Raw genomic sequence first — 82,884 nt, 5'->3', positions numbered from 1 at the left:
GCCACCCGCTACGACAAACTCGCCGTCCGCTACGAAGCCACCATCACCATCGCCGCCATCAACAGCTGGCTCCGCACCCACTTATGAAACACGCCCTAATAGGGGCCCCTTCCTATACACCAGGCGATAAGAAGGGGCCCTTCCTTACATCTCAGGCCGGGCTGGCGCTGCGTACCTGCTCGGCGATGCGTTCGGCCACCGAGCGGGCGGTGGCCTCGGTGGCGGCCTCGACCATCACCCGGACCAGCGGTTCGGTGCCCGACGGGCGCAGCAGCACCCGGCCGGTCTCGCCCAGCTCGGCCTCGGCCAGCTCGACCTCGGCGCGGACAGCCGGCGCGGCGGCACCGACGGTGCGGTCACCGACCGGCACGTTGATCAGCACCTGCGGCAGCTTGGTCACCACACCGGCGAGGTCCGCCAGCGTACGGCCGGTAGCGGCCATCCGGGCCATCAGGTGCAGCCCGGTCAGTACCCCGTCGCCGGTGGTGGCGTACGCCGGCATCACGATGTGCCCGCTCTGCTCGCCGCCCAGGGCCAGCCCGGAGGCCCGCAGTTCCTCCAGCACGTACCGGTCACCGACCTTGGTCTCGACCAGCCGGATGCCGGCGGCGGACATGGCCAGGCGCAGACCGAGATTGCTCATCACGGTGGCGACCAGGGTGTCCCCGGTCAGCGTGCCGGCCTCCCGCATGGCCAGTGCCAGGATCGCCATCACCTGGTCGCCGTCGACCTCGTCGCCGTCGGCGGTCACGGCCACGCACCGGTCGGCGTCGCCATCGTGCGCGATGCCCAGGTGCGCCCCGTGCTCCACCACCGCCTGGCGGAGCGCCTCGATGTGGTTGGATCCGCAGTCGTCGTTGATGTTGAGCCCGTCCGGCTCGGCGTTGATCGCGATGACCTCGGCACCGGCCTCCCGGTACACCGCCGGGGCCACCTCCGCGGCGGCGCCGTTGGCGCAGTCGACCACGACCTTGATCCCGTCAAGCCGGTGCGACGCCGTCCCGGCGACGTGCTGCACGTAGTGGTTCGCGCCGTCGAGCAGGTCGTGCACCCGGCCCACCCCCGCACCGACCGGGCGCTTCCAGGCGGTGGTGGCGTTGGCCTCGATCGCCGCCTCGATCCGCATCTCGATCTCGTCGGGCAGCTTGTGCCCACCCGCCGCGAACAGCTTGATCCCGTTGTCCGGCATCGGGTTGTGTGAGGCCGACAGCATCACCCCGAGGTCCGCCTTGGCCTCCGCGGTGAGGAAGGCCACCGCCGGCGTGGGCAGCACACCGACCCGGACCACCGTCGCGCCCGCGCTGGTCAGCCCGGCCACCACCGCCGCCTCCAGCATTTCGCCACTGGCCCGGGGATCCCGGCCCACCACGGCCAGTGGGGCGCGGCCACGGTCGGACTCGGCGAGGGTGTGGGCGGCCGCAACAGCCACCGAGAGCGCCAACTCCGGGGTCAGATCGGCATTCGCCCGCCCGCGTACGCCGTCCGTGCCGAACAACCGGCCCATGCCCACCAACCTCCGATGAAACTACCGATACAGGAGAGAATGCCTCGTCGCGAAGCAACGGAAACGGCCGGCCCACCTCCCCTGTCGAGGGGAGGCGGACCGGCCGTCCGTCAGAAGTACAAGGTGCGGCTGGAGGTCAGCGCTTCGAGTACTGGGGAGCCTTGCGGGCCTTCTTGAGGCCGTACTTCTTGCTCTCCTTGACCCGGGCGTCACGGGTCAGGAAGCCGGCCTTCTTCAGGGCCGGGCGGTCGTCGGGCTCGCTCACGATCAGCGCCCGGGCGATGGCCAGCCGCAGCGCACCGGCCTGGCCGGTGGTGCCGCCGCCACGCAGGTTGGCGATGACGTCGAACGACTCGGCCTTCTCGGCGGTGACCAGCGGATCCTTGATCAGCTGCTGATGCACCTTGCTCGGGAAGTAGGCCTCCAGGTCACGGCCGTTGCAGGTGATCTTGCCGGAACCCGGCACGATGCGGACCCGGACGATGGCCTCCTTGCGCCGACCCACGGTCTGGATCGGGCGGTCACCACGAGGCGCGCGGGCGACGGGCGCCGGCGCCTCGGTGGCCTCGGGGGCGACCTCGGTGGCGGTGATGTCGGTCATGCTGCTTCCTTCGCCCGCGCTCACTGCGCGATCTGCTTGATCTCGAACGGCACCGGCTGCTGCGCGCCGTGCGGGTGCTCGGCACCGGCGTAGACCTTCAGCTTCTTGATGAGCTGACGGCCGAGCTTGTTGTGCGGGAGCATCCCCTTCACCGCCAGCTCGACGGCCCGCTCGGGGCGCTTGGTCAGCAACTCCTCGTAGCCGACCTGCTTCAGGCCACCGGGGTAGCCGGAGTGCCGGTAGGCGATCTTCTGCTGGCGCTTGTTGCCGGTCAGCGCGACCTTGCCCGCGTTCACGATGACGACGAAGTCGCCCGTGTCGACGTGCGGCGCGAAAGTCGGCTTGTGCTTGCCCCGCAGCAGCGTGGCGGCGTGGGTGGCCAGGCGGCCCAGCACGACATCAGAGGCGTCGATGACGTGCCACTGACGCTCGATCTCACCCGGCTTCGGGCTGTACGTACGCACAGGTCTACCTTGTCTCGTCGTCGGTCTGGGGTCGCGCGCCGAGGTGACCAGGACATCCCAGCCGGACCAGCGCGCACGAACGACCAAGCGTACCTCAGGCGGCACGCCCACAGATGTCGTACAACAGCAGGCAACGATACCCGCAGCCCCGCCGGCCGGTCAAAACGGGGTCCGGCCGGCGTGCCAGCGGGGTCGACATGACGGCTGTCACACCCCCGCACGGGCCATTCTGCTGCCGGGCCGCAGGTACGCCGCCCAGGTGACCACCAGCAGCACCAGGAAGAACCCCACGTAGAAGCGCAACGCCGGCTGGATGCCCCCGTAGGTCGACCGGGCCCAGGCGTAACAGATCGGCACCAGGAAACCACCGAATGCGCCGACCGCGGAGATGATGCCCAGGGCGCCGGCCGCCTGCCGGCGCATCGCCAGCATCACCTCCGGCGTGCCGCCAAGCTCCTCGCCCTTGACCTGGAAGATCCTGCTGATCATCCGGTAGGTCGATCCGTTACCGACGCCGGTGGCCACGAAGAGCAGCAGGAAGGCCGCGAAGAACAGGCCCATGTTGCGCTGCTCCACCGACCAGAGTGCGGCCAGGGCACCGACGGCCATCAGCACGAAGCTGGCCACCGTGACCCGGGCGCCACCGACGAGGTCGGACAGGCGACCGCCGAACGGCCGGCACAGCGAGCCCACCCCCGCGCCGAGGAACGCCCAGGCCAACGCGACGTCGGGTCGGCCGAACACCGAGTTGAGCAGAGTGGGAAAGGCCGCCGAGTAGCCGATGAACGAGCCGAAGGTGCCGATGTACAGCAGCGACATGATCCAGGTGTCGCGGTGCCGCAGCGACGACCAGACCGGCCCGACGTCCGCCTTGGCCTCGACCAGGTTGTCCATGAACAGGTACGCGCAGACGGCGGCGATGACCGCCAGGGGGATGTACATCAGGCCGGCCCGGGCCAGCGCGAGCCCGCCACCGAGCACGATCACCTGGGGCACCACGAACTGCACCACGGCCACCCCGATGTTCCCGCCGGCCGCGTTGAGCCCCAACGCCCACCCCTTCTCCCGCTCTGGGTAGAAGAACGAGATGTTGGCCATGCTGGAGGCGAAGTTACCGCCACCGAACCCCGCCGTCGCCGCGATCAGCAGCAGGGGCAGAAACCCGATCTCCGGATGTTCGACCGCCCAGGCCAGTCCGGCGCAGGGCACGATCAGCAGCAGCGCGGAGATGACGGTCCAGTTTCGGCCGCCGAAGACCGGCACCGCGAAGGTGTACGGCAGGCGCAGCAGCGCGCCGACCCCGCTGGGCACGGCGGTCAGCCAGAGCGCCTGGCTGGTGGTGAGCTGCCAGCCGGAGTCGGCGAGTCGCACGACGACGATGCTCCAGAGCAGCCACACGGAGAAGCCGATGTGCTCGGCGAAGATCGACCAGATGAGGTTGCGCCGCGCGACGCCGCTTCCGACCCGCCGCCAGAAGCCCGGATCCTCAGGCGCCCAGTGCCCGATCCACCGACCCGGTCGGCGGTCCAGGTCTTCGTCTTCGATTACCGTCGGCTGCACGCTCGTGGTGGTCATGGCGCAGAAGCTAGGGAGCTGCGGTTACCGCGGCGTTCGCCGTTCGGGTCGGCCGGGCAACGGGGATCGCACCACCGACCGGCGGCGGTGGTGAGGAGCGCGGTGCCGCCGCGGTGTTGCTGTCAGAGTTGCTGGAGGATGCGCAGCGCCCGGTCGACGCGCCGCATGGTGTCCGCGTCGGCGACGTCCACGCACTCGGCGAACCACTTCTTCATCGGCGAGGAGATGCGGTCGGGCATCACCACCTGCTCACCCATCGGCACGGCCAGTGGCGAGTCGCGCAGCAGCGCCGCCTCCACGACTTCGGCCACGATCACGATGGGCACCGCGGTGGAGTTGTACACATCCGAACTGATCACCAGGCCGAGGCGTTCCCGAGCCCCTTCGATCCGCCAGACCTCGCCCCTACGCAGCACGCGGCGGACCGCCGAAGAGCAGGTCGTCGACCATGCCAACCTCCTGGGCATCGGCCAGCGAGGCGGCCTCCAGGTCCAGCCCGGCACGCCCGACCGCGGCGGCGTGCGCGGCGAAGACCTCGCGCAGCGCCTTCTCCCGGGCCGCCTGGTCCATCCAGGCGGAGAGCGAGAGCCCTTCCCGTTTGGCGAACCGCCGGGCATCCGCGATCGTCTCGTCAGCGAACGACAGAGTCACCTTGGCTGTCATACCGGCAGACTACCCGCCGGTATGACTTTCAGTCATCCCCTCGAAGTTGCGCAGGCGCGGCCGAGCACTCCCCCTGTCAGCGCTGTCGAGCTGATAGCGCAAACGAATCGCCAGCTCCGAGGGCCGGCAGCGACGGCGGACGGCCAGGACGGCGGACGGTAGGACGGCGGGTGGCAGGACGCCGGACGGCGGAGCGGCGGACGGTAGGACGGCGGGTAGCGGGTAGCGGGCGCGTCTGCTTGAGAGCACAGCCGGTTCAGCTCGACAGGACGCACAACAGACTGGCCGGCAGGCAGCGGCAGGATGGACGGTCCGGACGCGAGCCGAACCGGGGGTCGCTCGGGCGGCTCAAGCCCGGGGATCAAGCTGCGGTCAGGCAGCCGTCGGCGGTCTCGCGGCGCCGGGTTCACCCGGCGCGCGGCCACCGATCACGGCGAAGCGCCACGCCTTGAAGAAGCAGTCGACGTCGGTCAGCCCCGCCTCGGTCAGCCAGCGACACTGCTGATCCACCGGGGCGGGGCGGTCGTAGGCCATCCGCCGCTCGGCGGCGGCGATCTCGGCGGCGTCGGAGCCGAGCGCCGCGACCTGCGCCAGCCAGACCTCGTGGTAGCGGCGGTCCAGCTCCGGGGTCGGGCCGGCCACCTGTTCGGCGTTGACGAAGACGCCGTCGGGCACCAGCGCCCCGGCCGCCCGTCGATAGAGGTCACGCTTTCCCGAGTCGTCGAGGTGATGAATGGCCAGCGCGCTGACCACCGCGTCGTACCGGCCGGCAGGCAACGGGTCGCCCAGATCCGCCACCACCACCCGGTGCGCCACGCCCCGTCCGGTCAACTGCTCCTCGGCGACGGCCAGCATCGCCGGCGCGGCGTCCACGAGGGTCAACCTCAGACCGGGTACGGCGGCGCAGAGCAGCGACGACAGCAGTCCGGTGCCGGCGCCGAGGTCGAGCACCTCGGGCGTACGCCCGGCCGCCAGAGCGGCCCGTAGCGGTGGCGCGGCCACCTCCACGGCGGCGGTGTAGAACGCGTCGAAGCAGGGGACCAGCCGACGGCGGGCGGCGTCGTAGCCACCCGCCACGGCGTCGAAAGCCTGGGCGACGTCCATACCTGCCTCCCATATTGCAGGAAAACTGTTCCATATTGTAGGCCCTGCTGGCCTGCCGTCAGCCGCCGTGCGGTGTGAGGGGCTCTTGACAGGGCCGAAACAAACGGGACGCGGACCGGAAACTGCCCAACGGCACGCTTTGCCGACATGACAGACGGTGCACGGCCGACGACGCGCCCGGGGCGGGAGCCCCGGGAGGTGGCGACCCACTGCCCGTACTGCGCGCTCCAGTGCGGCATGATCCTGCGCGAGGAGGCCGATGCGGTCAGCGTGCTCCCCCGGGACTTTCCCACCAACCGGGGCGGCCTGTGCCAGAAGGGCTGGACCTCGACGGAACTGCTCGACCACCCGGAGCGGCTGACCGCTCCCCTGCTGCGGGATCCGGCCAGCGGCGAGTTGCGCCCGGCCAGTTGGGACGCGGCGCTGGACCGGATCACCAGCGGCATCCGTACCGTGCAGGAACGGCACGGCCGCGACGCGGTCGCCGTCTTCGGCGGGGGCGGGCTGACCAACGAGAAGGCGTACGCGTTGGGCCGGTTCGCCAGGGTGGCACTGGGCACCCGCCACATCGACTACAACGGACGGTTCTGCATGTCCTCGGCGGCAGCCGCCGGCATGCGGGCCTTCGGTCTGGACCGGGGCCTGCCGTTCCCGCTGTCCGACCTGGGTCGGGCGGACACCCTCCTGCTGGTCGGCGCGAACCCGGCGGAGACCATGCCGCCGCTCATGCGCTGGCTCACCGAGCAGCGGGAGCGGGGCGGCAAGCTGATCGTGGTCGACCCACGGGTCACCGCCACCGCGCGGCAGGCCGATCTGCACCTGCAACCGCTGCCCGGCACCGACCTGGCGGTCGCCAACGCGCTGCTGCACGTCGCCCTGACCGAGGGGTACGTCGACGGAGACTACGTCGCCGCCCGTACCACCGGGTTCACCGCCGTGCGCCGCGCCGTTGCGGGTTGGTGGCCGGCGCGCGCCGAGGCGCTCTCCGGTGTGCCCGTGGCCGACCTGGAGGAGACGGCGCGGGCCCTCGGCACCGCCGAACGGGCGATCATCCTCACCGCACGCGGCGCCGAACAGCACGCCAAGGGCGTCGACACGGTCTCCGGCTTCGTCAACCTGGCGCTCGCGCTCGGTCTGCCCGGGCGTCCCGGCTCCGGATACGGCTGCCTCACCGGACAGGGCAACGGGCAGGGCGGCCGGGAGCACGGGCAGAAGGCCGACCAGTTGCCCGGGTACCGGCGCATCGACGATCTCGAAGCCCGTGCCCACGTCGCGCGGGTCTGGGGGGTACCCGCCGACGAGCTGCCCGGGCCGGGCGTGCCGGCGTACCAGCTGCTCGACTCGCTCGGCACCGACCAGGGGCCACGGGCGCTGCTGGTCTTCGGCTCGAATCCGGTGGTCTCCGCGCCCCGCGCCGCCCGGGTCGAGGGGCGCCTGCGCGACCTGGACCTGCTGGTCGTAGCCGACTTTCTACTCTCCGAGACGGCCGCGCTGGCCGACGTGGTGCTGCCCACCGCGCAGTGGGCCGAGGAGGACGGCACGATGACCAACCTGGAGGGGCGGGTGCTGCGCCGCCGCGCGCTGCGTCCGCCACCGGTAGGTGTCCGCACCGACCTGGAGATCCTGGCCGCTCTCAGCGGCCGCCTCCGGGCACCGGGACGACAGCCGTCGGTAGACCCGCGCGCGGTCTTCGCCGAGCTGCGCCGAGCCTCGGCCGGCGGCATCGCCGACTACGCCGGGATCAGCTGGGACCGGATCGACACCGCCGAGGGCGTCTTCTGGCCGTGTCCGGACGACGACGGCCCCGACTCACCCCGGCTCTTCACCGACCGCTTCGCCACCCCCGACGGGCTGGCCCGGTTCCACCCGGTGGAGCACCGGCCGGCGGCCGAGGAGGTCTGCGCCGACTACCCGCTGCACTTCACCACCGGCCGGGTACTCGCCCAGTACCAGTCCGGCACCCAGACGCGACGGGTACCCGCCCTGCGTCGGGCGGCCCCCGAGGCGTTCGTGGAACTGCACCCGGACCTCGCCGAACGGCTGGGCATCGCCGAGGGCGATCCGGTGCGGGTGCGCTCCCGGCGCGGCGAGTTCCGGGCACCGGCCCGGCTCAGTTCCGGCATCCGGCCGGACACCGTCTTCGCTCCCTTCCACTGGGGCGGCTCGGCACGAGCCAACTCCGTCACCAACGACGCCGTCGACCCGGTCTCCGGGATGCCGGAGTTCAAGATCTGCGCGGTACGGGTGGAGAAGGCATGACCGGGCGCAGCGAGCGGGTCGTCGTGGTCGGCAACGGGATGGCCGGTGCGCGGGTGGCTGCGGAACTGCACGCCCGTGGCGAGGACCTGAAGGTCACGGTGCTCGGCGCGGAGCCGCACCCCGCGTACAACCGGATCATGCTGTCCACCCTGCTCACCGGCAAGATCGGTGAGTCCGACGTGGAGCTTGCCGAGGTTGCCGGGCGCGGGGTCGACCTGCGGACCGGCGTGACGGTCAGCGCGATCGACCGCGCCAGCGGGCTGGTACGCACCGACGACGGCGATCGGATCCCGTACGACCATCTGGTTCTCGCCACCGGCAGCCAGGCGGTGGTTCCCCCGCTGCCCGGGCTCGACCCGCGGCGTCTGCCGGAACGGGTGATCCCGTTCCGCACCCTGGACGACTGCCGACGCATCCTCGCCCTCGCCGGTACCGCCCGCCGCGCCCTGGTGCTCGGCGGCGGGCTGCTCGGCCTGGAGGCCGCCCGGGGGCTGGCCACCCGGGGGCTCGACGTGGGCGTGGTGCATCGGGTGCCGTACCTGATGGAGCGTCAGCTCGACCCGGCCGCCGGGGCCATGCTCGCCGGCACGCTCGCCGCTCTCGGTGTGACCACCCACCTGGCGGTGGAGCCGACCGCGGTACGCGCCGACGACACAGGGGTGCACCTGGACCTGGCCGACGGGCGGTCACTCGACGCCGACCTGCTGGTGCTCGCCTGCGGAGTACGCCCCGACACGAGTCTCGCCGCGGCAGCCGGCCTGGCAGTGGAACGGGGCGTGCTGGTCGACGACCGGTTGCGCACCAGCGACCGACGGATCTCCGCGATCGGCGACTGCGCCCAGCACGACGGCACGCTGACCGGGCTGGTGGCCCCGGCCTGGACACAGGCCCGGGTGGTGGCCCAGGTGGTGACCGGGCAGGACCCCCTGGCCCGGTACCGGCCGCGGCCGGTGGTCACCCGGCTCAAGGCGGCCGGAATCGATCTCGCCGCGATGGGTGACCCGAGCGGTGGGCCCGGTGAGGAACTGACCTTCGCCGACCCGGCCCGGGGCACCTACGCCCGGCTGCGCATTCACGACGAGCGGTTGGCCGCGGCGATCCTGCTCGGCGACAACCCCTCGGTGGGCACGGTGATCCAGCTGTTCGACCGAGGTCACCCGGTGCCCACCGACCGGCGGGCGCTGCTGCTCGGCCGGGCCGTCGGTGGCGCCGTCGCGGCACCGGCCGCGTCACCGGCGCTGATGCCGGACGCGGCCACGGTCTGCCAGTGCAACACGGTGAGCAAGGGTGCCCTCGTGCGGTGTTGGCGGGACGGAGCACGCACGGTCGACGCCGTGGTCGCGGGGACGCGGGCCGGCACCGGCTGCGGCGGATGCCGCGACGCGGTCGCCGGCATCGTCGACTGGTTGTCCAGAACGGATCCGGTGGAGGTGGGGCGATGACCGGCGGCAACGTGGTCGTCATCGGCAACGGCATGGTCGGCCAGCGGTTCGTGGACGCGCTGCGGGCCCGCGACCCACAGGGACGGTGGCGGGTCACCGTGCTCGCCGAGGAAACCCGGCCGGCGTACGACCGGGTGCGGCTCTCGGCGTACTTCGACGGTGCCGACGCCGAGGAACTGAACCTGCACACCCCGCACGACGGGGTCGAGTTGCGGCTCGGCGAGCCGGCCACCGGCGTGGACCGGGCCCGCCAGGTGGTGACGACGAGCGTCGCCGAGCACCCGTACGACGTCCTGGTGCTCGCCACCGGGTCGTACCCGTTCGTGCCGCCGGTGCCGGGCGCGGACCTGACCGGCGTCTTCGTCTACCGGACCCTGGACGACCTGGCGGCGATCCGCCGGTACGCCAAGGACCGCCGCACCGGCGCGGTGATCGGGGGCGGGCTGCTCGGCCTGGAGGCGGCGAACGCGCTGCGCCTGCTCGGGCTGATCACCAGCGTGGTGGAGTTCGCCCCGCGACTGATGCCGGTGCAGGTGGACACGGCCGGCGGTGCCATGCTCCGCCGCTACGTCGAGGATCTGGACGTGACCTGCCACCTGGGCGTGGCGACCACCGCGCTGCGACCCGGCGCGGACGGTGCGGTGGCCGCCCTGGAACTGGCCGACGGCGCGGTGCTCGACACCGATCTGGTGGTGGTGGCCGCCGGCATCCGGCCCCGCGACGAACTGGCCCGGGCGGCCGGACTCGACCTCGGCCCACGCGGTGGCGTACTGGTCGATGCCGCCTGCCGGACCGTCGACGAGCGGATCTACGCGGTCGGCGAGTGCGCTGCGGTCGACGGCACCTGCTACGGCCTGGTCGCGCCCGGCTACGCGATGGCCGAGGTGGTGGCGGACCGGCTGGTGGGCGGTGCCGCCACCTTCCCGGGCGCGGACACCGCCACCAAGCTGAAGCTGCTCGGTGTCGACGTCGCCTCCTTCGGTGACGCCCACGGTGCGACGCCCGGTTGCCTGGACGTGACCTGGACCGACCCGGCCGCCCGGGTGTATGCCAAGCTGGTCCTCTCCGACGACGCGGCGACGCTGCTCGGTGGGGTGCTGGTCGGCGACGCCAGCGCCTATCCCACGCTGCGGGCCAGCGTCGGCGGGCCGCTGCCGGCCGCCCCGCTGGCCCTGCTGGCGGGTGAGGACGCGGCGGGGGCCGGCGCGGGTGCCCTGCCGGGGACCGCGCAGGTCTGCTCCTGCAACGCGGTGACCCGCGCGGACATCGACACGGCGATCACCGGTGGCTGCGCCGACGTGGCCGCCCTGAAGGCGTGCACCCGGGCCGGGACGAGCTGCGGTTCCTGCGTGCCGATGCTCAAGCAGTTGCTCGACGCGGCCGGCGTCGTGCAGTCGAAGGCACTCTGCGAGCACTTCGACGTCAGCCGGCAGGAGCTGTTCGACATCGTCCGGGTACGCGGCATCAGGACGTTCTCCCGGCTGATCGCCGAGCACGGCCGGGGGCGGGGCTGCGACATCTGCAAACCGGTCGTCGCCTCGATCCTCGCCTCGCTCGGCAGCGGTCACATCCTCGACGGCGAGCAGGCTTCGCTGCAGGACACCAACGACCACTTCCTGGCGAACCTGCAACGCGACGGGAGCTACTCGGTGGTGCCCCGGATCCCGGGCGGGGAAATCACCCCGGAGAAGCTGATCGTCATCGGCGAGGTGGCCCGCGACTTCAACCTCTACACCAAGATCACTGGCGGGCAGCGGATCGACCTGTTCGGTGCCCGGGTGGAGCAGTTGCCGCAGATCTGGCGCCGACTGGTGGACGCCGGGTTCGAGTCCGGGCACGCCTACGGCAAGGCACTGCGCACGGTGAAGTCCTGCGTCGGCTCCACCTGGTGCCGGTACGGCGTGCAGGACTCGGTCGGTCTGGCCGTCGCCCTGGAGCTGCGCTACCGGGGGCTCCGCGCCCCGCACAAGATCAAGTCGGCGGTCTCCGGCTGCGCCCGGGAATGCGCCGAGGCGCGCAGCAAGGACTTCGGCATCATCGCCACGGAGACCGGATGGAACCTCTACGTCGGCGGCAACGGCGGCTTCCGGCCCCGGCACGCCGACCTGTTCGCGACCGACCTCTCCACGGAAGCTCTGGTCACCCTGATCGACCGGTTCCTGATGTACTACATCCGTACCGCCGACCGGCTGCAACGCACGGCCGCCTGGATCGAGGCGATGGACGGCGGCCTGGACCATCTCCGATCGGTCATCGTGGACGACTCGCTCGGCCTCTGCACCGAACTCGACGCCGCGATGGCACGGCACGTCGCGTCCTACTCGGACGAGTGGCGCGACGTGCTCGCCGACGCGGACCGGCTACGCCGGTTCACCTCGTTCGTCAACGCGCCGGAGGTGCCCGACCCGTCGATCACCTTCGTGACCGAGCGCGGACAGCCGGTCCCCGTCGGCGGCCCACCGCCCGTCGCGTCGGGCCGCCAACCGGTCACGCTCGGCCTGCCGGAGGTGCGTCGATGACCGCCGCGACGACACTGAGCTGGGTCGCCGTCTGCCCGTTGGAGCGGCTGGATCCGGACCGGGGCGTCGCCGCCCTCGTCGCCGGGGTGCAGGTGGCGATCTTCCGGACCGCGGACGGGCTGCACGCGATCGACAACCTCGACCCGGTCTCCGGGGCGTACGTGCTCTCCCGCGGCATCGTGGGCAGCCGGGGCGACGTGCCGACGGTCGCGTCGCCGCTGCACAAGCAGGTGTACGACCTGCGCACGGGGGATTGTCTCGACCTGCCGGGCGTTTCGGTGGCCCGGCACGAGGTCCGTTGCCGCAACGGCATGGTCGAGGTGCGGCTGCGACAGGAGGGCTGATGCGCGAGGAACTGGCCGGCTTCACCATCGGGGTGACCGCCGACCGGCGGCGGGACGAACTCGCCGCGCTGCTCCAGCGGCGCGGTGCGCGGGTGGTGCTCGCGCCCGCCCTGCGGATCGTGCCGCTCGCGGACGACACCGAGCTGCGTGAGGCCACCCGCGCGTGCCTGGAACGGCCACCGGACATCCTGATGGCCAACACCGGCATCGGGATGCGCGGGTGGCTGGAGGCCGCCGAGGGTTGGGGGCTCGCCGAGCCGCTGCGCGGCGTCCTCAGCGACGCTTACGTGGTGGCCCGAGGGCCCAAGGCACGCGGGGCGATCCGGGCGGCCGGTCTGTACGACCAGTGGTCCCCCGCCTCGGAGAGCTGCGACGAGGTGGTGGATCACCTGCGCCACCGCGGCGTCTCCGGCCAGGTCATCGCCATGCAACTGCACGGTGAGCGACAGCCGGAGTGCACCCGCGCGCTGGAGGAGGCCGGCGCCACCGTCATCGAGATCCCGGTCTACCGCTGGGCCCCACCCACCGATCCGGCGCCGCTGCACCGGCTGGTCGACCTGGTGGCGGGGCGGCTGGTCGATGCGGTCACCTTCACCTCGGCACCGGCGGCGGAGGCGCTGCTGCGGGCCGCCGGCGACCGCACCGAGGCGGTGCTGGACGCCCTGCGGAGCGACGTGCTGGCCAGTTGCGTCGGCCACGTCACCGCCGAGCCGCTGGTCCGACGCGGGGTGCCGGTGAGCGCGCCGAGCCGGGCCCGGCTCGGCGCGCTGGTCCGCACGATCGTCGACGAGTTGCCCCGACGAACGGTGACCATCAAGGTCGCCGGGCACCTGCTCACCCTGCGGGGTCACGCCGCGGTGGTGGACGGCGAGCTGCGTCCGCTGGCCCCGGCACCGATGGCGGTGCTGCGGGCCCTGGCCCAGACCCCGGGCCGGGTGTTGTCGCGTACCGCCCTGTTGCGGACGCTGCCACGGGGCGCCGACGAGCACGCCGTGGAGATGGCGGTGGCCCGGCTGCGGGCCGGCCTTAAGGCCCCGCGCGTGGTGCAGACGGTGGTCAAACGCGGCTACCGCCTCCGCGTCGACTGAGGTGCAAGGAAGGGCCCCCTGTTAACGCCTCCGGTAGAGCAGGGGTCCCCTTTTAACACACCCAGCACCCAGCCAGCAGCGTGTCGGAGACGGCCCGGCCCGCGCGTCCCGCCGACCCGGCCGGGCGGCCGGGTCGGCGGGGCGTCGGCGGAGACTCAGCCCACCGGGGTCGGGAAGCCCCGGTCGTGCTCGGCCTGGAGTCGGGCCATGGCGTGCTCGACGACGGTCACCAGGACCCGCTTTACCGACTCCCGTTGCCGCGCGTCGGTCATCACCAGCGGCACGTCCGGCGAGATCGCCAACGCCTCGCGCACCTCGTCCAGCTCGTACTGCGGAGCACCGTCGAACCGGTTGAGCGCGACCACGTACGGCAGGTTGCGGTTCTCGAAGTAGTCCAGCGGGGCGAACGCGTCGGTGATCCGGCGGGTGTCCACCAGCACGGCGGCGCCCACCGCACCCCGAATGATCTCGTCCCACATGAACCAGAACCGGGTCTGCCCGGGCGTGCCGAAGAGGTACAGGATCAGATCCTGCGCCATGGTGATCCGGCCGAAGTCCATGGCGACCGTGGTGGTCTCCTTGCCCGGCACGTTGGACGGGTCGTCGATACCGACTCCCGCCGCGGTCATCACCGCCTCGGTGGTCAGCGGTGTGATCTCGGAGATCGCACCGACCAGCGTGGTCTTGCCGACACCGAAGCCGCCCGCGACGACGATCTTCGCGGAGATGATTCCCCGGCTCTGGCGGGCCCCGGCGGGGTCATAGCTCGCGAAGTCCACTCAGCACCCTTCCCAGCATTTCCATCCGCTCCTCGAAACCTGTGGCGGGAGCGGCCGTCTGTAGCGTCAGCAGGCCCTCGGCCACCATGTCGGCGACCAGCACCCGGGCTACACCCAGCGGCAACCGGGTGTACGCGGCGATCTCCGCCAGCGACTCGGGCCGGCCCTCGCAGACCATGGCGATGCGATGCTTGTCGTGCCCGGCGAAACGTGACTCGGCGATCTGCGTGGGACTGGCCACCAGCACCGCCTCCAGGGCGATGTCCTGCAGCGGCTCGGTCCGGCCCCGGGTGACCGCGTACGGCCGGACCAGCGCCCCACGTGGGTCACGCCCCTGCGCCATTCGCGATCACCTCCTCCGTCTCCCGCCGCTCTGGTGCACCCGTTACGACCGCACCGCGTCCCGGGGCAGCGGCACCAGCGCCGCGCCGACCCGCTCCACGAGCAGCGCCATCTCGTAACCAACCTGGCCGACGTCGCAGCTGCGGGCGGCGAGCACCGCCATCGACGAGCCGTCGCTGATGGACATCAGGAAGAGGTAGCCGCTGTCCATCTCGATGACCGTCTGGAGCACCCCGCCGGCGCTGAACATCCGGGCCGCGCCTTCGGTCAGGCTCACCACGCCCGAGGTGATCGCCGCGAGTTGGTCCGCTCGGTCCGCTGGCAGGTCGCGGGAGGAGGCGAGCAACAGCCCGTCCGCGGACACCGCCACCACGTGGGCGATCCCCGCCACGCTGTCGGCAAAGTTGCTGAGCAGCCAACCCATGTCCTGCATGGCCGCCGGCCTGTTCATCGGCTCGTCTCCTTGGTCGAGGTGCTGTTCTGACTCGCTCCGGCCGTCCGACCACGCTGGACGCCACGGTGGTAGGCGGCCAGCAGACCGCGTACCTCGTCCGGGGTACGGCGGCTGTGCTCACGCCCGCTGCGTGGCTCGATGCCACCGGGCACGAGTTGTGCCTGGGGCACCCGTACCGGCAGACCGGACCGGGTCGTCCCGGCGGGGGTGGGCTCGGCCGCCCGGCTGGCCCGTGACCAGCCCTCGTCGGCCGCCGTCCGCCAGGCGTCGTCCTCCGGGGGGCCGGTCTCGGGCCGGGGGGACGGCGGTGGCGCGGACGGTGGCGGCGTCGCGGGCGAGGTCGGCGGCGCGCTCGGCGCCGGGCCGGCCGTGGTGGCGGACGAGGAAGTGTACGACGGTGGCGGCACCGGCGTCGCGGCGGCGGCGCCCGGCGTACGGGTGGGCAACGGGCTCCGTCCCATCGTCGGCTCGACCGCGGGCGCCGGTGGACCGGCGGCTGCCTGCGGTGCCGCTGGAACGGCGGCCGCCTGCGGAGCCGGCTCGTCGAACTGGGGCCGGCTGAAGATCGTGGTGACGTCGTCACCGTGCGATCGGAACCAGACCGCCTCCATCTCCCGGAAGATCGGGGAGTCGGCGGGCTGCTCGGGTGGGGCGGTGATCGGTCCCGGTGCGAGTGGAGCGGTGGCGGCCAGGCTGGCGCCCAGCCCGCGGAAGCCGGAGCCGTCGAAGCCGCCACCGCCAGAGTTCTGGCCGGCGGCCGGGGCGAAGGCCGTCGGCGCGGCGACCCCCGCGCCCGCGACCGGTCCCACGGGCAGCCCGGGCGCGGCGGGTTCGCCGTGGTTGCCGGCGCTCCGGCCCGGCAGCGGATCGAGGGTGGGCTGCGCGACGGTCGGCGAGCCCGCGTTGAACCCGCTGAAGGCGGGCGGCGGCGTACGGACCGGCGGGTTGTCGGGGGCCACTTCCCTGCCCGGCCAGGGCGTGACGGAAGGCGTGCCGTTGCGCCACCGGTCGGTCAGGGTGGCGGTGTTGCCGCGTCCCGTCGCGCCGACCGGATCGCCGAGACCGGCGGCGGCGAGAGGGGTCTGTTCGACCGCGAGCGGCTGCCGGGACCGGTTGACCGCCTGGTCTCGACCGCGCAGGCTGGGCAGCACCACCGTGGCGGCGGGCAAGGTGACCTGCGCGACCGTACCGCCCTCGACGTTGCGGCGCAGCTCGACCCGGATGCCGTAGCGGGCCGCGAGTCGGCTGACCACCGCCAGACCCATCAGGCGGAAGGCGGCCACATCCACGGTGGATGGTGCGGCGAGCCGCTGGTTGAGCGAGTCCAACTGCTCGTCGGAGAGGCCGAGGCCCCGGTCCTCGATCTGAATGAGCACGTAGTCCCGGATCCGCCGCCCGTCGGCGACCACCGTCGTGTTGGGCGGCGAGAAGCGGGTGGCGTTGTCGAGCAACTCGGCCACCAACCGCACCACGTCGTTGACCGCGTGGGCCGCCACGGACACGTCGGTGTCGACCGTGCCGAACTCGATCCGGTTGTACAGCTCGACCTCGGACTGCGCGGCGCGCAGCACGTCCACCAGCAGGGCGTCGTCGCGGCGCGGCACGGCCGAATCAGCACCGGCGAGAACCAGCAGGTTCTCGTCGTTGCGGCGCATCCGGGTGGCGAGGTGGTCGAGTTCGAAGAGCTGCGCGAGCCGCTTCGGGTCCTCCTCGCCGCGCTCGATCGCGTCCAGCTCGCCGATCATCCGGTCGACCAGGGTCTGACTGCGGCGGGCCAGGTTCAGGAACATCGCCGAGACACTGGTCCGCAGGGCCGCCTGCTCGGCCGCGACCCGGACCGCCTCCCGGTGCACGACGTTGAACGCCGAGGCGACCTGGCCCACCTCGTCGCGGTTGTTGAGCTGGATCGGGTCGCGTACCTCGCGGACGATCTCGTCGACGCTGCCGTCGCTGACGTTGCCCATCCCCTGCAACCGGCGCACCGCCTCCGGCAGGTCGTGGTTGGCCACGGAGAGGGCGCCCTCCCGCAGCCGGCGCAACGAGTGGTTCAACGAGCGGGCCAGCACCACGGCCAGGGTCACCGCGATGATCAGGGTGAGCAGCACCAGCGTGGTCTCGATGACCGCCTGCCGGATGACGTCGGAGCGAGCCTGCTCGGCTTGGGCGAGCAGGCGGTTCTGCAACTCGATCTCCGCCCAGCGCATCAGCTCGTTGACCGCGCCGATCGCCGCGGTGGCCTCCTGCGCGGTGAACGGCGCGCGCTGGTTGACCGAGCGGCCGAGGTCGGTGGCGATCCGGTCGGCCAGCACCACCGCGTCGCCGGAGACGGTGCTCTCGACCAGCGCACGCTGCACCGGGTCGGCGGCGAGCGAGAAGGCCACCAGCGCCTCCTGCTGCCCGGTGAGGGTGGCCACGAACGCGGAGAACTGCTCGTTGTCCAGCCGGCCACCGCTGAGTGCCGTGAAGGCGACCGCCTCCTCCTCGGCGACGGCCGCCTTCGCCCGGGCGAACGCGGCGACCGCCCGACGGGTGTCACCGAGCTTCTCGTCACCGGGCAGCTGAGCCAGCCCGTCGCCGTAGGCGACCAGGTCGTTGAGCACCACGCCGTAGCGCAGCGTCGCCTCGGCGACCTCCATCTGCTGGCGGTCGAGCACCTCCTGCCTGGTGCCGTCGAGGGTGTCCAGGTGCGCGTCGATGGCCGCGAGCCGGTCGCGGACCGCGGCCGGAGCGTCCCCGACCCGGGCCCGCTCCGCGCGGTACTCGTCGATCCGCTGCTGGGTCTGCCGGACCCGCAGGTTGTACGCGTCGGCCTGCTGCTGCGGTACGGCGAGGTAGGCCGCCGCCGCCATCCGTTCGGCGTGCAGGTCGTTAGTCAGCGCGGAGACGTCGATGGACAGGGCCGTGAGCGCGCGGGCCTGGCTCGCGTCGTAGGCGCCCTCACCCACGGAGACCAGGCGGACGGTGGCCAGGGCGATGACCGCCGCTACCGGAACGACCAGGATCAGCGCCAGCTTGGACCGGATCCGGGCGTCGCGCAGCCGGGGCAGTCGACCGCCGTTTCGGTGCGCGGCGTCGCCACTGGCGGGCAGGGTCGTCGGTCCGGTGCTCACGACATCGCCTCCGTCGTTTTCTTCCCGCCTGAACCGCCGACCCGTATGTGGATCGACGACCGGCGCCACGCGCGGCACGGCCGCGATTTCATCAGACGAGATCGTGTTTGGGAAGCCGCAGGAGGGCAGGAAACGGTCGGACAGCACGCAACCCGTGATCCGGTCAACTAATACCTACATTTCCACAGCACCCCTGAACAGGGCATGTAACTCCAGAGTGGTCAAACGTGTCGCCACAGTGAGTATTTGAAAACATCTGGTTACACCAACATGTGGGATCGGCGTCCCGAAACGTCTTGGCTGACCCCGCTTGACCGCAGCGGCCGGCATTGGCAAGGTTTTGCAGGCTTCGCGCACACGGTACGGCAGCGCCGTCTCATTATCCACAGTGGACGGACGTGCGACCGGTGACCGGGCCCCGCCCGTGCCGCATCAGGAGGACAGAGTTGACCCCCTTCCGCTCCGCGACCGCCACGGCGCTCGTGTCTACCCTGCTCGCCACCACCCTCGTCGGCTGCCAGTTCGGCGGGGACGAGCAGGACACCAGCCCGATCGTGATCGCCGCCGACCTGGAACTCTCCGGTGCGGCGGCCGGAGTCGGCAAGGCGTACCGGCAGGCTCTGGAACTGAAGGTCCGGCAGTTGAACGCCTCGGGTGCGCTCAACGGCCGCGAGGTCGAACTATTGTTGAAGGACAACCGTTCCGACGCCAGTGAGTCGCTGCGGAACATCGTCGAGTTCAGCAGCGATAAGCGGGTCACCGCCATCATCATGGGCGGTTGCAACGAATGCGCGGTCGGTGCGGTCCGCACGGTCAATGAGAACCGGATCCCGACCGTCGCGCTCGCGCCGGCCAGCGCTGTGGCGGAACCGGTCGCGGAGCGCCGCTACATGTTCAAACTGGCCCCCAACGCCGCCGACAACGCCGGCGCGCTCACCGTCGAACTGCGACGCCGGACCATCGACACGGTCGGTCTCCTGCGCAGCGACGACGCGTACGGCCGCGAGGGCGCGACGGCCCTGCGCCGCGAGTTCGGCAAGGCCGGCATCCAGGTGCTGGCCGAGGCGTCCGTTCGGGGCACCGACACGGAACTGGACGGACAGGCCGGCACCCTGGCCGCGGCCCAGCCCGACGCCCTGGTCATCTGGGCTCCTCCGGAGCAGGCGATGCTCGCCGTCAGCGCGGTCAAGCAGGCCGGCTTCACCGGCTCCCTGTTCCTCGACGCCTCGGCCGCGGGCGACCTCTTCCTGGGCTCGGCGTCCAGGGCGGCGGAGCGGGCCACCCTGGTCTTCACCCAGACGATGGTGATCGACGACGTGATCGCGACCACTCCCGCGAAGGCCGCGCGCCGACAGTGGTTCCAGGACTACACCGCCCGCTTCGGCGGCTACCACGGCTCCGCCTCGTTCGCGGCGGACGCGGTCCAGCTCATCGCCGACGCGGAGCTGCGGGCCGGCGGAGACCCCGGCAAGGTCGACCGCGACCGCCTCCGGGACGTGCTGGAGACGTCCCAGATGGACGGCCTGTCCGGGCCGATCCGGATGACGCCGGACAACCACTCCGGACTGATGCCGCAGGCGTTGACCACCCTGGTCGCCCGCAACGGCCGGTGGCGCCTGGCGAGCTGAGGAGGGTCAGCGGCTGGAGGTGGTTTCCCGCAGCCAGGGCAGGCTGCGTCGCTCGACGAGCACCAGTGCGGCGTAGAGCAGGATGCTGACCAGGGCGACAAGGATGATCGCCGCCCACGCGGTGGCGGTGTCGCCGATGCCGGCGTACTGCTGGATGACGTAACCGAGACCGCCCTCGCCGGCCTGGAACTCGCCGATGACGGCACCGATCGCGGCCAGCGGCATGGCGACCTTCAGGCCCACGAAGATCTGCGGGAGCGCGGCCGGGAAACGGACCTTGCGGAACGTCTGCCAACGCGAGGCGTTCCAGGACCGCGCCAGTTCGGCGAGTTCGGCCGGGGTGGTGGTCAGGCCGGTCGCGGTGGAGAGCACGATCGGGAAGAAGCAGAGCAGGAAGACCATGGTGAGGATCGGCTTCTGACCCCAGCCGAGCGCCACCACCAGCAGCGGCCCCAGGGTGATCTTCGGAACCGCGTTGACCGCGACGAGCAGCGGGGTGAACATCCGCTCCACCGTCCGGGAGGCGGCCAGCGCCAGACCGATCAGCACCCCGGCCACCGCGGAGAGCGCGAAGCCGAGCACGATCTCGCCGGTGGTGGCGACGGTGTGCTCCAGCAGTCGGACCGGCCGCTCGGAGAACGCCGCGAGCACGTCATCGGGCGGCGGCAGGGCCGCCGGGTGGATCAGCTCCAACCGGGCCACCAGCCACCAGAGACTGAGCGCGACCAGCAGCCCGGCGACCGGCAGCAGCGCGGCCGTCGTACCGGTGCGCAACTCGCCCGGTCCCCACCGTCGACCGCGGGCCATGGCCGGGGACTGCTCGGGCGCGAGCGTCGCCTCCGGCTGCCGCGGACGGACGTCGGTCATCGGATCCTCCTGTGATTCGGTGCTCTCGCGAGCGGGAGCGGAGGTACGCCGCACCGGACACCCGGTGCGGCGTACGTCCGTCTGGTGCCGAGCGGCCTCAGGCCTTCGGCGCGAGTTCGAAGTCGATGATCTGGTCGGGGGTGAGGTCCGACTTCAGGGCGCCGGCGCCGCGCAGGATCGCGATGCTCTTGGCGACCCGGCCACTGTCCAGCGTGCCCAGCGCGGTGCCGGAGTTGCTGGAGCGGACGTACCCGGCCATCAGCTGCAACTCGGCGGCGGCCGCGGCGGGGTTGACCGCCTCGGCGTTCTTCGCCAGGATCTCGGCCGCCTCCTGCGGGTTGGCCAGCGCGTACTCCAGACCCTTGAGCAGCGCCTCGGTGAACCGCTTGACCTGCTCCGGCTTCTCGCTGGCGTACTGCTTCGAGGTGATCAGCACGTTGCCGTAGAGGTCCTGCATCACGTTGCTGTACGGCAGCAGCACGGCCTTCTTCTTGGTCACCGCCTCGATGGTCGGCTGGCCGACGACGAACTGGCCGATGCCGTCCACCGAGCCGGAGGCGAGGGTGCCCATCAGGGTCTGCGCCTCGCCGTTGACCCAGGTGACCTTGTTGTAGTCGATGCCGGCCATCCGCGCGTACGTCGGGAAGAGGTTGCGGACCACCGAGCCGGGGGTGTCGGCGAGCTTCTTGCCCTCCAGGTCCTTCGGGGTGTTGATGCCCGTGCCCTCGACGGTGGCGATGGCGGCCATGGTGCGCTGCTGGATCGCGGCGACCGCGACGAAGTCCTTGGCGTCCCCGTTGCCGAGCTGGAGCAGCCCACCGGTCAGGTCGATCGGGCCGAAGTGCGCCTGACCGCCCACGACGGTCTGGATCACGGCGCCGGTGCCCTGGCCCGGCTTGATCTCGACCTCGAAGCCGGCGTCCTTGAAGTAGCCCTTCTCCTTGGCCACCCAGGCGTAGGAGTCACGCCCGAAGTTGCCGAACGAGGTGAGGTAGGTCACCTGCTCCAGGGACGAACCCACGTCGTTTCCGTCGGCGTCATCCGAACCGCTGCTGCACGCGGAGACCAGGGCCAGGGCGGTGGCCATGGTGGCCGCGGCGACCGTGCGGGTCAGCCTTCTCATCAGTGCACCTTGTCCTTTCCAACCGGGGCGTCGGGCCGCCGGAAGGGAGTTGTCGGGGCGGCACCGGCAGCCGGAGGGAAGCCGACACCGCGTATCGAGGGGGACTCTCGCGGGCACAGCGTACGAGAACCCCACCTTTGCGACGCCAGGCGTATCGGGTTGCGGAACGGATACAAAGTGATGTCCACCCCGGACGGTGCGATACGGGACCGAGGCCGATAGCCTTTGCCAGTTCCTGACTTTCCACTCAGGGGAGGCCCGCCGGAGATGATCCTCCTCGCCGAGGTGTCGCGTACCTTCGACGGCCGCGCGGGCCGGGTCGAGGCCTTGCGCGGCATCGACCTCGATGTCGCCGAGGGCGAGTTCGTCGCGGTGCTCGGCCGCTCCGGGTGTGGCAAGTCCACCCTGCTGCGGCTGATCTCCGGTCTGATCCCGGTCACCGCCGGCGAGATCGCCGTCGCCGGAGAGCCGGTCACCGGACCGCGCCGCGACATCGCCATGCTGTTCCAGCGGCCCGCCCTGCTCCCCTGGCGCACCGTCCTGGACAACGTCCTGCTGCCGGTGGAGGTCTTCGGCTGGAAACGGGCCGCCCACCGCGACCGGGCGCGGGACCTGCTCGACGTGGCCGGGCTGTCCGGCTTCGAGAAACGGCTGCCACACGAGCTCTCCGGCGGCATGCAGCAACGGGTCTCCCTGTGCCGCTCACTGATCGGCGACCCCCGGGTCATGCTGATGGACGAGCCCTTCTCCGCGCTCGACGCGCTGACCCGCGAGGAACTCGCCGGCGAACTCCAGCGGGTGCACATGCGCAACGGAGCGACAGTCGTGTTCGTCACCCACTCCATCGACGAGGCGGTGCTGCTCGCCGACCGGGTGGTCGTGCTCAGCCCACGACCCGGTCGCGTCCGCAAGATCGTCGAGGTGACCATCCCCCGGCCCCGCACCCTCGGCCGCAACGCCCACCTGGCGGACGTCGCCCGGGTCAGCGCGGACCTGCACGAACTGCTGATGGAACGCGACCAGCCGGCGGAAGCCGGCGCGGAGGGACGATGAGCGAGCGAATCATCCGGCTCAGTGCGATGGCGCCTCGTCGCGCCGCCGAGCGTAGCCAGGTGGCGCGATGAGCATGCGGGTGGCTGTCTTCACGGAGCCGCACCGGGGCGCCACGTACGACGACCAGCTCCGGTTCGCCCGCCTCGCCGAGGAGGGTGGGTTCGAGGGGTTCTTCCGTGCCGACCACTACCAGGCGATGGGCGACGAGCCGGCCCCGCCCGGGCCGACCGACGCCTGGCTGACCCTGGCGGCGCTGGCCCGGGAAACCAACCGGATCCGGCTCGGCACCCTGGTCACCTCCGCGACCTTCCGGCTGCCCGGCCCGCTGGCCGTGATGGTGGCCCAGGTCGACCAGATGAGCGGCGGCCGGGTCGAGCTGGGCATCGGCGCCGGTTGGTACGCCCGCGAGCACCTCTCGTACGGCATCCCCTTCCCCGGCACCAGCGAACGCTTCGACCGGCTCGCCGAACAGCTCGAAGTGATCACCGGCCTGTGGCGCACCCCGTCGGGCGGAACCTTCAGCTACACCGGCGACCACTACCGGCTGACCGACTCGCCGGCCCTGCCGAAACCGGTGCAGACCCCCGGCCCGCCGGTGATCGTCGGCGGGCGCGGCCCCAAGCGCACCCCGGAGCTGGCCGCCCGCTACGCCGACGAGTTCAACGTCCCCTTCACCAGCGTCGAACAGACCGCCGAGGCGTACGGGCGGGTGCGGGAGGCGTGCCAGCGGGTCGATCGCGCCGGCTCCGGACGCCGGCCGCTGACGCTCTCCGCCGGCATCGTGGTGGCGATCGGACGTACCGACAGCGAGGCCCGGCGGCGGGCCGCGCCGCTGCACGTCAAGAGCGCCCTGCCGCCCGAGGACCCGGTGGTCGGCTCGCCGCAGCAACTGGTCGACCGGATCGGCGAGTTCGCGGCGGTCGGCACCACCCGGGTGCACCTGCGCCTGATCGACCTCACCGACCTGGACCACCTGGAGCTGATCGCCGCCGAGGTGCTCCCCGCACTGGACGGAACCCGATGACCGAGTCACCGCTCGACCTCCCCACGCCCGGCGCCGAACCCGTGCTCGGTCCGGTGGGACAGGAGATCGTCTTCGAGAACGACCGGGTCCGGGTCTGGCACATCAGGCTGGAACCGGGTGAGCGGCAGCCGCTGCACCGGCACGACCACCCCTATCTCGTGGTGGCCGTCCAGGGCGCGAAGAACGTCGTGCAGACCGTCGACGGTACGAAGATCGACGCCGACGAGCCGACCGGCGGGGTGGTCTACCGCGACCCGGGAGCCGTGCACATGCTCACCAACTGCGGTGACACGACGTACCTGGCCCGGCTGGTCGAGCTCAAGTAGAACCGCCGCGAGCAGGTCATACGCCCTCCCACGGCGCGCCGGTGGCGCTCGGTGGCGACGGACCGTAACGTGCCGGTCATGGCCCATCGGACATCGAGCCGACTACTGTTAACGGCGTTCGGCGTCAGCCTGCTGGCCGGCGCCGGGCAGCTCGGCCTCGCCTTCGGATTCGGCATCGTCCGGCTCACCGGAACCTTCACCGGCGCGAGCATCAACCAGTGGCCGGCACAGCTCGTCTGGGCCGGCTGGTTCGCCACGAACGCCGCGGTGATCGGTGCCGTGCTCACCGAGCGGCTGGCCCGCCACGGCGGACAGCTCACCGGTACCGCCCGGCAACTGGGCGTCGCGGGCAGCGCCGCCCTGGGCGCCACGGTCGTGGCACCACTGTGCATGCAGCCGGCCCGCAGCGCCGAACTCATCTCGGTCGACCCGGTCTGGGCCGTGGCCATCTGCGCCGGTCTCGGCGCGGTGGTCGGTGCCGGTGCCGCCCTGGCCGTACTGGTCCGTCCGCCGTTCGCCTGGAACATGGCCGCGGTGGCCGGGGTGCTGTGGCTGCTCGCGCTGCTGTCCGTGCTGCCGTCGTTGGGGGCGAACGGCCCGCTGACCCCGGTACGCCTCGGCGTCCTGGAGCCGGCCTGGCTCGCCGCCGACACCGCGCAGCAACTGGCGCTGCTGATCCTGCCGATGGTGACCCTGCTGGCTGGCGCGACGACGGCGGCGGTGGCCCGGTGGCGTGGGCATCCACCACTGGTCAGCGGGCCCAGCGGGGTCGCCGGGCCGGTGCTGGTGGCGTTCGCCTACCTGGCCGCCGGCCCGGGCGACACCGGCGACCGGTACCAGCTCACGCCCTACTACGCGGCCCTGATCGCGGTGCTGGTCGGCGCGCTCGGTTCAGCCGCCGCAGCCATGCTGCCCTGGACCGAGCGGCTCACCGGCCGCACCGCGGCGTCCACCAGCGGGACCGCCATCGAGCCGACCGCCATCCTCCAGCCGCTGCCCGCGGCCGCCGCACCACCCTCGCCGGCCCGCGCCGCGACCGGCCCGCCGCCCACCGCGAGTCACCCGCTGATCGCCGTCGACGGTGCCACCTCGGCCGATCCGGCGGCTGGCGGGCACCACCTCGACAGCGGCCCCCGGACCGCCGCCCCCCTGGACGGCTCACCGCCACACTGGCACTGGCCGGTGGCGCCCACCGACGGGTCAGCCGCCACGACCACACCTGCCACCAACCGTGACGCCGCCCGCGACGCGACCGCCGCCGTCACCGCGCCACCGGCGGACGCGTGGTTTGGCGGCAGCGAGCACGTCCGCGACGGCCGACGTCCTGGCGACACAGCCGGACGGACCGAGGCCGCACACACCGACGCCGGACGACCCGCCGCACGAAGCGAGGCCGCACAAAGCGAGGCCGCACAATCGGAGGCCGCTCGGACGAACGCCGGACGATCCGACGACGCGAACAGCGACGCCGCACGGACCGAGGTCGCCGGACGGCCGGACGAACCTTCGCGGCACGCCGAGGAGCCAGACGCCTCCGCACGGACGGAGAGCGGCGAGCAGACGCCCAGCGACGAGCGGACGCCCGGCACCGCGGGGGCGCGAACCGACGAGTGGACGCGCGGCGGTGACCGGATGCCGGCGGCGGTCGGGCCGGAGATCGGTGAGCAGCCGGCGGCGGAAACCGACGGGCTTTCCGAGCCGGCGACCGGCCCGGCACCGGTGGGAGACGGCAGCGACCTTCCGTCGGCGGCACCCACCGTGCCGGCGCCCGAGGCCCCGGTGGCCCAGAAGGCCCCGACGCCTCGGCGCACCCGTACCCCTCGGAAGCCTTCCGCGGCGTCGGCACCCCCGACCCCGACATCGGCGACGGACCTCGCGCCGAGCGCGGAGCCCGCCGCACCAGCACCAGCACCAGCACCAGCACCAGCACCAGCACCAGCACCAGCACCAGCACCAGCACCAGCACCAGCAGATGGTGCCGGAGACGGGGCGGTGCCGGCGGCGGCCGAGCCGGCACCCCGGCCCCGGCAGCGGTTCGCGTTGCCCGATCTCAACCGGGCGGCGACCGGGCCGGACGAGTCGCCCGCGCAAAGCATCTCGGCGGCCCTCCCCGAGACTCCTGAGGTGTCCATCGAGACCGCGGCCACCGCCCGGGACCTGTCGGCCGCCTTCACCAAGCCACCCGCCGTCCGGGCCGAGGACCTGCAGCCGGACGGCGAACCGGAGAAGGGCCGCCGTGGCCTGTTCCGGTTGGGCCGGTCCCGGTCCGGTGAGGGCGGTGCCGAGGCCGAACGCGATGAGCCGCTGCCGGCCCAGGACGAGGAGTACGTCGACTGGGTGGCCGGACTCAGCCGGCCGCTGGACGACGACGAGCCCGCGCCGCCGAAGGAGCCGCGCCGCACCCTGCGGTCGACCGGGCGGCACCACCGCCGCTGAAGGCCGCACACTCGGCGGCACCCGGGGACATCGGAGGCTCCGGTGGGCTGACCCGCCACCGGGTCCGGCGCAGGAGCAACGTTGCGGCTCGGAGCCCTGTGTCCGGGCGACATCGCGATGTCAGCGCAGACACAGGGGCTCCGAGAGGGCTGGGCTCCTCGGCCGCCAGCGATCAGGCCAGGGGCAGATAGACCCGACCACCGGAGGCGACGAACTCGTCGGACTTGTCCTGCATACCGCGAGCCGCGTACTCCTTCAGGTCCTGCGTGATCTTCATGGAGCAGAACTTCGGCCCGCACATCGAGCAGAAGTGCGCGGTCTTCGCCGGCTCGGCGGGCAGCGTGGCGTCGTGGTACGACCGCGCGGTCTCCGGGTCGAGCGAGAGGTTGAACTGGTCCTCCCAGCGGAACTCGAACCGCGCCTTGGACAGCGCGTCGTCCCAGGCCTGCGCGCCCGGGTGTCCCTTCGCCAGATCCGCCGCATGCGCCGCGATCTTGTACGCGATCACGCCCGCCTTCACGTCGTCCCGGTCCGGCAGCCCCAGGTGCTCCTTGGGCGTGACGTAGCAGAGCATGGCGGTGCCGAACATGCCGATCATCGCGGCCCCGATGGCCGAGGTGATGTGGTCGTACGCGGGCGCGACGTCGGTGGTCAGCGGGCCGAGCGTGTAGAACGGCGCCTCGTGGCACCACTCCTGCTGGAGGTCGACGTTCTCCTTGATCTTGTGCATCGGCACGTGCCCCGGGCCCTCGATCATGACCTGCACGTCGTACTCCCAGGCGACCTTCGTCAGCTCACCGAGGGTGCGCAGCTCGGCGAACTGCGCCTCGTCGTTGGCGTCCGCGATCGAGCCGGGCCGAAGACCGTCGCCGAGGGAGAACGTCACGTCGTAGCGCGCCAGGATCTCGCACAGTTCCCGGAAGTTGGTGTAGAGGAAGTTCTCCTGGTGGTGTGCCAGGCACCAGGCGGCCATGATCGAGCCGCCCCGCGACACGATGCCGGTGACCCGGTCCACCGCCAACGGCACGTACGGCAGCAGCACGCCGGCGTGCACGGTCATGTAGTCGACGCCCTGCTCGGCCTGCTCGATGACGGTGTCCCGGAACACCTCCCAGCTCAGCTTCACCGGATCGCCGCCGACCTTCTCCAGCGCCTGGTAGATCGGCACCGTACCGATCGGCACCGGCGAATTGCGGACGATCGCCTCGCGCGTCTCGTGGATCCGCTTGCCGGTGGACAGGTCCATCACGGTGTCCGCACCCCACCGGGTGGCCCAGGTCAGCTTCTCCACCTCCTCGGCCACCGACGAGGTCACCGCCGAGGTGCCGATGTTGGCGTTGACCTTGACCAGGAACGCCTTGCCGATGATCGCCGGCTCGCACTCCGGATGGTTCACGTTGAGCGGCAGCACGGCTCGCCCGGCCGCGATCTCGTCCCGGACGAACTCCGGCGACATCCCTTCCCGGATCGCCACGAACTCCATCTCCGGCGTGACGACTCCGGCCCGTGCGTACGCGAGCTGCGTCGGCCGCTTGCCGTCCGAGCCGGCCAGCGGGGTACCGGCACCACGCACCGGTGCCACGTCGGCCCGTTCGGCGATCCATGGTCCGCGCAGCGGTGCCAACCCGACCTCCGGGTCCGAACCCGGACCGGAGGTGTCGTAGAGCCGTACCGGCGGGTTGCCCCCGGTCAGTTCCACCTCCGCGAACGGCACCCGGATGTCCGGCCGGGACCCCTCGACGTACACCTTGCGACGTGCCTGCATGACAGCCTCCCTGATCAGACGGACCAGCCGAAGTGGTCCATCGGTCCGCGTCCCGCGCCCAACTCCCAGTCCCGCGCGCCGGTCAGCGCGCGGGTCACGTACTCCTTGGCGGCCCCGACCGCCACCGGCACCGGATCGCCCAGCGCCAGCCGCACCGTCACGGCCGCCGAGAAGGAGCAACCGGTTCCGTGCGTGTGCCGGGTCGGCACCCGGGGGGCACGCAGGACCGTCGTCCCTTCCGGACCGTGCAGCACGTCCACCGCCTCGTCACCGGTGTCCACGTCGCCGCCGGTGACGATCACCCATTCCGGGCCGCCGGCCGCCAGCGCCTGTGCCGCGGTCGTCATCTCCGCGACGCTGGTCACGGCAGCTCCGGTGAGGGCTGCGGCCTCCGCGCTGTTCGGCGTCGCCACCCGGGCGTACGGCAGCAACCGCTCGACCGCCTCCACCACGCCGAGCCGGTGCCCACTGGTGGCCACCAGCACCGGGTCGACGACCAGTTGCGGCAACCGGCCGGCCACCGCCGCGTCTGCGATCGCGCCCGCCACCGCCGGGGTGCCCAGCATCCCGGTCTTGACCGCCCGCACCGCGAAGTCCGACAGCACGCTGTCGAGCTGGTCGGTGACCGTCTGCGGCGGCAGCGGCAGCACCGCGTCCACGCCCCGGGTGTTCTGCGCGGTGACGGCCGTCAGCACGCTGGTGCCGTACGCGCCGAGCGCGGCGAAGACCTTCAGGTCGGCCTGGATGCCGGCGCCACCACCGGAATCGGAACCGGCGACGGTGAGCACGGTGGTGGGGGTCACGGCACTTCCTCTTGGTTGTCGGTCTGCTGTGTCCTGGTTGCTGTCGGCCGCAGCCCCGTCGTGGTCGGGCTCGTCGGGACGTGCCGGCTTGCGGGAATCGGGGCCGTCGTGCGGTGGAAGGCGGTGGTGAGGGTGGCGGTGGTCTGTTGTGGATCGTCCGCGCGCATGATGGCGCCGAGGACGGCCACTCCGGCGGCGCCGGCGTCGCCGCAGGCACGTGCCTGGGCTGGGGTCTCGATGCCGCCGAGGGCCAGCGCCGGCACCGGGCTGAGCCGGATCAGCGCGGCCAGTCCTTCGGGGAGCAGGGGTGGGCCGTAGCCGGGCTTGGTCCGGGTGGGGAAGACCGGCGAGAGGGTGACGTAGTCCTCGGTGGTCAGACGTCGCAACTCCGCCGCGTCATGGCAGGAACGACCGGTGAGGTCGGCGGCGGGCGGCGGATAGGGGCCGGCCGCCGACAGGTGCAGCGCGACCGGCGAACGGCCGGCTCCGGTGGCACCGAGCGCAGTGCGGTCGGGATCGTCGGGGTCGAGCAGGGGGTCGGGGCCCGCGACGATGAGCGTGCCGCCGACCTCGGTCAGGATCGGCCGCAGCTCGGCGGCGAGGGCCAGCCGCTCGACCCGCGGCAGGTCCTTCTCCCGCAGCACCACCCAGCGCACTCCCCCCGCCACGGCAGCCGCCACCACCTCCACCAACGGTCTCCGCGCCACCCGCCGATCCGTCAGCAGCACCACCCCGTAGGGCACTTGGATCCTGGTGCGAACCGGCCCCCGGAGGGGCAGCTTCGCACCAGGATCCACGGTGTCGGTCCGCGCGGTCACAGGTCGGGGCGGCCTTCGTCGGGGGTGGAGGCCAGGGCGTGGAAGCGGTGCGGGATGCGGCCGGCACCGTGCGCGAGGTGGCCGGCGGCGATCGCGTACCGCATCGCGGTGGCCATCGCCACCGGGTCCGCCGCCCGGGTCACGGCGCTGGCCAGCAGCACCGCGTCGCACCCCAGCTCCATCGCCAACGCCGCGTCGGAGGCGGTGCCGATGCCGGCGTCCAGGATCACCGGAACGGCGACGTCCTGCCGGATGAGCCGGATGTGGTGCGGGTTGTTGATGCCCAGGCCGGAGCCGATCGGCGCGCCGGCCGGCATCACCGCCGCGCAACCGACGTCGGCCAGGCGCCGCGCCAGCACCGGGTCGTCGGAGGTGTACGGCAGCACGGTGAACCCGTCGTCGACGAGTTCCTCGGCGGCGCGCAGCAGCTCCACCCCGTCGGGCAGCAGCGTCCGCTCGTCGCCGATCACCTCCAGCTTGACCCAGTCGGTCTCGAACGCGTCCCGGGCCAGCCGGGCCACCTTCACCGCCTCCACTGCCGTGTAGCAGCCGGCCGTGTTGGGCAGCAGCCGTACGCCGCACCGGTCGAGCAGGTCCAGCAGACCACCCGAGCCGCCCGGTACGGTCTCCACCCGACGCAGTGCCAGGGTGACCAACTCGGTGCCGGAGGCCCGGATCGCCTGCTCCAGCACATGCAGGTTGGCCGCGCCTCCGGTGCCGAGGATCAGCCGGGAGCCGAACCGTACACCGGCCAGCTCGAAGCCGGTCGACTCGTCCATCCGGGTCACCCGCCCTGGGCGGCGCTGAGCACCTCGACCCGGTCGCCACCGCGCAGCACCGTCGCCGGCCAGCCGGTACGCGGCACCACCTCGCCGTTCACCGCCACCGCCACACCGCGCTGCTGGCCGGTGACGTCCCGGACCAGGTCGGCCACGGTCACCCCGTCGGGCAGGTCGCGTCCGACGCCGTTCACCGTCAGTTGCACGAGTCGTCCTCCGTCGAGTCATGGAAGGTGCTGCCGGCACCGGCCACCACGGCGAACCGATCCGGCGGGAAGGGGGCGAGCAGCGGATCGGGGGTGTCTCCCCCGGTGACCAGATCGGTGATCAGATCCGCGGTGACCGGCGTGAGCACGATCCCGTGGCGGTGGTGGCCGGTGGCGACCAGCACGTCCGGGCGTCCCGGCAACGGGCCCAGCATCGGGGCGTTGTCCGGTGTGCCCGGACGCAGCCCCGCCAACGTCTCCACCAGGTCGTACTCGGCGATCTCGGGCAGCAGGTCGACGGCGGCACGCAGCAGCCGCAGCACCGCACCGGCGGAGACGTCCAGGTCGGACCGCTCCTCGACGGTCGCGCCGATCACCACCTCACCGCTGTCCCGGGGGACCAGGTAGACGTGCTCGCCGTCGGCGTAACCCCGGATCACGTGCCGGAAGCTCGGCGGGCCGCCACCGGGCGCGCGCAGCCGCAGCACCTGCCCCTTCACCGGGCGGACCGGCAGGCCGGTCAGGGCGGCGGTGCCACAGCCGGCGGCGACCACCGTCACACCGGCGGTGACGTCACCCAGCCGCCGCACCGGCTCGGCGACCAGCACCGCTCCGGCCCGCTCCGCCGCCAGTCGCAGCGCCGGCACCAGCCGACGCGGGTCGACCTGGTGGTCGGTGGCGGCGAGCGCGCCGCCACGCACCCGGGGAGCCAGCGCCGGCTCGCGCTCGCGCAGTTGGGACGGGCGCAGCGGCGTGACCGGCAGCCCCAGCCCCTGCTGGTACGCCCACAGTCGGCGCGCCTCGGCGAGGTCGTCGGCGGTCAGCCCGACCATCAGCGTGCCCTCGGTCCGGTAGCCGATGTCGGTGCCGGTCGCCTCGGTCAGCTCGGCCGCGAACCCGGGCCAACGGCCGGCGGACTCGGTGAGCAACCGGGTCAGCTCCCGCTCACCGAAGTACGCCTCGGCCACCGGCGCCAGCATCCCGGCGGCCACGTGCGAGGCGCCCGATCCGGGTGCCGGGTCGTGCACCACCACCCGCAACCCGCGGCTGGCGCACCGCCAGGCGATCGCCCATCCGATCGGCCCACCCCCCACCACCGCCACATCCGGTGCAAGGAAGGGCCCCCTGTTAACGCCTCCGGTAGAGGAAGGGCCCCCTGTTAACACGTCAGCCCCCGCAGCAGTTCGGCGGCGGCACGGGCCGGGTCGGTGGCTCCGGAGAGCGCACCGACCACCGCGACCCCGTACGCGCCGGCGGCCCGCAACTCAGGCACGTCCGCCGCCGTCACCCCACCGATGGCGATCACCGGCACGTCCACCGCACCGGCCACCGCCCGGACCCCGGCCGTACCGATCGGCGACGGCAGTCCGTCCTTGGTGCTGGTGGCGCGGCAGGGACCCACGCCCAGGTAGCTGGCCCCGGCGGTGACCGCCGCGAGCGCCTGCGCCGGTTCCCGCGCGGTGGCACCCAGTACGGCCGACGGGCCGAGCACCCTCCGGGCCGCCGCCACGGGCAGGTCGTCCGCACCGACGTGACCGCCGGCGGCGTCGGTCGCCAGCGCCACGTGCAGCCGGTCGTTGACCAGGCAGGACACGTCGTACGGCGCGCAGAGGGCCAGCACCTGCCGGGTCAGTTCGTACGCCTGACGGTCGGTCGCGGTGTCCTCGACGCGGACCTGCACCACCAGGTCCGCGTGCGCCACCGGCAGCACGGCGCGAAGCACGGCGAGCGGATCCCGCCCGGGTCGGGTGTCGGTGATCAGATGCAGTCGTCCCAGGGACGGCACGGCAACACTCCTCCCTGCGCCGGCATTACCCGGATCAGGTTCGACGGTCGGGGGCTCACAGCCCCCCTCTCAGCCCGGTGCACCGGGCTCCCGTGGGTTCGTTGGGTGTCACCGTACGTCGTTTCGCCGGCTCCGCCAAGCCCGTCCCGCGCCCTCGCTTGGGGCGGAAGGCGCCCGGTCATGCCGACTCGGAGCGGGTTGCTGATCCGACTCGCAGCGGCACGATGACCGAAAAAGGATCCGATATGGAGTGACTCACACCAATAAACAAAGTTGCCGTTACCAAACCGTTACAAGAGTTCGCCTTGCCCGAAACCCATTCACGAACACAAATTGAGTGATCGGATCGGCTTGTCGCCACCCAGACCTCGCTCGTCAGGTATGGGCGGTCGGACCGACGCGGAGTGACCACCGCCGCCCACTCCGACCCGCCCCACCGACAGAGGAGATCCTCGTGCCCCGACCCCGTCGGCGGCGAGCACCGCTCGCCCCAGTGACCGTGGCGCTACTCGCCCTGGTACTCATTCTGGCCGCCGCACCGACTCCGATCGCCGGCCCCGGCACCGCCCGGGCCGCCGGCCCCACCGCCGCCCAGCCCGCCGGCCCGGCCGTCTCAGCCGCCGCGGCACAGGCGGAGCCGTACTCCGTCCTGGTCTTCTCCAAGACCGCCGGGTTCCGGCACGACTCGATCCCGGCCGGCATCAGCGCGATCCAGCAACTCGGCACGGCGAACGGCTTCACGGTCACCACCACCGAGGACGGCGCCGCCTTCACCGACACCAACCTCGCCAGGTTCAAGGCGGTCATCTGGTTGTCGACCACGGGTGACGTGCTCAACGCGAGCCAGCAAGCGGCCTTCGAGCGCTACATCCGCGCCGGTGGCGGTTACGTCGGCGTGCACGCCGCGTCCGACACCGAGTACGACTGGGCCTGGTACGGCCAACTGGTCGGTGCCTACTTCAACAGCCACCCGGCCAACCAGACGGCCACTGTGAAGGTCGAAGACACCACTCACGAGTCGACGCGGCACCTGCCGGACCGGTGGTCCCGTTACGACGAGTGGTACAACTTCCGCACCAACCCCCGCGCCCGTCAGGTGCAGGTGCTGGCCTCGCTGGACGAGCGCAGCTACAGCCCGGGCAGCGGGGCGATGGGGCACGACCACCCGATCGCGTGGTGCCAGAACTTCGACGGTGGTCGGTCCTGGTACACCGGTGGCGGGCACACCCAGGAGTCCTTCACCAACGCCGAGTTCCGGCAACACCTGCTCGGTGGTATCCAGACCGCGGCCGGGGTGGTGCACGCCGATTGCGGTGCCGGCCGAGCCGCCAGCTTTGAGAAGGTGACGCTGGACAGCAACACCAGCAATCCGATGGAGCTGGACATCGCGCCCGACGGCCGGGTTTTCTACATCGAGCGCGACGGCCGGGTGCAGATCATCAAGCCGGACACCGGCCAGACGGTCACCGCGCTGCGACTGAGCGTCTTCGCGGGTAACGAGGACGGCCTCCTGGGCATCCGGCTCGACCCCAACTTCGCCAGCAACGGGTGGGTCTGGCTCTACTACGCCCCGAACGCGGGCGGCTCCCGCAACCACCTGTCCCGGTTCACCGTCACCGGGGACACGATCAACCCGTCGAGCGAGCGGGTCGTCCTGGAGGTGCCCACGCAGCGCAACACCTGCTGTCACATGGGCGGAACGATGACCTTCGACTCGGCCGGCAACCTCTACCTGGCCACCGGAGACAACACCAACCCCTTCGAGTCCAGTGGCTACAGTCCGTTGGACGAGCGTTCCGGGCGGGCCGACTACGACGCGCAGCGTACCGCCGGCAACACCAACGACCTGCGCGGAAAGGTGCTCCGGATCCGGCCGCAGGCCGACGGCACGTACACCATCCCGAGCGGGAACCTGTTTGCCCCGGGCACCGCGCGGACCAGGCCGGAGATCTACGCGATGGGCCTGCGCAACCCGTTCCGGATCGGCATCGACCCGGCCACCAATGTGCTCTACGTCGCCGACTACGGCCCGGACGCCACCACCACCAACCCGAACCGGGGCCCGGAGGGACTGGTGGAGTGGAACATCGTCGACCGGCCCGGCAACTTCGGCTGGCCGTACTGCCACGGCAACAACCAGGCGTACAACGACTACCAGTTCCCGTCCGGCCCGAGCGGGGCGAAGTTCAACTGCGCCGCGCCGGTGAACAACTCCCCCAACAACACCGGTCTGACCAACCTGCCGGCGGCCATCCCGGCCACGGTCGACTACGGCTACGGCGGCAACAGCCGCTTCCCGGAGATCGGCGGCGGCGGAGCGCCCATGGCCGGCCCGGTCTACCGGTACGACCCGACCATCTCGTCCCGTCGCCAGTGGCCGGCGTACTTCGACGGCAAGTCGATCTTCGGCGAGTGGAACCAGTCGCGGATGTACACCATGCAGGTCAGCCGGGACGGCAAGACGCTTGTCGACATCAACCGGATCCTCGACCAGATGACCTTCGTGCGGCCGATGGACTTCGAGTTCGGCCCCGACGGCGCGTTGTACCTGATCGAGTGGGGCAGCGGCTTCGGCGGCAACAACGACAACTCCGGGGTCTACCGGATCGACTACACCGCCGGTGCCCGCGCCCCGATCGCGGTCGCCTCGGCGAACCCGACCTCGGGGGCGCCACCGCTGACGGTCAGCTTCTCCAGCGCCGGCTCCCGTGACCCGGACGGCGGGACGCTGACCTACGCCTGGACGTTCGGCGACGGCGGCACCTCCACCCAGGCCAACCCGACCCACACGTACACCCGGTCCGGCAGCTACACCGCGCAGCTTCGGGTGACCAACCCAGCGGGACGGACCGCGGTGGCGAACGTGCCGATCACCGTCGGCAACACGGCACCGACCGTCACCATCGAGTTCCCGCCGGACGGCGGCTTCTTCGCCTGGGGCGACCAGGTCGCCTACACCATCAGCGTGACCGACCCGGAGGACGGCACGATCGACTGCGACGACGTCGAACTGCAGGTCCTGCTCGGCCACGACGAGCACGCCCACCCGCTGGAGCGGCACACCGGCTGCACCGGCACGGTGCAGACTCAACTCGCCGACGGCCACGGCGCGGACGCCAACGTCTTCACCGTGCTGGAGGCGACCTACACCGACAAGGGCGGGTCCGACGGGGCCGAGCCGCAGACCGGCAGGGCGCTGAAGATCCTCCAGCCCAAGCGCAAGGAGGCCGAGTACTTCTCGGCCACCGGTCGGGTGGCGGGTGCCACCGGGGGCGGCACCGCCGGGGTGCAGCGGGAGACCACCGGCGACACCGCCGGTGGCGGGCAGAACATCGGATTCATCGAGGACGGCGACTGGTGGTCGGTCAGTCCGGCCAGCCTGACCGGCGTCACCTCGATCCAGTTCCGAGTCGCCTCGGCCACCTCCGGTGGTCGGATCGAGGTACGCGCCGGCGCGGCGGACGGGCCACTGATCACCACCGCCACCGTCGCCGGCACCGGGGGGTGGCAGACGTACACCGACGTCACCGCGCAGATTCCCAACGGCGCCGCCGCGGAGGGCGGGCTGTACTTCGTCGCCCGGGACCCCAACCGCGGCACCGGAACCCTGTTCAACGTCAACTGGATGGACTTCGTCGGCCCCGGGGTGAGCGGCAACGCTCCGCCGACGGTCACCGCCACGGGCACCCCGACCAGCGGGACCGCGCCACTCGCCGTGACCTTCACCGGTACGGCGACCGACCCGGACGGGGACACCCCGCTGACGTACGCCTGGGACTTCGGCGACGGTGCGACCGCGAGCACGCTGAGCGCCAGCCACACGTACACCACGCCGGGCAGTTACACCGCCACCCTGACGGTCACCGACAGCCGGGGTGCTCGGGGGCAGGCCAGCGTGCAGATCCGGGTCGACGGGGCGGGCAACCCCTGCCAGGGAGCGCAGGGACCACTGCGGTCCGACGAGTTCACCGGCACCTCGCTCGATCGTCAGCGGTGGACAGGCGTGGTGCGGGACAACGGGTCGTACTCGGTCGCCGAGGGTTCGCTGCGGCTGCCCACCGCGGTGGGTGACCTGTACGGGACCCGCAACGACGCCACCAACGTGGTGCTCCAGCCCGCACCCAGCGGAGCCTGGCAGGCGACCACCCGGGTGACCCTGGCGGCCCGGTCCGACTATCAGCAGGCCGGTCTGATCCTCTACGGCGACGACGACAACTACGCCAAGCTGGACCTGGTCTACGGCGGCAACCGCAAGGTGGAGTTCCTCCGGGAGAGCGCCGGGACGCCCCGCAACGACAGCACAGACTCCACCGCCGCTCCCACCGGTGACACCATCCACCTGCGGCTGACCAGCGACGGGACGAACCTGACCGCCGCCTACTCGACCGACGGGCAGAGCTTCACCGCGGTCGGCCGGTCCGCCGCGCTGGCCGGGATCACCAACCCCCGGATCGGTCTCTTCGCCCTCAACGGCGGCACCACCGCACCGGTGGTGAACGCCCAGTTCGACTGGTTCCGGATCACCCCGGAGATCACCACGGGCGTCGTCACGCCGTCGGACGAGTTCACCGGCGGCAGCCTGGAGAAGTGCCGGTGGAACGCCATCGTCCGGGAGGACGCGACCCGGTACCGGGTCACCGACGGCGCGCTGCGCATCGACGTGCCGAACGGTGACATCTACGGCACCGGCAACACCGGGCCGACGAACTTCATCCTCCAGAACAGCCCGGCCGGGAACTGGACGGTGCAGACCCGGGTCGACGGCAGTCTGCTCAACGAGCAGTACCAGCAGGCGGGTCTGCTGGTGTACGCCGACGACGACAACTACCTCAAGTTCGACTACGTGACGGACAACGCGGTCGGTCAGACGGTCTCGCGACGAATCGAGTTCCGCAGCGAGATCGGCGGGGCAGTGCAGAGTACGCAGCCACAGGCGACCGGCCTGACCCAGGGGATCTGGCACCTGCGGCTGTCGCGCAGCGGAAGCACCTTCACCGCCGCGTACTCGGCCGACGGCACGAGTTGGACGACCCTGGGGACGTTGACGAGCACCGCGGTCGGGACGACCCCGAGGGTGGGCCTGTTCACTCTCGGTGCCAACCAGACCGCCTCCAAGACGGCCGCCTTCGACTACTTCCGGCTCACGCCTGGATAGTTGGCCGACCCAGCCGGTCCATTGATGCCGGTCCGCACCTCTGCCCCGAGGTGCGGACCGGCGCTGGTGGCGGTTTGGGCAGGCTGTGCAGGAATGTCACCCTCATTTACCGAAACGTTATCCATCGAAGCCTTGCCATGAATCGTTTCAACGGAACTAATTTGTTCAACGACTCGACATAAATGCTGGAACGGCACCCTTCGGCAAGGTGTCCGAACCGGCTCCACTCGGGACGGTCTTCGGCGGGCCGTCCCCGCGACCAACGTCGAGTAACGACAGAGGAGACCGGAGTGCCCCGACCACCCCGTGCCCGCGTACCCATCACCGCCACATTGCTCGCCCTCGGCCTCGCCGCTACCGGCCTCGTCGGCGTCCCTGCCGCGCAGGCCGCGCCGCGCGCCGAGGCTGTCGCCCAGAGCACCCCCGTCCAGCAGGCCAAGCGCACAGCGGTCCCCGAGGCCGCCGCCGAGCCCTTCTCGGTGCTGGTCTTCTCCAAGACCGCCGGCTTCCGCCACGACTCCATCCCCACCGGCATCGCCGCCATCCAGCAACTCGGCGCGGAGCACGGCTTCACCGTCGACACCACCGAGGACGGCGGCGCCTTCACCGACGCCAACCTCGCCCGGTACCGCGCCGTCATCTGGCTCTCCACCACCGGCGACGTGCTGAACGCCGACCAGCAGGCGGCGTTCGAGCGGTACATCCAGGCCGGTGGCGGGTACGCCGGCATCCACGCCGCCGCCGACACCGAGTACAGCTGGGCCTGGTACGGCCAACTGGTGGGGGCTTACTTCAACAGCCACCCGGCCAACCAGCAGGCCACGGTGAAGGTGGAGGACCCGGCCCACCCGTCCACCGCCCACCTGCCGGAGCGCTGGTCCCGGTTCGACGAGTGGTACAACTACCGCACCAACCCGCGTGGCGCGGTGCACGTACTGGCCACCCTCGATGAGACCAGCTACTCCCCCGGATCCGGCGCGATGGGGCACGACCACCCGATCGCCTGGTGCCAGGACTACGACGGCGGCCGCGCCTGGTACACCGGCGGCGGACACACCCACGAGTCGTACGCCGAACCGGAGTTCCGTGCCCACCTGCTCGGCGGCATCCGCACCGCGGCCGGGATCCAGGGCGCGGACTGCGGGGCGTCGCTGACCGCCAGCTTCGAGAAGGTGACGCTGGACAGCAACACCAGCAACCCGATGGAGCTGGACGTCGCGCCGGACGGCCGGGTCTTCTACATCGAGCGCGACGGCCGGGTACAGATCGTCAAGCCGGACACCGGGAGCACGGTCACCGCCATCGACCTAGACGTCTTCACCGGCAACGAGGACGGCCTGATCGGCATCCGCCTCGACCCCGACTTCGCCACCAACAAATGGGTGTATCTCTACTACGCGCCCAACGACGGGGTGGCCCGCAACGTGCTCTCCCGGTTCACCGTCAGCGGTGACTCGATCGACGCGGCGACCGAGAAGGTCGTGCTGCGGGTCGACACCCAGCGCAACACCTGCTGCCACGCCGGCGGCACCATGACGTTCGACTCCGCCGGCAACCTCTACCTGGCCACCGGGGACAACACCAACCCGTTCTCCTCGGACGCGTACACCCCGATCGACGAGCGGCCCGGACGGGCCGACTACGACGCGCAGCGCACCTCCGGCAACACCAACGACCTGCGGGGCAAGGTGATCCGGATCCACCCGGAGGACGACGGGACGTACACCATCCCGGAGGGCAACCTCTTCCCGCCGGGTACGGAGAAGACCCGACCCGAGATCTACGCGATGGGCTTCCGTAACCCGTTCCGGATGGGCATCGATCCGGCCACCGACACCCTCTACGTCGCCGACTACGGCCCGGACGCCGCCTCGGACAACCCGAACCGGGGTCCCCGGGGCCTGGTGGAGTGGAACATCGTCGCCGAGCCGGGCAACTACGGCTGGCCGTACTGCCAGGGCAGCAACGAGGCGTACAACGACTACCAGTTCCCCTCCGGCCCGAGCGGGCCGAAGTTCGACTGCGCCGCGGTGGTGAACAACTCACCCAACAACACCGGCCTGACCAACCTCCCGCCGGCCATCCCGGCCACCGTCGACTACGGCTACGCCGGCGACCCCCGATACCCGGAAATCGGTGGCGGTGGTGCGCCGATGGGCGGGCCGGTCTACCGCTACGACGCCGACCTCGACTCGGACCGCAAGTGGCCGGCCTACTACGACGGCAAGGCGCTCTTCGGCGAGTGGAACCAGTCGAAGATGTACACGATGCAGGTGACCGGGGACGGCAAGGAACTGGTCGACATCAACCAGCTGCTCGCCGGGATGAACTTCATCCGCCCGATGGACTTCGAGTTCGGTCCGGACGGCGCGATGTACCTGATCGAGTGGGGTAGCGGTTTCGGCGGCAACAACGACAACTCCGGCGTCTACCGGATCGACTACATCGCCGGTGACCGGGCCCCGATCGCGGTGGCCGCCGCCAACCCGACCTCCGGGCCGGCACCGTTGACCGTGGCCTTCTCCAGCGCCGGGTCCCGCGACCCCGACGGCGGCACCCTGACCTACGCCTGGACGTTCGGCGACGGCGGCACCTCCACCGAGGCCAACCCGACGCACACGTACGCCGAAGCTGGCAACTACACCGCCCAGCTCACCGTCACCAACCCGAAGGGGCGTACGGCGGTGGCGAACGTGCCGATCACGGTGGGCAACACCGCACCGACCGTGGAGATCGAGTTTCCCCCGGACGGCGGCTTCTTCGACTGGGGTGACCAGGTCAAGTACACGATCAAGGTGACCGACCCGGAGGACGGCGAGATCGATTGCGCCGACGTCCAGCTCCAGGTGCTGCTCGGTCACGACGAGCACGCCCACCCGCTGGAGCAGCACACCGGCTGCACCGGCACGGTGCAGACCCAGCTCGCCGCCGGGCACGGTGCCGAGGCGAACGTCTTCACCGTCCTTGAGGCCACCTACACCGACCAGGGCGGATCCGGCGGGGCCAGCCCGCTGACCGGCCGGGCGATCGAGATCCTCCAGCCCAAGCGCAAGCAGGCCGAGTACTACAGCGCGACCGGTCGGGCGCCGGACAGCACCGGCGGCGGTGACCCCGGGGTGCAGCGCGAGACCAGCAGTGACACCGCCGGCGGTGGCCAGAACATCGCCTTCATCGAGGACGGCGACTGGTGGTCGGTGGCCCCGGCCGACCTGACCGGGATCGACGAGATCCGCTTCCGGGTCGCCTCGGCGGCCAACGGCGGTGTGATCGAGGTCCGGGCGGGCGCGGTCGACGGCCCGCTGGTCGCCACCGCCACGGTGCCGAACACCGGCGCCTGGCAGACGTACACCGACGTCACCGCACCGGTGACCGGCCCGGCGAGCGGTTCGCTGTTCTTCGTGGCCCGGGATCCGGCCGGTGGCGCGGGATCGCTGTTCAACGTCAACTGGGCGGACTTCGTCGGCAAGGGCGTCACCGACAACGCGCCGCCGAGGGTCACCGCCACCGCCACGCCGGCCACCGGCGTCGCGCCGGTCACCATCGCCTTCGGCGGTACGGCCACCGACCCGGAGGGCGACACCCCGCTGACGTACGCGTGGGACTTCGGTGACGGCGGCACGGCGGACACGCTCCAGGCGGAGCACACCTACACCGCACCCGGCAACTTCACCGCCACCCTGACGGTGACCGACAGCCGGGGCGCCCGGTCGTACGCGACCGTGCCGGTCCGGGTCGACTCGCCGAACACGTCGTGCCTCGGGGCACGTTCGGACAACTTCGACGGCGATACGCTCAGCCGCGACCGGTGGACCAGCGTGGTGCGGGAGAACCAGCTCCTGTCCGTCTCCGACGGCGCGCTGCGACTTCCCACCGGGGTCGGTGACCTCTACGGCAGCCGTAACGACGCCACCAACCTGGTGCTCCAGCCGGCTCCGTCGGGAGCCTGGCAGGCGACCACGAAGGTCACCCTGCCGGTGACCGCCAACTACCAGCAGGCCGGCCTGATGGTCTACGGCGACGACGACAACTACGCCAAGCTGGACCTGCTCTTCAACGGCAGCCGGCGGGTGGAGTTCCTCCGGGAGACCGCCGGCACCCCGCGCAACGAGGGTGCCGACAGCACCGACGCACCGGCGGGCGACACCGTCTACCTGCGGGTGAGCAGCGATGGCACCAGCCTGACCGCCGCGATGTCGGCCGACGGGCTGACCTTCACCCCGGTCGGCCGGTCCGCCGCGCTGGCCGGCATCGAGAACCCACGGATCGGCCTGTTCGCGCTCAACGGCGGCACCGACGCGCCGGTGGTGGAGGCCGCGTTCGACTGGTTCCAGGTGATCCCGGACGAGCCGGCCGGCCCGGTCGACCCGTCCGACGAGTTCACCGGCATCTCGCTGGACAAGTGCCGGTGGAACGCGATCCTCCGGGAGGACCCGGCCGCATACCGGGTCAGCGGTGGCTCGCTGCACATCGATGTGCCGAACGGTGACATCTACGGCACCAACAACACCGGGCCGACGAACTTCATCTTCCAGAACGCACCCGAGGGCGACTGGACGATGGAGACGAAGATCGACGGCCGCCTGCTCGACGAGCAGTACCAGCAGGCCGGCCTGATGGTGTACGCCGACGACGACAACTACCTGAAGTTCGACTTCGTGGTGGACAACCAGGCCGGTCAGCCGGTGTCGCGGCGGATCGAGCTCCGCAGCGAGATCGGCGGGACGATTCAGGATCCGCAGCCCGGTGCGGAGAACCTGACCTCGGCGGAGTGGTACCTGCGGCTGGCCCGCAACGGTGACACCTTCACCGGGTCGTACTCGGCCGACGGCGAGACCTGGACGCCGTTGACCGCGCTGACCAACGCGGCGATCGGCGCAACGCCGAAGGTGGGCCTGTTCACCCTCGGCGGTAACCAGACCGCGTCGAAGCCGGCATCGTTCGAGTACTTCCGGTTCTCCACCCCCGCGACCGGGGACACCACCGCACCGGTGACCACCGCGGAGGTGTCCGGCACCCCGGTCGAGGGTTGGCACACCGGGCCGGTGACCGTCGCGTTGTCCGCCACCGACCCCGATGGCGGCAGCGGAGTGGCCCGCACCGAGTACCAGCTCGACGACGCCACCGCCTGGGCCACCTACACCGCGCCGGTGCAGGTTTCCGGTGACGGCGAGCACGAGCTGCGGTTCCGTTCGGTCGACGAGGCCGGCAACGTGGAGGCGACGAAGACGGTCACCGTCCGCATCGACGCCACCGCGCCGGTCAGTACCGCGGCGTTCGCCCCGGCGAACGACGAGGGCTGGCACAACGGCACCATCCCGGTGGTGCTCACCTCCACCGACGCCGGCTCGGGGGTGAAGCTGCTGGAGTGGTCGCTGGACGGTGGCGACTGGACGCCGTACACCGAGCCGGTCGAAATCAGTGGCGACGGTGACCACGAGCTGCTCTACCGGGCCACCGACAAGGCGGGCAACGCCGAGACGCTCAAGTCGGCGGTGGTGCGGATCGACGGCACGAAGCCCACCCTGCTGGTCTCCGGCATCGCCGACGGCCAGCTCTACGGTGACAGCCAGGACGTCCGGGTGTCCTGGCAGGCGGTCGACCCGACCTCGGGCATCGCCGCCGTGGTCGGCACGCTGGACGGCCGGCCGTACGCCAGCGGCACTCTCCAGGCGATGTACGAGCTGCCGCTGGGCCTGCACGAGTTGACGGTGACCGCGACCGACAAGGCGGGCAACGCCACCTCCGCCAACGTCCGGTTCTTCGTCACCACCTCGTTCCGGGACATGCAGAACCTGCTGGACCGGTTCAAGGCCACGGGTCGGCTCACGACGAAGGCACACAACCAGTTGTCGAACCGGCTCTCCAACGCCCGTACGGCGGAGGCCGCCGGCAACGACACCCGGGCGATCAACCAGCTCACCGCGTTCCGGACGCTGGCCGGTGACGCCACGCTGGTTGGTGAGGCGGAGATCCGCGACGTGCTGGTCCGCGACGCCGACGCCATGATCGTCCGGCTCGGTGGCACGGCCAGCAAGGCGGGCGTACGCGCCAACGACGGTGAGTCCGTCGCCGGCACCGGCCGCCTCAACGGCGACCCCACCCGCCTAGCCCCCAACCGCAAGCTGTAGGCCCAGGGCCCCGCCCGCCACCCCCGGGCGGGGCCCAGCTCCTCACCACCACAGAAAGTTGATCATGAGTTGGCGGCGGTCGGAGAGATCGGGACCGCCGCCAACTCATGATCAACCGGAGGGGGCGGGGCGGGTGGTTAGCGGTCGAGGACCGTGCGGAGGGCCTTGAGGTCGGCCTCGGTGGGCTGCCAGGTGCCCGCCTCGGCGTTGGCGCGTACCTGCTCCGGCGAGGTCGCGCCGGCGATCACCGAGGTGACCGCCGGCTGGGCGGCCAGCCCGCCGATCGCCACGTGCAGCATCGGCACCCCGCGCTCGGCGGCGTAGGCCTCGATGCCCTCGATGGTGTCCCAGTCGGCGGCGGCGAGGCGCTGGGCGTACCGTCCGCCGCCGGCCAGGCGGCTGCCCTCGGGCGGCGCCTCGCCACGCTTGTACTTGCCGGTGAGCAGCCCGTTCGCCAGTGGGAAGAACGGCAGCATGCCCAGCCCGAACCGGTCACACGCCGGTAGCACCTCGATCTCGGCGTCCCGGTTGAGCAGGCTGTAGTGGTTCTGTGCGCTGACGAACCGGGTGAGTCCCCGGGTCTTCGCCGTCCAGTCGGCGTCGGCGATCTGCCAGCCCGCGAAGTTGGAGTTGCCCAGGTACCGCACCTTGCCGTCGCGGACCAGGTCGTCGAGGGCGGACAGGGTCTCGTCGATCGGGGTGCCCGGGTCCGGCTCGTGGAACTGGTACAGGTCGATGTAGTCGGTGTCCAGCCGACGCAACGACGCCTCGACCGCCCGGATCACGTACCGCCGCGAGCCGCGTACCCCGAAGTCCCGGCCGTTGCCGCCACCCATCGACATGCCGAACTTGGTCGCCACCACCACGTCGTCCCGGCGGCCCTTGAGGGCCGCGCCGAGCTGCGCCTCCGACGCGCCGTGTGGCTCGCCGTAGATGTCGGCGGTGTCGAAGAAGTTGATTCCGACGTCGAGGGCCGCCTCGACCACCGCGCGGGTGCCGTCGAGGTCGAGCTTGCGGCCGAAGTTGTTGCAGCCGATCCCCACGACGGACACCACGAGCCCGGAGTCGCCCAGCCGGCGATAGGTCATCTCAGTCACGAGATCAACCATATGCCGCGTGGTCAGGAGCCGGGCGACCTCACCGGCCGCCCGCCACCGGTCAACCGAGAACCTCGGCGACCAGCAGCCGCGCGTCGACCAAGGTTCGGGCCTGTTCTTCCCGGGTGCGTCCCACCGCGCCGAGCAGGGCCTGCGCCCGGGCCGCGAAATCCGGCGGGGCACCGGGCAGTCCGCCGGCTGCGGTGATCATGCCCTTCTCGTTGACCAGCCACCGTCGGTCCCGACCGTGCAACGCGTGCACCAGTACCCCGACCGTCCGGAACAGGCAGCCCGCGACGTAACCGGCATCACCGCAGGCCGCGCCCTTGGCCGCCGCGTCGAGCAGGAACCCGGCCTCCCATCCCCCGTCCACCAGCGCCCTACCCAACGCGGGCGGATACGCCAGCGTCGCCGTGCGCAGCGCGGCCAGTTCCCCGGTCGGGTCGCCGAGCAGTCGGCCGAGCGCCACCTCCCCCGCGTACGCGTGCGAGTAGAAGCCGAGCGGATGTCCGGCCTGCACCCCGACCGTGTAACGGCCGGCGCGGCAGTCGGCCCAGACCGCGTGCACCCGGTCGAGGTCGCGGTAGATCCAGTCCACCGCCGCTCCCCCGATCCGCAGCCAACCGCCACCGTCGACCCATGGCCCCCAGCCGCCCGGTGCGGTCAGTTCCACCTCGCCATCGGCGACCGAGGCGGCCACGGCGCGCAGCTCGGCCACGTCCAACGGGGGACGGTAGTAGAGGCCCAGGTCCCAGTCGGAGTCCGGGCGGTGCGCGCCACGGGCCCGGCTGCCGCCGAGCGAGACCGCGACCACTCCACCGACCGTGCAGAGCCGGCCGACCAACTCCTCGCCTATCAACCGACGTCCCAGACCGGCTCGTCGGTCTCCACCACCTCGCCGTCGCCGCGGAACAGCAGGAACCGGTCGAAGGTCCGGGTGAACCACCGGTCGTGGGTGACCGCCACCACCGTGCCGGCGAACGCGGTGAGCCCGGCCTCCAGCGCCTCGGCCGAGGCCAGGTCGAGGTTGTCGGTGGGCTCGTCGAGCAGCAGCATGGTCGCCCCGGAGAGTTCCAGCAGCAGCACCAGGAAACGGGCCTGCTGCCCGCCGGAGAGGGTGCCGAATCGCTGGTCGCCCTGTCCGGCCAGCTCGTACCGGCTGAGCGCGGCCATGGCCGTGTGCCGGTCCATGCCGGCCCGGTGCTCGTCGCCGCGCCACAGAATCTCGACGAGCGTCCGCGCCATCAGCTCCGGCCGGTCGTGGGTCTGGGAGAAGTGACCGGGCCGCACCCGCGCGCCGAGCCGCGCCACCCCGTCGTGCGCCACCGGCGCCAGCTCGGCCGCCGAGTCGACCGGACCGTTCGCCGGGTCCGGATCCGTACCGCCCCGGGCCAGGAGGCGCAGGAAGTGGGACTTGCCGGTGCCGTTGGCGCCGAGCACCGCGAGCCGGTCGCCGTACCACAGCTCCAGGTCGAACGGATAGGTCAGGCCGTCCAGCTCCAGCTGCTCGCAGACCAGCGCCCGCTTGCCGGTCCGCCCGCCGGCCAGCCGCATCCGGATGTCCTGCTCCTTCGGCGGTACGGGCGGCGGCCCGGCCTCCTCGAACTTGCGCAACCGGGTCTGCGCCGCCTGATAGCGCGAGGCCATCCCATCGTTGTACGCGGCCTTCTGCTTGTACATCAGCATCAGCTCGCGCAGCTTCTGATGCTCCTCGTCCCACCGTTTGCGCTGCTCGTCGAGTCGGGCGTGGCGGGCCACCCGCGCCGCGTGCCAGCTGGCGAAGCCGCCCGGGTGCACCCAGGCGCTGCCGCCCTCCACCGCGACCACCCGGTCGGCGGTGTGCGCCAGCAGCTCCCGGTCGTGCGAGACGTAGAGCACCGACTTGGCCGACTCCCGCAGCCGCGCCTCCAGCCAGCGTTTGCCCGGCACGTCGAGGAAGTTGTCCGGCTCGTCGAGCAGCAGCACCTCGTCGGGGCCGCGCAGCAGCAGTTCCAGGGCGAAGCGCTTCTGCTGCCCGCCGGAGAGGGTCCGCACCGGGCGGTGCCGCGCGCTGTCCCAGGGCAGGTCCAGGACGATGGTGGCGACCGTGTCGAAGAGCACCTCGGCGTCGTACCCGCCGGTCTCGCCCCAGGCGGCCAACGCATCGGCGTACGCCAGCTGGGCCTTGCCGGCGGCGGTGCTGAACTTGCCGCGCAGCTCGGCCTCCCGCATGGCCGCCTCGGTCTCGACCAGCCGACGACCGGCGTCACGCAGGGACGGCGGGGCGAGCGACAGGGCCAGGTCGGCCAGGGTCGACTCGTCACCGATCATGCCGATGAACTGACGCATGACACCCAGCCCGCCGGTACGCGCGATCGCGCCGGTACGCACCGGCAGGTCACCGGCGACCATCCGCAGCAGCGTCGTCTTGCCCGCGCCGTTGGGCCCGACCAGCGCCACCTTCGCACTCTCGCCCACCCGGAACGACACGTCGGCGAAGAGTTCCCGCCCGTCCGGCAGGACATGCCCGACCGCCGCCACGTCCACGTATCCCACGCGGGCATCCTGCCTGAGCCGCCCCGGCGGGCCAACCGATTACCCGGTCAGCGGGTGACGCGCAACACCCGGAACCCCTTCTGGCTGGCGTGCCGGCCGACCTGCCATCCCTGGTCGACCAGCCAACGCTGCAACGAGTCGCCGCCGAGGTGACGGGCCACCACGAGCCAGGCCACCCCGTCCGGAGCGAGTCTGGGCAACCAGTGCGACAGCATCCGGTGCAGTTCGTCCTTGCCGATCCGGATCGGCGGGTTGGACCAGATCTGCGCGAAGCGGAGATCGGTCGGTACCCCCTCGGGTGCCGTCACCCGCACCCGACCGGAGAGGCCGAGCTGGGCGGCGTTCTCGGCCGTCAGGTCCCGGGCCCGCTCGTTGACGTCCACCGCCCAGGTCGTCGCGGCCGGCGCGACGGTGGCGAGCACGCAGGTGATCGGGCCGAAGCCGCAGCCGAGGTCGAGCAGGGCGCCGGTGGTGGCGGGGTCCGGCGGTTCGGCCTTGCGCAGCAACACGGCGGTACCGGGGTCGAGGCGGCTGGCCGAGAAGACTCCGGACGCCGAGGTCAGGGTGTAGTCGCGCCCGGCGACGGTGAACTGCACCTCCCGCGCCCGGGCGGGCGCGTTCGGCTCGGCGGTGAAGTAGTGCTCCCCGGTCACGCGGGCCATTCTCGCACCGAGCGGCATGCGGCTCCGAACCCCGGGAGTCGTGGCGGGTCCGACACGTCCGTCCAGCGCGTTTCCACAAAATACCTACGAAAGGGATAAACATCCCTACTCTGGACAACATGGTGTATCGGTACGACTCCGATGAGGACGCATACGTCCCGTACCGGGACGACGAGCCCGAGGGTGGGCCGGCCCGGTCAGGCCCGCCGCCACCGGCCGGACCGTCCCCGTCGCGTTTCCCCACCCCGTCGCTGGCCCGTCCGAACCAGATCATGCTGCCATCCTCGGCGCCGCCGCGCGGGACGTTCCCCGACGCGCCGCAGGAGCCGGCACCCCGGTACGAGCCGGCACCGGCCGCGCCGGAGGACCAGGCGGGTGTGGCGGCGGCACCACCAGAGCCGGACACGACGACGATCGCACCGCCGCCCCGCCGCGGTGGCGGTCGTGCGTGGCAGGTGCTGGTCGGTGGTGCCGCGGCGCTGGTGCTGCTCGCCCTCTGTGGTCTCACCGCCGCCACCCTGCTGGACAATCGGACGCTGATCGGCCAGGAGGCCGCGCCCAGCGCGGCCCCGGACACCACCCGCGGCACCACGCCCGCCGAGGCCAGCGACCTCGACTCCCGGGACACGGACCAGGCACCGCTCACCGCCCGCGAGGTCTTCCCCGCCAGTACCCTCACCGTCGGTGACGGCGAGGGCGGCTACGAGGTGCTCCGCACCCAGTCCAGCGCCAGTTGCGCGGTGGCCGCCACCGGGGAGGTCGCCGACCTGCTGGTACGACTCGGCTGCAACCAGGTCGTCCGGGCCACCCTCCGCGCGCCGGACGGCGACCACCTGGTCACCACGGGACTGTTCAACCTCACCGACCGGTCCAGCGCCGAGCGGGCCCGGGACCGCATCCGGCAGTTGCTCGACGAACGGCAGGGCCGCTTCCGCGGCATGCCGGCCGGAGACGGCACCGAGGTCGTCGCCACCGCTCCCGCCCGGGTCGGCTGGCAGGTACGCGGCCACTACATCGCCTACGCGGTGGTCGCCCGCGCCGACGGCGCCACCATCCGGTCGGGCGACACCGGCGTCCGCGAGATCCTCTTCGACATGCTCGAACAGCACCTGAACCAGGGCGTGCTGGAGCGGCGGGCCGAGGGCGGGACGGCGAACCAGCCGACCGAGCGGCCCTCCGACGGCACCGGCAGCCAGGACGAGTCCACCGAGGACTGAACGCCGCCCGAATGCGGTGGCCGGGAACGTGCCAGCAACGTTCCCGGCCACCGCACTAACTGTCGGCGGGCACCCGCAGCCGCCGGGTCGCCTCGGCCCGGCGCGCGTACTCGGCGGGGTCGTCCGGGTACCCGACGGCCACCAGGGTCAGCCCGTGCGCGGGCGCCACGGTCACCTCGCTGGCCCGTTCCCGGCGGGTGAGCAGGCCGGCCGGCCACTCCACCGGCCGGCGTCCATCCCCGGCGACCAGCATGGCGCCGACCAGACTGCGGACCATCGCCTGGCAGAACGCGTCGGCCTGCACGGTGGCGACCAGCGTGCCGTCGGCGTCGCGCCGCCAGTCCAGCCTGGTCATCTCCCGCAGCGTGGTGGCGTTCTCCTTGCGCCGGCAGTACGCGGCGAAGTCGTGCTCCCCCACCAGCCCGGCCGCCGCGGCGGCGAGCCGGTCGAGGTCGAGTGCGCGCGGCCACGCCAGGATCTCGTGCCGACGCAACGGGTCGGCACCCCACGCCGCATCGGTCACCCGGTACTCGTAGCGACGGAAGGTGGCCGAGAAGCGGGCGTCGAAGGTGGCCGGCACCTCGCGCATCGCCCGGACCCGCACGTCGGTCGGCAGCAGGCGGGCCAGCCGGCGCAGCAGCCGCTCCTCGTGCGCCCGCCAGACGCCGGTGGGCAGGTCCAGGTGACAGACCTGCCCGGTGGCGTGCACCCCCGCGTCGGTGCGCCCGGCCACGGTGAGCCCGGTCGCGGTTCCGGCACCGAGCACCAGATCCAGCGTCTCGACCAGCACCCCCGCGACCGTCCGCCGCTCCGGCTGGGCGGCCCAGCCGGAGAAGGCCGTCCCGTCGTACGCGACGTCCAGCCGCAAGCGGGTCCGCTCGTCCACGTGCCACCTCCTCCACGAGTCGGGCCCGGCACCCCCGTGGGGATACCGGGCCCGACGACGGCCTGGATCAGGCCTTGCCTTCCTCGGTGGCCAGGTCGCTGTCCTCGCGGGCAGCGGCGGTGTCACCGGAAGCCGACACCGGCGGCTCGGCGTCCTGGTCGGCCGGGCGCGACTCGGGGGCATCCTCGGCCGGGGCCAGCGCCTCGACCTTGTCCTGCTGGGCGGCCTTGCGGCCAGCGGTCTTCTTGTTCGGCTTCGGCTCGGCGACCTGAAGCTCCTCGACCAGCTCGATGATCGCCATCGGCGCGGCGTCACCCTTGCGCGGACCCGTCTTGACGATCCGGGTGTAGCCGCCGTTGCGGTTGGCGTACCGCGGCGCGATCTGGTCGAACAGGGCGTAGACCACGTCCTTGTCCTTGACCACGGTCAGCACGCGCCGACGCGACGCGAGGTCGCCCCGCTTGGCCTTGGTGATCAGCTGCTCGGCGAGCGGACGCAGCCGCCGGGCCTTGGTCTCGGTGGTCTGGATCTTGCCGTGCTGGAACAGCGCGGTGGCCAGGTTGGCCAGCATCAGCCGCTCGTGCGCGGGGCTGCCGCCGAGGCGGGGGCCCTTGGTGGGCGTGGGCATGCTTGGTGCTCCTCAGGTGTGGCGGCAGCGCGGACTAGAGCTGCTCGGTCTCGCGGTAGTCGTCGGTGTCGTAGTCGGCCTCGCCGAAGGCGTCCACGACGTGCGCCGGGTCGAAGTTCGGAGCCGAGTCCTTCAGCCCGAGACCCATCCCGGCGAGCTTCATCTTGACCTCGTCGATCGACTTCTGACCGAAGTTGCGGATGTCGAGGAGGTCGGCCTCGGTACGCCCGATGAGCTCACCAACGGAGTTGATGCCCTCGCGCTTGAGGCAGTTGTAGGAGCGGACGGTCAGGTCCAGCTCCTCGATCGGCAGGGCCAGGTCCGCCGCCAGCTGCGCGTCCTGCGGAGACGGGCCGATGTCGATGCCCTCGGCGGTCTCGTCCAGCTCACGCGCCAGGCCGAACAGCTCCACCAGGGTCGAGCCGGCCGAGGCCAGCGCGGTACGCGGCCCCATCGACGGCTTGGTCTCGACGTCGATGATCAGCCGGTCGAAGTCCGTCCGCTGCTCGACGCGGGTCGCCTCGACGCGGTAGGTCACCTTGAGCACCGGGGAGTAGATCGAGTCGACCGGGATCCGGCCGATCTCCGCGCCCGCCTGCTTGTTCTGCGCCGCCGTGACGTAACCACGACCCCGCTCGACGGTCAGCTCCATGTCGAGCCGGCCCTTGCCGTTGAGGGTGGCCAACTTCAGGTCCGGGTTGTGCACCGAGACACCGGCCGGCGGCTGGATGTCACCGGCGGTCACGTCGCCCGGGCCCTGCTTGCGCAGGTACATGCTGACCGGCTCGTCGTGCTCGGAGCTCACGCAGAGCTCCTTGATGTTCATGACGAGCTCGACCACGTCCTCCTTGACGCCGGGGATCGTGGTGAACTCGTGCAGCACACCGTCGATCTTGATCGAGGTGACCGCCGCGCCCGGGATCGACGACAGCAGCGTACGCCGCAGCGAGTTGCCCAGGGTGTAGCCGAAGCCCGGCTCCAGCGGCTCGATGGTGAACCGGGACCGGGTCTCGTTGATCGACTCCTCGGAGAGGGTCGGTCGCTGGCTGATGAGCATGTCTTCTCTTCTCTTCCGGGGCGCCCGCCATATGACGCCCACGACACAACCTGTTCCGGTGGCCCGCCCCGCAGGGGGCGGGCCACCGCAACGAGCCCTTACTTGGAGTAGAGCTCGACGATCAGCTGCTCCTGGACCTGGGTGTCGATCACCTGTCGGGCCGGGAGCGAGTGCACCAGGATCTTCATCTGGCTGGGGATAGCCTCCAGCCACGCCGGAACGGTCTTGGAGCCGGCCTCGGCCTGAGCCACGATGAACGGGGTGAGCTCCTTGCTCTTGCCCCGGACCTCGATGATGTCGTGCTCCTTGACGCGGTACGACGGGATGTCGACCTTCTTGCCGTTCACCGTGAAGTGACCGTGCTTGACCAGCTGACGGGCCATGTCCCGGGACTTGGCGTAGCCGGCCCGGTAGACCACGTTGTCCAGCCGCGACTCGAGGATCTGCAGGAGGACCTCACCGGTCTTGGCCTGCTTGGCCACGGCCTCCTCGTAGTAACCGCGGAACTGCTTCTCCAGCACGCCGTACACCCGGCGGGCCTTCTGCTTCTCACGGAGCTGGAGCAGGTACTCCGTCTCCTTCGTGCGGCCGCGGCCGTGCTGCCCGGGCGGGAACGGCCGGGACTCGAACGGGCACTTCGGGCCATCGCACTTGCTGCCCTTGAGGAACAGCTTCATCTTCTCCCGCCGGCAACGGCGGCAGTCAGCACCGGTGTAACGAGCCATCTCTCTCTAACCTCTCAGACCCGGCGACGCTTCGGCGGACGGCACCCGTTGTGCGGCTGCGGGGTGACGTCGGAGATCTGACCGACCTCCAGGCCCACCGCCTGCAACGAACGGATGGCGGTCTCCCGGCCGGAGCCGGGACCCTTGACGAACACGTCGACCTTGCGCATGCCGTGCTCCATGGCCCGACGCGCGGCGGCCTCGGCGGCCAGCTGCGCGGCGAAGGGCGTGGACTTGCGGGAGCCCTTGAAGCCGACCTGGCCCGCGGAGGCCCAGGAGATGACGGCACCGGTCGGGTCCGTGATGGACACGATGGTGTTGTTGAAGGTGCTCTTGATGTGCGCCTGCCCGTGGGCGACGTTCTTGCGTTCCTTGCGCCGGACCTTCTTGACAGCGGCTCCGGCACGAGCCTTCGGTGGCATAAGTCTGTGCGCTCCTGAATGGGTTCTGGCTTCTCGCCCCGTTGATTTCGTAGACACCGGTTCCGGTTGGAGTCCGGCCTACGTCGACGGAGAACGACCAGAATTCCGGTTAAAGAATTACTTCTTGCCGGGCTTCTTCTTGCCGGCGACGGTCCGCTTCGGGCCCTTGCGGGTGCGGGCGTTGGTCCGCGTCCGCTGGCCACGGACCGGCAGGCCCCGGCGGTGCCGGATGCCGGCGTAGCAGCCGATCTCGACCTTGCGGCGGATGTCAGCGGCGACCTCGCGGCGCAGGTCACCTTCAACCTTGTAGTTGGCCTCGATGTGGTCGCGGAGCTGGACCAGCTCCTCGTCCGTGAGGTCCCGGGCGCGCTTGTCCGGCGAAATGCCGGTGGCGGCGAGCGTCTCCAGGGCGCGGGTGCGACCCACGCCGAAGATGTAGGTGAGCGCGATCTCCAGCCGCTTCTCGCGGGGGAGATCCACGCCGACTAGACGTGCCATGTGCGGGCGTACTCCTTGTGGTTTCTACCGGAGGTCTGGACCCGTCCCACCCCGCCACCGACCTTCCCGTCTTTCCGGCGCCTGTGCGCCGGCGACCGGGATCGGCCGCTGCCCGAGCGGGCCCCGGCCTCCGACCGGGGGTCAACCACGATGAAGTACGCGCTGCGCACCGCTCGCGGCTGGGACGAGCATGTGTGTGATGTGTGGGCTGGTTCAGCCCTGGCGCTGCTTGTGGCGCGGGTCGGTGCAGATGACCATGACCCGGCCGTGCCGGCGGATAACCCGGCACTTGTTGCAGATCCTCTTGACGCTCGGCTTGACCTTCACGGTTGCCTTACTTCCCATCTGGCCCGGCGTCACGAGGCGCGACACCGGACGTCGAAGACGGACACGGGACGTTCCCGGCCGCCGTCAGGCTTACTTGTAGCGGTAGACGATGCGCCCGCGAGTCAGGTCGTACGGCGAGAGCTCGACGACGACCCGGTCCTCCGGCAGGATGCGGATGTAGTGCTGCCGCATCTTGCCGCTGATGTGAGCCAGCACCTTGTGGCCGTTGGCGAGCTCCACCCGGAACATGGCGTTCGGCAGGGGCTCGATGACCCGACCTTCGATCTCGATGGCTCCGTCTTTTTTCGGCATGTCCTCCGCTGTCCTGACGTCGGTTACTCCGGACGGCCCACAACGTCTTACACGGGTGCTTGACCAAGATCAGGCTTCCCGCGCCAGCCGCGGCTCCGCGTCCCACCGAAGCGCTGGTGGGCATGGCGGAGTGGACGCTGCGCGCCGATCAGAAAGTGTACGCCCGCCTGCATGCCGTCGCCAAACCGACCGGCCACCTGGGCCCGGCCCGGTCGAACAAATGGGATGTTCGGCTTATACAGCCCCGTCGGGACGCCGCTCCGGCTCAACTGCGGGCGTTCCGTCGCCGTGCGCCTCGACGGTACCGGGTTGCTGCCGGTCGAGGGCCTTGCGCTCGCGCTTGAGGGCCCGCTTCTCCGCCCGCCGCTGCCGACGGCGGTCCCGCTCGACCGCCCACCTCTGGGGCTCACCGGTGGCCAGCCCGGTGACGGTACGCACCAGCACCACCGCGCCCCACGGTCCCGCCACCCAACCTGGCCAGAAGTAGAGCGCCTCACCGGTGGCCAGCGAGGTGACCGCCCAGATCGCCACTACGATTCCGACCACCTTGAGCCAGGGTTCCCAGACCTCGGCCAGCCAGCGGACGGTCACCCCGCGCCCGGCGCCGACCGGTACCGGGACCTCCGTCCCGACACCCCTGGGCGCCGGCACCGCTGGAGCCACCCCGGCGGGCCCCGGCAGGTCACTGACCAAGGCGTCCAGCTCGGCGTAGGTACGGGCGGCGAAGGCCCGCTGCAACCGCTCGTCGTACTCGTGCAGGTCGAGCCGGCCCTCGTCCAGAGCGGCCCGGAGCCGGTCGGCAACGGCCTGCCGGTCGGAATCCCCCGCTCTCATGCCTTCGCGCCCGTCCATGCCGGCAAGCATGCCACCGAGCCGCCAACCCGGCATCCTCCACCTGCCGGGCCGCCCTGGCATCCAGCTCCCGGGCCCACCGCAGGATCCCGGAGCGCCATCCGGAGCACCAGGTCAGCGCTGCGCCACAGGCCCTAAGCTGGCGAGTTGCTCGGCTGGCGGGCGGTGACCAGGTCACCGAGGCGGGCGCGACCGCCGTCGTGGGCGGTCAGCACCCACACCCCGTCGGGCAACAGGGCCATGGTGTGCTCGACGTGCGCGGCCCGCGAGCCGTCCCGGGTCACGACCGTCCAGCCGTCGGCGAGTTCCGCCGTACGCGGCGAACCCATGGTGATCATTGGCTCGATGGCGAGCGCCAGCCCCGGCACCAGACGCGGCCCCTTGCCCGGCCGCCCGTGGTTGAGCACGTGCGGATCCTGGTGCATCTCGGTGCCGATGCCGTGGCCGCCGTAGCCGTCGACGATGCCGTACCGCCCCGCCTTGCGCACCGCGTTCTCCACCGCGTGGGAGATGTCCGTCAGCCGGCCCTTGCCGCTGGCGGCACCACGCGCGGCCGCGGCGATCCCGGCCCACATCGCGTCCTCGGCGACCTCGGCCATGCGCGACAGCGCCGGATCGACCTCACCCACGCCGACCGTGATCGCCGCGTCGCCGTGCCACCCGTCGAGCACCGCCCCGCAGTCGATCGAGATGAGGTCGCCCTCGCCGAGGACCTGCTTCGGCGACGGGATCGCGTGCACGATCTGCTCGTTGACCGAGGAGCAGATCGACGCCGGGAACCCGTGGTAGCCCTTGAACGACGGGACCGCTCCCGCCTCACGCATGGTCGCCTCGGCGATCGCGTCCAGGTCGGCGGTGCTCACCCCGGGGGCCACCGCCTCCCGCATTCGGCGTAGCGCCTCCGCGACCACGAGGCCGGCGGCACGCATCTTTTCGATCTGCTCGGGAGTCTTCAGCTGGATGTCCAGCTGGGGACGACGCATGGAGGCGCTACCTTTCGTTGCCGAAACAGCGGGGGTACGTCCGGCGTACCCCGCTGTTCGCACTCTATCCGGCTGTGGACCGCGCCGACCTCAGCCCCCGTACGACCGGAGGGCGTCGATGCCGCGGACCGTGACGTCCTCCACGGGACCGGTGGCGTCGATGCCGACCAGCTTGCCCTGTGCGCCGTAGTAGTCCACCAGCGGCGCGGTCTTCTCGGCGTACTCCCGCAGCCGCGCGGCGATGGTCTCCGGCTTGTCGTCGTCGCGCTGGAACAGCTCCGCGCCGCAGCGGTCGCAGATGCTCTCCCGGGTGGTCGGGTCGAACTCGACGTGCCAGATCTTGCCGCAGCCCCGGCAGGTCCGCCGGCCGGAGAGCCGACGGATCACCTCGTCGTCGTCGACGACCAGTTCGAGCACGATGTCCAGCGCGGTCCCGAGGTCCGCGAGGAGCTTGTCCAACGCGGCGGCCTGCGGGGTGGTACGCGGGAACCCGTCGAGCAGGAAGCCCTCGGCGGCGTCGGGCTCGGCGAGCCGGTCCCGCACCATGTTGATGGTGACCTCGTCCGGCACGAGCTTGCCGGCATCCATGTAGCGCTTGGCCTCGACGCCGAGCGGAGTGCCCTGCGACACGTTGGCCCGGAAGATGTCGCCGGTCGAGATCTTCGGCACGGACAGATGCGCGGCGATGAACTCTGCCTGTGTGCCCTTGCCCGCACCCGGCGGGCCAACCAGAACCAGTCTCATCTACCGCAGGAACCCTTCGTAGTTCCGCTGCATCAGCTGGCTCTCGATCTGCTTGCTCGTCTCCAGAGCCACACCGACCATGATCAGCACAGCGGTACCACCGAACGGGAAGTTGAGGTACTGCTGCCGGTCCAGCCAGATGAAGAAGAAGTTCGGCAGGATCGAGACGGTCGCGAGGTACAGCGCGCCCGGCAGGGTGATGCGGCTGAGAATGAAGTCCAGGTAGTCGGCGGTCGGCTTACCGGGGCGGATACCCGGCACGAAGCCGCCGTACTTCTTCATGTTGTCCGCGACCTCGGTCGGGTTGAACGTGATCGAGACGTAGAAGTACGTGAAGAAGATGATCAGCAGGAAGTAGACCACGATGTAGATCGGGCTGGTCGGATCGACCAGGTTGTTCTGGATCCACGCCTGGGTCCTGCCCGGGTCGTTCTGGTCGAAGAACTGCAGCGCCAACTGGGGCAGGTAGAGCAGCGACGAACCGAAGATGACCGGGATCACACCAGCCTGGTTGACCTTCAGCGGGATGTAGGTGGAGGTGCCGCCGTACATCCGCCGACCGATCATGCGCTTGGCGTACTGCACCGGGATGCGACGCTGCGACTGCTCGATGAAGGTGACCGCGGTGATGACCACCAGCACCAGGGCGATGACGAGCAGGAACTTCGCCCAGCCCTGGCTCTCCTTGATCCGCCAGCCCTCGCTGGGCAGCCGGGCGGCGATCGAGGTGAAGATCAGGACCGACATGCCGTTGCCGACGCCACGGTCGGTGATCAGCTCACCGAGCCACATGACCACACCGGTACCGGCGGTCATCGTCATCACCAGGATGGACAGCGTGAGCCAGTCCGGGATGCCGGTGCCGGTCGGGATGATCTCCTCGTTGCACTGGTTGTTGAAGAGCTGCCCGGAACGGGCCAGCGCCACGAACGCCGACGCCTGCAGCACACCCAGGCCCAGGGTGAGGTAGCGGGTGTACTGGGTGATCTTCGCCTGGCCGGCCTGGCCCTCCTTGCGGAGCTGCTCCAGCCGGGGAATGACCACCGTCAGCAGCTGCAGGATGATCGACGCGGTGATGTAGGGCATGATGCCCAGCGCGAAGATCGACAGCTGCAGCAGCGCGCCGCCGGAGAAGAGGTCGAGCAGGTTCAGTACGCCCGTGGAGCCCTCGATGGCCTCCAGGCACTTCTGCACGTTGCCGTACGAGACACCTGGGCTGGGCACCGTGGCGCCGAGCCGGTAGATCGCAACGATGCCGACCGTGAAGAGAATCTTCTTGCGCAGGTCAGGCGTACGGAACGCACTGAGAAAGGCGGACAGCAACTTCTTCCTCCTGCGCGAGGCGGGCCGCCGGTCGTCCCTGGCGGATCGGGGTGGGTGCCGGGCAAGTGCCCGATATCCATGGCTGGGAAGGGACTCTAACAGCCCGATCCCGGTACGGGCAGATGTGCCCGGCTACATAAACCGATTCCGATGTTACCGGGCACACAGGCCCGGTGTAGACCGTGACGCCCGCCAGCTGGGATCAACTGGCGGGCGCCATGGTCGAGCAGCACTACAGCTCGGTGACCGAGCCACCGGCGGCCGTGATCTTCTCCTTGGCCGACGCACTGAACGCGTGCGCAGACACCTGGAGCGCCACCCCGCCGAGGTCCCCGGTGCCGAGGACCTTCACCGGCTGGCCCTTGCGGACCGCGCCGGCCTCGACCAGTTCGGTCGGGCCGACCTGGCCACCGTTGGGGAACAGCTCGGCCAGGCGGTCCAGGTTGACAACCTGGAAGACCACCTTGAACTTGTTCTTGAAGCCCTTCAGCTTCGGCAGGCGCATGTGGATGGGCATCTGCCCACCCTCGAACGCCGCCGAGATGTTCTTCCGGGCCTTCGAGCCCTTGGTACCGCGACCGGCGGTCTTGCCCTTGGAACCCTCACCGCGACCCACACGGGTCTTCGCGGTCTTGGCACCCGGCGCCGGACGCAGGTGGTGCACCTTGATCGTCATTACTCGACCTCCTCGACCTTCACGAGGTGGTTGACCGCGAAGATCATGCCGCGAATCTCGGGCCGGTCCTCCTTGACCACCACGTCGTTGATCCGCTTGAGACCGAGCGAACGCAGCGACTCACGCTGGTTGCGCTTGGTCCCGATCTCCGAACGGACCTGGGTGACCTTGAGACGTGCCATCAGGAGGCCACCTCCGCCCGCGAGGCGAGCATGGCCGCCGGCGCGACGTCCTCCACCGGCAGGCCCCGCCGCGCGGCGACAGCCTCCGGGGACTCCAGCCCCTTCAGCGCCGCCACCGTGGCGTGCACGATGTTGATCGGGTTGGACGACCCGAGGCTCTTGGAGAGCACGTCGTGGATGCCCGCGCACTCCAGCACGGCACGGACCGGACCGCCGGCGATGACACCCGTACCGGCCGAGGCCGGCTTGAGCAGCACCACACCGGCCGCGTCCTCACCCGTCACCGGGTGCGGGATCGACTGACCGATCCGCGGCACCTTGAAGAAGTGCTTCTTGGCCTCCTCGACGCCCTTGGCGATCGCCGCGGGCACCTCCTTGGCCTTTCCGTAGCCCACGCCGACGGTGCCGTCGCCGTCGCCCACGATCACCAGGGCGGTGAAGCTGAAGCGACGACCACCCTTCACGACCTTGGCGACGCGGTTGATCGCGACGACCCGCTCGAGGTGCGGGGTCTTCTCGGCGGGCGCGTTTCCGCGGCCGCCCTCACGGCGGTTGTCGCGGCGACCACCCTCGTTGCCACCGGACCCGCCGCCACGGCGCTGTTGACCTGGCATCAGCAGCCTTCCTTCTCTCTCGTGACGGGGATTGTCAGAACTCGAGCCCGGCTTCGCGGGCGGCGTCGGCGAGCGCGGCGACCCGCCCCGCGTACCGGTTGCCGCCGCGGTCGAAGACGACCTTGGAGATACCAGCGGCCTTGGCCCGCTCGGCCAGCAGGGTGCCGACCTTGCCGGCCAGGGCGCTCTTGTCGCCCTCCGTGCCGCGCACCGAGGCGTCCAGGGTCGAGGCCGACGCCAGGGTGTGCCCCTTGGTGTCGTCCACGATCTGGGCGACGATGTGCCGCAGCGAACGGGTGACCACCAGGCGGGGACGCTCGGCGGTACCGCTGATGGTCTTGCGCACTCGGAAGTGCCGCCGCGCCCGCCCGACGGCACGCTTGGCGGCGACGCCGCGGCGGCGCTTGAGCAGCGTGGCGCTCACTTCTTACCTGCCTTTCCGGCCTTGCGGCGGATGACTTCGCCCTGGTACTTCACGCCCTTGCCCTTGTAGGGCTCCGGCGGGCGGATCTTCCGGATGTTGGCGGCGACCTCACCGACGAGTTGCTTGTCGATGCCGGCCACGTGGAACAGGGTCGGCCGCTCCACCGTGAAGGTGATGCCGTCCGGGGCCTGCACCAGCACCGGGTGCGAGAACCCGAGCGCGAACTCCAGGTCCTTGCCCTTGGCGGTGACCCGGTAACCGGTGCCGGCGATCTCCAGGCTCTTACGGTAGCCCTCGGTGACCCCGACGATCATGTTGGCAACCAGGGTACGGCTCAGGCCGTGCAGTTCCTTGGCCTTGCGCTCGTCGTTCGGGCGACTGACGCTCAGCTGCCCGTCCTCGGCCCGCTCGATGGTGATCGGCTCGGCCAGGGTGTGCGACAGCTCGCCCTTGGGGCCCTTGACCTTGACGGTCCGGCCGTCGATCGTCACGTCGACTCCGGATGGCACCGGGATCGACTTACGTCCAATACGCGACATTTCTACCTGTCTCCCGTTACCAGACGAAGGCGAGGACTTCCCCGCCAACGCTCCGCTTGCGGGCCTGCCGGTCGGTGAGCAGTCCCTGGGACGTCGAAATGATCGCCACGCCCAGCCCACCGAGCACCCGGGGGAGCCCGTCCGACTTGGCGTACACCCGCAGACCGGGCTTGGAGACGCGCTTGATACCGGCCAGGCTCCGCTCCCGGTTCTGGCCGTACTTCAGCTCGACGACCAGTCGCTTGCCGACGGCACCCTCCTCGGGTTCCTCGACCGACCAGGTGGCGATGTAACCCTCGGACTTGAGGACCTCGGCGATGTTCGCCTTGATCTTCGAGTACGGCATCGTCACCCGGTCGTGGTACGCCTGGTTGGCGTTACGCAGACGCGTGAGCATGTCTGCGATCGGGTCGGTCATCGTCATGAAAACTCGTCAACCTTTCTCGCCGGGGTTCCCGCGGCTGGCGCAGGCCTACGGCGAAGAGACAGTCCAGCTGACGCGCCGGAGCGCGCCGGGCTATTACCAGGAAGCCTTGGACACGCCGGGCAGCTCACCGCGGTGGGCCATCTCCCGGATGCACACCCGGCAGAGCCCGAACTTGCGGTAGACCGCCTTGGGACGCCCGCACCGCTGGCAGCGGGTGTACGCGCGAACCGAGAACTTCGGCTTCGCGGCCGCCTTGAGGATCAGCGCCTTCTTGGCCATCTCAGTTCTCCTTGAACGGGAAGCCCAGGAGCTTCAGCAGCGCCCGGCCCTCGTCGTCGGTCGTGGCGGTCGTGACCACCGTGATGTCCATGCCCCGCTGGCGATCGATCTTGTCTTGGTCGATCTCGTGGAACACCGACTGCTCGGTCAGACCGAACGTGTAGTTGCCGTGCCCGTCGAGCTTGCGCCCGTCGAGGCCGCGGAAGTCGCGGATACGCGGCAGCGCGATGGACAGCAGCCGGTCCAGGAACTCCCACATCCGGTCGCCGCGCAGGGTCACCTTCGCGCCGATCGGCATGCCCTCCCGCAGCTTGAACTGCGCGATGGACTTCGTCGCCCGCCGGACCTGCGGCTTCTGACCGGTGATGGTGGCCAGGTCGCGGACCGCACCGTCGATGAGCTTGGCGTCCCGGGCGGCCTCGCCCACACCCATGTTCACGACGATCTTGACCAGGCGCGGCACCTGCATCGGGTTGCCGTAGTCGTACTGCTCGCGCAGCTGCGCCACGATCTCGTTGCGGTACCGCTCCTTGAGGCGCGGCATCGTCTTGGTTTCGGTAGCCGTGGTCATCACAGGTCCTTACCGGTGCTACGCGCGATGCGGACCTTCTGGCCGTTTTCGTCGATCCGGTAGCCGACGCGGGTCGGCTTGCCGTCGGAGTCCACGACCATCACGTTCGAGACGTGGATCGGGGCCTCCTGGGTGACGATGCCACCGGTCTTGGCGCCACGCTGGGTGGTGCTGATGCGGGTGTGCTTCTTGATCCGGTTCACGCCCTCGACCAGGACCTTGTCCTGCCGCGGGTAGGCCGCGATGACCTTGCCCTTGGCGCCCTTGTCCTTGCCGGCGATGACGACGACCGTGTCGCCCTTCTTGACCTTCACGGTCACAACACCTCCGGCGCGAGAGAAATGATCTTCATGAACCGCTTGTCCCGCAGCTCACGACCGACCGGGCCGAAGATGCGGGTACCGCGCGGGTCCCCACCGTCCTTGATGATGACGGCGGCGTTCTCGTCGAAGCGGATGTACGAGCCGTCCGGCCGCCGCTTCTCCTTGGCGGTGCGGACGACGACGGCCTTGACCACGTCGCCCTTCTTCACACCGGCACCCGGGATCGCGTCCTTGACGGTGGCCACGATGACGTCGCCGATGCTCGCGTAGCGCCGACCGGAGCCACCGAGAACCCGGATGCACAGGATCTCCCGGGCACCCGTGTTGTCGGCGACGCGCAGTCGCGACTCCTGCTGAATCACGTCTATCTCCTATGTCTGCCGGTTCTCCGGCCGCCGGGGCGGCCGGAGCCTGGCGGAACCTGCGCCCGACCGTCTCGGCCGAGCTCGAGCCTTCGCTACTTGGCCTTCTCGAGGATCTCCACGAGCCGCCACCGCTTGGTGGCGGAGAGCGGCCGGGTCTCCATGATCAGCACCCGGTCGCCGATGCCGGCGGAGTTCTGCTCGTCGTGGACCTTCAGCTTGCTGGTGCGGCGCATGATCTTGCCGTACAGCGCGTGCTTGACCCGGTCCTCGACCTCGACGACGACGGTCTTTTCCATCTTGTCGCTGACCACGAGGCCCTCACGGACCTTGCGGCGGCCGCGCGTGGCGGTGGTGGTGTTCTCGCTCATCCTGCAGTCACCTCAGTCGGCGCGGCCGAGAGCCCCAGCTCACGCTCACGCATGATCGTGTAGATCCGGGCGATCTCCCGACGGATGACCTGCAACCGCCGGTTGTTGTCCAGCTGCCCGGTTGCGGCCTGCACGCGGAGGTTGAACAGCTCCGCCTTGGCCTCGCGCAGCTTCGTGACCAGCTCCTCCTCGGAGAGCTCACGCAGCTCGGAGGCCTTAACGCCCGCTGCCATCAGGATTCACCCACTTCGCGCGTCACAATGCGGCACTTCATCGGGAGCTTGTGGATCGCGCGACGCATCGCCTCTCGCGCGATCTGCTCGTTGGGGAAGGACATCTCGAAGAGCACCCGCCCCGGCTTCACGTTGGCGACCCACCACTCGGGCGAGCCCTTACCGGAACCCATCCGGGTTTCCGCCGGCTTCTTGGTGAGGGCCTGGTCCGGGAAGATGGTGATCCAGACCTTGCCGCCACGCTTGATGTGGCGGGTCATCGCGATACGCGCCGACTCGATCTGCCGGTTGGTCACGTACGCCGGCTCCAGAGCCTGGATCCCGAACTCCCCGAACACCACCCGGTTGCCGCCCTTGGACGCGCCACTGCGGTCCGGGTGGTGCGGCTTGCGGAAGCCCTTCGGGGGCTTGCGCGGCATCAGCATCTGTCAGCCCTCCTGCTGCGTTTCTGCCGGCTGAGCGGCGCTGGTACCGGCTGCGGCCGACGCCACAGCCCCTGCGTCCACCGGCTCGCCACTCGGCGTCTCGGCCTGCTGCGCGACGGTCGTCGCGGCGGCCCGGCCGGCCTCGGTGCCGCCGGAGGTCGTGCCGGACGAACCCGACCGACCACGGCGCGGCCGCTCGGGGCGGTCACCGCGCTCCCGGCGCGGGCGCGACGGTGCCTCGGCCGGGGTCTCCCGACCCGGCACCGCGTCGCCCTTGTAGATCCAGACCTTCACGCCGATCCGGCCGAAGGTGGTACGGGCCTCGAAGAAGCCGTACTCGATGTTGGCCCGCAGCGTGTGCAGCGGAACCCGACCCTCGCGGTAGAACTCCGTGCGGCTCATCTCGGCGCCGCCGAGGCGACCCGAGACCTGCACCCGGATGCCCTTGCACATCGGGTTCTTCATCGCCGACTGCATCGCCTTGCGCATCGCGCGACGGAAGCTGACCCGGCTGGAGAGCTGCTCGGCCACGCCCTGGGCGACCAGCTGCGCGTCCGACTCGGGGTTCTTCACCTCGATGATGTTCAGCTGTACCTGCTTGCCGGTGAGCTTCTCCAGCTCGCCACGGATCCGGTCGGCCTCCGCGCCCTTACGGCCGATGACGATGCCCGGCCGCGCGGTGTGGATGTCGACGCGGACCCGGTCGCGGGTGCGCTCGATGTCAACCTTGGAGATGCCGGCGCGCTCCAGCCCCTTGGACATCATCCGGCGGATCTTGACATCCTCGCCGATGTAGTCCTTGTAGAGCTTGTCCGCGAACCAGCGGGACTTCCAGTCGGTCGAGATGCCGAGCCGGAACCCGTGCGGGTGAACCTTCTGACCCATTACTCGGCGCCCTCCGTGTTGCTCTGCGTCTCGGCCGGCGCGGTCTGCTTCGCCGGAGCCGCCTTGTTCGCCGACTTCCTCGGCGCGGCCGGCGCGACCGCTTCGACCGCCACGGTGATGTGGCAGGTGCGCTTGCGGATCCGGTACGCCCGGCCCTGCGCCCGCGGCTGGAACCGCTTCATCGTCGGGCCCTCGTCCACGAACGCCTCGCTGACGAGCAGCGCGTCGGGGTCCAGCCGCTCGTTGTTCTCCGCGTTGGCGATCGCGCTCGCGAGCACCTTGTACACCTGCTCGCTCGCAGCCTGCGGCGCGAACTGCAGCACCGTGAGCGCCTCCTTCGCGGGCAGGCCGCGGACGAGGTTGACCACCCGGCGCGCCTTCATCGGCGAGATGCGCACGTACCGCGCAACCGCCCGCGCGCCCGGAAGCACCGGAGCGTCGCCCTTTCCTGGCATCGCTGTAACCCCTTGATCCTCTATCCGTATGCCCGCGGCGTCAGCGCCGGCGGCTCTTCCGGTCGTCCTTCTCGTGACCCTTGAACGTGCGGGTCAGCGCGAACTCGCCGAGCTTGTGCCCGACCATCGCCTCCGTCACGAACACCGGGACGTGCTTGCGTCCGTCGTGCACGGCGATCGTGTGCCCGAGCATCTCCGGGATGATCGTCGAGCGCCGCGACCAGGTCTTGATGACGTTCTTCGAGCCCTTCTCGTTCTGCGTCTCCACCTTCTTGAGCAGGTGGTCGTCGATGAACGGGCCCTTCTTCAGGCTGCGAGGCATGTCTTATCTCCCTCAGCCGCGCTTACGCGTGGCGTAGCGGCGGCGGACGATCAGCCGGTCACTCGGCTGGCCCTTACGACGGGTGCGGCCCTCGGGCTTACCCTGCGGGTTGACCGGGTGGCGACCACCGGAGGTCTTGCCCTCACCACCACCGTGCGGGTGGTCGACCGGGTTCATGGCGACACCACGGACGGTCGGGCGCTTGCCCTTCCAGCGCATCCGGCCGGCCTTACCCCAGTTGATGTTCGACTGGTCGGCGTTGCCGATCTCACCGATGCTGGCCCGGCAGCGCACGTCGACCCGCCGGATCTCGCCGGACGGCATGCGCAGGGTCGCGTAGGCGCCCTCCCGGCCGAGCAGCTGGATACCGACGCCGGCCGAGCGGGCCAGCTTGGCACCGCCACCCGGACGCAGCTCCACGTTGTGGATCGTGGTACCGACCGGGATGTTGCGCAGCGGCAGGTTGTTGCCCGGCTTGATGTCGGCGCTCGGCCCCGACTCGACCGCGTCGCCCTGCTTCAGGTCCTTCGGCGCGATGATGTAACGCTTCTCGCCGTCGGCGTAGTGCAGCAGCGCGATCCGCGCGGTGCGGTTCGGGTCGTACTCGATGTGCGCGACCTTGGCCGGCACACCGTCCTTGTCGACCCGCTTGAAGTCGATGATCCGGTACTGACGCTTGTGACCGCCGCCCTGGTGACGAGCGGTGATCCGGCCGTGGACGTTCCGGCCGCCCTTCTTGGGCAGCGGAGCCAGCAGCGACTTCTCGGGCGTCGACCGGGTGATCTCGGCGAAGTCGGCGACACTCGAGCCACGCCGGCCCGGCGTCGTCGGCTTGTACTTACGGATAGCCATTGTCTACACCCCTCAGCTGACCGGGCCGCCGAAGGCCTCGATGCGGTCGCCCTCAGCCAGCTTCACCATCGCCCGCTTGGTGTCCTTGCGCTTGCCGAACCCGGTACGGGTCCGCTTGCGCTTGCCCTCGCGGTTGAGCGTGTTGACCGTCAGGACACGGACGTTGAAGATCTGCTCGATAGCGATCTTGATCGCCGTCTTGTTCGCGTCCGGGTGCACCAGGAAGGTGTACCAGTTGCGGTTCAGCTCGCTGTAGCTCTTCTCCGAGACGACCGGCGCGATGATGATGTCGCGCGGATCGGCGATCGTGCTCACTTGCCACCCTCCTCGGTGGTCTCGGCCGGCACGCCCAGGAACTCGTCCAGGGCCTCCTTGGTGAAGACCACGTCGTCGGCCACCAGCACGTCGTACGTGTTGAGCTGGCCGGCCTCGATCAGGTGCACCCGCGGCTCGTTGCGCAGCGACACCCAGTTCAGCTCGTCGACGCTGCTCAGCACGACCAGCACCCGGCGGGCGGTGGTCAGCTTGGCGAGCGTGGCCAGGGCGGCCTTGGTCGACGGCTTCTCGCCCGAGACGAACGCCTCGACGACGTGCACCTGCCCGGCGCGCGCCCGGTCCGACAGGGCGCCACGCAGCGCGGCGGCCTTCATCTTCTTCGGGGTGCGCTGGCTGTAGTCGCGCGGCACCGGGCCGTGGACCACACCACCGCCGGCGAACTGCGGCGCGCGGATCGAGCCCTGCCGGGCCCGACCGGTGCCCTTCTGCTTGTAGGGCTTCTTGCCGCCGCCAGCGACCTCGCCCCGGGTCTTGGTCTTGTGGGTGCCCTGCCGAGCGGCCGCGAGCTGCGCCACGACGACCTGGTGCATCAGCGCGATGTTGGCCTGCGCGTCGAAGATGTCGGCGGGCAGCTCGACCGAGCCGGTCTTGGTGCCCTCGGAGTTCAGGACGTCAACGGTGGTCACTTGGCCGCACCGCCCTTCTTCGCCTTGGCCTTGGCCGCGGTACGGACCAGGACCAGCGCGCCCTTGGGGCCAGGGATGGCGCCACGGACGAGCAGGAGGTTGTTCTCGGTGTCGACCGCCTGAACGGTCAGGTTCTGCACGGTGTAGCGCACGCCACCCATGCGGCCGGCCATCCGGGTGCCCTTGAAGACACGACCCGGGGTGGCGCAGGCACCGATCGAGCCCGGCGAGCGGTGCTTGCGCTCGACACCGTGGCTGGCGCGCAGACCGTGGAAGCCGTGCCGCTTCATCGGGCCGGCGTAGCCCTTGCCCTTGGTCTTGCCGGTCACGTCGACCGAGACCCCGACCGGGAACTCCTCGACCGTGATCTCCTGGCCGAGCGAGTAGTCCGCGGCGTCGGTGGTGCGCAGCTCGACGATGTGCCGGCGCGGCGCCACATCGGCCTTGGCGTAGTGCCCACGCAGCGGCTTCTTGGCCTTGCGCGGGTCGATCGTCCCGTACGCCAGCTGGACCGCGGAGTAACCGTCCTTGTCGGCGTCACGAACCTGGGTGATGACGCACGGGCCGGCCTGAACCACGGTCACCGGGACAACGCGGTTGTTGTCCCAGACCTGGGTCATGCCGAGCTTCGCGCCCAGGATCCCCTTAACTTGCCTGTCCATGTGTCCGGTCCCTACAGCTTGATCTCGATGTCGACGCCAGCCGGCAGGTCGAGGCGCATGAGCGAGTCGACCGTCTTCGGGGTCGGGTCGATGATGTCGATCAGCCGCTTGTGCGTACGCATCTCGAAGTGCTCGCGCGAGTCCTTGTACTTGTGCGGCGAGCGGATGACGCAGAAACGGTTGATCTCCGTGGGCAGCGGCACCGGGCCCGCGACCTGCGCCCCGGTACGCGTCACCGTCTCGACGATCTTCCGAGCCGAGGAGTCGACGACCTCGTGGTCATAGGCCTTGAGCCGGATGCGGATCTTCTGTCCCGCCATGGTGGCTTCTGTTCCTTCTCTCGATGCCGCTGTGTTGCGGGTGCCTGTACCGGCTGGCACAGACCCTCTTCGCCCACCCCCGCGGTCGGGCGTGTCGCGCCCTGGGGCCAGGCTCCGCCCCGGGAGACCGGAGCGATCCTGACCGCGGTGGGTCCAGGCGCCGATCGCGCTGAGGCGACCTGAACGCCGTGCGAGGGTGGTTGGCGGACGGGCCGCCAACCACCCCACGCCCGACTGCTCTGCCTACCCGGAGGTTCGGCGAAAGCCGAACACGGGCGGCGAACTGTCGTTACGCAACCTGACTAGTATGCCGCAATACCGGCGGCGGGTCTAATCGGGGTTACCCAGCTCACTTGATGATCTTGGTGACGCGACCCGCGCCGACCGTGCGGCCACCCTCCCGGATCGCGAACTTGAGGTTTTCCTCCATCGCGATGGGCTGGATCAGCTTCACGGTCATCGTGGTGTTGTCGCCAGGCATGACCATCTCGGTGCCCTCGGGGAGGGTGACGACACCGGTGACGTCCGTGGTCCGGAAGTAGAACTGCGGACGGTAGTTCTGGAAGAACGGGGTGTGCCGGCCGCCCTCCTCCTTGGAGAGGATGTAGACGGTCGCCTCGAACTCCGTGTGCGGGGTCGTGGTGCCCGGCTTGACGACCACCATGCCGCGCTCGACGTCCTCGCGCTTGATGCCGCGCAGCAGCAGACCGACGTTCTCACCCGCGCGGGCCTCGTCGAGCAGCTTGCGGAACATCTCGATGCCGGTGCAGACCGTCTTCTGCGACTTCTCGCGGATACCGACGATCTCCACCTCCTCGTTCGGCTTGAGGATGCCGCGCTCCGCGCGACCGGTGACGACGGTGCCACGACCGGTGATCGTGAAGACGTCCTCGATCGGCATCAGGAACGGCTTCTCGGTCTCGCGCTCCGGCTGCGGGATCGCGGTGTCGACGGCGTTCATCAGCTCCAGCAGGCGACCGGTCCACTCCGGGTCGCCCTCCAGGGCCTTGAGCGCCGAGACGCGCACGACCGGCAGGTCGTCGCCCGGGTACTCCTGCGACGAGAGCAGCTCACGGACCTCGAGCTCGACGAGCTCCAGCAGCTCCTCGTCGTCGACCATGTCGCTCTTGTTCAGCGCCACGACGATGTACGGCACGCCGACCTGGCGGGCCAGCAGCACGTGCTCGCGGGTCTGCGGCATCGGGCCGTCGGTCGCGGCGACCACCAGGATCGCGCCGTCCATCTGGGCGGCACCGGTGATCATGTTCTTGATGTAGTCGGCGTGACCGGGGCAGTCGACGTGCGCGTAGTGCCGCGCCTCGGTCTGGTACTCGACGTGCGCGATCGAGATCGTGATGCCGCGGGCCTTCTCCTCCGGCGCCTTGTCGATCTCGTCGAACGGCGTGTACGGGTTCAGGTCCGGGTACTGGTCGTGCAGGACCTTGGTGATGGCCGCCGTCAGCGTCGTCTTACCGTGGTCGATGTGACCAATGGTGCCGATGTTGACGTGCGGCTTAGTCCGCTCGAACTTCGCCTTCGCCACTGGTGTCCTCCTGTGGACTTCTTGGTTCGTTCGCCCCGGTGCGCCAGGTCGGCGCTTAGGACTCTGTCGACAGCCTTTCCGGCCTGACGGCCGGAGAGCTTTTGTGGGTTCTGCGGCGATGAAGCCTACAGGCCCGGAATTCACACAATCCGACCGAGGTGGCCGCGGTCGGGGAACTCCTCCCGCGACCACCGTCGGATCAGCTCAGGCGAGCGTCACTCACCCGTCGCCTTGGCGATGATCTCCTTGGCCACCGAGGCCGGAACCTCGGCGTAGGAGTCGAACTGCATGCTGTAGCTAGCCCGGCCCTGGGTCTTCGACCGCAGGTCGCCGACGTAGCCGAACATCTCCGACAACGGCACCAGGGCCCGGACGACGCGGGCGCCGCTGCGCTCCTCCATCGCCTGGATGATGCCACGGCGGGAGTTGAGGTCGCCGATGACGTCACCCATGTTCTCCTCCGGAGTGGTGACCTCAACGGCCATCATCGGCTCGAGCAGCGCGGGGTCGGCCTTGCGGGCCGCCTCCTTCATGACCATCGAGCCGGCGATCTTGAATGCCATTTCCGACGAGTCGACCTCGTGGTACTGGCCGTCCACCAGGGTGAGCTTGACACCCACCAGCGGGAACCCGGCCAGAATGCCGTACTGCATGGCGTCCTGGGCGCCGGCGTCCACCGAGGGGATGAACTCCCGGGGGATGCGGCCACCGGTGACCGCGTTGGCGAACTCGTAGGTCGGCGCGTCGTTGCCCAGCGGCAGCGGCTCCAGGGTGATGATCACCCGGGCGTACTGGCCGGAGCCACCGGTCTGCTTCTTGTGGGTGTACTCGACCTTCTCCACCTTGCGGCGGATGGTCTCGCGGTACGCCACCTGCGGCTTACCGATGTTGGCCTCGACGTTGAACTCGCGGCGCATCCGGTCCACCAGGATGTCCAGGTGCAGCTCGCCCATGCCGGAGATGACCGTCTGGCCGGTCTGGTCGTCCAGCTTGACGCGGAAGGTCGGGTCCTCCTCGGCCAGCCGCTGGATGGCGGTGCTGAGCTTCTCCTGGTCGGCCTTGGTCTTCGGCTCGATGGCCACCTCGATGACCGGCTCCGGGAAGGTCATCGACTCCAGGATCACCGGGTTCTGCGGGTCGCACAGGGTGTCACCGGTGGTGGTCTGCTTCAGGCCCTGCACCGCGATGATGTCGCCAGCCTTGGCGGAGCTGCGCTCCTCCCGCTTGTTGGCGTGCATCTGGTAGATCTTTCCGATCCGCTCCTTGCGGTCCTTGGTGGAGTTGACCACCTGGGAGCCGGACTCGAGCGTGCCGGAGTAGACCCGGACGTAGGTGAGCTTGCCGAGGTGCTTGTCGGTCTGGATCTTGAAGGCCAGACCGGAGAAGGGCTCCGACACCGACGGCTTGCGCTGCATCGGGGTCTCGCCGTCGGTCGCGGTGCCCTCGATCGCCGGGATGTCCAGCGGCGACGGCAGGTAGGCGATGACCGCGTCCAGCATCGGCTGGATGCCCTTGTTCTTGAAGGCCGTGCCGGTGAGGACCGGGTTGGCCTTGCCGCCGATGGTGGCCCGACGGATGGCGGCCTTGATCTCCTCTGCGGAGATCTCCTCGCCCTCCAGGTACTTCTCCATGACCGCGTCATCGACGTCGGCCAGGGTCTCCATCAGCTTCTCGCGCCACTCGGCGGCGGAGTCGGCCAGCTCGGCCGGGATCTCCTCGACCGCGTAGTCCTCACCCTTCTGGGTCTCGCCGCGCCAGGTGAGGGCGCGCATCTCGACCAGGTCGACCACGCCGATGAAGTCGGACTCGGCGCCGATCGGAATCTGGAGCACCAGCGGGGTGGCGTTCAGCCGGTCGATCATCATCTGCACGCAGCGGAAGAAGTCCGCGCCGGTGCGGTCGAGCTTGTTGACGAAGCACATCCGCGGGACGTTGTACTTGTCCGCCTGGCGCCAGACGTTCTCCGTCTGCGGCTCCACGCCGGCCACGCCGTCGTAGACCGCGACCGCACCGTCCAGGACCCGCAGCGACCGCTCCACCTCGACCGTGAAGTCGACGTGGCCGGGCGTGTCGATGATCTGGATCGTGTGGCCCTTCCACTCGCACTTCGTGGCGGCGGAAGTGATGGTGATACCGCGCTCCTGCTCCTGCTCCATCCAGTCCATGACGGCTGCGCCCTCGTGGACCTCACCGATCTTGTACGTGATACCGGTGTAGAACAGGATTCGCTCGGTGGTAGTGGTCTTACCGGCATCGATGTGCGCCATGATGCCGATATTGCGTACGTTGGCGAGCGCGTCTGCGGCGGCCACTTCAATCCCTACTTATCGTCGTCTCGACACAACTGGTGGCGGTCCCGGCGCCGGACGGCACCGGGACCAGGGTGTTACCAGCGGTAGTGCGCGAAGGCCTTGTTGGACTCGGCCATCTTGTGCGTGTCCTCGCGCCGCTTCACGGCGGCACCGAGGCCGTTGCTCGCGTCCAGCAGCTCGTTCATCAGCCGCTCGACCATGGTCTTCTCACGCCGCGCGCGGGCGTAGGTGACCAGCCAGCGCAGGCCCAGCGTGGTGGCCCGGGCCGGCCGGACCTCGACCGGAACCTGGTAGGTCGCGCCACCGACACGGCGGCTGCGCACCTCGAGGGTCGGCTTGACGTTGTCCATGGCGCGCTTGAGGGTGACGACCGGGTCGGTGCCGGACTTCTCCCGGCAACCCTCGAGTGCGGCGTAGACGACGCGCTCGGCGAGCTGACGCTTGCCGCGCAGCAGGATCTTGTTCACCAGCTGCGTGACCAGCGGGGAGTTGTACACCGGGTCAGCGACCAGCGGCCGCCGCGGAGCAGGTCCCTTACGCGGCATGTCAGCTCTTCTCCTTCTTCGCGCCGTAACGGCTGCGCGCCTGCTTGCGGTTACGGACGCCCTGGGTGTCCAGCGAACCGCGAACGATCTTGTAACGCACACCGGGGAGGTCCTTCACCCGGCCACCACGCACGAGCACGATCGAGTGCTCCTGCAGGTTGTGCCCGACACCCGGGATGTAGGCGGTCACCTCGACCTGGCTGCTGAGCTTGACACGAGCGACCTTGCGCAGCGCCGAGTTCGGCTTCTTCGGGGTGGTGGTGTACACCCGGGTGCACACGCCGCGCCGCTGCGGGGATCCCTTGAGCGCGGGGGTCTTGGTCTTGGTCGTCTTCGCCTGACGGCCCTTTCGGACCAACTGCTGAATGGTGGGCACCGGGTTTCTCCGCTCCCTTCGGCCGCTCGTCGCGGCCGCGCCGTCTGCCGTAGCCGATCTCGTGACCGGCTCTCCTACATTCCGACCAGGGCCACCTCGCGGAGGTCCCGGCACCCGCGGTCGGGCGTGTCGCCAAACTCACGGTTCCCAGCCCGGCGCTCGCGCGCAGACCCGGGGTTTGTCACCGGCACACGGGTCGCCGCAGGCCGGATCTTCTGGCTCAGTCGTGGTGCCGTCCGGATATCGGATCACCGGTTCCAGCGCACGCACGAGTTGCCCGGGCGGGCCCGGGCACAAGGGGAAAGAGTACCTACCACAGCCGTGCAGGTCAAAACGGGAAGGCCTGTCGGACGTCGCACCGCTCGCCCGCCGGCCCCTGTCGTACCGCCCGCCCGTGATGGGCACCTACGGATACAAGTGTACCGGCTCCACCGGAAACCGACCCGCGAGCCCCGTGGCCGACCCGGCCGGGATCGTTCAGGCGAACGCCAACAGCAGCGCCAGCCCCACGCCCACCAGACACAGCAGCAGGCCACTGCCGCCACAGATGATGCCGGCGATGGCGAGGCCACGACCGGTGAAGCGGACCGACGGCGGTGGCGCCGGGCGCCGGATCTGCCGTAGACCGAGCAGGCCGGCCACGATGGCACCCGCACCGGTGAGACCGCCCAGCGCCGCGAAGGCACCCGCCGCCCAGGCTCCGTTCACCCCTCCCCCGATGGCGCCGAAGCAGATGACCAGGATCGAGACCAGGATCGACGTGATGCCGGCCACCAGCGAGCCGACGGCCAGGCCGGAGGCCACCGGCGGCACGTCGAGGTGCACCACCGCGAACGGCGTACCGGGCACCGGCTCGACCCGCTTCGGCGGTCGGGGCCGGTCCTGCGGAGGCGGCGGGGACGGCGGCCCCCACCCCCGGCCGCCGGACTGCCAGCCCGGGGCGCCACCGTGCCAGCCCGGCGGCGAGGGCACCCCCGGCGGCGGCCCGAAGGTGGGCGGCGCGGACGGGAGGTGAGCCTGGGTCGTGTCCGGTGCTGGCGGGGCGGCCGGAGGGGCGGACTGCTCTGGTCCGGGCCCGGGCCGGGCCCATCCCGTCTCGTCGGCATCGGGGCGCCCGGCGGTGGGCTGGGCGGCTTGGCCGCCCTCGGGGCGCGCCGGTTCCGTCACGGGATCCTCCTCATCGGCAGCGTCCACGCACCGCGCGACGGACACCGGTCAGGCTACCGTCGGCGGTCAGCCCCCCGATGCCGGGCGCGAGGACGTACCGGTCGCGCGGTCAGTCGACGTTGGGAGCGAAGTCCTGTCCGTACGGCGCCTCGGCCAGCCGGACCACGCCGATCACCAGGGCCACCACCAGGCTGACCGCGACCAGCACCAGGCCCGTCCAGGCCAGCAGCTCACCCCGACGCAGCCAGGCCGCGCCGGTCAGGAAACCCCCCGAGGCGTACGCCTCCCGGCGCGCCTGCCGGGACAGGTACAGGGCCACCGTGGCCGGCACCACGCCGCCGACCAGCAGCCCGGTGAGCGCCGCCATCAGGCCGAGGGCGAAGACCGCCCGGGCCTTGGTGGCCCGGACCGGGTCCGGATCGAGCGGGTGACGCGGTGCCGACGCGGTGGGCACCGATCCGGGTGCGATCGTCATGACCACATGATGCCTCCGTCGGCCGATGTCCGCGTCGTGCTCGTGGCACGGGTCGGCCCGCCGCGCTGGACCGGTCCGCCGGCTCGCCGGGGGGTTCCCTGGACACGAGGAGGCCCCGGCGCGCAAGCGCCGGGGCCTCCCACGTCACCGTACGGACTAGCGGTACGACCCGAAGTCGAAGTCGTCCAACGGGACCGCCTGGCCACTGGCCGGCCCGAAGCCGTAGTCGGTCTCCGGGTAGCCGGTCATCGAGTAGACCTTGGCCTTCGCCTCCTCGGTCGGCTCGACCCGGACGTTGCGGTACTTGCTGATGCCGGTACCGGCCGGGATGAGCTTACCGATGATCACGTTCTCCTTGAGACCGATCAGCGAGTCGCTGCGGGCGTGGATCGCCGCGTCGGTCAGCACTCGGGTGGTCTCCTGGAAGGAGGCCGCCGAGAGCCAGGAGTCGGTGGCCAGCGAGGCCTTGGTGATACCCATCAGCACCGGGCGACCGGCGGCGGGCTCGCCGCCCTCACCGACGAGCCGGCGGTTCTCCGACTCGAACAGCGCCCGGTCGACGAGCACGCCCGGCAGGAACTCGGTCGAGCCGGAGTCGATGACCGTCACCCGCTTGAGCATCTGGCGGATGATGATCTCGATGTGCTTGTCGTGGATGAGCACACCCTGCGAGCGGTAGACCTCCTGGACCTCCTGGGTCAGGTGGACCTGAACCGCACGCGGGCCGAGGATGCGCAGCAGCTCGTGCGGGTCGATGGTGCCCTCGGTGAGCTTCTCGCCGACCTCGACGTGGTCGCCGTCGTGCGCCCGCAGCCGGACCCGCTTCGAGATCTTGTCGTAGACGATCTCGTCGCTGCCGTCGTCCGGGATCACCACGATCTTGCGCGACCGCTCGCCGTCCTCGATCCGGATCCGCCCGGGGGTGTCGGCGATCGGTGCCTTGCCCTTCGGGATCCGGGCCTCGAAGATCTCCTGGACACGCGGCAGACCCTGGGTGATGTCCTCACCCGCGACGCCACCGGTGTGGAAGGTACGCATCGTCAGCTGCGTACCCGGCTCACCGATGGACTGGGCGGCGATGATGCCGACCGCCTCACCGACGTCCACGATCTTGCCGGTCGGCAGCGAGCGGCCGTAGCACGCACCGCAGACGCCCAGCTTCGACTCGCAGGTGAGCACGCTGCGCACCCGGACGTTCTCGACCCCGGCGGCGACGATCCTGTCGACCAGGATCGAGTTGATGTCCGCGCCCCGCTCGGCGACGACGGTGCCGTCCGGCCCCTTGATGTCGTCGGCCAGGGTGCGGGCGTGCACGCTGGTCTCGGCGTGCTCGTGCACCACGAGCCGGCCGTCGAGCTGCTGGCCGACCTGCATCGGGATGGCCCGGTCGGTGCCGCAGTCCTCCTCGCGGATGATGACGTCCTGCGAGACGTCCACCAGACGCCGGGTCAGGTAACCCGAGTCGGCGGTACGCAGGGCGGTGTCCGCGAGACCCTTCCGGGCGCCGTGGGTGGAGATGAAGTACTCCAGCACGGACAGACCCTCCCGGTAGCTGGCCTTGATCGGCCGCGGGATGATCTCACCCTTCGGGTTGGCCACCAGACCACGGATCGCCGCGATCTGCCGGAGCTGGAGCAGGTTACCGCGAGCACCCGAGTTGATCATCTTCCAGAGCGGGTTCTCCTGCGGCAGCGCGGTGTCCATCTCCTTGGCGACCTCGTTGGTCGCCTTGGTCCAGATCTCGATGAGCTCGCCGCGGCGCTCCTCGGCCGTCATCAGACCACGCTGGTACTGCTTGTCGATCCGGTCGGCTTCCTTCTCGTACCGCTCCAGGATCTCCCGCTTACGCGGCGGAGCGATGACGTCCTCCATGCCGATGGTCACGCCGGACCAGGTGGCCCAGTGGAAGCCGGCCTCCTTGAGCCCGTCGAGGGTCGCCGCCAGGGCTACCTTCGGGAACCGCTCGGCGAGGTCGTTGACGATCGCGGAGAGCTGACCCTTGCGGATCTCGTAGTTAACGAACCGGTAGCCGTGCGGCAGGGTCTCGTTGAACAGCACCCGGCCGAGGGTGGTCTCCACCGTCAGCGGCTCGCCCGGGGACCAGCCCTCGGGGGCCGCCCAGGGCTGCGCGCCGGTGCCGTTGTCGACCTCGACGACGTCCCGCAGGCGGATCTTGACGGGGGCCTGCAGGTGCAGCTCACCGTTGTCGTACGCCATCCTCGCCTCGGCGTCCGAGCTGAACGCCCGGCCCTCCCCGCGCTCACCGGTGGTGAGGTGGGTCAGGTGGTAGAGCCCGATGACCATGTCCTGGGTGGGCATGGTGACCGGCTTGCCATCGGCCGGCTTGAGGATGTTGTTCGACGAGAGCATCAGGATCCGCGCCTCGGCCTGGGCCTCGGCGGAGAGCGGCACGTGCACCGCCATCTGGTCACCGTCGAAGTCCGCGTTGAACGCGGTGCAGACCAGCGGGTGGATCTGGATGGCCTTGCCCTCGACCAGCTGCGGCTCGAACGCCTGGATGCCCAGCCGGTGCAGGGTCGGTGCCCGGTTGAGCAGCACCGGGTGCTCGCCGATGACCTCTTCCAGCACGTCCCACACGACCGGCCGCTGCCGCTCGACCATCCGCTTGGCGGACTTGATGTTCTGCGCGTGGTTGAGGTCGACCAGCCGCTTCATCACGAACGGCTTGAACAGCTCCAGCGCCATCTGCTTGGGCAGCCCGCACTGGTGCAGCTTGAGCTTCGGACCGACCACGATGACCGAACGGCCGGAGTAGTCGACGCGCTTGCCCAGCAGGTTCTGGCGGAACCGGCCCTGCTTGCCCTTGAGCATGTCGGACAGCGACTTCAGCGGACGGTTACCCGGGCCGGTGACCGGCCGGCCACGTCGGCCGTTGTCGAACAGCGCGTCGACGGCCTCCTGCAGCATCCGCTTCTCGTTGTTGACGATGATCTCGGGAGCGCCGAGGTCGATCAGTCGCTTCAGCCGGTTGTTCCGGTTGATGACCCGACGGTAGAGGTCGTTCAGGTCGCTGGTGGCGAAGCGGCCACCGTCGAGCTGCACCATCGGGCGCAGGTCCGGCGGGATGACCGGCACGCAGTCCAGCACCATGCCGAGCGGCGAGTTGCGGGTGTTCTGGAACGCCGCGACCACCTTGAGCCGCTTGAGCGCCCGGATCTTCCGCTGGCCCTTGCCGGTGCGGATGGTCTCCCGCAGGTTCTCGGCCTCGGCCTCGAGGTCCATGTTCTGCACCAGGGCCTTGATCGCCTCGGCGCCCATACCACCGGTGAAGTACTCGCCGAACCGGTCGCGCAGCTCACGGTAGAGCAGCTCGTCGGTGACCAGCTGCTTCGGCTCCAGCTTGCGGAAGGTGTCCAGCACCTCGTCGAGGCGGTCGATCTCGCGCTGGGCCCGGTCGCGGATCTGGCGCATCTCGCGCTCTCCGCCCTCCTTGACCTTGCGCCGGACGTCCGCCTTCGCGCCCTCGGCCTCCAGCTCGGCCAGGTCGGTCTCGAGCTTGGCCGCCCGCTTCTCGATCTCCGAGTCGCGGCTGTTCTCCGACTGCCGCTTCTCGGCCAGGATCTCGTTCTCGATGGTCGAGAGGTCACGGTGGCGCGCTTCGGCGTCAACGCTCGTCACGACGTACGAGGCGAAGTAAATGATCTTCTCAAGGTCCTTCGGAGCGAGGTCCAGCAGGTAGCCCAGCCGGCTCGGCACGCCCTTGAAGTACCAGATGTGGGTCACCGGGGCGGCCAGCTCGATGTGGCCCATCCGCTCACGGCGGACCTTCGAGCGGGTCACCTCGACGCCGCAGCGCTCGCAGATGATGCCCTTGAACCGGACCCGCTTGTACTTACCGCAGTAGCACTCCCAGTCCCGCTGCGGACCGAAGATCTTCTCGCAGAAGAGCCCGTCCTTCTCCGGCTTGAGGGTGCGGTAGTTGATCGTCTCGGGCTTCTTGACCTCGCCGTGCGACCACTGACGAATGTCGTCCGCGGTCGCCAGCCCAATTCGCAACTCGTCGAAAAAGTTGACGTCGAGCACGTTCGATTCCCTCACACGTCGCTTGTTGCGTCAGCAGCTCACCGGGTTTGGTTTCGGGGCGGGGCGACCCACGGAGGGATCAAGCCTGACCGCCCGGAGAGGGTCGCCCCGCCCCGAAACCCCAACGTCACACCTCTTCGACCGAGCTCGGCTCGCGCCGGGACAGGTCGATACCCAGTTCCTCCGCGGCCCGGAACACCTCGTCGTCGGTCTCGCGCATCTCCAGGGCCACGCCGTCGCTGGAGAGCACCTCGACGTTGAGGCACAGCGACTGCAGCTCCTTGAGCAGCACCTTGAACGACTCCGGGATGCCCGGCTCTGGGATGTTCTCGCCCTTGACGATGGCCTCGTAGACCTTCACCCGGCCGAGAACATCGTCGGACTTGATCGTCAGCAGCTCCTGCAGGGCGTACGCGGCACCGTAGGCCTGCATCGCCCAGCACTCCATCTCGCCGAAGCGCTGACCACCGAACTGCGCCTTACCACCCAGCGGCTGCTGCGTGATCATCGAGTACGGGCCGGTCGAACGGGCGTGGATCTTGTCGTCGACCAGGTGGTTGAGCTTCAGGATGTAGATGTAACCGACCGCGATCGGATCGGGCAGCGGCTCACCGGAGCGACCGTCGAACAGCTGCGCCTTTCCAGAGGAGCCGATCAGCTGCCGACCGTCCCGGTTGGGCAGGGTCGACGCGAGCAGACCGGAGATCTCCTCCTCACGGGCACCGTCGAAGACCGGGGTGGCCACGTTGGTGTCCGGCTCGGAGGAGTCGGCGCCGATGCCCTGAAGCTGTCGCTTCCACTCGGCGTCGTCGCCCTCGACCTTCCAGCCCGTCTTGGCCACCCAGCCCAGGTGCGTCTCCAGCACCTGGCCGATGTTCATCCGGCTCGGCACACCCAACGGGTTGAGCACGATGTCGACGGGCGTGCCGTCCTCCAGGAACGGCATGTCCTCGACCGGCAGGATCTTGGAGATGACGCCCTTGTTGCCGTGCCGGCCGGCGAGCTTGTCACCGTCCTGGATCTTCCGCTTCTGCGCGACGTAGACCCGGACCAGCTCGTTGACGCCCGGCGGCAGCTCGTCGCCGTCCTCCCGGGAGAAGGTACGCACGCCGATGACCGTGCCGGTCTCGCCATGCGGCACCTTCAGAGAGGTGTCCCGGACCTCGCGCGCCTTCTCACCGAAGATGGCCCGCAGCAGCCGCTCCTCCGGGGTCAGCTCCGTCTCACCCTTGGGCGTGACCTTGCCGACCAGGATGTCGCCGGGGACGACCTCGGCACCGATCCGGATGATCCCGCGTTCGTCGAGGTCAGCGAGCATCTCCTCGCTGACGTTCGGGATGTCGCGGGTGATCTCCTCCGGGCCGAGCTTCGTGTCACGGGCGTCGACCTCGTGCTCCTCGATGTGGATCGAGGTGAGCACGTCCTGCTGCACGAGGCGCTGCGACAGGATGATCGCGTCCTCGTAGTTGTGGCCCTCCCAGGTCATGAACGCCACGAGCAGGTTTCGCCCGAGCGCCATCTCGCCCTCGTCGGTGCACGGACCGTCGGCGATGACCTGGCCGGCCTCGACCCGGTCACCCTCGAACACGACCGGCTTCTGGTTGACGCAGGAGCCGGCGTTGGACCGACGGAACTTGTGCAGCAGGTACGTCCGGCGGTGGCCGTCGTCCTGGTGGACGGTGATGTAGTCGGCGCAGAGGTCCTCGACCACGCCACCGACCTCGGCCACGACCACGTCACCGGCGTCGACGGCGGCACGGTACTCCATGCCGGTGCCGACCAGCGGGGACTCGGCCTTGACCAGCGGGACCGCCTGACGCTGCATGTTCGCGCCCATCAGGGCCCGGTTCGCGTCGTCGTGCTCGAGGAACGGGATCATCGCGGTCGCGACCGAGGTCATCTGCCGCGGCGACACGTCCATGTAGTCCACGGCGGCCGGCGGGACGTCCTCGGTCTCGCCGCCCTTACGCCGGACCAGGACGCGGTCCTCGGCGAACGAGCCGTCGGCCCGCAGCGGCGCGTTGGCCTGCGCCTTGACGAACCGGTCCTCCTCGTCCGCGGTCAGGTAGTCGATCTGGTCGGTGACCCGACCGTCGATGACCTTCCGGTACGGCGTCTCGATGAAGCCGAACGGGTTGACCCGGGCGAAGGTGGACAGCGCGCCGATCAGGCCGATGTTCGGGCCTTCCGGCGTCTCGATCGGGCACATCCGGCCGTAGTGGGACGGGTGCACGTCGCGGACCTCGAAGCCGGCCCGCTCACGGGACAGACCACCGGGGCCGAGCGCGCTCAGCCGTCGCCGGTGGGTCAGGCCCGCCAGCGGGTTGGTCTGGTCCATGAACTGGGACAACTGCGAGGTGCCGAAGAACTCCCGGATCGCGGCGACGACCGGACGGATGTTGATCAGGGTCTGCGGCGTGATCGCCTCGACGTCCTGGGTGGTCATCCGCTCGCGGACGACCCGCTCCATCCGGGACAGACCGACCCGAACCTGGTTCTGGATCAGCTCGCCCACGGTACGCAGCCGCCGGTTGCCGAAGTGGTCGATGTCGTCGGCCTCGTAGCCTTCCTCACCGGCGTGCAGCCGGCAGAGGTACTCCACGGTGGCGACGATGTCGTCCTCGGTCAGCGTGCCGGTGGTGATCGGCACGTCCAGCTCGAGCTTCTTGTTGAACTTGTACCGACCGACCTTGGCGACGTCGTACCGCTTCGGGTTGAAGAAGAGGTTGTCGAGCAGGGTCTGGGCGTTCTCGCGGGTCGGCGGCTCGCCAGGGCGCAGCTTGCGGTAGATGTCGAGCAGCGCCTCGTCCTGGCCGGCGATGTGGTCCTTCTCGAGCGTGGTCATCATCAGCTCGGACCAGCCGAACTTCTCACGGATCTGCTCGGCCGACCATCCGATGGCCTTGAGCAGCACCGTGACGGCCTGCCGGCGCTTGCGGTCGATGCGGACGCCGACCGTGTCGCGCTTGTCGATGTCGAACTCCAGCCAGGCACCCCGGCTCGGGATGACCTTGACGCTGGAGAGGTCGCGGTCGGAGGTCTTGTCCGGCTGCTTGTCGAAGTACACGCCCGGGGACCGGACGAGCTGGCTGACCACCACGCGCTCGGTGCCGTTGATGATGAAGGTGCCCTTCGGCGTCATCATCGGGAAGTCACCCATGAACACCGTCTGGCTCTTGATCTCGCCGGTGGTGTTGTTGGTGAACTCCGCGGTCACGAACAGTGGCGCACAGTAGGTGAGGTCCTTCTCCTTGCACTCCTCGATCGAGGCCTTGACCTCGTCGAAGCGCGGCGCCGAGAAGGAAAGCGACATGGTGCCGGAAAAGTCCTCAATGGGACTGATCTCGTCGAGAATTTCCGCGAGACCCGAGCGTGCGTGCGGGTCGTCCGCCGACCGGCCCTGCCAAGCCTCGTTGCCGACGAGCCAGTCGAAGGACTCGTTCTGAATGGCGAGGAGGTTGGGGACCTCGAGGTGTTCGGTGATCCGACCGAAGGAAACTCGGCGGGGAGCGAATGCGCTCGACGTACGACTGGTCTTCGCAGGGCGGGAAGCTGCCAAGATGCGTCCTTCCGAGGACCGGTGCTGCAGAACGGCTGGTACGCGTGCACTCCAATGACCCCACCAGAAAATATCCACAAACGGACATTTCCGAGCAGGGGTCAAGTCGGAAGGCAGCGCAAACTAGCAGTGTAGCCGAGAGGCTAACCGCTGTCCAGCCCACCCCGCAGGTCGTTGCGGAACGCGCCTCGGGACCCCTCGAACGGGGTCGCACCGGGCCGCTCGGAACACAACGTCCCTGCCGGGCCGCTCAGGTCTGCTGTGGCGAGTGGTGCTGCCGCTGCATTACCCACGCGGTGGCCGTCGCAAGCGCGGAAGGACTTGCTGATGCCAGCGTGCCTGGCAGCCCAGGGCCGCGTCAAGGCCCGTCGTCGCCATCGGGCGCTCTTTCCCACCGACGGGCGAGTCCACCGGCCGGTACGGAGTACCCGGAGCCGGGTTCGACGCCCTGCTCATGCCCGGTGTCGGGCGGTCCACCAACACGGCGGGGGGCGGTGCCGGGGGGGGTAGCCCCCCGCCGCCACGTTGTGTGGCCCCCCGCACCCCCGCGCCGCCGACCCCGGGAG

The 82,884-nt window shown here is 70.4% G+C and carries 78 protein-coding genes and 1 riboswitch; of the genes, 13 read left to right on the top strand and 65 right to left on the bottom strand.

All coding sequences use genetic code 11. The features are described 5' to 3' along the window. Nucleotides 1-151 precede the first annotated feature (151 nt). The 7 genes from glmM to SM447_RS11935 form a co-directional block, all read right to left on the bottom strand. Entirely contained in the window at nucleotides 152-1,504 is a 1,353-nt protein-coding gene (gene glmM, locus SM447_RS11965; protein WP_474572791.1) for a phosphoglucosamine mutase, read from the bottom strand. Nucleotides 1,505-1,640: 136 nt separating this feature from the next. Beyond that, a complete protein-coding gene (rpsI, locus tag SM447_RS11960; RefSeq protein WP_341717606.1) occupies nucleotides 1,641-2,105 on the bottom strand; it encodes a 30S ribosomal protein S9 in 465 nt (154 codons plus the stop codon). A 20-nt stretch (nucleotides 2,106-2,125) separates the two neighbouring features. After that, complete coding sequence (gene rplM, locus SM447_RS11955; RefSeq protein ID WP_474572790.1) at nucleotides 2,126-2,569, bottom strand: 50S ribosomal protein L13; 444 nt, start codon at nucleotides 2,567-2,569, stop codon at nucleotides 2,126-2,128. Nucleotides 2,570-2,776: 207 nt separating this feature from the next. After that, a complete protein-coding gene (locus SM447_RS11950) occupies nucleotides 2,777-4,144 on the bottom strand; it encodes a NarK family nitrate/nitrite MFS transporter (protein WP_474572789.1) in 1,368 nt (455 codons plus the stop codon). 122 nt (nucleotides 4,145-4,266) lie between these two features. Next, entirely contained in the window at nucleotides 4,267-4,611 is a 345-nt protein-coding gene (locus tag SM447_RS11945) for a type II toxin-antitoxin system PemK/MazF family toxin (RefSeq protein ID WP_474572788.1), read from the bottom strand. After that, complete coding sequence (locus SM447_RS11940; RefSeq protein ID WP_474572787.1) at nucleotides 4,550-4,807, bottom strand: hypothetical protein; 258 nt, start codon at nucleotides 4,805-4,807, stop codon at nucleotides 4,550-4,552. Before SM447_RS11940 ends, SM447_RS11945 begins: the two co-directional genes overlap by 62 nt. 372 nt (nucleotides 4,808-5,179) lie before the next feature. Beyond that, on the bottom strand, nucleotides 5,180-5,911 hold the full coding sequence (locus tag SM447_RS11935; protein WP_474572786.1) for a class I SAM-dependent methyltransferase: 732 nt from the start codon (nucleotides 5,909-5,911) through the stop codon (nucleotides 5,180-5,182). A 147-nt stretch (nucleotides 5,912-6,058) separates the two neighbouring features. On the opposite strand from SM447_RS11935, the gene SM447_RS11930 reads away from it, so the two are divergent. The 5 genes from SM447_RS11930 to SM447_RS11910 are packed head-to-tail and all read left to right on the top strand — an operon-like array spanning nucleotide 6,059 to nucleotide 13,563. Further along, nucleotides 6,059-8,170, top strand: coding sequence for a molybdopterin oxidoreductase family protein (locus SM447_RS11930; RefSeq protein WP_474572785.1), 2,112 nt, complete (start codon nucleotides 6,059-6,061; stop codon nucleotides 8,168-8,170). Then, a complete protein-coding gene (locus tag SM447_RS11925) occupies nucleotides 8,167-9,612 on the top strand; it encodes an FAD-dependent oxidoreductase (protein ID WP_474572784.1) in 1,446 nt (481 codons plus the stop codon). The genes SM447_RS11930 and SM447_RS11925 overlap by 4 nt, the downstream gene beginning before the upstream one ends. Further along, nucleotides 9,609-12,131 carry a nitrite reductase large subunit NirB gene (gene nirB / locus SM447_RS11920; RefSeq protein WP_474572783.1) on the top strand — a complete coding sequence of 841 codons (2,523 nt, stop codon included), beginning with the start codon at nucleotides 9,609-9,611 and terminating at the stop codon, nucleotides 12,129-12,131. Before SM447_RS11925 ends, nirB begins: the two co-directional genes overlap by 4 nt. Further along, nucleotides 12,128-12,475: a nitrite reductase small subunit NirD gene (gene nirD / locus SM447_RS11915; RefSeq protein ID WP_474572782.1), complete on the top strand. Its 348-nt coding sequence runs from the start codon at nucleotides 12,128-12,130 to the stop codon at nucleotides 12,473-12,475. Before nirB ends, nirD begins: the two co-directional genes overlap by 4 nt. Beyond that, nucleotides 12,475-13,563: a uroporphyrinogen-III synthase gene (locus SM447_RS11910; protein WP_474572781.1), complete on the top strand. Its 1,089-nt coding sequence runs from the start codon at nucleotides 12,475-12,477 to the stop codon at nucleotides 13,561-13,563. The genes nirD and SM447_RS11910 overlap by 1 nt, the downstream gene beginning before the upstream one ends. 155 nt (nucleotides 13,564-13,718) lie before the next feature. On the opposite strand, the gene SM447_RS11905 is transcribed toward SM447_RS11910, so the two are convergent. Genes SM447_RS11905 through SM447_RS11890 form a run of 4 tightly spaced genes read right to left on the bottom strand, consistent with a single transcriptional unit; the run spans nucleotide 13,719 to nucleotide 18,248 of the window. After that, nucleotides 13,719-14,342 carry a GTP-binding protein gene (locus SM447_RS11905; protein WP_474572780.1) on the bottom strand — a complete coding sequence of 208 codons (624 nt, stop codon included), beginning with the start codon at nucleotides 14,340-14,342 and terminating at the stop codon, nucleotides 13,719-13,721. Next, nucleotides 14,323-14,685, bottom strand: a complete 363-nt coding sequence (locus SM447_RS11900; RefSeq protein ID WP_474572779.1) for a DUF742 domain-containing protein — start codon at nucleotides 14,683-14,685, stop codon at nucleotides 14,323-14,325. Before SM447_RS11900 ends, SM447_RS11905 begins: the two co-directional genes overlap by 20 nt. Before the next feature lie 42 nt (nucleotides 14,686-14,727). Then, a complete protein-coding gene (locus tag SM447_RS11895; protein WP_092378558.1) occupies nucleotides 14,728-15,135 on the bottom strand; it encodes a roadblock/LC7 domain-containing protein in 408 nt (135 codons plus the stop codon). After that, complete coding sequence (locus SM447_RS11890; protein WP_474572778.1) at nucleotides 15,132-18,248, bottom strand: sensor histidine kinase; 3,117 nt, start codon at nucleotides 18,246-18,248, stop codon at nucleotides 15,132-15,134. Before SM447_RS11890 ends, SM447_RS11895 begins: the two co-directional genes overlap by 4 nt. 446 nt (nucleotides 18,249-18,694) lie before the next feature. Between SM447_RS11890 and SM447_RS11885 the strand changes: the two genes are divergently transcribed. Next, on the top strand, nucleotides 18,695-19,876 hold the full coding sequence (locus SM447_RS11885) for an ABC transporter substrate-binding protein (RefSeq protein ID WP_474572777.1): 1,182 nt from the start codon (nucleotides 18,695-18,697) through the stop codon (nucleotides 19,874-19,876). A 6-nt stretch (nucleotides 19,877-19,882) separates the two neighbouring features. Here SM447_RS11885 and SM447_RS11880 read toward each other — a convergent pair whose 3' ends face one another. After that, on the bottom strand, nucleotides 19,883-20,743 hold the full coding sequence (locus SM447_RS11880) for an ABC transporter permease (protein ID WP_474572776.1): 861 nt from the start codon (nucleotides 20,741-20,743) through the stop codon (nucleotides 19,883-19,885). Nucleotides 20,744-20,840: 97 nt separating this feature from the next. Continuing rightward, nucleotides 20,841-21,866: an ABC transporter substrate-binding protein gene (locus SM447_RS11875; protein WP_474572775.1), complete on the bottom strand. Its 1,026-nt coding sequence runs from the start codon at nucleotides 21,864-21,866 to the stop codon at nucleotides 20,841-20,843. Nucleotides 21,867-22,133: 267 nt separating this feature from the next. Here SM447_RS11875 and SM447_RS11870 point away from each other — a divergent pair, with 267 nt between their 5' ends. The 4 genes from SM447_RS11870 (at nucleotide 22,134) to SM447_RS11855 (ending at nucleotide 26,705) form a co-directional block, all read left to right on the top strand. Then, entirely contained in the window at nucleotides 22,134-22,919 is a 786-nt protein-coding gene (locus tag SM447_RS11870; RefSeq protein ID WP_474572774.1) for an ABC transporter ATP-binding protein, read from the top strand. A gap of 73 nt (nucleotides 22,920-22,992) precedes the next feature. After that, complete coding sequence (locus tag SM447_RS11865) at nucleotides 22,993-23,943, top strand: LLM class F420-dependent oxidoreductase (protein WP_474572827.1); 951 nt, start codon at nucleotides 22,993-22,995, stop codon at nucleotides 23,941-23,943. Then, the gene (locus tag SM447_RS11860; protein WP_474572773.1) at nucleotides 23,940-24,269 is read left to right on the top strand and encodes a cupin domain-containing protein; all 330 of its coding nucleotides are present in this window, start codon (nucleotides 23,940-23,942) and stop codon (nucleotides 24,267-24,269) included. The genes SM447_RS11865 and SM447_RS11860 overlap by 4 nt, the downstream gene beginning before the upstream one ends. A gap of 78 nt (nucleotides 24,270-24,347) precedes the next feature. Continuing rightward, nucleotides 24,348-26,705 carry a hypothetical protein gene (locus tag SM447_RS11855; RefSeq protein WP_474572772.1) on the top strand — a complete coding sequence of 786 codons (2,358 nt, stop codon included), beginning with the start codon at nucleotides 24,348-24,350 and terminating at the stop codon, nucleotides 26,703-26,705. Nucleotides 26,706-26,877: 172 nt separating this feature from the next. On the opposite strand, the gene thiC is transcribed toward SM447_RS11855, so the two are convergent. The 7 genes from thiC to thiE form a co-directional block, all read right to left on the bottom strand. Continuing rightward, on the bottom strand, nucleotides 26,878-28,470 hold the full coding sequence (thiC, locus tag SM447_RS11850) for a phosphomethylpyrimidine synthase ThiC (protein ID WP_474572771.1): 1,593 nt from the start codon (nucleotides 28,468-28,470) through the stop codon (nucleotides 26,878-26,880). A 14-nt stretch (nucleotides 28,471-28,484) separates the two neighbouring features. Then, nucleotides 28,485-29,273 carry a bifunctional hydroxymethylpyrimidine kinase/phosphomethylpyrimidine kinase gene (gene thiD / locus SM447_RS11845; protein ID WP_474572770.1) on the bottom strand — a complete coding sequence of 263 codons (789 nt, stop codon included), beginning with the start codon at nucleotides 29,271-29,273 and terminating at the stop codon, nucleotides 28,485-28,487. After that, nucleotides 29,270-30,022, bottom strand: a complete 753-nt coding sequence (locus SM447_RS11840) for a thiamine phosphate synthase (protein WP_474572826.1) — start codon at nucleotides 30,020-30,022, stop codon at nucleotides 29,270-29,272. The genes thiD and SM447_RS11840 overlap by 4 nt, the downstream gene beginning before the upstream one ends. A gap of 65 nt (nucleotides 30,023-30,087) precedes the next feature. After that, the gene (locus tag SM447_RS11835) at nucleotides 30,088-30,870 is read right to left on the bottom strand and encodes a thiazole synthase (RefSeq protein WP_474572769.1); all 783 of its coding nucleotides are present in this window, start codon (nucleotides 30,868-30,870) and stop codon (nucleotides 30,088-30,090) included. Between the two features lie 5 nt (nucleotides 30,871-30,875). Then, nucleotides 30,876-31,076 (bottom strand): sulfur carrier protein ThiS, encoded by a 201-nt coding sequence (gene thiS / locus SM447_RS11830; protein ID WP_474572768.1) that lies wholly within the window; start codon nucleotides 31,074-31,076, stop codon nucleotides 30,876-30,878. Then, on the bottom strand, nucleotides 31,067-32,242 hold the full coding sequence (thiO, locus tag SM447_RS11825) for a glycine oxidase ThiO (protein ID WP_474572767.1): 1,176 nt from the start codon (nucleotides 32,240-32,242) through the stop codon (nucleotides 31,067-31,069). The genes thiS and thiO overlap by 10 nt, the downstream gene beginning before the upstream one ends. Then, nucleotides 32,236-32,862 carry a thiamine phosphate synthase gene (gene thiE, locus SM447_RS11820; RefSeq protein WP_474572766.1) on the bottom strand — a complete coding sequence of 209 codons (627 nt, stop codon included), beginning with the start codon at nucleotides 32,860-32,862 and terminating at the stop codon, nucleotides 32,236-32,238. The genes thiO and thiE overlap by 7 nt, the downstream gene beginning before the upstream one ends. After that, nucleotides 32,857-32,966, bottom strand: a riboswitch (TPP riboswitch). Its footprint overlaps the gene before it by 6 nt. 350 nt (nucleotides 32,967-33,316) lie before the next feature. Between thiE and SM447_RS11815 the strand changes: the two genes are divergently transcribed. Both SM447_RS11815 and SM447_RS11810 read left to right on the top strand, forming a co-directional pair. Continuing rightward, nucleotides 33,317-38,017 carry a ThuA domain-containing protein gene (locus SM447_RS11815; RefSeq protein WP_474572765.1) on the top strand — a complete coding sequence of 1,567 codons (4,701 nt, stop codon included), beginning with the start codon at nucleotides 33,317-33,319 and terminating at the stop codon, nucleotides 38,015-38,017. Nucleotides 38,018-38,307: 290 nt separating this feature from the next. Further along, nucleotides 38,308-44,145 (top strand): ThuA domain-containing protein, encoded by a 5,838-nt coding sequence (locus SM447_RS11810; protein WP_474572764.1) that lies wholly within the window; start codon nucleotides 38,308-38,310, stop codon nucleotides 44,143-44,145. A gap of 137 nt (nucleotides 44,146-44,282) precedes the next feature. Here the strand turns inward: SM447_RS11810 and SM447_RS11805 are convergent, their stop codons facing one another. The 4 genes from SM447_RS11805 to SM447_RS11790 all read right to left on the bottom strand — a co-directional run bounded on the left by SM447_RS11805 (nucleotide 44,283) and on the right by SM447_RS11790 (nucleotide 48,430). Next, entirely contained in the window at nucleotides 44,283-45,233 is a 951-nt protein-coding gene (locus SM447_RS11805) for an aldo/keto reductase (RefSeq protein WP_474572825.1), read from the bottom strand. A gap of 70 nt (nucleotides 45,234-45,303) precedes the next feature. Continuing rightward, complete coding sequence (locus tag SM447_RS11800; RefSeq protein WP_474572763.1) at nucleotides 45,304-46,101, bottom strand: nucleotidyltransferase domain-containing protein; 798 nt, start codon at nucleotides 46,099-46,101, stop codon at nucleotides 45,304-45,306. Then, on the bottom strand, nucleotides 46,098-47,777 hold the full coding sequence (locus SM447_RS11795) for an ABC-F family ATP-binding cassette domain-containing protein (RefSeq protein WP_474572762.1): 1,680 nt from the start codon (nucleotides 47,775-47,777) through the stop codon (nucleotides 46,098-46,100). The genes SM447_RS11800 and SM447_RS11795 overlap by 4 nt, the downstream gene beginning before the upstream one ends. Nucleotides 47,778-47,824: 47 nt before the next feature. Continuing rightward, entirely contained in the window at nucleotides 47,825-48,430 is a 606-nt protein-coding gene (locus SM447_RS11790; protein ID WP_474572761.1) for a class I SAM-dependent methyltransferase, read from the bottom strand. A 128-nt stretch (nucleotides 48,431-48,558) separates the two neighbouring features. Here SM447_RS11790 and SM447_RS11785 point away from each other — a divergent pair, with 128 nt between their 5' ends. Then, nucleotides 48,559-49,656 carry a hypothetical protein gene (locus SM447_RS11785; RefSeq protein WP_474572760.1) on the top strand — a complete coding sequence of 366 codons (1,098 nt, stop codon included), beginning with the start codon at nucleotides 48,559-48,561 and terminating at the stop codon, nucleotides 49,654-49,656. A gap of 55 nt (nucleotides 49,657-49,711) precedes the next feature. Here the strand turns inward: SM447_RS11785 and truA are convergent, their stop codons facing one another. From truA to rpoB, 41 genes are all read right to left on the bottom strand, one after another. Then, a complete protein-coding gene (gene truA / locus SM447_RS11780; protein WP_474572759.1) occupies nucleotides 49,712-50,542 on the bottom strand; it encodes a tRNA pseudouridine(38-40) synthase TruA in 831 nt (276 codons plus the stop codon). Nucleotides 50,543-50,609: 67 nt separating this feature from the next. Next, nucleotides 50,610-51,170 carry a 50S ribosomal protein L17 gene (rplQ, locus tag SM447_RS11775; protein ID WP_474572758.1) on the bottom strand — a complete coding sequence of 187 codons (561 nt, stop codon included), beginning with the start codon at nucleotides 51,168-51,170 and terminating at the stop codon, nucleotides 50,610-50,612. 34 nt (nucleotides 51,171-51,204) lie between these two features. After that, nucleotides 51,205-52,227, bottom strand: a complete 1,023-nt coding sequence (locus tag SM447_RS11770) for a DNA-directed RNA polymerase subunit alpha (RefSeq protein ID WP_013735931.1) — start codon at nucleotides 52,225-52,227, stop codon at nucleotides 51,205-51,207. Nucleotides 52,228-52,325: 98 nt separating this feature from the next. Then, nucleotides 52,326-52,952: a 30S ribosomal protein S4 gene (rpsD, locus tag SM447_RS11765; RefSeq protein WP_474572757.1), complete on the bottom strand. Its 627-nt coding sequence runs from the start codon at nucleotides 52,950-52,952 to the stop codon at nucleotides 52,326-52,328. A 14-nt stretch (nucleotides 52,953-52,966) separates the two neighbouring features. Beyond that, on the bottom strand, nucleotides 52,967-53,374 hold the full coding sequence (rpsK, locus tag SM447_RS11760; protein ID WP_007073011.1) for a 30S ribosomal protein S11: 408 nt from the start codon (nucleotides 53,372-53,374) through the stop codon (nucleotides 52,967-52,969). A gap of 117 nt (nucleotides 53,375-53,491) precedes the next feature. Beyond that, entirely contained in the window at nucleotides 53,492-53,872 is a 381-nt protein-coding gene (gene rpsM / locus SM447_RS11755) for a 30S ribosomal protein S13 (protein WP_117226239.1), read from the bottom strand. Nucleotides 53,873-54,085: 213 nt separating this feature from the next. Beyond that, a complete protein-coding gene (gene rpmJ, locus SM447_RS11750) occupies nucleotides 54,086-54,199 on the bottom strand; it encodes a 50S ribosomal protein L36 (RefSeq protein WP_012184307.1) in 114 nt (37 codons plus the stop codon). A 90-nt stretch (nucleotides 54,200-54,289) separates the two neighbouring features. Then, on the bottom strand, nucleotides 54,290-54,511 hold the full coding sequence (gene infA / locus SM447_RS11745) for a translation initiation factor IF-1 (protein WP_007073013.1): 222 nt from the start codon (nucleotides 54,509-54,511) through the stop codon (nucleotides 54,290-54,292). A 234-nt stretch (nucleotides 54,512-54,745) separates the two neighbouring features. After that, nucleotides 54,746-55,363, bottom strand: a complete 618-nt coding sequence (locus SM447_RS11740; protein ID WP_474572756.1) for a DUF1707 SHOCT-like domain-containing protein — start codon at nucleotides 55,361-55,363, stop codon at nucleotides 54,746-54,748. Nucleotides 55,364-55,497: 134 nt separating this feature from the next. Further along, nucleotides 55,498-56,346 carry a type I methionyl aminopeptidase gene (map, locus tag SM447_RS11735; protein ID WP_474572755.1) on the bottom strand — a complete coding sequence of 283 codons (849 nt, stop codon included), beginning with the start codon at nucleotides 56,344-56,346 and terminating at the stop codon, nucleotides 55,498-55,500. A gap of 90 nt (nucleotides 56,347-56,436) precedes the next feature. After that, nucleotides 56,437-57,090 (bottom strand): adenylate kinase, encoded by a 654-nt coding sequence (locus SM447_RS11730; protein WP_474572754.1) that lies wholly within the window; start codon nucleotides 57,088-57,090, stop codon nucleotides 56,437-56,439. Further along, the gene (gene secY, locus SM447_RS11725; RefSeq protein ID WP_474572753.1) at nucleotides 57,091-58,413 is read right to left on the bottom strand and encodes a preprotein translocase subunit SecY; all 1,323 of its coding nucleotides are present in this window, start codon (nucleotides 58,411-58,413) and stop codon (nucleotides 57,091-57,093) included. Between the two features lie 232 nt (nucleotides 58,414-58,645). Beyond that, nucleotides 58,646-59,089 (bottom strand): 50S ribosomal protein L15, encoded by a 444-nt coding sequence (gene rplO / locus SM447_RS11720; protein WP_164447881.1) that lies wholly within the window; start codon nucleotides 59,087-59,089, stop codon nucleotides 58,646-58,648. Next, complete coding sequence (gene rpmD, locus SM447_RS11715) at nucleotides 59,089-59,271, bottom strand: 50S ribosomal protein L30 (protein WP_145815467.1); 183 nt, start codon at nucleotides 59,269-59,271, stop codon at nucleotides 59,089-59,091. Before rpmD ends, rplO begins: the two co-directional genes overlap by 1 nt. After that, on the bottom strand, nucleotides 59,271-59,885 hold the full coding sequence (gene rpsE, locus SM447_RS11710; RefSeq protein ID WP_474572752.1) for a 30S ribosomal protein S5: 615 nt from the start codon (nucleotides 59,883-59,885) through the stop codon (nucleotides 59,271-59,273). The genes rpmD and rpsE overlap by 1 nt, the downstream gene beginning before the upstream one ends. Before the next feature lie 34 nt (nucleotides 59,886-59,919). Next, nucleotides 59,920-60,309 (bottom strand): 50S ribosomal protein L18, encoded by a 390-nt coding sequence (rplR, locus tag SM447_RS11705; protein WP_474572751.1) that lies wholly within the window; start codon nucleotides 60,307-60,309, stop codon nucleotides 59,920-59,922. Further along, the gene (gene rplF / locus SM447_RS11700; protein WP_474572750.1) at nucleotides 60,306-60,848 is read right to left on the bottom strand and encodes a 50S ribosomal protein L6; all 543 of its coding nucleotides are present in this window, start codon (nucleotides 60,846-60,848) and stop codon (nucleotides 60,306-60,308) included. The genes rplR and rplF overlap by 4 nt, the downstream gene beginning before the upstream one ends. A 16-nt stretch (nucleotides 60,849-60,864) precedes the next feature. Continuing rightward, nucleotides 60,865-61,272 carry a 30S ribosomal protein S8 gene (gene rpsH, locus SM447_RS11695; RefSeq protein WP_018784557.1) on the bottom strand — a complete coding sequence of 136 codons (408 nt, stop codon included), beginning with the start codon at nucleotides 61,270-61,272 and terminating at the stop codon, nucleotides 60,865-60,867. Nucleotides 61,273-61,368: 96 nt separating this feature from the next. Continuing rightward, nucleotides 61,369-61,554, bottom strand: a complete 186-nt coding sequence (locus SM447_RS11690; protein WP_007073023.1) for a type Z 30S ribosomal protein S14 — start codon at nucleotides 61,552-61,554, stop codon at nucleotides 61,369-61,371. A 1-nt stretch (nucleotide 61,555) separates the two neighbouring features. Then, on the bottom strand, nucleotides 61,556-62,125 hold the full coding sequence (rplE, locus tag SM447_RS11685; protein WP_474572749.1) for a 50S ribosomal protein L5: 570 nt from the start codon (nucleotides 62,123-62,125) through the stop codon (nucleotides 61,556-61,558). Beyond that, nucleotides 62,125-62,445, bottom strand: a complete 321-nt coding sequence (gene rplX, locus SM447_RS11680; RefSeq protein ID WP_170863408.1) for a 50S ribosomal protein L24 — start codon at nucleotides 62,443-62,445, stop codon at nucleotides 62,125-62,127. Before rplX ends, rplE begins: the two co-directional genes overlap by 1 nt. After that, a complete protein-coding gene (gene rplN / locus SM447_RS11675) occupies nucleotides 62,442-62,810 on the bottom strand; it encodes a 50S ribosomal protein L14 (protein WP_007073026.1) in 369 nt (122 codons plus the stop codon). Before rplN ends, rplX begins: the two co-directional genes overlap by 4 nt. 95 nt (nucleotides 62,811-62,905) lie before the next feature. Next, entirely contained in the window at nucleotides 62,906-63,181 is a 276-nt protein-coding gene (rpsQ, locus tag SM447_RS11670; RefSeq protein ID WP_363918425.1) for a 30S ribosomal protein S17, read from the bottom strand. Further along, nucleotides 63,178-63,414 carry a 50S ribosomal protein L29 gene (gene rpmC / locus SM447_RS11665; RefSeq protein WP_076466662.1) on the bottom strand — a complete coding sequence of 79 codons (237 nt, stop codon included), beginning with the start codon at nucleotides 63,412-63,414 and terminating at the stop codon, nucleotides 63,178-63,180. Before rpmC ends, rpsQ begins: the two co-directional genes overlap by 4 nt. Continuing rightward, nucleotides 63,414-63,839 (bottom strand): 50S ribosomal protein L16, encoded by a 426-nt coding sequence (rplP, locus tag SM447_RS11660; RefSeq protein ID WP_007465292.1) that lies wholly within the window; start codon nucleotides 63,837-63,839, stop codon nucleotides 63,414-63,416. The genes rpmC and rplP overlap by 1 nt, the downstream gene beginning before the upstream one ends. 3 nt (nucleotides 63,840-63,842) lie before the next feature. Then, nucleotides 63,843-64,724, bottom strand: coding sequence for a 30S ribosomal protein S3 (rpsC, locus tag SM447_RS11655; RefSeq protein ID WP_474572748.1), 882 nt, complete (start codon nucleotides 64,722-64,724; stop codon nucleotides 63,843-63,845). Then, on the bottom strand, nucleotides 64,724-65,179 hold the full coding sequence (gene rplV, locus SM447_RS11650; RefSeq protein WP_164447883.1) for a 50S ribosomal protein L22: 456 nt from the start codon (nucleotides 65,177-65,179) through the stop codon (nucleotides 64,724-64,726). Before rplV ends, rpsC begins: the two co-directional genes overlap by 1 nt. A gap of 40 nt (nucleotides 65,180-65,219) precedes the next feature. Beyond that, complete coding sequence (rpsS, locus tag SM447_RS11645) at nucleotides 65,220-65,501, bottom strand: 30S ribosomal protein S19 (RefSeq protein WP_013735950.1); 282 nt, start codon at nucleotides 65,499-65,501, stop codon at nucleotides 65,220-65,222. Nucleotides 65,502-65,513: 12 nt separating this feature from the next. Continuing rightward, nucleotides 65,514-66,353, bottom strand: a complete 840-nt coding sequence (gene rplB, locus SM447_RS11640; protein ID WP_099849595.1) for a 50S ribosomal protein L2 — start codon at nucleotides 66,351-66,353, stop codon at nucleotides 65,514-65,516. A 12-nt stretch (nucleotides 66,354-66,365) separates the two neighbouring features. Continuing rightward, the gene (rplW, locus tag SM447_RS11635) at nucleotides 66,366-66,668 is read right to left on the bottom strand and encodes a 50S ribosomal protein L23 (protein WP_309222489.1); all 303 of its coding nucleotides are present in this window, start codon (nucleotides 66,666-66,668) and stop codon (nucleotides 66,366-66,368) included. Then, nucleotides 66,665-67,315: a 50S ribosomal protein L4 gene (gene rplD, locus SM447_RS11630; protein WP_474572747.1), complete on the bottom strand. Its 651-nt coding sequence runs from the start codon at nucleotides 67,313-67,315 to the stop codon at nucleotides 66,665-66,667. Before rplD ends, rplW begins: the two co-directional genes overlap by 4 nt. Then, on the bottom strand, nucleotides 67,312-67,977 hold the full coding sequence (gene rplC, locus SM447_RS11625; RefSeq protein ID WP_474572746.1) for a 50S ribosomal protein L3: 666 nt from the start codon (nucleotides 67,975-67,977) through the stop codon (nucleotides 67,312-67,314). Before rplC ends, rplD begins: the two co-directional genes overlap by 4 nt. Nucleotides 67,978-67,988: 11 nt before the next feature. Next, nucleotides 67,989-68,297: a 30S ribosomal protein S10 gene (rpsJ, locus tag SM447_RS11620; RefSeq protein WP_007073037.1), complete on the bottom strand. Its 309-nt coding sequence runs from the start codon at nucleotides 68,295-68,297 to the stop codon at nucleotides 67,989-67,991. Between the two features lie 349 nt (nucleotides 68,298-68,646). Beyond that, on the bottom strand, nucleotides 68,647-69,840 hold the full coding sequence (gene tuf, locus SM447_RS11615) for an elongation factor Tu (protein ID WP_102658909.1): 1,194 nt from the start codon (nucleotides 69,838-69,840) through the stop codon (nucleotides 68,647-68,649). A 215-nt stretch (nucleotides 69,841-70,055) separates the two neighbouring features. Further along, a complete protein-coding gene (gene fusA / locus SM447_RS11610) occupies nucleotides 70,056-72,152 on the bottom strand; it encodes an elongation factor G (protein ID WP_474572745.1) in 2,097 nt (698 codons plus the stop codon). 74 nt (nucleotides 72,153-72,226) lie between these two features. Beyond that, the gene (gene rpsG, locus SM447_RS11605; protein WP_155214544.1) at nucleotides 72,227-72,697 is read right to left on the bottom strand and encodes a 30S ribosomal protein S7; all 471 of its coding nucleotides are present in this window, start codon (nucleotides 72,695-72,697) and stop codon (nucleotides 72,227-72,229) included. 1 nt (nucleotide 72,698) lies between these two features. Beyond that, complete coding sequence (gene rpsL, locus SM447_RS11600; protein WP_013735958.1) at nucleotides 72,699-73,073, bottom strand: 30S ribosomal protein S12; 375 nt, start codon at nucleotides 73,071-73,073, stop codon at nucleotides 72,699-72,701. Nucleotides 73,074-73,550: 477 nt separating this feature from the next. After that, on the bottom strand, nucleotides 73,551-73,922 hold the full coding sequence (locus SM447_RS11595) for a hypothetical protein (RefSeq protein ID WP_474572824.1): 372 nt from the start codon (nucleotides 73,920-73,922) through the stop codon (nucleotides 73,551-73,553). A 427-nt stretch (nucleotides 73,923-74,349) separates the two neighbouring features. Next, nucleotides 74,350-74,715 carry a hypothetical protein gene (locus tag SM447_RS11590; protein ID WP_474572744.1) on the bottom strand — a complete coding sequence of 122 codons (366 nt, stop codon included), beginning with the start codon at nucleotides 74,713-74,715 and terminating at the stop codon, nucleotides 74,350-74,352. 156 nt (nucleotides 74,716-74,871) lie between these two features. Continuing rightward, nucleotides 74,872-78,759: a DNA-directed RNA polymerase subunit beta' gene (locus tag SM447_RS11585; RefSeq protein ID WP_474572823.1), complete on the bottom strand. Its 3,888-nt coding sequence runs from the start codon at nucleotides 78,757-78,759 to the stop codon at nucleotides 74,872-74,874. 127 nt (nucleotides 78,760-78,886) lie between these two features. After that, a complete protein-coding gene (gene rpoB / locus SM447_RS11580; protein ID WP_474572743.1) occupies nucleotides 78,887-82,318 on the bottom strand; it encodes a DNA-directed RNA polymerase subunit beta in 3,432 nt (1,143 codons plus the stop codon). Nucleotides 82,319-82,884: the final 566 nt, after the last annotated feature.

It is taken from the genome of Micromonospora aridisoli (genome assembly GCF_056150025.1).
Note: the sequence above shows the minus strand (reverse complement) of the source record. Positions and strands in the feature narration are given on the sequence as shown.

Bases quoted from the DNA above. Each gene is read 5' to 3' on its own strand.
- SM447_RS11785 (WP_474572760.1), top strand. From the start codon at position 48,559: ATGGTGTATCGGTACGACTCCGATGAGGACGCATACGTCCCGTACCGG.
- rpsJ (WP_007073037.1), bottom strand. From the start codon at position 68,297: ATGGCGGGACAGAAGATCCGCATCCGGCTCAAGGCCTATGACCACGAG.
- SM447_RS11895 (WP_092378558.1), bottom strand. From the start codon at position 15,135: ATGAACAGGCCGGCGGCCATGCAGGACATGGGTTGGCTGCTCAGCAAC.
- rplV (WP_164447883.1), bottom strand. From the start codon at position 65,179: ATGCCAGGAAAGGGCGACGCTCCGGTGCTTCCGGGCGCGCGGGCGGTT.
- map (WP_474572755.1), bottom strand. From the start codon at position 56,346: ATGCGTCGTCCCCAGCTGGACATCCAGCTGAAGACTCCCGAGCAGATC.
- SM447_RS11770 (WP_013735931.1), bottom strand. From the start codon at position 52,227: ATGCTCATCAGCCAGCGACCGACCCTCTCCGAGGAGTCGATCAACGAG.
- rpsS (WP_013735950.1), bottom strand. From the start codon at position 65,501: ATGCCTCGCAGCCTGAAGAAGGGCCCGTTCATCGACGACCACCTGCTC.
- SM447_RS11900 (WP_474572779.1), bottom strand. From the start codon at position 14,685: ATGGCGCAGGGGCGTGACCCACGTGGGGCGCTGGTCCGGCCGTACGCG.
- SM447_RS11860 (WP_474572773.1), top strand. From the start codon at position 23,940: ATGACCGAGTCACCGCTCGACCTCCCCACGCCCGGCGCCGAACCCGTG.
- SM447_RS11590 (WP_474572744.1), bottom strand. From the start codon at position 74,715: ATGACGATCGCACCCGGATCGGTGCCCACCGCGTCGGCACCGCGTCAC.
- rpsI (WP_341717606.1), bottom strand. From the start codon at position 2,105: ATGACCGACATCACCGCCACCGAGGTCGCCCCCGAGGCCACCGAGGCG.
- rpsM (WP_117226239.1), bottom strand. From the start codon at position 53,872: ATGGCACGTCTAGTCGGCGTGGATCTCCCCCGCGAGAAGCGGCTGGAG.
- rpmD (WP_145815467.1), bottom strand. From the start codon at position 59,271: ATGGCACGTCTCAAGGTCACCCAGGTCCGTTCGGAGATCGGGACCAAG.
- glmM (WP_474572791.1), bottom strand. From the start codon at position 1,504: ATGGGCCGGTTGTTCGGCACGGACGGCGTACGCGGGCGGGCGAATGCC.
- SM447_RS11925 (WP_474572784.1), top strand. From the start codon at position 8,167: ATGACCGGGCGCAGCGAGCGGGTCGTCGTGGTCGGCAACGGGATGGCC.
- SM447_RS11950 (WP_474572789.1), bottom strand. From the start codon at position 4,144: ATGACCACCACGAGCGTGCAGCCGACGGTAATCGAAGACGAAGACCTG.
- SM447_RS11865 (WP_474572827.1), top strand. From the start codon at position 22,993: ATGCGGGTGGCTGTCTTCACGGAGCCGCACCGGGGCGCCACGTACGAC.
- rpsG (WP_155214544.1), bottom strand. From the start codon at position 72,697: ATGCCGCGTAAGGGACCTGCTCCGCGGCGGCCGCTGGTCGCTGACCCG.
- rplB (WP_099849595.1), bottom strand. From the start codon at position 66,353: ATGGCTATCCGTAAGTACAAGCCGACGACGCCGGGCCGGCGTGGCTCG.
- SM447_RS11805 (WP_474572825.1), bottom strand. From the start codon at position 45,233: ATGACCTATCGCCGGCTGGGCGACTCCGGGCTCGTGGTGTCCGTCGTG.
- SM447_RS11910 (WP_474572781.1), top strand. From the start codon at position 12,475: ATGCGCGAGGAACTGGCCGGCTTCACCATCGGGGTGACCGCCGACCGG.
- thiC (WP_474572771.1), bottom strand. From the start codon at position 28,470: ATGCAGGCACGTCGCAAGGTGTACGTCGAGGGGTCCCGGCCGGACATC.
- SM447_RS11855 (WP_474572772.1), top strand. From the start codon at position 24,348: ATGGCCCATCGGACATCGAGCCGACTACTGTTAACGGCGTTCGGCGTC.
- SM447_RS11880 (WP_474572776.1), bottom strand. From the start codon at position 20,743: ATGACCGACGTCCGTCCGCGGCAGCCGGAGGCGACGCTCGCGCCCGAG.
- SM447_RS11835 (WP_474572769.1), bottom strand. From the start codon at position 30,870: ATGGACGAGTCGACCGGCTTCGAGCTGGCCGGTGTACGGTTCGGCTCC.
- nirD (WP_474572782.1), top strand. From the start codon at position 12,128: ATGACCGCCGCGACGACACTGAGCTGGGTCGCCGTCTGCCCGTTGGAG.
- SM447_RS11935 (WP_474572786.1), bottom strand. From the start codon at position 5,911: ATGGACGTCGCCCAGGCTTTCGACGCCGTGGCGGGTGGCTACGACGCC.
- nirB (WP_474572783.1), top strand. From the start codon at position 9,609: ATGACCGGCGGCAACGTGGTCGTCATCGGCAACGGCATGGTCGGCCAG.
- rplO (WP_164447881.1), bottom strand. From the start codon at position 59,089: ATGACGATCAAGGTGCACCACCTGCGTCCGGCGCCGGGTGCCAAGACC.
- rpsD (WP_474572757.1), bottom strand. From the start codon at position 52,952: ATGGCTCGTTACACCGGTGCTGACTGCCGCCGTTGCCGGCGGGAGAAG.
- SM447_RS11945 (WP_474572788.1), bottom strand. From the start codon at position 4,611: ATGCCCAGGAGGTTGGCATGGTCGACGACCTGCTCTTCGGCGGTCCGC.
- rpmC (WP_076466662.1), bottom strand. From the start codon at position 63,414: ATGGCAGCGGGCGTTAAGGCCTCCGAGCTGCGTGAGCTCTCCGAGGAG.
- infA (WP_007073013.1), bottom strand. From the start codon at position 54,511: ATGCCGAAAAAAGACGGAGCCATCGAGATCGAAGGTCGGGTCATCGAG.
- rpsK (WP_007073011.1), bottom strand. From the start codon at position 53,374: ATGCCACCGAAGGCTCGTGCCGGAGCCGCTGTCAAGAAGGTCCGGCGC.
- SM447_RS11930 (WP_474572785.1), top strand. From the start codon at position 6,059: ATGACAGACGGTGCACGGCCGACGACGCGCCCGGGGCGGGAGCCCCGG.
- SM447_RS11740 (WP_474572756.1), bottom strand. From the start codon at position 55,363: ATGGACGGGCGCGAAGGCATGAGAGCGGGGGATTCCGACCGGCAGGCC.
- rpsQ (WP_363918425.1), bottom strand. From the start codon at position 63,181: ATGAGCGAGAACACCACCACCGCCACGCGCGGCCGCCGCAAGGTCCGT.
- SM447_RS11730 (WP_474572754.1), bottom strand. From the start codon at position 57,090: ATGAGACTGGTTCTGGTTGGCCCGCCGGGTGCGGGCAAGGGCACACAG.
- rplE (WP_474572749.1), bottom strand. From the start codon at position 62,125: ATGACCACGGCTACCGAAACCAAGACGATGCCGCGCCTCAAGGAGCGG.
- rplP (WP_007465292.1), bottom strand. From the start codon at position 63,839: ATGCTGATGCCGCGCAAGCCCCCGAAGGGCTTCCGCAAGCCGCACCAC.
- rpsH (WP_018784557.1), bottom strand. From the start codon at position 61,272: ATGACGATGACCGACCCGATCGCAGACATGCTCACGCGTCTGCGTAAC.
- rplC (WP_474572746.1), bottom strand. From the start codon at position 67,977: ATGGACAGGCAAGTTAAGGGGATCCTGGGCGCGAAGCTCGGCATGACC.
- rplQ (WP_474572758.1), bottom strand. From the start codon at position 51,170: ATGCCCACGCCCACCAAGGGCCCCCGCCTCGGCGGCAGCCCCGCGCAC.
- rpsC (WP_474572748.1), bottom strand. From the start codon at position 64,724: ATGGGTCAGAAGGTTCACCCGCACGGGTTCCGGCTCGGCATCTCGACC.
- SM447_RS11690 (WP_007073023.1), bottom strand. From the start codon at position 61,554: ATGGCCAAGAAGGCGCTGATCCTCAAGGCGGCCGCGAAGCCGAAGTTC.
- rplF (WP_474572750.1), bottom strand. From the start codon at position 60,848: ATGTCGCGTATTGGACGTAAGTCGATCCCGGTGCCATCCGGAGTCGAC.
- SM447_RS11870 (WP_474572774.1), top strand. From the start codon at position 22,134: ATGATCCTCCTCGCCGAGGTGTCGCGTACCTTCGACGGCCGCGCGGGC.
- rpsE (WP_474572752.1), bottom strand. From the start codon at position 59,885: ATGCCAGGTCAACAGCGCCGTGGCGGCGGGTCCGGTGGCAACGAGGGT.
- SM447_RS11940 (WP_474572787.1), bottom strand. From the start codon at position 4,807: ATGACAGCCAAGGTGACTCTGTCGTTCGCTGACGAGACGATCGCGGAT.
- SM447_RS11875 (WP_474572775.1), bottom strand. From the start codon at position 21,866: ATGAGAAGGCTGACCCGCACGGTCGCCGCGGCCACCATGGCCACCGCC.